The sequence below is a fragment of the Pseudoalteromonas sp. NSLLW218 genome (genome assembly GCF_015864775.1).
Taxonomy (GTDB): domain Bacteria; phylum Pseudomonadota; class Gammaproteobacteria; order Enterobacterales; family Alteromonadaceae; genus Pseudoalteromonas.
In genome coordinates this window covers 1-115,343 of sequence record NZ_JADYWO010000003.1, presented here as the reverse complement: position 1 = coordinate 115,343, position 115,343 = coordinate 1, and the positions used below count along the sequence as shown (strand labels likewise).

The window sequence follows — 115,343 nt, the reverse complement described above, 5'->3', positions numbered from 1 at the left end:
GGCTTTTTTAATGATTATGAGCAAGCTAGTAAATTAATCGATGAAAAGAAATACGATGAAGCTAAAAGCCTTATTGATGAACTAGAAAATGAACATACCAAAAATACGGTTGAAATTGTTTTACTTGCGTGGCTTAAAAGCCAGCACAGTTATTTTGTACAAGATTGGAAGAGCTTTGATCAGCATATCAACGAAGCGTTCTTATTTAGAGGTAACTTACCTGATCAAATTCAAAAACGTGTGATTAAAAATGCTTTACAGTGGTTTATATCAAAGCAAGATTATGTACGAGCCTATGATGCAATAGATGCACTAGGCAATATTGAATCTATAACTTTTACAGATCAAAATAAGGAACAGTTGTTAACCCAAGTGAACGATATTTATAAAAACTCGGGAGATATTGAACAACAATTTAGTTTAGCTTCAGAGCAAGCTGTAATGCCTATGATGTCGAAGTCTGAGGTTAAATTACAATCAGAATTACCACTGAGCAAAGTGCAACTTAGATGCGAAAACAAAGTCGTTGACTATGACACTAATACAATTGATAAAATTGTTATTTCGAAAAATGATTTACGTTGTGGATTATTAATAAAAAGCGCTCAAGCACAAACAATTACACTTAAGCAAAGCGGTGAAAGTTTTTTATAAAAATGTAACTCCCCACATATAAATTATGGGGAGTTATCGTATTAATAAGTATTGGCTATTCAAACAAAGCATTGAAATTTTGCTGCAATACTTATTAAAAAACTATCACTTAAACTTTTTTACATACCTAAGCGTTATAAAATTAATAATGGCAAGTAAAATGGCTATTTCGTAACGGCTATAGGCTACAGCTATACCAATTAAGCCCATATTCCAAATACTGGCTGCGGTTGCAGTGCCTGAGGTAGTACGGTTATTTTTTAAAATTGCGCCACCGCCAATAAAACCAATACCAGTAATTATACCTTGCAACATTTTTGATTGAGCTTCTGCACCATCTAAAACCGACATAGCAATGAGTGCATACCCGCATGATGCTACCGCAACAAGCGGAAAGGTTCTAAGCCCTGCGCCATCATGACTACGCTCTCTGTCGTAAGCCATGGGTAGTGCAAGTAGGTAAGCAATACCTAAATGTATTAAATTATCGATGATTTCATTCCACTGTAAATCAATTTCCATTATTGAGCCTGTGCTGGTTAATTTTGTTAATAATAAGCAAACAGCAAGCCATGGTATAAATGGTTAATAATCAATGGCTTATTTTTGACATCTGCATTTAATAAGAATTATTGAAGAAACTTTTACATGTTTTTATTACTATTTTACGCAATAGTTAATTTGATCTGAGTTTTAAAGCCTCGTATTCTTTTATCCAGACTAAAAGACACCTATGTGAATCTCTTGCCTTTAAATAAAACATTAAGCACACCCACTAAGCTTGAAAAAACAGCCTTACTATTTTGCGTTGGGTTATCTGTTATTGCTTTTTTATTTCCTGAATTACTCACAGAGCACTTACAACCCGCTATTAATAAAATTTTAGGTTATTTAGGGTCGCCATTTTTTATATTGGTAAACTTGTTACTTTTTTCTGTGATAGCTATTGCTATAAGCCCATTAGGGCAACGAAAAATAGGAGGAGCGCAAGCACTTGTTGAGTTTAGTACCTTTGGTTGGCTTTCTATGTTGTTTGCAGCAGGGATGGGCTCAGGACTTATATTTTGGGGAGTAGCAGAGCCTGCACTACACACGGTTAACTCGCCTTTAAAGCAAAGCTTGTATCCCAACCACCAAACAAGTGGTTTGGCGCTTACCTTAGTTAATTGGGGCGCGCATGCATGGGCGCTCTATGCAGTATTTGGCTTGTTATTAGGTGGGCTTACTCGTAATAGTGGTAAAGCGGGCGATATTAGTGCTCCTGTGATCAGTGCAACTAAAGGCGTTATTAATCGGGCTTGGCAGTTACAGCTGAGCTTTAGCATTAAATTAATTGCCATACTTGCAATATTTTTTGGTGTAGTGGGCACAATTGCTAATTCAACTTTATTACTGCGTAAAGGGCTTGAGCTTGAGCTAGGGGTTGAATCTGCTTTACTTTCGGGGTTTATTATTATTTTTTTAATTGCACTGCTTTATACCATTTCTGCAAAGTTGGGGCTTAAAAAAGGCATTCAAACTCTTAGTAAGTTTAATATGTTTTTAGCCTTTGCACTTATAGCATGGCTATTAATTTTTGTGCCTATACAGCCAATTATAGACATAGCGATAGGCGGAACATGGGATTACATTCAGCTTATAACCACAGGTACATGGCAGTTTGAAAGCGTACTTAATGACCCCGCATGGGCAACAGGTTGGACATACAATTACTATTTTTGGTGGTTAGCTTGGGGCCCGTTTGTTGGTGTGTTTTTGGCAAAAATTAGCCAAGGACGGCCGGTTTGGCAATATATTGTAGGTGTTGTATTTGTACCAACCTTTGTGACTATTATATGGTTTAGTGTGTTTTCGGGCTCTGCAATTTCCTGGGATCAAACGCACAATGCAGGCATTTTAGCGGCTATTAAAGCTGATTATACACAAGGGCTGTTTGTATTTTTCGAGCAATTAGGGTGGCAAGGCGGTCTATTAATTTGGTCAAGTTTATTACTTTTACTCATTTTTGTAGCCACATCAGCGGACTCTGCTGTTTTGGTAATTCGTGAATTAAGTGGTGCAAGTGAAGCTCAAACATGGAGTTTGTATGCTTGGTCGTTTGCACTAGGGTTATGCGCTTTTGTTTTGTTAGTACAAAACAATGAACCATTAAACAGAAGCGTTGCTATTATTGGCGCGCTTCCTTTTTTGATTATTTTTATTTTACAGCTGGTGGGTTTTACAAAAGAGTTTATAAATGAGTTCAGGTAATTATGCCTACATATTTTTACAGAGTTAAAATAAAAAGCGTATACAATTTAGGTAATATTTTGATTAGGATGAATGATGAGAACGTTTATTGTATTTTTGTCAGTTTTTTACCTTTGTGGCTGCACAGTTGCCGGCGCTATTATTGACGGCCAAGCACAATCTCAGGCGCGTAATGATAAAAATAGTATTAGCCCTGCGCAGTCAACACCTTATAAAAACCCACTAGAGCCAGTACCCTCAGATAAAAACGGATTTAACTTTACTGATATGGGATTAAAGATAGATTCGGCTCTTGTTAGCCTAGTAAAAGGGGAAAGCACTACAACGCAAGTATGTAGGCAGGTCACTAAAAGTCTAAAAGAGTGTGTAGAGGTAGAAAAGTCATCTCTACACACTACTGAGTCTAAGCAGTTAAAAACTGATGATGAAATAATAAGTGTTGGTCAATAAAGCTGCTTATAAAAAAGTAGCTATGATCGTAGCCGGCTTGCATTTCAAGTGTAAGCGGGTAGCCTTTTTTATCAGCAATAGCGACTAGGTTTTCTGGCTTAAGTTGCTCTTGTAAAAAGCCATCAGCATCACCCTGACTCACTAACATGGGTAAGTAATTAGCTTGCTCTGCGCTTTTCATTAACTCGCAGCTGTCATATTGTGACCAAAGCGCTTTATCATTTCCTAAATAACCAGTAAATGCTTTTACACCCCAAGGGCATTCAATCGGATTTACAATAGGGCTAAAAGCCGAGGCACTTACAAACGCAGTCGGGTTTTTAAGTGCAACCATTAATGCACCATGCCCGCCCATAGAGTGACCGCTAATTGCTTTTGTGCTTGTTACCGGAAAATGTTGTTCTATAAGTGCTGGTAACTCACTAACAATATAATCGTACATATTAAAATGGGTGTTGTAAGGAGCTTGCGTAGCATTTACGTAAAAGCCAGCACCTTGAGCAAAGTCGTAGCTGTCTTCGTTGGGTACGTTTTCGCCGCGCGGGCTAGTGTCAGGCGCTACAATAGCAATACCCAGCTCGGCAGCTTTTTTAAATGCGCCGGCTTTTTGCATAAAATTTTCGTCAGTACAAGTTAAACCTGATAGCCAATAAAGTACCGGTACTTTATTGGCTTCACTTGCGCCAGGGGGTAAAAACACGGCAAAGCGCATAGTACAATGTGTACTTTGCGAGCTGTGAGTATATTGTTTATGCCAACCGCCAGACACTTTTACACTTGAAATATTTTCTAACATACTTAATCCTTAAAAGCCGTAAACTTAAAAGTATTACGGCTTGTTAATAAGCTATTTTACGAATGTCGTTTATTAGTAATGAATGACTGTACGAATACTTTTACCTTCATGCATTAAATCAAACGCTTCATTAATATCTTCAAGGCCCATTGTATGGGTAATAAAGTCGTTAAGAGCAAATTCGCCAGCCATATAACGCTCTACTATTTCAGGTAGTTGTGAACGGCCCTTAACGCCACCAAATGCACTGCCACGCCATACACGCCCAGTTACCAGTTGAAACGGACGGGTTGATATTTCTTGGCCAGCACCGGCTACACCAATAATTACCGATTCGCCCCAACCTTTATGACAACACTCAAGCGCTGAGCGCATAACATCAACATTACCAATACATTCAAACGAGTAGTCAACGCCACCGTCAGTCATTTCAACAATAACTTCTTGAATTGGCTTGTCGAAATCTTTTGGATTAATTAAATCAGTTGCACCAAGTTTTGTTGCTAAATCGAATTTAGTGGTGTTTATATCAACACCAATAATACGACCCGCACCAGCCATTTTTGCGCCAATAATGGCTGATAAACCAATACCGCCTAAGCCGAATATAGCAACCGTATCACCAGGTTTTACGTTAGCTGTATTTGTTACTGCACCCATACCTGTTGTTACACCACAGCCTAGTAAGCAAATCTCTTCTAGTGATGCTTCTTTATTTACTTTAGCGAGTGAAATTTCTGGTAATACAGTGTACTCAGAGAACGTTGATGTACCCATGTAGTGATAAATTGGTTGGCCGTCTTTAAAAAAGCGTGTTGTGCCGTCTGGCATTAGGCCTTTACCTTGTGTTTCGCGCACTGCTGAACACAGGTTAGTTTTACCTGAAGTACACATTTTACATACGCCACATTCAGCAGTGTATAGAGGAATAACATGGTCCCCAACTTCAACACTGGTTACGCCTTCGCCAACGGCATAGACAACACCAGCGCCTTCATGGCCTAAAATAGCAGGAAATATGCCTTCAGGATCTTCACCCGATAATGTAAATGCATCGGTATGACATACACCAGTAGCGATAATTTTTACCATTACTTCGCCTTTTTTAGGCATCATTACATCAACTTCCTCAACACTAAGTGGTTGATTAGGACCCCAAGCAATGGCAGCTTTTGATTTAATAAATTCAGACATGTTTTTATTTCCTTTAACTGGCTATTAAAAAATAATTGTAGACCCAATTTGCTTGGGTGATGCGCGTATTGTATTTGTTTCTCAAACAATGATAATCTCTGATTTATTAAAACACTTTTACAGTATGGTAATAATGGCGCGTTGGGATGGGATAGATGAGTTTATAGCGGTAGGTGAAGAGGGCAGCTTTACCGCAGCTGCTAAAACGCTAGGGCTTTCGGTTGCGCATATTAGCCGCCATGTAACAGCGCTTGAGCAACGTTTAAATACTCAACTTTTAACCCGTACAACCCGTAAAGTCGTTTTGACCAAAGAGGGTGAAGCGTATTTACATCAAATAAAGCATTTACAATATGCTATGGATGAAGCAACGCAAGGTCTTGCCACGCACCAAACTACACCAAAGGGTAAAATTAAACTCACTGCTCCGGTTATGTACGGGGAAACGTTCATAATGCCTTTAGTGAATAACTTTATGTATGACCATCCTGAGGTAGAAGTGGTTGCCACATTAAGCAACGAGCAAGAAAATTTGCTAGAAGGCGGCTTTGATTTAGCAATAAGGTTAGGGCATCTAAAAGATTCAAGCTTAAAAGCACGCAGGTTAAGTGCAAGGCGTTTTATTATGTGCGCCGCGCCACAGTATTTAACGCGATTTGGTGAGCCACATACTTTAGGTGAATTAAATAATCATCAATGCTTGGTTGGCAATAGTCGTTATTGGCGCGTAAACGAAAACAATCGTGATAAACACATTAAAATTGCGGGCCGATTGCAGTGTAACAGCGGTTGGGCACTGGTAGATGGAGCAAAAAAAGGGTTGGGTATTGTACAGTTACCCGACTACTACATTGGCAACGAAATTTCCTCTGGAGAACTGGTCCCTATTCTAACGGCTTATCAACCACAGCAAGAGGGCGTATGGGGCGTGTATCCACCAAGGCAGTTTGTGGCCACTAATGTACGCGTTTTACTCGATTATTTAGTTAAAGGGCTTAAAAATTAACCGCGAATTAATGGTTAAGCATGTATTGCTGTAAATATAGCCAAGTATCAGATTTTTAAATTATTTCTTACATTTTACGCCATACCCAAAGGCACTTTTTTCGTGCTACTATTGCTCAATACTTTTACGATAAGTGTTAAAAATAATATGTTTCAACCGGTTAGCTTATTTATAGGGCTTAGATACAGTCGTTCCTCTAAGGGAAATGCGTTTATATCCTTTATATCGTTTTTTTCTATTGCCGGTATCGCTATTGGTTTAATGGCTTTATTTACGGTCAGCAGTGTAATGAATGGCTTTGAAAATAGCTTAAAAACGAACATGCTAGGGCTTATTCCTCACGTTGAAATAAAAGCGGAAGCACATACCGCTACACAAATGAATGACCTAAAAACCGATCTCGAACAATCTCCCTATGTTGACCATGTAAGCTTATATCGCCACGGCGAAGCTATTTTACAAACTAATAAAGATTTACACGGCGTGTTACTGCAAGGCCTTTACGACGATAACGGCTCTTTATATAAAATTACCGACAAAATAGTGCAAGGCGATTGGAAAACCGTACTTAACAAAAACTACAGTATTGCTATAAGCCGTTATTTGAGCCGTAAATTAGGCGTTAGCGTGGGTGATAAGCTGCGCGTTATTATGCCTAATGCTTCAACATATACACCACTTGGGCGAGTACCTAGCCAGCGTTTATTTAAAGTTGCCGCAATATACGAAACCGGCTCTGAAATCGATATGGCACTTGCGTTTACCAGTGGCGCTTCGCTGCAACGCGTGCTTAAGCTCGATAAAAACACCGCCCCTAATTTAAGTATCTCGTTGCATGAACCGTTCGTGCTAGATGAATTTATTGAAGCAAGCCAGCTTATCTTAAAAGATCATAATTATAGTGATTGGCGCAGTACTCAAGGGACTTTATTTGCAGCCGTTGCAATGGAAAAACGCATTATGTCGATGTTGCTTGCACTTATTGTATTGGTGGCTGTGTTTAATATTGTATCGGCTTTAACCATGATGGTGAGTGAAAAACAAGGCGAGGTAGCCATACTACAAACGTTAGGTTTAACACCTTCGCAAGTGCAAAAAGTGTTTATGGTGCAAGGCCTATATAACGGTGTAATAGGTACTGCAATAGGTGCGTTTTTAGGTGTTATATTTAGTTTGTATATAAATGAGTTACTTGCATTAGTGGGTTTAAACTTATTGGCGGGTATAGAGCTTCCGGTAAAATTTGATATTTTGAGTTTAGTAATAATAGCGTTTGCCAGTATTGCTATGAGCTTTTTAGCTACCTTATATCCTGCGCGTAAAGCCGCAAAAGTAAAACCAGCAGAGGTATTACGTTATGAATGATTTAGTTATTAGTTGTGAAAATTTAAGTAAGGTTTATCAAGACGGCAACAACCAAGTTGAAGTATTAAAAGGTGTTGATTTAGCACTTCAGCAGGGCGAAATGCTCGCGATTGTGGGTAGCTCTGGTTCTGGTAAAAGTACGCTTTTACACATACTTGGCACATTAGATACCGCAAGCTCAGGTAGCGCTAAAATCAAAAACCAAGAAGTTGCCAAGCTTTCGCGAACAGAGCAAGCCGCATTTAGAAACCAAAATTTAGGGTTTATCTATCAATTTCATCATTTATTAATGGAGTTTAGCGCGGTAGAAAACGTAGCTATGCCATTATTAATTAAAGGTTTAAGTGCAAAAGAGGCCAAAGTACAAGCGCTCGATATGCTCGAAAAAGTAGGCCTTGCACATCGCAGCTCGCATAAACCGTCTGCGCTTTCTGGTGGAGAGCGCCAACGCGTGGCTATTGCCCGTGCACTGGTTACAAAACCTGCGCTTGTGCTTGCTGATGAGCCAACCGGTAATTTAGATAAACAAAATGCGATTAAAATTTACGATTTAATTAACGAGCTAAACCAAAGTTTAAACACGAGTTTTGTAGTGGTTACACACGATTTAGAGCTTGCCGATAAGCTGGGTAAAATAGCGTATTTAGATGATGGAAAACTAGCTATTAAAGAGTCGCAGTATGTTGCTTAGTGCATTTTTAAGTAAACGCTTTAGAGCTTACTCAGGCCATAAAGACGAAAAAAACGGCTTTGTTAGTTTTATCGCTAAAGCATCGACTATTGGTATTTTATTAGGTGTCGCGGTTTTAATTGTGGCGCTGTCTGTAATTAATGGCTTTGAGCAGCAACTAGTACACCGCTTACTAAGTGTTGTACCGCAGGTTGAATATGTAGCACCAAGTAGACCCATCGCGAATTGGTCGCAAAAGGTTGAGGATTTACAAACACAACCGCATGTAACAGGGGCTGCGCCATTTATTGCTGTAAATGGGATGGCGCAATATAAAAGCCAGTTAAAAGCAGTTGAAATTCGTGGTGTAGAGCCATCGCTTGAGAGTAATGTATCGGCGGTAAACCAGTTTACCAGTGGTAAATTAGTGAGCCAGTTAGGCTTTGATGACGTTATCTTAGGCAAGCAAATAGTAAAACAGTTAGATGCCAAAGTAGGCGACAACATTACGTTACTTATTCCGCAAATTAGTCAAAAAGGTCAGTCGTTACTAGCGCCTAAACGCGTAACACTTAATCTTGCAGGTGTTATAGAAATGGGCGGGCCGATTGATAGTACCGCTGCGTTTATACATATTAACAAAGCGCAGCAAGCATTGGGTTACGACGAGACTCAAGTCACAGGGCTGCGATTAAGTGTTGATGATGTATTTTCAGCGCATCAAATAGCGTTAAAAGTGGGCCAAACTATTGACGACTATGTGTATATTTCTAGTTGGTTTAGAACGCAAGGCAGCCTGTATCAAGATATTCAAATGGTACGTACCATTGTTTATATTGTGGTGTTTTTAATTATTGCAGTAGCTAGTTTTAATATTGTGTCTTCCTTGGTGATGGAAGTGCGCGAAAAACAAGGCAATATTGCTATTTTAAAAACCATGGGCGCGAAAGACAGCACTATTTTAGCCACCTTTGTAATGCAGGGCTTAATGCAAGCATTTGTAGGCGTGGCACTAGGAACACTAATTGGTGTGGTATTAGCGCTTAATATAAGTGAGCTTTTTACGTGGATAAGCCAATTATTTGGAGCTAATCCACTTGAGGGTGTTTATTTTATAGAGTTTTTACCAAGTAAATTAGTACTTGAAGATATTGGTATTACAGTAATTGTTACGTTTGTGCTTGCGATACTTGCCACTATTTATCCTGCATGGCAAGCAACGCGCGTAGATCCTGCCAAGGTGCTAGGTAACTAGGTATATGAAGCTTAAATAAAAATTAATAGGGTGGTATTAGTAAACCTGTTAAACTAGGTGCTTATTTAAAATTAAGCAATAACTGCTTGGTTGCTATACCTCACTTTGGGATTTACTTTGACTAATAACGATATTTTACGCCGCATTCGCTACACTTTTAACTTAACTGATACTGCTATGGTCAATGTTTTTGCATCAGCAGAGCATACGGTCACTAAAGAGCAAGTAATTGCATGGTTAACTAAAGAAGGTGAAGAGGCTTTTACCCCAATAAGTGATACTGAGTTTGCTAGCTTTTTAAATGGGTTTATTAATACCCAACGTGGCAAACGCGAAGGTGAGCAGCCAGAGCCTGAGAAAAAGCTAAATAACAATATTATTTTTATGAAGCTACGTATTGCTTTAAACATGAAATCAGAAGATGTTATAGCAACACTTGCACTTGTTGATTTTGATTTAAGTAAACATGAGTTAAGCGCGTTTTCTCGAAAAGTAGATAACAAACATTACCGTGTTTGTAACGATCAAATATTACGCTTGTTTTTAACCGGCGTACAAAAGCAGCATCGTCCAGAAGAGTCTGTTGAGTAACTGGTTTTAGCTAATTAGCTTTTAGTTAATGGGTTTTTTGCGAGCGCAATGCAGTATAAAACCCATTAATTTTTATATTTTTAAACAAACCCACACCTAACTAATACTTCTAAAATTCCCTTTTGAAAACATTACAATTTAGCTTGTATGAATACTTACGTACAGCTGTGAATTTAAATTCATCTTTAATAAATAAAAATCAAGCTTCCAATCAAAAATAATTCAAGTGCTGCACGTTAAACATCTTAACTTTCCATGCTAAGGTAACAGTTAATTATATTAAATTAAGACCTTAAAGCATGAGTCATAAACTTGATCACGTTTACTTTAACATCTGATAAATACTTTTATTATTAACACGGAAGAATAATTATGAATTATATCCATAGCACAATTGCACAATTAAAAAATAGTAGTCCTGCCCAGTGTGAGTTTTATCAAGCTGTTGAAGAAGTACTTGAATCACTCGAACCGATCTTAGAAAACTCAGAAAAATACAAAAAAAATGCCATTATTCAACGCTTAGTAGAGCCCGAACGCCAAATTATGTTTAGAGTTCCTTGGGTTGATGACGAAGGCAATATTCAGGTAAATAAAGGCTACAGAATTGAGTTTAACTCTGCACTTGGCCCCTATAAAGGTGGCTTACGTTTTCACCCAAGTGTAAATGCCAGCATAATTAAATTTTTAGGGTTTGAGCAAATATTTAAAAATGCTTTAACAGGTTTACCAATCGGTGGTGGTAAAGGCGGGGCAAACTTTGATCCAAAAGGGCGCTCAGATGCTGAAATAATGCGTTTTTGCCAATCATTTATGAGCGAGCTCTATCGCCACATTGGCCCTACAACCGACGTACCCGCTGGAGACATTGGAGTAGGGGCGAGAGAAATAGGTTACTTGTTTGGTCAATATAAACGTTTAACTGGTCGCTATGAAGGCGTTTTAACAGGTAAAAGCTTATTGTGGGGTGGATCGCTTGTACGAAAAGAAGCTACGGGATACGGCGCTGTTTATTTTGCTGACTACATGCTGCAAGCACGCGGTGATAGCCTACAAGGTAAGCGCTGCTTAGTCTCGGGCGCAGGTAATGTTGCTATTTATGCTATGGAAAAACTTTATCAAATGGGTGCAACACCAGTAAGTTGCAGCGACTCTCGTGGCACTGTGTATCATGAGTCGGGTATAGATTTAAATCTTATTAAATGTTTGAAAGAGCAATCGCGTGATTGTTTGAGCGTATACAAACAAACTCATCCTGATGCTATTTATATTGCTGTAAATGACTACCCTAAAGATGGGCATGCTGTTTGGCGCTTTAATGCTGCCGCTGCATTTCCGTGCGCCACACAAAATGAATTAACACAGGCAGACGCTAACGCATTATTATCTGGCGGCTGTTTATTAGTAAGTGAAGGCGCAAACATGCCTTCAACTAAAGAGGCTATTAATAGCTTTATTGCTGCAAAAATTGCGTATGGGCCAGGTAAAGCCGCAAATGCTGGCGGCGTTGCAACAAGCCAATTAGAAATGGCACAAAATGCGAGTATGCAAAGTTGGACCTTTGAAGAGGTTGACGAGAAACTAAAGCAAATTATGAAAAATATATTTGTGACAGCCAACGATACCGCGATAGAGTTTGGTGAGCCAGGAAACCTTTTATTGGGTGCTAATATTGCAGGCTTTAGGCGCGTTGCCGATGCAATGATTGAGCAAGGCGTAGTATAAAAAATACGATTGAGTGCCAAATTTAGCCATAAATTTATACCTAATTGTGGCTAGATTTAGTTATAAACGTGATTAGTTAATTATAACTCTATAAAGCTGAGCTATAACAGCGTAGGATCAACTTACTTTCGAATGAAAAATAGGTTTGCACCTTAGTGCATTAACACAAAAATTTATGCAAACAACTGCAAAAGCATCACTTCCAAACGCCTTACTTATTTCTATTAGCACACCACAGTTTAAAGGAGACGAAGCTACAGAGTCGCTTGCAGAACTTGCGCGCTTGGTGACTACTTTAGGGTTTAAAGTAGTAGGTACTCAATCGCAAAAGCAAAGTTCTACCCAAAAGGTTAATGTACTTGGCTCAGGCAAACTAGCAGAAATAGCGCACCTTACCGGTAATAAAGGGTCTGCTGCAGATGAGCAAGAAGATGAAAATGTTCTTGATGACGATCCATTATCTGACATGCCGTCAGAAATCCCATCAGACGATTTAGATTTTGCGTGTGCCGATGTTGTAGTATTTGATTGCGATTTAACGCCTTCTCAGCTACGTAATGTTGAGAACCAGTTAGGTGTAGAAGTATTTGACCGCACAGGCATAATCATTGAAATATTTAGCCGCCATGCGCGAACTAAAACAGCAAAATTACAAGTTGAAATTGCTCGCCTTAATTATGTCGCGCCTCGTCTTCGTGAAACATCAACAGGTGATAAAGAACGCCAAATGGGTAAAGGGGCGGGTGAAACCACCCTTGAGCTAAATCGCCGTAAGGTGCGCGATCAATTAGCAGAATTAAAGCGTGAGCTTGTTAGTGTTCAAGATGTAATGATGGACAGACGTACGCAGCGCTCTGAGCTATTTTCAGTAGCTTTAATTGGTTATACCAATGCTGGTAAGTCATCAATGATGCGTGCAATTACAGGCAGTGATGTGGAAGGCGAAAACAAACTTTTTGCTACACTAGATACTACAGTTCGTGCGTTATATCCCATTACACAGCCTCGTATACTCGTATCTGATACAGTTGGTTTTATTAAAAAGTTACCACACGATTTGGTTGCTTCGTTTCACTCAACACTCGCTGAAGCACATGATGCGTCGCTACTTTTGTATGTGGTTGATGCATCAGACCCTTCTTTTCGTTCACAGCTTGAAGTAGTACATAAAGTACTGGCAGAAGTCGGTGTTGAAGGCAGTAAAAAATTATTAGTGCTGAATAAATCAGATCAATTAAGTACTGAGCAGCAGCAATCGCTAATGGATGAGTTTCCTGATGCAATGATGACCTCTACGCGCAACCCTGATGACATTAGTAAACTACATAAATATATTGTTGATATTGCTCAAGAAGACATGATTGAAGAAGAGGTTGTTATACCGTACACAGCCAAAGGTATCGTGGGCGAAATTCGATCGAGTATGAGTGTTGTTAAAGAAGAATATGAATACAGCCATATTAAATTAACAGTACGCTCAAGTGCGATTGATTTAGAGCGTTTAAAAAAGAGAATGTTGGATTTATAATAAATTCAAAACATAAAAAGCACAGCCAATCGGCTGTGCTTTTTAATAGTTGCTTGAGGTAGATTTATTATTCGCAATACAGGTTTTCCATAGAAGAGAAATTAAGAGAAAGCCTTATCGCTTAGCTCTTCTTGCATTTGCTCTCGCATTTTAAATTTTTGCAGTTTACCTGTTACTGTCATTGGGTAGTTTTCTACAAAACGGATATGTCGTGGCATTTTAAAGTAGGCTAGTTTGTCTTTCAAAAACTCACGAACTGCTTGCTCATCCAGCACCGCATCTTCTTTTGGTTGGATCCAAGCGCATACTTCCTCGCCATACTTTTCATCTGTTATACCAAATATGGCTGCATCTTGAATGCCCGGGTAAGTGTAAAGGACTTCTTCTATTTCGCGCGGGTAAATGTTTTCGCCGCCGCGAATAATCATATCCTTAATACGCCCGACTATAGTGACAAACCCTTCAGTATCCATAACACCTAAATCACCAGAGTGCAGCCAACCGCTGTCATCTATTGTGGCTTTTGTTTTAGATTCGTCATTCCAATAGCAGCGCATTATACCTGCACCTTTACTACACACTTCTCCAGGTTGACCAATTTTTTGAATGTTACCCAATTCGTCAATAATTTTAACCTCGGTATGCGCAAGCGCACGGCCAACAGTCGTTACTTGGCGCTCTATTGATGAATCTGTTTCGGTAATGTTGTTTATGGGGCTGCACTCAGTTTGCCCGTAGGCAATGAGCACTTGATGCATGTTCATTTGTGTTTGTACTTTTCGCATTACTTGCTCAGGGCACGTTGAACCGGCCATTACACCCGTGCGCAAAGTACTTAGGTCGTAATCGTTAAAGTTACTTAGTTCAAGCTCACTAATAAACATAGTGGGTACACCATGCAGCGCTGTACAGCCTTCTTGTTGCACTACATCAAGGGTTGTTTTTGCATCGAACGAATCACCTGGATAAATGGCTGCAGCACCTTTACTAACACATAATAAGCTACCTAGTACCATAGCAAAGCAATGATACAGCGGGATCGGAATGCATAATTTGTCATCGCTTGTGAAATGCATAGACTCAGCAACAAATAACGCATTATTTAAAATATTTTTATGCGTAAGCGTTGCGCCTTTTGGATTGCCTGTTGTACCCGATGTAAATTGGATATTGATATCTTGCTCTGCATTTAAGTTTGCACCAATCGCTTTTAATTCAAGCTCATGTGCCGATGTTGGCAAGTTAATAACATCATTAAACGCATGCATACCAGGAGATTCTTCATCACCGATACGAATTATATTTTTAAGAGTGGGCAGTGCTTTTAAATTAAGTTTGTTTTTATCGCAACTTGCAAGCTCTGGAGCCAAACTATTAAGCATTTCTAAATAATCACTGCCTTTGAAGTTTGATGCTGTGATTAAGGTTGAACATTCAACACTATTTAAGGCGTATTGTAATTCGTTAGGGCGATATGCAGGGTTAATACACACCATTATTGCGCCAATTTTAGCTGTTGCAAACTGGGTTAAGCACCATTCAATATTATTGGGAGACCAAATACCAACGCGCTCTCCTGGTTTCACGCCAAGTGCCAGCAACCCCATAGCAAGTTGATTAACTTCTTTTTGAAATTCCCTATACGTTAAGCGAATACCCTGATGATGAACTACAACAGCTAACGCCTCTGGGTTTTTGTCGACAATAAAGTCAAAGTACTCCCCGATAGTCGAATTTGTTAAAGGTGTACTTTGTATACCTTTAAAATAGCTTTGCGATAACGGTAAGTGATTTATTTGTTCTACTTCTTTTACCGAAATAGTGTGTGTGTGCATTGCTCTCTCCATGAAAATGTGTGTGAGTTATGTAAACTACAAAGTTAAAATAAACACATATTGTCGACAAAGAGAAGTGCAGTTAGACTAATGTATTATTAGATTAATAAAAGCTAATACTACTTTTTAGACACAAAAAAACGCGCCTTACAATGTAAGTACGCGTTTTTTAACGAGTAATGAGTTTACATTTCGTCGCTGCGGTATGTTTTTTTCATGATGTAAACGTAAGCATTTACAAAAGCATTTTCTTGGTACTTTTTAAGGCCTGTTTCTTCAAAATCAATAGGGATAGGATTACGCTTTACCTGTTCTTTAATTTCAGTTGTGGTAAACAAACGTACATCTAAATTGTCGATTAATTGAATCGCAGTTTCCATTTTGAATCCCTTCGCGCTGCCAGCAAATTTACCTTTAGGCTGACGCTCACGGATTGCAACAGAATCAATTTGGTAATCTTGCATTAGTTTTGCAAAATCGAATTGAAATTTACGCATTACTTCAGTGTCGTTACCGTTACCTAAGGTAAAGCGTGTTTGGCGCACATCGCGAATATCAAATACGTCATTATCTTTACTTAAAATACAAAGTAGTACATCACTACCGGTAATTTCTACACCACATGTTCTCATGTCTATTCTCTAAAATAACTTAATTACGCAGTATTATACGCAACGCACATTAAAATGCGAGTGTAGGTATAGTTGTAGGTGCGTAATTAGCGCGTTGATGCTTTTATATTTTAACTAAATGATTTTTTTTGCACTAAAAGCTGCATTTAGTGCTCAAAACGGGAGGATTTCACCCCTTTAAACTTGTAATTAAATGCACAGCACGCGACAATATATCCTTGTAGTTGAACAGACTCGTCATCTACATTAATTAGTCAATGCTTATTCGTAAAAGCGTTGTCGAGCCATTCTCATTTAATTTAATAAAAATACACGTGATACATTGTAGGTGTCACCACTGTAGTAAGGATTTATAATGCCAGTTATTACTCTTCCAGACGGAAGTCAACGTAGTTTTGAAAACCCTGTAAGTACGCTTGATGTTGCAAACGATATTGGTCCAGGTTTAGCTAAAGCGACCATTGCAGGTCGTGTTAATGGCGACCGTGTTGATGCATGTGATTTAATTAGTGAAGACTCTCGCCTTGAGATCATCACCGCAAAAGACGATGACGGCCTTGAAATCATTCGTCACTCTTGTGCTCACTTAATTGGTCATGCAGTTAAGCAACTTTTCCCAGACGCAAAAATGGCAATTGGTCCTACCATTGATAACGGTTTTTACTACGATATCGATATGGAACATTCATTATCACAAGATGATCTTGAAGCAATTGAAAAGCGTATGTTGCAACTTGCAAAAACAAACTACGACGTAGTGAAAAAAACAGTAAGCTGGCAAGAAGCACGCGATACATTTGAAGCGCGTGGCGAAACATACAAAATAGAAATTTTGGACGAAAACATCGCTAAAGATGACCGCCCAGGGTTATATCATCACGAAGAATATGTAGACATGTGTCGTGGACCTCACGTGCCTAACATGAAATTTTGCCAAAACTTCAAAATAATGAAAGTGGCGGGTGCATATTGGCGCGGTGATTCAGAAAACAAAATGCTACAACGCATTTACGGCACAGCGTGGGGCGATAAAAAGCAACTTAAAGCGTATTTAAAACGCCTTGAAGAAGCTGAAAAACGCGATCACCGTCGTATTGGTAAAGCGCTTGATTTATGGCACTGGCAAGAAGAAGCGCCAGGCATGGTATTTTGGCACAACGATGGTTGGAGCATTTACCGCGAGCTTGAAGAGTTTGTACGTGAAAAATTACGTGAATATGAGTACGAAGAAGTAAAAGGTCCAATGATGATGGACCGTTCACTTTGGGAAAAATCAGGTCACTGGGAAAAGTATTCAGAAGCAATGTTTACCACTGAGTCTGAAAAGCGTGAATACGCAATTAAACCAATGAACTGCCCAGGCCATGTGCAAATCTTTAACCAAGGTTTAAAATCGTACCGTGATTTACCACTTCGTATGGCTGAATTTGGTTGTTGTCATCGTAATGAACCATCAGGTGCACTACACGGTTTAATGCGTGTACGTGGCTTTACACAAGATGATGCTCACATTTTTTGTACTGAAGAGCAGATAATGGACGAAGTTTCAGCATGTATTAAGATGGTTTATGATACATATGAGACATTCGGATTTGAGAAGATTGTAGTTAAACTATCTACTCGCCCAGAACAACGCATTGGTGAAGACCATATGTGGGATAAAGCTGAGCTTGCATTAGCCGAAGCACTTAAGCTAAACGATATTGAATTTGATTATCTTCCGGGTGAAGGCGCGTTTTATGGCCCGAAGATTGAATTTACTTTATACGATTGTTTAGACAGAGCGTGGCAGTGTGGTACAGTGCAATTAGACTTTGCATTACCGGGTCGTTTAGGCGCTACTTATGTAGCAGAAAATAACGAACGTCGTACACCTGTAATGATACATCGTGCTATTTTAGGTTCTATCGAACGCTTTATTGGCATTTTAACTGAAGAGTACGCTGGTTTATTCCCAACGTGGCTTGCGCCAAAGCAAGTGGTAATTATGAATATTACCGATAAACAGGCTCCTTATGTTAAAGAAGTTGTACAAAAATTAAATAAACTTGGAATTAGAGCCGCTGCTGACTTGAGAAATGAGAAGATTGGCTTTAAAATCCGTGAGCATACACTGAAGCGTATTCCATACTTACTTGTTGTTGGCGATAAAGAAGTTGAACAACAAGAAGTAGCAGTGCGTACTCGCACAGGTGAAGACCTAGGCAAATTTAATGTTGATGATTTTGTAGCTAAAATTAGCGAAGAAATTAAAAATCGACAGTAAAAATCGAGCGTGTAAGGCATTAACAAACAGCCAATTACACGCTTATATTATTGATATTCTTGGAGGAACGTACTATTAGAGGCGGCAAGAAAGGGCAACAAACAGCTCAAAAAAATCGTATTAACGAAGAAATTACAGCGCAAGAAGTTCGTTTAATTGACATTGAAGGCGAACAAGCTGGAATTCAGTCATTACAAGACGCGCAAACTATGGCCGATGCAGCGGGTGTTGATCTTGTTGAGATCAGTCCAAACGCTGAGCCGCCTGTTTGTAGAATCATGGACTACGGTAAGTTCATCTTTGAAAAAAGCAAAGAACTAAAAGAGCAGAAAAAGAAGCAAAAGCAAATCCAGATTAAAGAAATCAAATTCCGTCCTGGTACGGATGAAGGTGACTATCAGGTTAAGCTTCGCAACTTACGTAAGTTCTTAGAAGCTGGCGATAAAGCTAAGATTACGATCCGCTTCCGTGGCCGTGAAATGGCTCACCAAGAAATTGGTATAGAATTATTAAACCGTATCAAAGCCGATTTAGAAGAACTTGCAGTAGTTGAGTCTTTCCCAAATCGTGTTGAAGGTCGCCAAATGGTTATGATGATGGCGCCTGTTGCTAAAAAATAATTTTTAAGCGATAATACGCACCGAAATTAGCTCAGGTCTGCAAGTAATATGCGAATATTCACCTGAGTTAACCGGTATTAAAGTAAGATTGCGGCATTTATGTTGGGTCTTCACCGGAACATGGCAGTAAGTTAGGCCTAAAAGTGGAGCTATAGAAATATATCTCACGCCTGCTTACTAATTTAAAAGCAATACAATTTGGAGTTATTGCAATGGCTTATAAGCTAAAAAGTCACAGTGGCGCTGCTAAGCGTTTCAAAAAGACTGCTTCTGGCGGTTTCAAGCGTAAACAAGCGCATCTTCGTCATATTCTGACTAAGAAAACTTCTAAGCGTAAGTTACACCTACGTCCTAAGATGATGGTTCATAAAAATGACCATGGTCTAGTTTCACGTATGTTACCGTTCGCTTAATAGGGGTTTTTAGAAATGGCAAGAGTTAAACGCGGCGTTGTCGCACGTGCACGTCACAAAAAAGTTTTAAAACAAGCAAAAGGTTACTACGGAGCACGTTCACGTGTTTACCGCGTAGCTTTCCAGGCTGTTACTAAAGCGGGTCAATACGCTTACCGTGACCGTCGTGCGAAGAAACGTACTTTCCGTCAATTATGGATTGCACGTATCAATGCTGCTTCACGTCAAAATGGTCTGTCTTACAGCCGTTTTATCAATGGTCTTAAAAAGACATCTGTAGAAATCGATCGTAAGATCCTTGCAGATATCGCTGTTTACGACCAAGTTGCATTCGCAGCGCTTGTAGAAAAAGCAAAAGAAGGCCTAGCCGCTTAAGCTTTTTTATATAAGTATTAAAAAGGAGCCTATGGCTCCTTTTTTTGTGCCTGTTATTTAGTAACATACATTTTTTTTGGAATTAAGTTTATAAATAGTCATGTACTGAACTGCCAAGGCGTGTTGAACCTTCGTGGTTGAATTTGAAGTAGTATGCTTGGCTTTTAAGCAAAGCAAATACCAAATATATGCTGCCCTTTGAGCTCGATCTTGGGACGGTTAACCCTTTGTTGCTCGGTTTTTACTTATGCTTAAATGGATGTAACCCAATAGAATAACGTAGGAGCAGTTATCGAGCCCACAGGTACAAACCTCGCACCGCGATTAAACCTCCCCTAGATTGAACGAATTTCAATCGACAAAGAACAACACGCCCTAGACTTAATAAGTTTATAAAGCCCCTAAATACAGCTGTAAATAGGGGATATGTAATTGGCTGCATTTTTTTGTTGAATCACCGCAGTTTCCTCATTATAAAAAAATTAGTTGATATAATTTAATTAATTGAGGCGTTTGTTAGAGAATTTTATGTTTGCAAGTTTACTAGTTTTATCTGCAAGTGTTGCGTATGACGCACACTTACCTCCATTAATTGAGTGGCAGGGGAAAAGCGTAGAGCTTTTACAAAAACAAGGGCCGTTAACTACTGATTTTGAGTTGTCAGCAGGTGAAGCGTCACCCGATTATGCAAATACAATGGCATTTGTAGATAGGTTAGTTGCTGCAAACCCTACTCAGTTTCAATCTCAAATCATCGGCTATAGTAATAGCAAACGTGCAATTAAAATGCTGATTGCCAGTGAGCAAGGCTTTTTTGAAGCAAGGCAAATGGCTAATAGCACTAAGCCAACTATTTTTATTCAGGCAGGAATACACTCTGGTGAAATAGACGGTAAAGATGCCATGTTTATGCTGCTTAGAGATATAGCAACAGGTAAGCGCCGTGACATTTTAAAAAAGGTAAACATATTATTTATTCCTATTTTAAATGTAGATGGACACGAACGTAGTAGTGCATTCAATCGCATCAATCAACGGGGCCCTGCAAAAATGGGCTTTAGAACAAATGCTAATAACCTTAATTTAAATCGTGATTTTACCAAATTAGATACCCCTGAAGTTAGAAGTGTTTTAAAGGTTATTAACGACTACAACCCAAATTTATATATTGATGTACACGTAACCGATGGCGCAGATTATCAATACGATGTGACTTATGGCTACAACCCGGTTTTTTCAAGCGAGTCGCCTGCGGTATCAGATGCACTAAACCAGTTTTTTAAACCTCTGATTGACGATACGCTCGCTAAGCAAGGGCACATGCCAGGGCCACTTATTTTTGTTATGGATAAGCGCGACTTTAAAAAAGGATTAGCGGGGTGGGTTGCTACACCGCGCTTTTCAAATGGTTGGGGGGATTTAAAGTCATTACCGACTATTTTAGTTGAAAATCATTCATTAAAACCTTACAAGCAACGTGTATTAGGAACTTACGTATTTTTAGATGGTGCTATTACTGCGCTATCAAAGCATAGTCATGAGTTAGCTAATGCAGTAAAAAAAGAGCAAGAATTTGTTCCTAAACAGTTAATAGTAAAGCGTGGCTATGCCAAGAATGCTGACACGATTGCGCAGTTTAAAGGTATTGAATATTCATCAAGCATGAGTGCACTCTCAGGCCAAAATGAAGTGAAGTATTTGGGTAAAGCACATACATATATCGACTTACCTATTTATTGGCAAAAAGATGTACAACATACAGTTGAAGTACCTAAAGCTTTTTTTATTCCGCCTGTATATCGCAATATTATTAAGAAACTAAAGTTACACGGTGTCTCTATTAATAAACTTGAAGGGGCAAACACACAGCCTTTAAAAGTAGCAAAGGTGGCAGACTACACGTTTGATAAAGCACCATTTGAAGGCCGTTTTAGAGTGTCAGCAAGTTTCGATTATGTCCCTGCTATAAATGTAGATTTAGATGGTTGGTATCAAGTCAATACTCAACAAAAAGCAGGTGAGCTTGCTGTGCATTTATTGCATCCTGAAGCACCCGATTCGTTTTTTGCATGGGGGGAATTTAATACTATTTTTCAGCGTACTGAGTATATGGAAAACTATGCACTAATTCCGTTTGCACGCCAAATGCTAAAAGACAATCCAAAGCTAGCGCTTAAGTTTGACGAAAAGCTTAAAGATAAATCGTTCGCAAGCGACGCTGATGCGAGATTAAACTGGTTATATGAGCAAAGTCCATTTTATGATCAAGCGTACTTAAAGTACCCAATATTGATGTCATTCGAAGAAGAAGTTGTTATCCCGGATCAAAAAAGTAAAGAAATCTAATATGCAAATTATAACCATACCCGTCACTGCATTTGCACAAAATAGTCGTATTATTTGGTGTAGTGAAACTAAACAAGCCGTAGTCATAGACCCAGGTGGTGACCCTGATAAAATAGTAGCAGCCCTTAATGAGCATAAACTAGAGTTAAGTGCTATTTGGTTAACGCACGGGCATTTAGACCATGTGGGTGGGGCTGATATTTTACGTAATCAATTTAACGTACAAATTATTGGCCCACAAAAAGATGAGTACTTCTGGTTTGAAAACTTACCTATGCAAGCACAAATGTTCGGGTTTAAACCCATTGAGCCTTTTTACCCTGATATTTGGCTAAACCATAACGACACCGTGAGCGTAGGTAAACTTAGCTTTTTAGTGAAGCATTGTCCGGGGCATACACCTGGTCATATTGTGTTTTATCAACAAGACTATGAATGCGTTATTGTAGGTGATGTTATTTTTAAAGGCTCAGTAGGGCGAACTGATTTCCCTAAGGGGAACAGCGAACAACTTATAGAGTCGATTAAGACGCATATTCTAACCTTACCTGATAATACTAAAATATTGTCAGGGCATGGGGGCGACACTACGGTTGGATTTGAAAAACAAACAAATCCTTTTGTGAGTGGTAAGTTTGGTTAAGTTACTTATTTTAAGTTTGGCAAACTGCATAAAAATTAAAAATAAGCAGACTGAGTTTTAAAATGGTTGTATAATTTAACCAGTTTATTTGATAAATAAGAAATAAAATGTCTCTAAATCACGTAGATCGCCAAATATTGGCACTTTTACAACAAGATGCTAGTTTATCAACCGCAGAAATTGCTGATAAAGTAGGCTTGTCTCAATCTCCATGCTGGCGTCGAATTGCCAAGCTAGAGCAAGATGGTTATATAAAAAGCAAAGTGGCTCTCTTAGATGAGAAAAAACTTGGCTTTGATATGCTTGTATATGCACATGTGCGTTTATCAAATCACGGTAAAAAGAACCTTGCTGAATTTGAAAAACTTATAATGAGTTATGATCAAGTAACAGAGTGTTACACCATGGCCGGAACAATGGACTTTATGCTACGCATAATTTCACAAGGTATAGAAGGTTATGAGCACTTTGTACGCGATAATTTACTAAGCTTGGAATACGTACAAGAAGTACATTCTAATGTAACAATGACATGTGTAAAACGTAGTACATCTCTTCCTTTATAAAAGCACTTCTTTAAAAGCTAAACCTCTTTTAGTTTAGCTTAACCACATAATGACAATTGTTAACTGAGCGCTAATTTGTTAGAATTTAGCGCTTTTTTTATACCCATAACACCATTTGAGGAACTCAATGTTTAACTTACTCAGTAGGGCGCCTAGCTCTGCTAAAAACGATATTCTATCTGGATTAACTGTGGCGCTTGCCCTAGTGCCAGAAGCTGTTGCGTTTGCCTTTGTTGCAAATGTAGAACCTTTAGTTGGTCTATATGCCGCGTTTATCGTTGGTTTAATTACGGCTATATTTGGTGGCCGCCCTGGTATGATTTCAGGTGCAACCGGTGCACTAGCTGTTGTTATGGTAAGTTTAGTGCTTGATCATGGAGTTGAGTATTTATTTGCGACCGTATTGCTCATGGGCATACTGCAGATACTCGCGGGTGTATTTAAACTCGGTAAGTTTATCCGCATGGTTCCTCATCCGGTAATGCTTGGTTTTGTAAACGGCTTAGCTATTGTTATATTTTTAGCCCAATTAGGACAATTTAAAGTGCCTGATGGTATGGGCGGACAAGAGTGGATGACGGGTAATCCGCTATACATTATGCTTGGTTTAGTGGCTTTAACTATGGCTATTATTCAGTTTTTACCAAAACTGACCACGGCTGTGCCCTCTACATTAGTCGCTATTATTACAGTCACCGCTTTAGTTATTGGTTTGGATTTAGAAGCGCATACTGTAGTTGATTTCTTAAAAGGAATGACAGGCGACGAAGCTGCAACAATTGCTGGCGGTTTACCTGAGTTTCATATTCCTATGGTACCGTTTACTTTCGAAACGCTACAAATTATTTTTCCTTATGCGCTTATTTTAGCGGCTATTGGTTTAATTGAATCTTTATTAACGCTTAGCTTAATTGACGAGATTACAGAAACCCGTGGTCATAGTAATAAAGAGTGTATAGGGCAAGGCGCTGCAAATATTACTTGTGGTATGTTTGGTGCAATGGGTGGTTGTGCAATGATAGGTCAATCAATGATCAACATTAACTCAGGTGGCCGTTCTCGCTTATCGGGTATTAGTGCCGCATTGATGTTGCTTGCATTCATCATATTCGCTTCAAGTTTAATTGAGATGATCCCACTAGCTGCACTTGTTGGTGTTATGTTTATGGTTGTACTAGGTACGTTTGAATGGGCTAGCTTTAAAATGATGAAGCGTGTGCCTCTATCAGATGCGTTCGTAATAGTACTTGTATCGGGTGTGACGGTTATTACCGATTTAGCTATTGCAGTATGTGTAGGTGTTATTGTATCTGCATTAGTATTTGCTTGGCAGCATGCTAAGCACATATACACAACTAACTATATAGATGAAGAAGGCGCTAAAGTATATGAGTTACATGGCCCACTTTTCTTTGGTTCAGTTAAAAACTTTGCAGAGTTATTTGATGTTAAAAATGACCCTAAAAATGTAATTGTTGAATTTAAGCATAGCCGCGTATCTGATCACAGTGCAATTGAAGCAATTGACACACTTGCTGATAAGTACACAAAAGCAGGTAAGCAACTTCACTTACGTCACTTAAGTAAAGACTGTACGCAGTTGCTGCATAAAGCACGCGATTTGGTTGAAGTGAATGTGATTGAAGATCCAACATACAAAGTAGCATCAGACAAACTAGCTTAATTTACACAAAGCTATTTATATTTAAAAAGCGAAAGGTGAATAACCTTTCGCTTTTTTAGTGTCTCTACTATTTGTTTGCGGTAAGACTCTTAAAAAGCAAGGTAGGCTGTAGTGCTATGCAAACTCATAAATCTATATAATAAGATTATCTAATTTTATGAAAATTAGCCCTACATAGGTAAAAATAATAATGAATAACAAGCGCCTATTCTATGGAATTAGTCTTTAACTATACGGAGTAAACATCTATTTTGAACTGGCAATCTTTAGTCGATAACAGACAACGTTTTTTTTGGCTTTTGCAAATTGCAGGCTGGATTGGTTATGCGTTAGTAAATTATATTGGCTCTAAAGTATTTGAAATGCGTGATATATACGTATTTGTTATTTTATTAAATGCTTACGCTGGTTGCTTAATGACAGTACCGCTTAGGTATATTTACCGTAAAATTTGGAATGCCTCGCCTTGGGTATTAATGATTGTAGTATTTGGTGCCTCTTATGTAACGGGTACTTTATGGGCTGTCGTTCAAAAGTTTAATTTGTGGGAAATATACCGCCATGGTTATAGACCAGAGGAGTGGTTTTATTACCTGCAGCAAGGTTTAGATTCTGTTTATATTATTTTATGTTGGAGTGGTCTGTACTTTGGCGTTAAATATTACCAACTATTACAAAGCGAGCGACAAAAAGCGCTCAAAGCCACAACTATGGCACACGAAGCGCAATTAAAAATGCTTAGGTATCAGCTCAATCCCCATTTTTTATTCAATACACTCAACGCTATTTCTACTTTAATTTTGGTTAAAGAAAACAAAGATGCTAACTTAATGGTAGCAAGGTTAAGTGACTTTTTACGTTATACATTAAATACCGATCCAATTAAAAAAGTACCACTAGAGCAAGAGCTACATGCGCTCATGCTTTATTTAGAAATAGAGCGTGTTCGTTTTGATGAGCGATTAAAGGTAAATGTAGATATAAGTGAGCAAGCTAAAGAGGCTTTAGTACCGAGCTTAATTTTGCAACCAATTATAGAGAACGCGATTAAATATGCGATTGCCCATCTAACAGAAGGTGGGGTAATTGATATAAAAGCACAAGTATTTGCGAATGAATTATTACTAGAAGTGGGCGACAATGGCCCAGGGACTGACATACTTGATGGTCAATTAGTTAACGCTCAAGGTGTAGGTGTCGCTAATACTAAAGATAGATTAAAAACGTTGTATGAAAATAATTATTCGTTTGTATTATCACATAATACGCCAAGTGGATTAAAAGTTAATCTGCGAGTACCTTTTGAGAAGGCTGTGAAAAATGACTAAAATAAAAACACTCATTGTTGATGATGAACCGTTAGCAAGAAAGGGTTTAGCGGTAAGGCTTGAAGAATACTCTGATATTGAAGTAATTAAATTGTGTAGTTCAGGCGCTGATGCAATTGAAATGTGCCAAAGTGAGAAAATCGACTTGGTTTTTTTAGATATTCAAATGCCAGGTATGAATGGTTTTGAGGTAGCAAGAGCGCTCAGCGAAAGTACAAAAGCACTACCTGCGATTGTGTTTGTAACTGCCTTTGATCAGTTTGCCGTAAAAGCGTTTGAAATTCATGCTCTCGATTACATTTTAAAACCCGTTGATGATAACAGACTAAAACAGGCGGTAGAAAAAGTGCATACCTACTTAAAAACGCAGCAAGACAACGCCCATAAGAAAAAACTAGCGAGTTTTGTAGCCGGTATTACTGGTAACAATTGCGAAGAAATACTTAAAAAATTAGCCACTGGCGACACGCTAACAGACAGGCGTTACCCAGAATCACTTGCAGTGAAAGAGCAGGGCGAAATTATTCGTGTACCAGTAGCGACTATCCAATGGGTTGATGCTGCGGGTGACTACATGTGTTTACACTGCGAAGACGGACAAACGCATATTTTACGCAAAACAATGAAAGAGCTAGAGCAAGAGCTAGACCCTCAGTTGTTTGTACGCGTACACCGAAGTGCAATAGTAAATACAAAGCAAATTAGTAAGTTGGTTACGCAGGTAAGTGGCGAGTATTTATTAGTACTTGAAAACGGACAAGAGCTAAAAGTAAGTCGTAGCTACCGTGATAAAGTAAAAGCAGCACTTGCAAGTTAAAACAAATGCTTTTATTACAGACACAAAAAATGCGAGCTAAGCTCGCATTTTTTATATTTGTAATTAATTATACCAATTGCGTTAAATAAGTAATCTATTATAGCGCTAAGTAAATAGCGCTATAATAAGGCGAAAATTATGACATATAGTTGTTCTATATGAATAATTTTCAACGCAGTGAGAGCGCTATTTAATGCGATAGAATAATCATGTTTTTAATAAGATTGGTATTATGCAACGGTTACAATTTTCATTGTGTTAGTTGCACCCACAGTTTCCATTGAGTCACCGTGAGTAATAATTACCGTATCGCCAGACTGTAAAGACCCTTGAGAAACTAAAGTATCAAGCGCGGCTTTTACCATACCGTCTTTTTCAGTTTTTGTAGAATCAAAAAATACTGGGTAAACACCACGATAAAGTGCTGTTTGACCTAATGTACTCGCATGACGTGAAAGCGAGTAGATTGGTAAGCCTGAGCTGATACGCGACATTAATTTAGCCGTACTACCAGATTCAGTAAGTGTGATAATTGCTTTAACAGAATCTAAGTGATTAGCTGCATACATAGCAGAAAGCGCAATTGATTCAGCATTGTTAGAAAAGCGACTATCTAAACGGTGCTTAGAAACGTGCGTTTCTTTTTGAGATTCAGCACCTAAACAAACACGTGCCATAGTTGCAACTGTTTCTTCAGGATAATCACCGGCAGCTGTTTCAGCTGAAAGCATAACTGCATCTGTTCCATCAAGAACAGCATTTGCAACATCCATTACTTCTGCACGTGTAGGCATAGGGTTATCGATCATCGATTCCATCATTTGCGTTGCTGTTACTACAGTACGGTTTAATGAACGAGCACGACGAATAATTAGTTTTTGTTTGCCCATAAGAGCAGCATCACCAATTTCAACACCTAAATCACCACGAGCAACCATTACAGCGTCAGACGCCAAAATGATGTCATCAACAGCTTCTTGCGTTTCAACGGCTTCAGCACGTTCAATTTTAGCAAGTAACTGTGCTTTTGAACCAGCAGCTTCAGCAAGCGAGCGCACGTAGCGCATATCGTCGCCACTACGTGGGAATGATACGGCAATGTAATCTACGTCAATTTCAGCGGCAGTTATTAAATCTTCTTTGTCTTTTTCAGTAAATGCTGGAGCAGTTAAGCCACCACCTAAACGGTTAATACCTTTATTGTTAGATAAAACACCGCCAACAGTGACTGTACAATGCACTAAATGCCCAGCTACTTCATCAACACTTAATTGAATAAGGCCGTCATTTAGAAGTAGTAAATCGTTAGGGCTTACATCGTTAGGTAATTCTTTATAATCAATACCTACAGAGTTTATGTCGCCTTCGCCTTTGTCCATTTTTGCATCAAGGGTAAATTTTGCACCCACAGCAAGCGTTACTTTACCTTCTTTAAAAGTAGAAACGCGGATTTTAGGGCCTTGAAGGTCAGCAAGGATAGCAATATGCTTGCCTAATCTTTTTGCAATATCGCGTACAGCTTGTGCACGGTCTTTATGATCTTGGGCAACACCATGTGAGAAGTTTAAACGTACTACATTAGCCCCAGCGATAATAATTTTTTCTAAGTTGTTATCTCTATCGGTAGCAGGTCCAAGGGTAGCGACTATTTTCGTGCGTCTTAGCATCAATTTCTCCTGTTTGCTTGGTGAAAGCATGTTGACGTTATTTTGTTGACTTAAAATATCTATATTAGAATAAAATATTTTAGTTATGTGCAAACTTCAAAGGTTTGCCACTATTTTATACAAAACTATTGTGTCATCATTATGACACCGGTGTCAGAATGCGTCAATGATCTTAATTTCAATTAGCTTTGCTTTTAGTCACCCCGAGACCATTGATGTTTGATATAATTACGTAGCTTATTTATCTGTAATAAAAAAGCATGTTGTATTAGCTCATGATTAGTATTTTATGACTGTATGAGTATAATGCACGCGGTATTATTTAATTTATACACTGAATTTTCTAACCAAATAGTTGTTACCGAGGAGGACACTAGATGCAAGTTGCATTAGTAGGGTTAGGCGTTATGGGAAAAAATCTTGCCCTAAACTTGATTGAAAAAGGGATAACGCTAGTCGCTTATGACAAAAACCCACATGCGGGTGAAGAGTTACTAAGTTGTGCTAAATCTCAAGGCATGGCTGATAGGCTTCACATCGTCTCTGATTTAAGAGACATGGTAAGGCGTTTAGAAGCACCTCGTTCTATTTTATTACTTGTTCCTGCGGGTGAGTTAGTTGATACAGTTTGTAATGAACTTGTAGAGGCCGGCGTTAACTGTGACGATATGATAGTCGATTGCGGTAATAGTAATTATAAAGACGGTATAACGCGTAAACTTAAATACCAAAATAAATTTGAATTTGCCACTATGGGAATTTCTGGCGGTGCAGAAGGCGCTCGCCATGGTCCTGCAATGATGGCAAGTGGTTCTGAAGGTGGTTGGGAACGTATTGAGCCATGGTTTGAAAAAGTTGCTGCTAGCTATAATGGCGACTCGTGTTTTGCACGTGTTGGTCAATCAGCAAGTGGTCATTTTGTAAAAATGGTTCATAACGGTATTGAATACGCACTTATGCAACTTATTGCAGAAGTGTACCAATTACTTCGTTTAGGTACTAATCGTTCTCCAAAAGAAGTGGCTGAGATATTTAATGACTGGTCAGAAGGTCAATTAAATAGCTACTTACTGTCTATTTCTAGCCACATATTGTCACTTGAAAATCATAATAATGTACCGCTTGCGGACTTAATTGATAATAAAGTTGGCGCTAAAGGTACTGGTCTTTGGACAGCGCAAAATGCACTAGAACTTGGTATTGCTGTGCCTTCACTTGTTGCTGCTGTACAAGCTCGTCATTTAACTAATGCATGTAATACAACGGCTGCACAAGAGATGACGTACGCATCTAAATCAACTAACAATGTTGAAATTGATTTAGAAGAACTAAAAGAAGCGTTCTTACTTGCAAGCTTACTAGCGTATCGCCAAGGTTTAGCATTAATTAAAGGTGCATCACGTACTCATCAGTGGAAAGTTGATTTATCTAAAACGCTTCAAACATGGCGCGCGGGTTGTATTATTCGTGCTGACTACCTCGATAGCGTTGCACAAGGTGTTGAATTTATTGATACCCTTGAGAAAGAGTCTAACTCTTTGCGTAAAATTACCGGTCAAGCAATAATGACTGGTTTAGCATTCCCTGTATTGGGAGCTACACAAACGTATTTAGCAACATTAACTACACCGAGTAATGGGCATTTAGTTCAAGCCCAGCGTGATTACTTTGGTGAGCACGGCGTTAAAACCCATAGCGGTGAAACATGCCATTTAACTGACCTAGTGGATATAGACGCTAAAGTTAGATAATAAACAGTTGTTTAAAACGATAAAGGCACGCTATTTAGCGTGCCTTTTGTATTTTAGTCCTGCGAAATTTAACGGCTTAATTCACCGCGTAAATTGTCTTGCATTAAATGACGAATAGTTTCGACCTCTAATTTTTGGCTAAATAAATAATGTAATTTAGTTAAGCATGCTTCAAGGGTCATATCGTATCCACTAATAACACCAATATTTAACAGTGCATTACCCGTTGCATAGCCGCCCATATTTACATGGCCTTTTAAGCACTGCGTTAAATTAATAATAACGACGCCACGTTTACTTGCTTCTTCAAGTATTGATAAAAAGTTAGGATCTTGCGGTGCATTACCTACACCAAAACTAAGTAACACCAAGGCTTTAATATTGCCATTGACTAAGCTTTTAACCACTTCTTGACTAATACCAGGGTATAAATAAAGCACCCCAATGGCTTGAGGTGTGATGGGGGTAACTTGAAGCTCATTTTCCACATAAGGACTAAGTTGCCCTTTAATCAATTGAATATTAATACCCGATAACGCTAAAGGATCAAGATTAGGGGAGGCAAATGCATTAAAACCATCAGCATGGGCTTTAGTTGCTCTGTTACCCCTAAACAGTTGGTTATTAAAAAATAGACTTACTTCAGCAATAGGGTAGTTGGCTGCTAAATACATGGCATTGAGTAAGTTGACTTGCCCGTCAGATCGCAATTGAGAAAGTGGTATTTGTGAGCCAGTTACAATCACAGGTTTAGTTAAATTTTCAAACATAAACGATAGCGCTGAGGCTGTATATGCCATGGTATCGGTGCCATGAAGCACAACAAAACCATCATAATCTTGGTATTTGTTTTTAATGTCATCAGCAATAAGTTGCCAATGCTCAGGAGACATATCTGAAGAATCTATAAGCGGGCAATATTCGTGAATATCAAATAAAGGCATTTCATCACGGTTAAATTCTGCGTTATTAACCACTGTTTCTGTTAAAAAACCTTCAGCCGGTATATAGCCTCGGCTCGATTTTTTCATCCCTATAGTACCGCCAGTATAAGCGATATAAATGCGTTTACGTTTCATAAAAAAAGCCCAGTAAAAAAACTGGGCTTAGTATAACGTTAAGTAACTTTAAATACAGCTGATTAGATAAAGCTATGCACTTTTATTGTGCAACGTTACACACTAAACAGCGTGCATATACACCTTGTGGATCGTTGTAATCTTTAAGGTTTTCTACTTCAGTACTTAATTGGTTTATAACGCTTTGCAAGTTAGCTTGCGTTGCCAGCACTGATGTTTTTTGTGTTTGTAAACCAAGCATAGATTTAATAGACGCGTTACCAAAAATGTCTTGAATCATTTTTTCTTGCGGGCTTAAATCTTGTTTAATGGTTTTAACTTCATAATGATTAAGTTTAGCAAGTGCAGCAGCTGCTTTTATAGCATCTTGTTTATCACCAAGTTTGTCTACTAAACCTAGTTCAAGTGCTTGAGATGCAATCCATACGCGGCCTTGGGCAATTTTATCAACTTGCTCAGGCGTCATATTACGGGCATCAGCGACAACATTTAAAAAGCGACCGTATGCTTCTTCAACACTCATTTGAATTACTTCACCCATTTTTTCGTTAAGAGGTCGGGTGATTGAAAAGCCAGCCATTTCGGTTGTTGCAACACCATCTGAATAAACACCAATCTTAGATAAAGTTTTTTCAAATGTCATAAACGTACCAAATACACCAATTGAGCCTGTAATTGTACTTGGTGCTGCCCAAATTTCGTTAGCAGCAGAGGCAATCCAATAACCACCAGATGCAGCTACAGAACTCATTGAAGCAATAACAGGCTTACCAGCAGCTTTAAGCGCTAATACTTCTGCACGAATAACTTCAGAGGCAAACATACTACCGCCACCTGAATCTATGCGTAGTACAACCGCTTTAACTTTGTCATCTAGGCGTGCTTTACGAAGTAGAGCTGCTGTAGAGTCGCCACCAATTTCGCCCGCTTTACGCTCGCCATCAACAATCGTACCTTTAGCAATAACAACGGCGACTTTTTCGGTAATAGGGTTATCAAATTCAATAGGTGGTTTAACCAAGCTTAAGTATTCACGAAATGAAACTTGCTTAAATGTTTTGCCATCTTCTTGCGCGCCTACTAAGTCTATTAACTGTTGGCGAACTTGTTGATTTGTTTTTAAAGAATCAACCCACTGGTGGTCAAGTGCATATTTACCTGCATCGCCATCAGCAGCTTTCATTTTTGCAAGATATACGTCCATTGTCTCGTCAAAATTTGACTCATCAAATGGGCGAACCGCAGCAACATCTTGTTTGTATTCGCTCCAAAGAGCACCTAACCAAACACGGTTAGCTTCCTTGGCTGCTTCAGACATGTCGTTACGAATGAAAGGTTCTACTGCTGACTTAAAGGTACCAACACGGAAAATATGCTGCGTTACTTCAAGCTTTTCAAGTGCATCTTTAAAGTAAAGCGGATACATGCCGTAACCTTCAATACCTACGCTACCGTATGGGTGCATAGCTATTTCATCAGCATGTGATGCAATATAGTATTGTGCTTGGGTATAGTAATAACCCGATGCAATCACTTTTTTGCCAGCTTGTTTAAATGCATCGATAGCATTGGTAATTTGCTTAAGTTTGTTTAAATGCGCTTTAGGCATTTCTTGTAAATCAAGCAGCATCACCGTAATGCGATCGTCTTTAGTCGCTTCGTTTATTACTTCAACAATATCGTCGAGTAATATTTCGCTTGGCGCTTCAGAACCAGAAGTTGCATCACTAATTGCAGCTTCGACCGGATCTATGTATGTTTTTTCTTCAACAATAGGGCCATTTAGGTTAAGCCTAAGAACAGAGCCATTTTCAACTATTATTTTATCGTCGTCACTTGAGAGTGACACTAAGAAAACAATTACCAGTAATAAAAACAGAATGTTGAGTATTAAACGACGAGAAAAGTTAATTCCAGTCCAAATACCTTTAAATACCTTTGCTATCAAAATAGCTCCTTAATTTGGTACAGTTAATACATTAGTTCCATCTTAGCCTAGAATAAAAATAAATTTAACTGCTAAATCGTAACGAAGTGTTTATGAGGTGCTATTAATACATGTTTTTATGGCTTTTTTTAATTAAATGAAGGCACATATTGCTTATTACTTGCCATTAAAGCAGAATTAGCTAATGTATACAGGTTAGACCAGTTAACGGGGCACAGGATGTTAGAACAACAATTACAATTAAAACACACACAATTACGTAACCGCTTAGTGATGGGCTCAATGCATACAGGCCTTGAAGAGGGCTGGCATAACCGCAAACGCTTACGTGCATTTTATGAAGCACGTGCAAAAGGCGGCACTGCAATGTTAATTACGGGCGGATACAGCCCTAATTTACGTGGCAAATTAACACCTATTTCATCTTCATTTAATAGCTATTACGATGTATTCAAACATCGCGCTTACACAGATGCTGTGCATAAACATGGCGGAAAAATTTGTTTGCAATTATTACACGCTGGACGTTATGCGTACCATCCATTCAATCAAGCACCAAGTGCAATAAAAGCACCGATTAATCCTTATAAACCTAAAGCGATGTCGCTTGGCTCGATTAAAAAAACGATTAAAGACTTTGCGCATTCTGCCTATATGGCTGAAAAAGCCGGCTACGATGGCGTTGAAGTTATGGGTTCTGAAGGGTATTTGATTAATGAGTTTATGGCGCCGCACACCAATAAACGTGAAGATGAATTTGGTGGCAGCCTAGAAAATAGAATGCGACTTGCGCTTGAAATAGTGAAAGCTGTAAGAGCAAAAGTATCTGAACAATTCTTAATTATTTTTAGATTGTCGGTCATTGATTTAATTCCAAACGGCTCAACGCCAGAGGAAGTTGTCATTCAAGCTTCCGAGCTTGAAAAAGCGGGCGTTGATATTTTTAACACAGGCATTGGTTGGCACGAAGCGCGTGTACCGACTATTGCGAGTATGGTACCTCCGGGTGCATTTAAAGAAGCATCAAAACGCTTAAAAGACGTGGTGAGCGTGCCAGTTATTGCTGTTAACCGAATTAATACTCCAAAAATTGCTAACGATATTTTAAATGCAGGCGAAGCCGATTTAATTTCGATGGCAAGGCCGCTACTTGCCGATCCAGAGTTTTTTAATAAATATGCGAATAATCAATCCAAGCAAATTAATATTTGTATAGGGTGTAACCAAGGTTGTCTAGATCACGTATTTAAAAATAAACGTGCAACGTGTTTAGTTAATCCACAAGCTGCATTTGAGCTAGATTATCCGTTAGAACAAGCAACCAGAGCTAAAAATGTATTAGTAGTCGGTGCAGGCCCTGCTGGTTTATCGGCAAGTTGTTACTTGGCACAAAAAGGGCATAACGTCACGCTAATTGACCAAAAATCGCAAATGGGTGGCCAATTTAATTTAGCTATGCAAATACCGGGTAAAGAAGACTTTAACCATACACTTACTTACTTTACTAATGAACTCGAACGATTAAAAGTAACTGTAGAGCTTGGCAAAGCTTACGACGATTCAATGCTTAAAAACTATGACGATATTGTATTTGCAACTGGCGTTCGCCCACGTGAAGCATCAATTAAATGTAGTGATAACAAGCGTGTGTTTGCTTATGACGAAGTTATACGCGGCGAAGTAGAGCTTGGTAAATCAATTGCCATTTTAGGTGCCGGTGGTATAGGTTTTGATATGGTTGCGTTTTTAAGCGAGCACAAATCGCAAACTATTAGCGAGTTTAAAACGCAATGGGGTATTGAGTGTGAAGCCCAACCACATAAAGACGAACGCCAATTGTATATGTTAAAACGCAGTGCGGGTCGTTTTGGTAGCGAGCTTGGTAAAACAACGGGTTGGATACATCGCCAAGTTGCTAAGCAGCATGGCGTGAAGCAAATTGCTGATTGCCAATACCAAAGCTTTGATAAAAGCGGACTTACTATTAATGTTGCTGGTGAAACTCAAGTACTGCCAGTAGACACGGTTATTGCCTGTATTGGTCAGGTTTCTAATAACGAAGTGCTAGAAAATTACGCAGATAACGCAAAGGTACATGTTATAGGCGGCGCTAAACTAGCTGCTGCTATTGATGCCAAACGCGCTATTTTTGAAGCACTTCAGGTAGCTAGAAGTATTTAAGCTTTGTAAACAAGTTGAAATAGTTTATTAATTCGTGCGGTCTTTGCTGTTTATAGTCTATAACTTAATAAACATTGAACACACAGGATACGCATGAATAAACTAACCAGCCTTTACGATGCAATATTGAGTAAATTATCATTTTTAGATGGTTTACCTGCATTGCTATTTCGCTTAATTTTAGCCCCGGTTATGATCATTGCAGGTTATAACAAACTTGCTATAAGCGGTGAAGCAGAAGGTTTTTTCGATAACTTTTTAGCATCTCCAGATGTAGTTCAATGGTTTGGTAATAATGAATGGGGTTTAGGATTACCGTTTCCAGACTTACTAGCCTTTTTAGCGGGTTGGAGTGAGTTTTTAGGGGGTTGGTTTTTATTACTTGGCCTTTTAACTCGTTTGGTCAGTATTCCGCTCATGTTCACAATGGTCGTTGCTGCAACATCAGTGCATTGGCATAATGGTTGGTTTGCAATTGCGCCAACTAATCCAGAAACAAGCGCTGCACAAGTACTCAATTGGTTATCAATTCCGGGCGCTAAAGAAAGCCTCGAAAACTCATTAGAAGTACAAGAGCGAATAGAAAAAATTCGTGGCTTAGTTGAAGAACACGGTTTTCCTGATTATCTCTACGAAAAAGGCAAACCCTCTATTTTAAATAATGGTATAGAATTTTCGGCAATATACTTTGCAATGCTCCTTAGCTTATTTTTTATGGGAGGAGGGCGCTTTGTTAGTATTGATTACTGGTTAAAGCGAAATATTTTAAATCAATAGCGCTAAACCTATTAAAAAAAGGCCGCATAAACCCATTTTGTGCGGCTGTTTTACGTTTTAGACTCCCAGTATTTATTTATTAAGGTTTTAAATGTTACTCTAGCGTTTTGAATTTTGAGGAATCGTTATGAACGCTATCGAGCTTTTACTTACCCGCCAATCAGACTCTAAACTAACAGAGCCGGGTCCTACGCCTGAGCAGCTCGACATAATTAAGCAAGCAGCATTACGTGTTCCTGATCATGGTTGTATTGCGCCTTGGCAGTTTATTGTTGCTCAAGGTGATGCACGCGATAAACTAGGTGAAATTTACCATCAAAGTGCGGTAGCAGAGCAACAGGCAGAAAAAGTAATTAATCGTGCTAAAGAGCTTCCCCTTCGTGCGCCTATGATTGTAATAGCAATTGCTAGATATCAAGAACACCCAAAAGTTCCTCGAATAGAACAAGTACAAAGCGCAGGGTGCAGCGTACTTGCGATGCAACAAGCTGCATTCGCTCAAGGATTAGGTGGTGTTTGGCGTACAGGCTACTTTGCACAAAGTGCAGCAGTTAAAAAAGCGCTTAACTTACATGAGCAAGATGAAATAGTAGGGTATTTATATATAGGTACACCAGAAGTCGATTGTAAAAAGTCGCCTCGCCATAAGCCAGAACACTATTTTAGTAATTTGTGAAATAGTATGAACTTTGCGCAATTTACATAGTCATAATTCATTAAGGTTACAAAGAGTATTATTCAAAAGTTAATGGCTTGGCTGTAAGAAGCGCTTGGAAGCACTAAATTTACTAAATCTTCTTCAGTTTGTTTTTTAATCGGTTGTTTTTTGATACATTATGGAAAGTCTTAATAAAAATAACGATAAAGAAGACGAAAACTATGGGAAATTTATTTTTACGTGAAAAAGAGAATTGGCTAGCATGGTCAATTTGGGGAATCATTGGTGCTTTTGTAACACTGTATGTTGCAATGAGCACAAACGCATCACATTTCATAGCCGGTTCAGCAATGGGTATGCTTATGTTGTTAACATGGTGGATGCACCAGTCCAAACGTTTCGACTTCGGGCGTGCATTTAAAGTATGCTGCTACGTTTTATCGCTTAGTGTGCTACCTGCTTTTATGTTTGTTGTAGTACCAAGTGATGATTTAAATCGATTTGATTTAATTTTTCAAGGCGTTACCTTTACTGCACTGAGTATATTGGCTTGTTTAATTTGTTCTTGGATTGCTCGCAGACCAAAACAATATTATTAATGCGTTTCATTTTAGTCCATTAACTAGACTTTCATTAAAGTGAATAGCTTAATAAAATAACAAAGTGGATGTATTTCATCCAATAAATTAATATTTTATATTAATTTATATTTAGCTCTTTACAAGTTACGTATTTAGCCATATTATTCGCGCCGTGCGGAGAGATGGCAGAGTGGTCGAATGCACCGGTCTTGAAAACCGGCATGGGTTTATAGCCCATCTAGGGTTCAAATCCCTATCTCTCCACCATTATTTAAAAAAAACCGCCTTATGGGCGGTTTTTTGCTTTGTGGAGTTTAGTAAGTGACAAAAGCAACAAACCTTTCAACCTCGCAGCAATTAATAAAGCATGTTTTATTATGGACTGTGTTTGGTTACTGCTATCAAAGTGCCATTACTTTATTAGTCAAAATGGCGAGTGACGCACAGCCAGAAAATTCTCTTATTACCGCTTTAGTTTATTGTGTGGGCTTTAATATTTTAGCTGCTCATCTAATTACCAAATACGACAAACATTGGCCGGTAATCGGTTCTATTTTTATTGGTTGTGTAGGACTCCTTGGCGTACCTTATTTACTGTTTGGTGAGTCAGCATTGCTAGCAATTCCTTTACTTGCTGGAATTTTATTCAGTTTACCGCTTTGTAGCTACATTGTTGGCCTAATTAAGGTGAAACTCAGCAAAAACTAGCCCCAAACACGGTTTATTTTGTGATAGCATATATGCGTCTTTTAACTAACAAAACGTGAAAAACACATTATGTCAGATAATTTTACTACAGATGCTGAAAAAGCAAGTTACGGTATTGGCTTACAAATGGGTGAGCAACTTAAGTCTAATCCTTTTGAAGGCTTAAACCTAAATTCAGTATTTGAAGGCATGAAAGATGCGTACGCTGGTAGCGCTTTTCAAGTTGAGATCCCTGAGATCCAAGCTGCATTCGAAAAAATTAACGAAGAGATTCAAGCTCGTCGTGAAGAAGAGTCAAAAGTACTTTCTGCGGAAGGTATTGCATTCTTAGAAGAAAACGCAAAACGTCCTGAAATCACAGTAACTGAGTCTGGTCTTCAATATGAAGTATTAGCAACTGGCGAAGGCGAAAAGCCAACAGCTGAGTCTACAGTACGTGTTGATTACCACGGTACACTAGTAAACGGTACTGTTTTTGATAGCTCATACGAGCGCGGTCAACCTGCTGAATTTCCAGTTGGTGGCGTGATCAAAGGTTGGACTGAAGCATTACAAATGATGCCTGTAGGTACTAAATGGCGTATCTACGTTCCTCATGAGCTAGCTTATGGTGAACGTGGCGCAGGTGCTGCAATCGCACCTTTCTCAACGCTTGTATTTGATGTTGAGTTACACGAAATCCTTTCTTAATTTAAATATTAATTAAGAATTTAAAAAGCCGTGTTCAATTTGAACGCGGCTTTTTTGTGTCTGTAATTTAAGAACTTTATGTATGCTAAAAATAAAAAACCGCATTAATAAAATGCGGTTTTTAAATATATAAAGTAAAGAGGTATTTGTTAGCTATTAAAAATAACCGCGGATACCAAAGCGAAAGTTTCTGCCAGGTAACGGTGCTTTATCTTTAATAAATGAGCTATGTACAAAACCTAACTCGTCGGTAATGTTATCTACATTTATATAAAGTTGTGCATCTACCGCACCTAAATCAAGTTGGTAATTAGCTTGTGCGTCAAATAACGTATAACCATCGGTTTGTGTTTCAAACGCAGTTACATCGTTTTGATCAAAGTAATGAGTACCTGTAAGCGTTAGTTGTAAATCACCTAAATCATATTGCAGCTCCGAGCCTAATTTATTGGCTGGAATACGCGGTAGGTTACCTTCATCATCTTTAAGTTTTGCACGAGTTGAGTCACCAAATACTTTAACCATAGCGCTTGATGTAATTTGATAGTGAGCATCAAATTCAATACCATATAGCTCTGCATCTTTGCTGGTAAACTGATAAACCGCAACGGCATCATCATGTGCACCAATAGCCGATTCTAAACCATCTTCTTCATCGTAAACTAAACCTGTATTTTCTTGGAAGTAGAAGTTTTTAATATCGTTATAGAAAAAGTTAACTGTGTAACCAAAATCACCGCTAAAACGTCTAAAGCTTAAATCTAAGTTAGTTGAAGTTTCTTGCTTAATATTTTCAGGCTCAAAATGCGCTTCATTACCTTCAATGTTGTAACCAAGGCCAAGCTCATACGTACCTGTTGCAATGTGTAAACCATTTGACAAAAGCTCTGCAGAAAGTGGAGCTCGCTCTGAATGAGAAATACTTGTCGCAATACTATGGCCCGGTTTGTACTGCCATATTGCGCCCGCTGATACACTTAAATTAGTAAAGCTTTTACTGTAACCAAGTGTTTCTTCGTCGTGTTCTTCTTCAGCTTCGTCATCGTCGTGATCATGACCATGCTCAACTTCCGAAATTTGGCTTTCTATTTTGTAATCTTCGATACGCGCGCCAAGTTCAACGGTTACATCACCAAATTCACGTTCTTCTAATAAATAAAGTGCATTAGTTGTCGTTACACTTGCTGGTGTAAATGCTTCTTCACCAATTGCATCGTAATCAGAGTCGCTGTAGTGATAGCCAACCATGCCATGCCAATCAGCAAATTTATGTTCTACATTTAAGCGTGCTTCAGTGGTTTTATTGGTAAAAGTTGTACCAATAGCACCGTCTTCAATTTCGCTATGCGAGTAATCGGTATAGCCAACACGTAGGTTAATGGTTTCAATCCAATTGTTATGCAGTGCATAGCTTATTAAACCCTGCCAACGGTCTTGCTCTAAATGTGCATAAACGGCTTCTTCAGCCTCTTCATCTTCATGCTCTTCGTGTTCTTCTTCAGTTTCGCCTTCGTGATCATGTTCGTGGTGATGTTCATGTCCCGGAATCCCGTAATCGGTATCAATGCTACCGTAAGAAAAACCTACCGTTAGGTGCTCTCCAACATAGCTAGTACCAAAGTTAAGCGTTTCGCTATCAATAAAGGTGTTCTCTACTGAATCTTCTTTTTCGACATCGCCATCATCATCGGTGATAGTAAAGTTTGGTGTTTGGTAATCATCGCCGCTGCGTTTTGTACCATCAAAATGAAAGTTAAAACCCTCATTACCGGTTTCAAGTTTTGCAGCAACTGTATTTGCGTTAGATACAGTATCGTGGCTGTATTCAGCTGCACCTGTAAGCTCGTCGATATTGCTAGTAGGAATACGGTTATCAACCACGTTTACAACGCCACCAATTGCACCAGAGCCATAAAGTAGGGTGCTTGGACCGCGTAAGACTTCAATTTGTTCTGCCGCTAGGCTGTCGCTTGATGTCGCGTGGTCTGGACCAATACGCGATGCATCGCTGGCATCTAATCCATTTTGTGTGATTTTAACGCGAGGGCCATCTAAACCGCGAATAATCGGGCTTGATGATACTGGGCCAAAGTAACTTGCATTTACGCCGGGTAAACCTTTAAGAGTTTCGCCAAGTGTTGGTTTAGATTTATTTCTTAATTCATCACCTGAGAGCACGCTTACTGGCGATATCATTTCTAAGCTGTTTTTATGAAGTGCAGAGGCATAAACAACCACTGTTTCAACCGATGTTGGTTTAAGTGACACAGACAGATTGTTTGAAGATTCGGTAACAGCAATACGAGAGTCTATGTAGTTGTCTTTACTAATATGTAATTGGCTGTTTGCATCGATTTCGATAGCAAACTCGCCTAAATCATTACTTTTTACGCTTTGGTTTTTGCCATGAACATGGATAGAGGCATTTTTAATTGGTTGATTTTTATCATCCATTACTTTACCAGTAACAGTTGCAGCCAAAGCTGATTGAGAACATAAAACAGAAAAAATAGCAGAGGAGATTAATGTTAACTTTGTCATGGATATATCGGTTCGTGGTTATTATGTTGTGATATAATATAACACCGCAAAATTAACGAATCAACAATGTTATAGTATAACTTTGTATTTTGCGATGAATAATCTAAAAATGACGATTAAGCCAATACTATAGAAATTCAAATAATAGGTTTGTGAATAGAAAACTTATCCATATGGCCGAATAACTCATAGCGCTAGCTGGTAAATCTATGTATTTAATAGCGGCTATCTATCATTATTGCATCTAGTTTATGCTGCGCTCTTGTCTGGTTTGTTATATCTACAGATTCAATCATTTCGCATTCATCGCGGATCATCTCCGAAATAAGGCTAGGGTAGTGGCGGCAGTCTTCTGGGCGGTCGAGGTAGATGCTGCAGGTATACATGTTTTTAGCGAGAGGATCTTTTTTGGGCGCAATTTCTAAAAATGGGCACACTTGAAGTCTTAAGCCTGTTTTTGGGTCAAACCAAATTTCGTAGTTTTTAACGTATTCATAAATTTCGGGGTTAAAAAGCTCCCATAAATCTATTTCTTCTTTCGTTGCGCTTAAATCGCCGCCGCCATATTTAATACAGCATTTACCACACTGGTTGCATTCTTTCATAATTGGCTAATTTAGTTGGCTGTTAACGAATTTAAGTTAGTTATTAGTGTAGCACCAAATTTATTATTAACGCTCTACTGAATTTACCTATCCTTTAATTTTTGGGTGTTTAAACAATAGTTAGATACAATAACTTGTTAAAACCTCTTGTTACATTTTATATAGTACAGGCTTTATTTAATGGTTTACTCTAATGGTAGCGAAAAATGTTACAAACCCCGCTTGAGCAATTGTGTGATTGTTAAATGTTGCTGAGCGCAGATACCTAAGCAGGGCGTTATTATGAAAGAGGCTGTTACTAAGTTAAAAACAGAATTTAATGCAAAGTTATTGTATTGGAACAATCTTAAAAGTAGCAAAGCTAAAGCGGTAATCATCCTATTATTTACAGTTGTCATTGCACTCAAAGTGTTTACGACCATCTTTACGTTGGATTGGGTTGCAAGTTTATTCAGTGTGTAAGTTTACCAAGTGTAATTGCGATAAAGTTTAACTACGGTGTGTTTAACGCCTACGCGATGTTCATTATTAATGTATTATTACGCTATACACCAAATTAAATAAATCAGTTGTTAAAATACATTTTATAATGACTGTAATGATACATTTTAGCTAAATTGAGTGAATAAATAAGTTTAGCTGCATTAAAGGATAACCAGTGATGATGAACACAAAAGTATATAAAGCGGTACACGACCTTGCAGAAGATTTAATGGCGGCGGCTAATAAAAATAACCGTGAAAAGTTTGAATCGTTATTTGCAGAGTTAAAAGCTATTTGTATTGAAAACGAAAATACCTCAAAAGATCATCCTGTACAATGGGAAACCTTAGCTGATTTTACCGAAGAGTTAGAAGAGGCAATCACGACTTACGAAAAAGCATTAGAAAAGTCGATTGCGATTAATAACAAAGATCACATGTCGTCGGTTTCTTTTTCAATGGCCACATTACAACTTGAGCTTGGCCAAAAAGATGAAGCCATTAAAAACCTTCAAAATGCTAAAGTCAGCGCCAATAAAATTGAAGACAAAGAGCTTAAAGCTGAAATACACGACCTACTAGAGTCGCTTATTGAAGAAGAAGGTTAAATACATAAAAGCATAACTTATCCATATTAAATGTGATTTTTGTGGATTTAGCTTGAGCTTAATAAAGCGCTGATGGTTTATACCCTCAGCGCTTTTTTATGTTCGCTATAAATACTAAACCAAAAGAAAAGGCTTACTATTTAGCTAGCTTATTCATAAAATCGACAATGTACTTTGCAATCTCTACTGGTTTTTCTTCAACACTAAAGTGCCCTGAATCGAGTAAATGCAGTTCAGCGTTCGGTACATCTTTTAAGTATGCTTTAGCGCCTGCGGCTATAAACGCAGGGTCGTTTTTACCCCATACAATTAACGTTGGTGGTTGGTACTTGCGTAAATAAGCTTGCCACTTTGGATAGTCGAGAAGGTTGTTGTAGTAATCTTGTAGTAGCTGTACTTGAATTACTCTATCAGATTTGGTTTGTAAAAAGTGAAGATCGTGCGTCCAGCTATCTGGGCTCATCACTTCTGGGTTACTTTGTACGTCTCGTAAATACTGCTTATTAATAATGGCTTGTTCAGACGTGAACGAATAAATTTTATCACTCTGCGCTTTTGATTTATCCTCATTCGCGGCTTTAAAAAATGCTTGCCTCGGTAGGGTTAGCCCATCTAAATACGCATTACCATTTTGTACAATAAGTGCATCAAGTTTATTAGGGTTATTTAACAACATTCTAAAGCCCACAGGAGCTCCAAAGTCTTGTATATATAGGCTGTATCTCTTTACTTTAAGCGTTGTTAGTAACCCTTCAACGTATTGAGCTAGTAATTCAAACGTATATTTTTGAGTTTCTGGGTTTGGGCGTTCGCTGTATCCTGAACCTAAATAATCGGGTGCAATTACATGATAACGACCTGATAAAAGCGGGATCAATTCTCGGTAGCTGTGTGAAGACGACGGATAGCCATGTAAAAGCACAATGGTTTGCTTATGTTGCATGCCAGCTTCTCGGTAAAATATTTTTTTACCGTTTACATTTGCATATTTGTAGGTGGTTTTTGAAGGCCATACAGCATCAGCGGCGTACACTTTAGCGGTAAGTGTAGATATTGAAACTAATAAAAACACAATAAATGAGACGATGTGAGCAGGTTTTACTTTAAGATTTTTTTGTATATCTGTGGGCATAAGTAAACTCGTTATTTTTGGCAATGACGCTTTATTAATTTACCAGACCCGTTATTTACACAATTGCATTCAGTTAATAATTACAAGTTACTACTAATAAGGACACAGTAACAATACCTGTGTTTTTAAAGCACATTACCAAATATATAGTTGATTAGAGGGTAAGTGGTTTTTTAGCAGCTTTTTGTACTTTAAAAAGAGATTCGTTAATTTACTTTTGTTATAATTGAGTTGTTGGCTTACAACATTTATACAATGTTAAGTGAGTATTTTGGAGGAAGGACGTGCTCGAACAAATAGAACAATGGATTGATGCAACAAATATTAAATATAAAACCCAAAGAATTAGCTGTGAGAAATTTGCCAGTGAGTTTGCAGGGTTTTATCCTGTCGAATTTTTAAAAAATGCCTTTTACGTTATTGTCGATGAAATACCCAAACCTAACTTTCCTTTTTTGCGTGAAATGGGATTAGACGATTTTATTGACATGGATGCCGCAGGTACTACATACAAAAACACTTATTACATGCTTCCTTACGTAGCTGATAATTTAGCTGTGCATTTTCATGAACTTGTTCACGTAGCCCAATGGAGTGAACTTGGCGCCGAGGCTTTTATGTTGCGTTACATAACCGAAATTCAGCAGGTTGGTTATGATGCTGCGCCACTTGAAGTCATGGCGTATGGTCTTGATAAGCACTTTACAAATAATGGCAAGAAAATAAACGTGCCTGAACACGTGGTTCAAGCGTTGTAGTTAATTAACATTTTCAAAGGATTGCATATGACACGCTTTACTGTTTTTTTACTGAGCTTACTTAGTGTAAATGCCTATGCGGCATCGTTTGATGACGATATTGTGGCTGCGTTACTTGAAAGAACAACACATAACGTTACCTATGATGGGTCTTATCGCTCTATTACTTATCCGGGTGGCGATGTGCCCGCTAATGTAGGGGTGTGTACCGATGTAGTTATTCGATCATATCGACTTTTAGGTATTGATTTGCAAAAGCTTGTGCATGAGGACATGTTAAAAAGCTTTGAGCTATATCCCTCTAAGCGTATTTGGGGTTTAACCAAACCGGATAAAAATATAGACCACCGCCGTGTGCCAAACTTACAGGCTTACTTTAAAAATCATGGCCAAGTGCTCGCTAAATCAAGTAACGTGAACGACTATAAAACGGGTGACATTGTAACGTGGATGCTGCCAGGTAATGTGCCGCACATTGGTATGGTTGTGAATGAGTTAGCAAAAGACACAGGGAATCCATTAATCGTTCATAATATTGGTCGAGGACCTGAAAAAAGCGACATGCTTTTCGATTTTAAAATTACGGGGCATTACCGTTTCGTCCCACAAGAATATAAATAACCAGATTATAAGTATGAGTTCTCTCATTTATTGATATTGCAGTATAAATAAAAAGGATTTTGAACGTGAATACAAAAACCGATTCAAAAGAGGCTAACCCAAAAGAGGTTAATCTTAAACAAAGTAAACTCGCTCCCAAAATAGCTAGTTTATTTATGAGTATTGCTTTTTCAGCCATAGGAACGGGTTTGTTTAGTTTGGTTGCAAGCTTACTTGGCAACGTGAATGTAACCGAAAAAACAGTTGGCAGTGTGTGGGTTTTACTGACCACATTTTTTGTTATTTTAAATGTATTTGGTGTCATTATTTGGCATAAACCGAAATGGTTAATTACTGCTATAAATAATGTGCTTAGGTTTGCTAAAGAGCGCAAAACAGCATTTTTTAGCGCCGTGCTAATGTTGATATTAATTATAGCAGGCTATTGTTTTTTTCTTTCCTTACCACAGCCAATTAGTTACAAAGCAACTCACTCTACACCTGCTGTTACCACTTTATCTGATGTTTTAAACCCTGAACCGCTTTATATTGATTTTACTCCCGTTTTAGATGATGTAGAAAACACGGATGCAGTGTCTTACTCTGTGGCCAAGCTTGCGCTTGTTGGCAAAGTGATTCCCACAGGTATAAAAGTCACGCCTGAGCTAATTGGACAGTGGTCTTGGAATAGTGAAAGCCAGCTTAAATTTATCCCAAAACAAGATTGGTCAGCAGGGCAAGAATATAAGGTACGTTTTGATTCATCTATTTTTAAAAGTGATATACATCTAAGCGATAATGAGCATGTATTTAAAACTCCCGATTTTGAACTAACGCTTAGCTCACTCGCTTTTTATCAAGATCCTAACGTTAAAAAAAGTCACAAGGTGATTGCAACATTAAAAGCGACTCACCCAACAGATATAAGCACCATAAAAAATAATTTAAAGCTGACTCAATCGCTTGAGCAAGATGGCAAAAACGAACTAGCACAATACAAATTTGATGTTACTTACGACAAGCATCAACGAGAGATTTACATTACTTCAGAGCAAATACGTATTCAAGATACCGAAAGCTATCTGTATTTTGTTCTTAATAGCGGTGTAAAGCCGGTTATGGGTCCTTCTCAAACAACAGTAGAGATTAAAGACGCCGTGTTGATCCCAAGTGTAAATAGCTTTTTTAGAGTAAATACTGCCAATGTGTTGATGGTAAAAAATACGCAAGGGGAGCCCGAACAAACACTTGTTTTAGACTTCACAGATGATATTTCATCGCAAGATGTGGTTAGTAAAACAGTTGCTTACGTATTACCGACTAAAGATTCAAAAGGTAATTATAAGTACTTCGGTAGTCCACGAGAGGTTACTGATGCAGTGCTTAAGCAATCTCAAAAAGTTAAGTTAAATGCGATTCCTACCGCGCAAGATACCGCTAAGTTACACAGTTTTACGTTTGACGCCCCTCAAAACCAGCAAGTTTATATCGCGATTGATAAGGGATTGAAGTCGACGGGTGAGTTTAGGATGGTGAATAAATACGACACTATTTTAGATACGCCGGCTTATCCGACACAAGTAAATATTATGTCTAAAGGGTCTATATTATCAAAAAATGGCGATCATAAATTGTCATTTTTGACCCGCGGTGTAAACGCACTTCAAGTTAAAGTAGGTAGGGTAGAAGCCAATCAAATTAACCACCTTATAAGTCAAACCAGTGGTGATATTTCTAATCCAGAATTTAATAATTATTACTTTACAGAAGAAAACATAAGTTCAATTTTTACCAGACAAGTTAATTTAAAATCGGAGCACCCTAAAAAAGCGGTCTATTCATCTATTGATTTGAGTAGTAAGTATAATGAGTCAGTTGGTTTAGGCTTATTTTTTATAAATGCTCAAGCGTTAAATACAGAAGATAATTACGTATATGGACCCCAAGAAAAACGACTTATCCTTATTACTGATTTAGGTATTTTGGTAAAAAATAATGCAGATGGATCTCGCGATATATTTGTCCAATCTATTGAAACAGGAAAACCGGTAGCAAAAGCGAAGGTGTCGTTATTGGGTAAAAACGGATTAGTTATTTTAAATGCTAAAACAGATTCTGACGGGCACGCATTTTTCGACAACACAACGTGGTTTACTGATGATCAAACTCCCGTTGCTTTTGTAGTCGAAACTAAAAGTGACATGTCTTTTATTCCTTATAATCGCTATGCTCGAATGGTTAACTACTCTCGGTTTGATACCGGCGGTGTAAGTTCTGGGCTCAGTGGTAGTAATAAAATAGATGCGTTTGTTTTTTCTGACCGTGGAATTTATCGACCAGGCGATAGTGTTAAACTTGCCACGATTGTGAAGCAACAAAACTTTGCAAAACTGGGCGATATACCGCTTGAACTTATAATTACCGATCCTAAAGGGACAACTGTTTATAATAAACGAGTGAGCTTAGATAAGTATGGATTGCTTGATTTTGACTTTAAAACACAAAATAGCGCCAATACCGGAACGTATTATGTATCGGTTCAACTTATTAAAAATAATAATAGCCGCGACCAATTAGGCAGTACTCAGTTTAAAGTTGAAGAGTTTGTACCCGATAGATTGAAAATTAGTAGTCAATTTTCTCAATCATCTGCAAAGGGGTGGGTAAACAGCTCAAAATTTAAAGCATTGGTGAGCCTTCAAAACTTATTTGGTACACCTGCTCAAAATAGACGTGTTACTGCTGATTTACATTTATCTCCAGCTGGTTTTTACTTTAATGAATACAAAGATTATGTGTTTTCTGATCCCCACAGTGAAGGAAAAAATATTAGACACAGTTATGAATCATTAACCGAAACCAAAACTGATGAACAAGGCAAGGCAGAATTTGATATTGACTTAACTCGCTATGAGGCAGGTACTTATCAGTTAAATTTTGCAGTACAAGGGTATGAAGAAGGCGGTGGTAAAAGTGTTCGTGCAAGCAGCTCGGTGCTTGTTTCACCCGTTGAGCAGTTAGTTGGTTATAAAGCCGATGGCGATTTAAGCTACATATCAAAAGAGTCAAAACGTGTTGTAAAATTTATTAATATTAATTCAGAAACTGAGCAAGTAGCTCGTGATGATTTATCGCTAAATTTAATAGAACAACAATATGTATCTACGTTGGTGCAACAAAATAACGGCACTTATAAGTACCAATCGGTTAGAAAAAACAAACAGGTATCAAGCAATCCGTTTTACATTAAACAAGATGGCGCAAACTACGAATTACCCACTGCTGAACCAGGTGATTACTTAATAGAACTCGTTGATGGCAAAGGGAATACCGTTAGTAGGGTATCATTTACGATAACCGGCACGGGTAACTTAGCGGGTAAGCTTGAAAAGAATGCTGAACTGCAAGTTCAATTAAATAAACCGGATTACAAACCGGGCGAAACAATTGAAATAAGTATTGTAGCGCCTTATGTTGGCTCGGGTTTAATTACAATTGAAACTAATAAAGTACACGCTTTTAAATGGTTTGAGAGTAAAACAACAAGTAGCATACAAACCATAACGTTACCTCAAGGGATAGAAGGCAATGCGTATGTTAATGTTTCATTTGTTCGAAGCCTTGAATCGAAAGAAATATTTACAAGCCCATTAAGCTACGCAGTTAAACCATTTGCGATTGATCGTAGTAAACGCGCAATAGATTTTGACGTAAACATACCTGATAAAGTAAAACCAGGTGACGATTTAGTCATTTCATATAGTGCCAAATCACCTTCACGTGTTCTGTTATTTGCTGTAGATGAAGGTATTTTACAAGTGGCGAATTATCGGACGCCAAAGCCGTTAAATCACTTCTTACAAAAACGTGCTTTAGAAGTCAGTACCATGCAAATTGTTGATCTTATTTTACCTGAATTTAAACTAGTGCAAGAGCTTGCAGCTGCGGGTGGTGGTTATGCAGAATCAATGGCAATGAACCGCAAGAGCAAGCAACTTAACCCGTTTTCTCGTAAGGTACAAAAACCAGTCGCATTTTGGTCTGGTATTTTATCGGCTGATGCTAAAACGAAAAAACATACGTTTACTATCCCAGATACTTTTGCAGGTCAGGTACGTGTAATTGCTATTGCCGTAAATGACGAGGGTGTTGGTGTTAAAGAAAGTACAACACTTGTGAAAGGGCCCTTTGTATTAACTCCTAATGTATTAACGACAGCAGCACCAGGCGATGAGTTTAATATTGTACTTGGTATTGCTAATGGCGTTGAGGATTCAGGTAAACAACTGCCAATTACGGTAGAAGCGCTTACTTCAAGCAACATTGAAATAATAAGCGATAAAAAATTAACGCTAAATATTGATGAAAAATCAGAAGACACATTAACGTTTAGAGTGAAAGTGCTTGATAAGCTTGGCGCTGCATCAATTACATTTACTGCGTTATCGGGTGACAATGTTAGCCAACGCACGGCAACGTTAAGTGTGCGCCCTGCGGTTGCATTTGTTAGTAGCTTTGAAAGTGGCTTTAGTGAATCAGGTAAAAAAGAAATAGTGGTTTCGAGACAGCTATATCCTAACTTATCACAAAATAATATTACCGCTTCACAAAGCCCGTTAGCGCTTGTTGATGGTCTTATTAGTTATTTAGATAACTTTCCTCATATGTGTACCGAGCAAGTAGTGAGTAGTGTGTTTCCGGTGCTGAGTTATTTAGAACACCCAAGTTATATGGGCAATGTATCTTATAAACATGAGCGTATAAACAACTTAATAGATACCCTTCGTCAACGTCAGTTACCTGATGGCAGATTTATGTTATGGCCGGGTAATTCTAGTGCATCTATTTATTCTTCTCTTTATGTTATGCATTTTTTATTAGATGCAAAAGAAGCGGGCGTAGCAATACCTTATGATATGTGGAACAGTGGTTTTGAAGGTGTGCGCAGTATAGCGAGCCGATCTTTAGAGACGAATGACAGAAACCGCGCTTATGCTATTTATTTGCTAACACGACAAGGTGAGGTAACAACTAATTACTTATCTGATTTAGAAAAAAGTGTAAATGCGAGTAATAGCAAAGTATGGCAACAAGATATAACGTCCGCGTTTATGGGCGCAACTTATCAGCTATTACGTGCAAGCGATAAAGCGCAAGCACTGATCAATAGCTATAAAATTGGGCAAGATACCCAGCACGATAATTGGGGCGCTTACGACTCACGTTTAGCTCACGACGGACAGTATATTTATTTGTTATCAAAACATTTTCCTGCTCGCTTAAAGCAGTTAACTAAAGATGATTTGTTTAATGTCGTTGACCCTATTTTTAAAGGAGACTACAACACGTTGTCGTCTGCTTGGTCTGTACTTGCTATGACGGCATACTCAAAAGTTGCGTTATCACAAGCCCAGCCTGAAGATGTAAAAATAATGGCAACAACGACAATGGCAGAAAAAGAGGCATTAGACATAACCTATACACCTTATCCTAAAGCCTCGTTTTTAAATGACGTTAAAACGCTTGATGTATTAGCGCCACCTCGCTCATTTTACATGATGAGCCAAGCTGGTTTTGATACAAACGTGCCACAAAAGTCATTAAGTAATGGTTTAGAAGTTGTCAGAGAATACCAAGACGATAAAGGTAATGTGATAACCACCGCTGTTCAAGGTCAAGAACTAAACGTTGTATTACGAGTGCGTAGTACAACGGGTAAAAATATTTCGGATGTTGCTGTTATTGATTTACTACCTGGTGGGTTTGAAGTACTCAGAGACAGCGTTCGCAATAGTTATAATCGCTGGACCTCTGATTATAAAGATATACGAGAGGATCGCGTTATATTGTATGGCAGCTTTGGCGATAGCATGACTGAGCTTACTTACAAGATTAAGGCTACTACATCTGGCAGCTTTGTAGTGCCATCGGCTTATGCTGAATCTATGTATGATTTAAGTATTAAAGCGCACTCAAAATCGGGTCGTTTTGATGTTACCGCCGCTAAATAAAAAGTTTAGTTTTATAATGAAAACGGCTTTTTTTACAACAGCACTGCTTGCAGTGCTGTTGTATTTGTTTACTCCAAAGCCTGATATTACCCAGCCCAATGCTTACTCAACGGCTTTTTACGATAGCAGTGATAAATTACTTCGTTTAAATTTAGCCGCAGACGATAGATATAGATTATGGACGCCAATAGATAAAATCCCTTTGAGCGTTCAACAAGCTACTTTATTGTATGAAGACCAAGACTTTTATGAGCATATTGGTATCGATTTTATTGCTTTAATAAATGCGTTTTATACTAGCTATATTAAAAGAAGTCACCGAGTCGGTGCGTCAACAATAACAATGCAAGTAGCCCGGTTGCACTTTGGGATGAACACGCATGTTATTTTTGGAAAAGTAGAACAAATACTTCGAGCGTTACAAATTGAGAGACACTACAGTAAAAACCAAATACTCGAGGCGTATTTTAACTTAGCGCCTTATGGATCAAATATTGAAGGTGTTGGTGCAGCCAGTTTAATTTATTTTAAGAAACCAGCTATTGATCTTAATTTACCTGAGTCATTATTACTTAGCTTAATCCCGCAAAACCCAACCAAACGAAATCCCATTAAAAAATCGGCTAAACTGGTATTGCTAGAAACAAGAAAAAAACTGTTTACTCGTTGGCTTGAAACCCACCCAGACGATAAACATTGGCTAGCAGCTATGCAATTACCGATAAAGGTATATGCCTCTTCAGACTTGCCTTTTGAAGCTCCACATTTTATTGACAATTTACAAAGCGAGTACCCGCACCTAAAGCCTGGAGAATATAAAACGTCGATAGGCCTTAATTTACAAAACTTACTTCAGCGCCATGCAAGAAATTACATTAATCGCAGGCATAGAGACGGGCTCAGTAATACGTCTGCTATTTTACTAAATTATAAAACTATGGAAGTAGTTGCTGAATTAGGCTCTGTGGATTTTTTTAATAATGACATTAGCGGTCAAGTAAATGGTGTAAGAGCTAAACGTTCACCAGGTTCAACCCTTAAACCATTTATTTATGCGCTTGCTATAGACGAAGGGTTAATTCATCCATTAACGCTTGTAAAAGATGCCCCCAAACGCTTTGGAGGATATACACCAGAGAATTACGATCAGCAGTTTTTAGGGCCTATATCGGCTACTGAATCGCTAGTGCTGAGCCGTAATGTGCCTGCTGTTAATTTGATGTATCGCTTACAAAAAGTTGGGCTATACGATTTACTCGTTGCAGCCGATGTTAAAAAGCTTCAGCCCAAAGAGTTTTATGGTTTAGCGCTTGCGCTGGGCGGCAGTGAAGTAACGATGCTAGAGCTCGTTAAGTTATACGCTATGTTAGCTAATTTAGGGGTGTATAAGGATGAAGTTATATTAAAAAAAGACGCCACTGTTATTAACCAAAACAACCCAAATAATCAAAACAATCATATCAAGCAACTCATCAGCCCAGAGGCAGCCTACCTGACTTTACAAATGCTAAGTAAAAATAGTGCAGTTGATGAAATTTCATTTCAAAAAGAAAGAAGACAATCATATCCTGTATATTGGAAAACAGGTACTTCATTTGCTTTTCGCGATGCATGGTCAGTAGGTATTGTTGGTCCGTATGTTTTAGCTACATGGGTCGGTAATTTCTCAGGAGAAGGGCACCCATCTTTTATTGGGCGACAAGCAGCCGCGCCTTTATTTTTTGAAATAATACGTTCATTAGATAGTTACGGCTTAATCAAAGGCAATATAAAACCAGGTGGTTTAAATATTACAGAAGTAGATATTTGTTCAACAACAGGTGATTTACCTGATGTGCATTGCCCTAAAACAGAAAAAGGGCTTTTTATTCCAGGTAAGTCGCCAATTAAAGTGTCCGATGTACATCGTGAAATTTATATTGATAAAGTATCGGGATTACGTGCTTGTCAGTATGTTGAATCTACAACTACAAAGGCAGTTTATGAATTTTGGCCATCTGACTTAGTCAGATTATTTAAACAAGCAGGCATTGTTAAACGCCAGCCTCCACCTTATTTAGATTCATGCTTAATTAATGACACGAGTACACGAGGCTCAGCACCGAGTATTACATCCCCGAGTAATTTAATTAGCTACACGATAAGAGCCAGTAAATTGAAGCAAGAAGGCCTGCCTTTTAGCGCAATCACAGATACAGACTCACGTATTTTATATTGGTTTGTAGATAACAGCTTTGTTGGTAAAGTAGAGCGAGATACGCCTTTTTTCTGGCACCCGCAAGTAGGCGAATTTGACGTAAGAGTGGTTGATAATTTAGGGCGTAGCGCATCAGTTTCAATGCGTGTAAAGCTCGTTCAGTGATACGTAAATAAGCTAAAGAGCTAGTTATCGGGTATTAAACAATTAGATTGGCGTTTATAAACTGTATTTAGCGTTTAGACTACTTTAAATTAATACTTACATTGCCATTGGGTTTACAGCAGCACAGGAGTATTTCGCCTTCGCGCACAAACGCAAGTGGCTCTTCGTTATATTCAACACTACCTGACACTAACGTTGCTCTACAGGCGCCGCAGTAACCTTCGCGGCATTGGAATGCAACGTCTATTTTCATGGATTCTAAGCAGTGTAAAAGAGAAGGGCAGCCAGCGGTAAACTCTATACACTGGCTGTTTTCTGCAAGTGTTACACTTGCAGTAGACTTATCACTCATTATAAATCAAAATCACCAAATTCTGATGCATCAACTTGCGAGTCTATTTGACCAACAAGGTATGAGCTTATTTCTGCTTCTTGTGGTGCTACTTGCACGTTATCAGACACTAGCCATGAGTTGATCCATGGGATAGGGTTACTGTTATTTTCAAACTGTGCAGGCAAGCCAATCGCAGTCATACGTGCATTGGTAATGTATTCAACGTACTGACATAAAATATGCTTATTTAAGCCAATCATTGAACCATCTTTAAATAAGTATTCGGCCCACTCTTTTTCTTGCTCCGCTGCGTCAACAAACATTTTAATAGCTTCATCGCGGCACTGGGCAGCAACAATCGCCATTTCTGGGTCGTCTTTACCGTCTTGCATAATGTTTAAAATATGCTGAGTACCCGAAAGGTGAAGTGCTTCATCACGTGCAATTAGCTTGATGATTTTAGCGTTACCTTCCATTAGCTCGCGCTCAGCAAACGCAAACGAACATGCAAAGCTTACGTAAAAGCGAATCGCTTCAAGAATATTTACCGACATCATAGCTAGGTATAGTTTCTTTTTAAGCTCAAACAAATTCACGATAACAGTTTTACCATTAATCTCGTGCTTGCCTTCACCGTATAAATTGTAAAGCGAAACAGAGTTAATTAAGTCATCGTAATATTTAGTTACGGCATCAGCACGTTCGCTAATTTTATCGTTGCTAACAATGTCATCAAAAATAAGTTCAGGGGCTTGTGTTACGTTACGGATAATATGCGTGTATGAGCGGCTGTGAATTGTTTCACTGAACGCCCACGTTTCTATCCATGTTTCAAGCTCTGGTAGTGATACAATTGGAAGTAGAGCCACGTTTGGCGAACGACCTTGTACACTATCAAGTAGTGTTTGGTATTTTAAGTTGCTTAAAAATATATGCTTTTCGTGATCTGGTAATGCTTGAAAGTCTAAACGGTCTTTACTTACATCTACTTCCTCAGGACGCCAAAAGAAAGACAGTTGCTTTTCAATTAACTTTTCAAAAATTGGGTATTTTTGTTGGTCGTAACGAGATACGTTTACAGTTTGGCCAAAAAACATTGGCTCTTGCATTTGATTATTATGGTTTCGGCTAAAAGTAGTATAAGACATGTTTATCACTCAAAAAACTATCAGAAAAAGCGGGCTAAATGCCCGCTTAAAATAAAAATCAGCAGTTATATTTTACACGCGCCGCCTTCACAATCATCATCTTCCACTTCTGGAGTATCTTCTTGTGAATCTGAGGCGCCATCGCGAGTATTGTGGTAATACAAGGTTTTAACACCTAGTTTGTACGCGCTTAATAAGTCTTTTAATAAGACTTGCATAGGTACTTTACCGCCTTCGAACTTGTTTGGATCATAATTTGTATTTGCAGAAATTGTTTGGTCAACAAATTTTTGCATTATACCAACAAGCTGCAAGTAACCATCGTTTGATGGAATGTCCCATAGTAACTCGTACTGATCTTTTAAACGCTCATACTCAGGAACAACTTGTTTTAAAATACCGTCTTTACTTGCTTTAACGCTAATATGTCCACGTGGTGGCTCAATACCGTTAGTTGCATTAGAGATTTGCGACGATGTTTCTGATGGCATTAATGCACTTAGTGTTGAGTTACGCATACCGTGCTCTTTAATATTTGCACGTAGTGTATCCCAGTCAAGATGAAGTGGCTCATCACAAATTTTATCTAAATCACGTTTGTACGTATCTGTTGGCATAATGCCTTGAGAGTACGTTGTTTCGTTAAACTTAGGACATGCGCCACGCTCTTTAGCAAGCTCGTTTGATGCCTTCATTAAGTAATATTGAATAGCTTCAAAGGTTTTATGTGTTAATGCATTTGCGCTACCATCTGAATAACGCTTACCGTTTTTAGCTAGGTAGTAAGCGTAGTTAATCACGCCTATTCCTAGTGTACGACGACCCATAGTTGCATTTTTAGCCGCCGGTACAGGGTAGTCTTGGAAATCAAGTAAGTTATCAAGTGCGCGTACTGCAAGTTCAGCTAGCTCTTCAAGCTCATCAAGTGACTCTATTGCACCTAAGTTAAACGCAGAAAGTGTACAAAGGGCAATTTCGCCTTCTTCGTCATTTACGTTGTTAAGTGGCTTAGTTGGCAATGCAATTTCTAAACATAAGTTAGATTGGCGAATTGGCGCAACTTTAGAAATGAATGGGCTGTGTGTATTACAGTGATCAACATTTTGTAAATAAATACGACCTGTACTTGCACGTTCTTGCGCAAACATAGAGAAAAGCTCAATGGCTTTAATACGTTTTTTACGAATAGACTCGTCTTGTTCGTATTTTACGTAAAGTGCGTCAAACTCAGCTTGGTCTTCAAAAAATGCATCGTAAAGGCCAGGCACATCTGATGGGCTAAATAATGTAATGTAGTCATCTTTAATTAAACGAGAGTACATTAGTTTATTAAACTGTACGCCGTAATCAAGGTGACGAACGCGGTTGTCGTCTACACCACGGTTATTTTTAAGTACAAGTAGGTTCTCTACTTCTAGATGCCAAAGCGGGTAGAACAAAGTTGCAGCGCCGCCGCGTACACCACCTTGCGAACAACTTTTAACGGCTGTTTGAAAGTGCTTATAAAAAGGAATACAACCTGTGTGGTACGCTTCGCCGTTACGAATATGGCTACCTAAAGCACGAATTCGACCAGCGTTAATACCAATACCTGCGCGTTGTGATACGTATTTAACGATTGCAGACGATGTAGCGTTAATTGAATCAAGGCTGTCGCCACATTCAATTAATACACACGAGCTAAACTGGCGAGTAGGCGTACGTACACCTGACATAATTGGCGTTGGTAGAGATATTTTAAATAATGATACCGCGTCGTAAAAACGTTTGATGTAATCAGTACGTGTTTCACGTGGGTAGTCTGAAAATAAGCTTGCTGCTACTAAAATATATAAAAACTGTGCACTTTCGTATATTTCACCCGATACACGGTTTTGAACGAGGTACTTGCCTTCAAGCTGTTTTACAGCTGCGTAGCTAAAGTTAAGATCGCGAGAATGATCAAGGTATGCATCAAGCTCGTCTAATTCTTGCTCTGTGTAATCTACTAATAAGTGAGCATCGTAGCGTTTATCGCCAACCATTTTTGTTACGTGGTCAAATAAACGTGGTGGTTCAAATTGACCATACGCTTTTTTACGTAAATGGAATACAGCTAAACGTGCAGCTAAGTATTGATAATCAGGCGATTCTTTTGAAATCTGATCCGCTGCTGCTTTAATGATGGTTTCGTGGATGTCTTTGGTACGAATACCGTCGTAAAACTGAATGTGCGATTTTAATTCAACTTGCGAAACCGAAACGTTGTTTAAACCTTCGGCGGCCCATTCAATAACGCGATGGATCTTATCCAGATCAAGTGGCTCTTTGCGCCCGTCACGTTTGCTTACAGATAACTGTTGGTTCATTTGCCTGTATTCCTTGGGAATTATGTATTTTGACCAATGCTTTATACCTCGCCGAAGCAAGGTACATACTCATTTATTATAGGTTTCACCGTATTGGCGAATTTAATTGAATAACATTTGGCCACAATATCTGGTGTTGTTCAATTTAGAGATCACAAGATAGTGTGGTCTGAGTTGTTTTGCAAGGGACATAATTGCCCCTATTTGTGGATAACTTTGGGATAACGCATTTGTGTTAGTAGACACTCACCTTCGAACAATCATTTAAGTTGAAATATGCAAAAATCAACTAATGATCTGCTAAATTTACGCATTTTAAAAATAAATTTTGACTGCTTTTTTTATCAGCAAGCTTTGTGTGAAAACTAACACAATCACAATATATAGTGTTTAATAATTAACATGACACTATATATGGTTAAAACCATCAATTGGACTTAGCCAGTTAAAATTGGCTTTCCAAGCTATCGCTTCATCTTTACTTGGGATGTAACCCCAAAGTGCCGTTGCGGTATGCATACCTGCCGCTTTGCCTGCTTGTATGTCGCGCTGTGCATCACCAATGTATAGACAACGGTCTGGTTTTACTTGCATGAGCTTTGCACAATGTAGTAATGGTAAAGGTGATGGCTTAGCTTCAGCTAATGTGTCGCCACTTATTACTACACTGGCATTTTTTAATGCGGGAATAGCTGCCACTAAAGGATCGGTTAAAAAGCCAGGCTTGTTAGTCATGATCCCCCATTTGATCTTTTTCTGATCAAGGCCGATAAGTAACGATTCAACTCCGCTGAAGCAATGCGTGTGTTTTGCTATGTTTGCAGCGTACTCGTTAACTAATTGCTTTATAAGCTCGCTTTGGTGTTGTTTGTCCCATAATTCTTTAAAACCAGCCTCTAATAATGCGCCTGCGCCGTTAGATGCCGCAGGACGGTATATATCACTACTAACAGGTTCTATTTTATTATTAATAAGGACTGCGTTTAAAGCGGCACCTAAATCATCAGCGGTGTCGAGTAGGGTGCCGTCTAAATCAAATAAAAATGCATCGTACTCTATAAGGGGGTGGGGGGCTTGAGAGTTAGCCATTAAGCTAACTTCTCAAAATAAAGTATGTAATTTACGCTAACGTCACTATTAAGCGTATATTGCTTTGATAGTGGGTTATAAGAAAGCCCTGTACTTGCACGAACTTTTAAACCGGCTTGCTCTGCCCATGCAATAAGCTGTGCAGGTTTTATAAACTTTTTATGGTCGTGTGTACCTTCAGGTACCATTTTTAAAAGCTTTTCAGCGCCAACAATCGCGTATAAATATGCTTTAGGTGTTTTGTTAAGGGTTGAAAAAAACACATCCGCGCCTGGTTTGGCAAGTGCGGCTACAGCATGAATAATAGAAGCTGGGTCGGGTACGTGCTCAAGCATTTCCATACAGGTTATTACATCAAAGCGCTCTGGGTTTTGCGAAGCAAACTCTTCTGCAGGTATTTTTATATAATCTACATTTACGCCTGTCTCTAAACTATGCAATTTAGCAACAGTTAAAGGCTCTTGACCCATGTCGATACCGGTTACTTTTGCGCCCATGCGTGCCATGCTTTGGCTTAAAATACCGCCACCACAGCCAACGTCGAGTGTTTCTTTATCGAATAAGCCTTGCGTTTTGTTTGCTATAAAGTCTAGTCGTAACGGGTTAATTTCGTGAAGAGGTTTGAATTCTCCGTCTAGGTCCCACCAACGCTCAGCGATGGCTTCAAATTTTGCTATTTCTGCGTGATCTACATTTTGATGTTCGGTCATAAAATACTTCCTCGTCAATCTGAGGCCATTATATAGGGCTAAATTGATAAATCGCAAAGTTTTGCGCCTGTAAATTAAAATTAATTGTGATAGCATGGCTGTTAGAAATAATAACAATACTCTTAATACCCAATACCGGGTTGTTGAGAGCTGATACTGAAGGAATGTGATATCAAATGACTGATCTCGCCAATGAAATTCTGCCAGTCAATATTGAAGACGAGTTAAAAAACTCCTACTTAGATTACGCAATGAGCGTAATCGTAGGACGTGCATTACCAGACGTACGTGACGGCTTAAAACCTGTTCATCGCCGCGTTTTGTTTGCAATGAACGAGCTTAGTAATGACTGGAACAAGCCTTACAAAAAATCGGCCCGTGTGGTCGGTGACGTAATCGGTAAATACCACCCACACGGCGACAGTGCAGTTTATGACACGATAGTTCGTATGGCTCAGCCATTCTCACTGCGTTATATGCTTGTAGATGGCCAAGGTAACTTCGGTTCGGTTGATGGTGATTCAGCAGCGGCAATGCGTTATACAGAAGTACGTATGGCAAAAATGTCGCATGAGTTATTAGCCGATCTTGAAAAAGAAACGGTTGATTTCGTTCCTAACTACGATGGCACAGAGTTCATCCCTGATGTTTTACCTACGAAAGTTCCTAATTTATTAGTGAATGGTTCGTCGGGTATTGCGGTAGGTATGGCTACAAATATACCACCACATAACTTAACTGAAGTTGTAAATGGGTGTTTGGCACTTATTCAAAATCCTGATTTAACTATTTTAGAGTTAATGGATTATATCCCTGGTCCTGATTTCCCAACGGCTGCAATTATCAACGGTAAGAAGGGCATTGAACAAGCCTACTTAACTGGCCGTGGTAAAGTGTACATGCGTGCACGCGCCGACATCGAAACCGATGAAAAAACAGGTCGTGAAACAATTATCGTTCACGAAATTCCTTATCAAGTTAACAAAGCTCGCTTAATTGAAAAAATTGCTGAGCTAGTTAAAGATAAGAAAATTGAAGGTATTAGCGCGCTACGAGATGAATCTGATAAAGACGGTATGCGTATCGTTATTGAGATTAAACGTGGTGACGTAGGCGAAGTTATTTTAAATAACTTGTATTCACAAACTCAGTTACAAACTGTGTTTGGTATGAATATGGTTGCTTTAATTAATAACCAACCTAAGTGTTTTAATTTAAAAGAAATGCTTGAAGAGTTTATTATTCACCGCCGTGAAGTAGTAACTCGTCGTACCGTGTTTGATTTACGCAAAGCGCGTGACCGTGCTCACACGCTTGAAGGTTTAGCGATTGCGCTTGCAAACATTGACCCAATTATCGAACTTATTCGTAAATCCCCTACACCAGCTGAAGCTAAAATTGCCTTAACAGCACGTCCGTGGGAATTAGGTCATGTACAAGGTATGCTTGAGAAAGCAGGCGAAGATAATGTAGCTCGTCCAGATTGGCTTGCTGCTGATTTAGGTATTCGCGACGGTCAATACTATATTTCTGAGCAACAAGCTCAAGCAATTCTAGATTTGCGTTTACACAAGCTTACTGGTCTTGAACACGAAAAAATCTTAACTGAATATCAATCGTTATTAGAGCTAATTGCTGAACTACTTTATATTTTGGCGACTCCTGAGCGTTTAATGGAAGTTATTCGTGATGAGTTAGTGGAAATTAAAGCGCAGTATGGCGATGAACGTCGTACTGAGATTAATGCAGCGGCTCACGATATCAGCCTTGAAGACTTAATTACTGAAGAAAACGTTGTAGTAACGCTTTCTCACGAAGGGTATGTGAAGTATCAGGCATTGTCTGATTACGAAGCACAGCGTCGTGGTGGTAAAGGTAAGTCAGCAACGAAGATGAAAGATGAAGATTTCATCGAACGTCTTTTAGTTGCAAATACACACGATACGATTTTATGTTTCTCTACAGCGGGTCGTTTATATTGGCTTAAAGTGTATCAGTTACCACTAGCAAGTCGTGCAGCGCGCGGTAAGCCAATTGTTAACTTGTTACCACTTGAAGCAGATGAACGTATTACTGCTATATTGCCAGTACGCGAGTACGCTGAAGATAAATACATCTTTATGGCAACTGCATTCGGTACAGTTAAGAAAACACCATTAACGGCTTACAGTCGTCAACGAGCTAGCGGTATCATTGCTGTTAACTTAAATGATGGCGATAGCTTAATTGGTGTTGATATTACCGATGGTAGCAACGAGATTATGTTGTTCACTGATGCTGGTAAAGTAGTACGCTTTAAAGAAGCTGAAGAAACAACCGTTGTTGATGAAAACGGTAACCCAGTACTTGATGAAGAAGGCAACCCTGAGATTCGTTTCAAAGGTGTTCGCCCAATGGGTCGTACGGCTACAGGTGTTCGTGGTATTAAAATGCCAGACGAGCAACGCGTAGTATCGTTAATTGTACCAAAAACTGACGGTGCTATTTTAACGGTAACTGAAAATGGTTACGGTAAGCGTACACAACTTGAAGATTACCCATCTAAGAGCCGTGCAACACAAGGTGTTGTATCTATCAAGGTGAGTGAACGTAACGGTGCTGTTGTTGGTGCTGTTCAAGTTGACGACAACGACGAAATAATGATTATTTCGAATCGTGGTACCTTAGTACGAACTCGCGTTAATGAAGTTTCTACGGTTGGACGTAACACGCAAGGTGTTATTTTGATCAGAACTATTGACGAAGAGCAAGTAGTTGGTTTACAACGTATAGAAGAGATTGAAGTTACAGAAAGTGACTTAATTGATATTGAAGACGTTGAAACAGTAGATACGGTTATTGATGAAGTAGCGGATGATAATCCTCCTTCAGAATAATTGATATTGAAAAAGCGGCCTTGGCCGCTTTTTTTAATGTTGTTGAAAAAAATTAATAGAGTGTGAAATTATATTCATTCATTAAATTTTAAAGGTTTAGTGGATTGGTATTAAATGTTCATACTTAGTAGTTAAATTACTGGAATGAGGCAAAGGTAATGAGTAAATATAATTTTTGTGCGGGGCCAGCTATGCTTCCGCAAGCGGTTATGAAAAAAGCGCAAAAAGAGTTTCTAGATTGGCAAGACCTAGGTGTGTCTGTGATGGAAATTAGCCATCGTAGTAAAGAGTTTTTAGCGCTTACAGCTAAATGTGAAGCCAGCCTTCGCCGTCTAATGAACATTAGTGATGAATTTGAAGTGCTGTTTATGCATGGTGGTGGTCGTGGTCAGTTTAGTGCAGTGCCATTAAATTTACACCAAGAAGGCAAAATAGCGTTTTATTGCGAGAATGGCGTATGGTCGAAAAGCGCCAGAGATGAAGCGAATAAGTTCACTCAAACGTCTTTTACGGATGTCCGTAATGATGCAGATGGTGAGTTTTCAATTAAAGCCGTTGCTGACTGGGAATTACCAGAAGATGCTGCGTACATCCACTATTGCCCTAATGAGACTGTCGATGGCTTAGAGATTTTTGATGTACCTAGCCACCCAACAGCTCCGATTATTGCTGATATGTCTTCAACTATATTATCGCGTGAGATAGACGTTAATAAATTTGATTTAATTTACGCTGGTGCGCAAAAAAATATCGGTCCATCGGGTATTTCAATTGTTATTGTTCGTAAAACATTACTTGAGCGCGAAGGTTTGCCAAAGCCTGGTATTTTAGATTACGCACTTGAAGCAAAGCAGGGCAGTATGTTTAATACCCCACCTACCTTTGCTTGGTATTTAGCGGCTGAAGTATTTGAATGGCTTGAAAGCAATGGTGGGGTAAAAGCCATGGAAGCACAAAATATTGCTAAAGCAGATTTACTGTATGATTTTATTGATAACTCTGACTTTTATTCAAATATTGTTGCTAAGCATTGTCGTTCACGCATGAATGTCCCATTTTGGTTAAATGATGAAAGCTTAAATAGCAAATTTGTTGCTCAATCAAGCGAGGCCGGTTTACTTGCACTTGAAGGGCACCGAATTGTGGGAGGCATGCGCGCAAGTATCTATAACGCAATGCCACTTGAAGGTGTTCAAGCACTTGTAGACTTTATGGCTGCATTTGCAAAGGAGCACAGCTAATGGAGCAGCTTCGTTTAGAGCCCATTTCACGTGTAAATGGGACTGTTACTCTGCCTGGCTCAAAAAGCTTATCGAACAGAATTTTATTATTAGCAGCACTTGCAAGCGGTACCACCGTTGTAGAGAACTTACTTGATAGTGATGATATTCGTCATATGTTGGGTGCTCTGAAGCTTTTAGGTGTAAATGTAACACTTAATGAAGAACGCACTGTAGCTACTGTAGAGGGTGTTGGTGGTGTGTTTAAAACACCAAGTGAACCATTATTTTTAGGTAATGCAGGTACTGCTTATCGACCTTTAACAGCAGTGCTTGCGGCTGTAAGTGGCGAATATGAGTTAATAGGCGAGCCACGCATGGAAGAGCGTCCAATAGGGCACTTAGTTGATGCTCTACAAACACTTGGTGGCGATGTTACCTATACAAAACATAAAGATTATCCACCACTCAAAATCGTAGGCGGCCAAATCAATGGCGGTGAAGTTGAAATTGATGGCAGTATTTCAAGTCAGTTTTTAACTGCCTTGTTAATGGCAGCACCTTTATTTAACGGCGATACAAATATAACTATTAAGGGTACTTTAGTATCTAAGCCTTATATTGATATTACGTTAGGTGTTATGGCGCGCTTTGGTATTGATGTTGAGCACAGTGACTATGTAACTTTTAACGTTAAAGGTGGTCAACAGTATCAATCAGTCGAGCGAATTATGGTTGAAGGTGATGCTTCATCGGCTTCTTATTTCGTTGCAGCCGCAGCGATTGCCGGTGGCGAGATAGAAATTAAAGGTGTTGGCGCTAAATCGGTTCAAGGAGATATAGGCTTTGCTAAAGTAATGGAGCAGGTTGGCGCTAAAATTGATTGGTATGATGAGCGCTTAGTTGTTCGCAAAGGCGAGCTTAATGGCGTAGATATAGATGCGAATGCAATTCCTGATGCTGCTATGACCCTTGCAACAGTTGCTTTATTTGCTAAAGGTAAAACTGCTATTCGTAATATTTATAACTGGCGCGTTAAAGAAACAGACCGTTTGTACGCAATGGCAACTGAGCTTAGAAAAGTAGGCGCTGAAGTTGTAGAGGGTGAGGATTTTATAGAAATTACTCCACCTGAACATTTTAATGATGTTGCTATAGATACTTACGACGATCACCGTATAGCTATGTGTTTTGCTATGGTTGCCGTAGGCGGAAAGCCAATAACGATTAATGATCCAAAGTGTACTTATAAAACATTCCCTACATTTTTCAATGTTTTAGCATCAGTCAGTGAATAAGCTATTTAGAAGTAATTACAAAAGTTACACACTAATAGCAGATATATTTTAATAACTGACGTATAATGTCGCGGTTTATTTAGGTGTGCATTGCAGGAGGTTTTAAATGCAGGCGTTATTAATGCCCGTGATCACCGTTGATGGCCCAAGTGGTTCAGGTAAAGGAACTGTTTGTCGCTTGTTAGCCGACAAGTTAGGGTGGGATGTATTAGATAGCGGTGCGATTTATCGCGTTTTATCTTTAGCTGCACTTCATCACCAAATTGCATTAGACAATGAAGAAGGGCTTGTCCCTCTTGCTGCAAATTTAGATGTGCAGTTTTTGGTAGATAGCCAGACTAATGCAGGAAAAGTTATTTTAGAAGGCGAAGATGTAACCACTACTATTCGTAACGAAGAAGTAGGCGCTGCAGCGTCAAAGGTTGCAGCATTACCTCGCGTTCGTGAAGCATTATTACGTCGCCAGCGTGCATTTCGTACTGAAAATGGCTTAATCGCCGATGGTCGTGATATGGGCACTGTCGTTTTTCAAGATGCTCCGTTAAAAATATATTTAACAGCAAGTGCAGAAGAGCGTGCTCGTAGACGCTTTGTTGAGTTGAATACGCGCGGTCTTGATGTTACACTAAGTGGTCTATTACAGGACATTCAAGCTCGTGATGAGCGCGATATGAATCGTGCCGTTGCTCCGCTTGTACCTGCAGAAGATGCTATTGAGATCGATACTAGCGAACTTAATGCACAGCAAGTGTTTGATAAGGTAATAACTTTATTAGATATTGCAATCTCTGAAGGTAAGCTTCCTAAACGAAGCTAAAACACATTTTATGCGCCAGCAGGATGCCAGTGCTATTTTAACAACCCCATGCAGCATGGTTGCTTATTGGTATAATATATAGAGACGTATATTCGTATGTCAGAAAATTTTGCGCAGTTATTTGAAGAAAGCTTAAAGGGTTTTGAAGCAGAGCAAGGCTCTATCGTTAAAGGTACAGTAATCTCAATCGAGAACAACATTGTACTTGTAGATGCTGGTCTTAAATCAGAAAGTGCTATCCCTGCTGAGCAGTTCAAAAATGCTGCTGGTGAACTTGAAGTTGCTGTTGGCGACGAAGTAGATGTTGCACTAGATGCAATTGAAGACGGTTTCGGTGAAACTATTCTTTCTCGTGAGAAAGCTAAGCGTCACGAAGCATGGATCCGTCTTGAGAAAGCATGTGAAGAGCAAGAGACTGTTACTGGTGTTATCAACGGTAAAGTTAAAGGCGGTTTCACAGTTGAAGTTGATTCAATCCGTGCTTTCCTACCTGGTTCACTTGTTGATGTTCGTCCAGTACGTGACACAACTCACCTTGAAGGCAAAGAGCTTGAATTTAAAGTAATCAAGCTTGACCAAAAACGTAACAACGTTGTTGTTTCACGTCGTGCAGTTATCGAATCTGAAAACTCACAAGAACGTGAAGAGCTTCTTGCTAACCTTGTTGAAGGCCAAGAAGTTAAAGGTATCGTTAAGAACCTTACTGACTACGGTGCATTCGTTGACCTTGGTGGTGTTGATGGTCTACTACACATTACTGATATGGCTTGGAAGCGTGTTAAGCACCCTTCAGAAATCGTTAATGTTGGCGACGAAATCGCAGTTAAAGTTCTAAAATTCGACAAAGATAAAACTCGTGTATCTCTAGGCCTTAAACAGCTTGGTGAAGATCCATGGGCAGCTATCGCTGGTCGTTACCCAGAAGGTTCTAAACTTTCTGGTCGTGTTACTAACCTTACAGATTACGGCTGTTTCGTGGAAATCGAAGAAGGCGTTGAAGGTTTAGTACACGTTTCTGAAATGGATTGGACTAACAAAAACATCCATCCTTCAAAAGTTGTTAGCTTAGGCGACACTGTTGAAGTTATGGTTTTAGAAATTGACGAAGAACGTCGTCGTATTTCTCTTGGTCTTAAGCAATGTATTGCTAATCCTTGGCAGGAATTTGCTCGTCTACAAAACAAAGGCGATCAAGTTACTGGTAAGATCAAATCAATCACTGACTTCGGTATCTTTATCGGTCTTGACGGTGGTATTGACGGTCTTGTACACCTTTCAGACATTTCTTGGAATACACCTGGCGAAGAAGCTGTACGTGAATTCAAGAAAGGCGACGAAATCACTGCTATCGTATTGCAAGTTGACCCAGAGCGTGAACGTATCTCTCTAGGTGTTAAGCAAATCGAAGCTGACCCATTCAATAACTACCTTGATGCAAACAAAAAAGGTGCTATTGTTAAAGGTAAAGTGACTGAAGTTGATGCGAAAGGCGCAACTGTTGAACTTATCGAAGGCGTTGAAGGTTACATCCGTGTAGCTGATATCGCTCAAGAACGCGTTGAAGATGCAACTACTGTTGTTTCTGTAGGCGACGAGATTGAAGTTAAATACGTTGGTGTTGATCGTAAGAACCGCACTTTAAGCTTATCTGTAAAAGCTCTTTTCGAAGCAGAAGAGAAAGAAGTACTAGAGAAGCTTAAGAAAGAAGAGCCAGTGTTTGAAAACGCAATGGCAGCTGCTTTCGCAAATGCACAAAAAGACTAATATATAATTAGTTTTTAGTTGGAAGGGCATTTTTTGCCCTTCCTATATCTCTTTTTAAGGAAACGCTATGACTAAGTCAGAACTGATAGAAACACTTGCGGAACAACACGCACACGTTCCAGTGAAAGATGTTGAGAATGCTGTAAAAGAAATTCTTGAACAAATGGCCGGCTCATTATCTACTTCAGATCGTATTGAGATCAGAGGTTTTGGTAGTTTCTCTTTGCATTTCCGCGCTCCTCGCACAGGTCGTAATCCTAAGACTGGCGATACAGTTGAGCTTGAAGGAAAGCATGTACCTCATTTTAAACCAGGCAAAGAATTACGCGACCGCGTAAATGAAAGCATTGCCTAGTTAACTTAGTGGAGTAGTTACTTGTTCAAGGTATTAAAAATTATTCTGGTTGCGCTATGCCTCATCAGTGCATTTGTATTAGGGTCACAAAACCCACAGTTAGTACAAATAAATTATATTATAGCCAGTAATACACTACCTTTAGCTGTAATAATAAGTATCTGCTTTTTATTAGGTGTTTTAGTGGGTTGTTTTATTAGCTTTAAATTGTTTTCACAATTAAAGTGGCAAAACTACCGCTTAAAAAAACAATTAGCGCCTGAAAAAGATAAAAAAAAGCTTGCCGCGAATAAAGACACCTAACTATGATTGAGCTTTTGTTTTTACTATTACCTGTTGCCGCCGGTTACGGCTGGATTATGGGTAAAAACAGTGCTAAAAACCAAGCTCATCAACTAAATCGTCAGATCACTTCTGAATACAGCAAAGGCTTAAAGTTTCTACTCGACAGAGAAGAAGACCAAGGCTTAGAGCACTTAATTAATTTGCTTGAAGTTTCAGCTGACTCTGTTGAACACTATTCTACACTTGCTACTATGTTTCGCCGTAGAGGTGAACTAGACCGCGCAATAAAAATCCATGAACTTCTTTTAAAACACCCAAGCTTAAATGAACAACAAGCTGCAACTAGCCGTTTAGAACTTGCCGAAGATTACATAATGGCTGGTCTACTAGATAGTGCAGAAGAGCACTTAGTTTGGTTAGTTAAAGCAGGGCATGTAGAAGCGCTAGATCCTATTATTACTTTATATTCGCAAACCCGTGAATGGGAAAAAGGCATCAACATGTTTGAAGCCCACAGCGAACTATTTTCAAAAGAACAACAATTTAAAGCGATTGCTAATTTTTATTGTGAATCAGCTTTAAGTGACAATACACCCCAACTAATGAGAAAAGCGATTAGCTTAAATTATAAAGCCGTACGTCCGCTTTACGAGTTAGGATTAGTTGCTTACGCGAAAGAAGATTACGTTAAAGCTATTTATTACTGGCGTGAGCTTGTATCACAATTCACTTTGTTTGCGCCGTTGTTTATTGATGAGCTAGCTCACAGCTATAAACAATTAAATTTAACGCATCAATTTCATGAATTAGTCAGTGACTTGTTAGAAAAGGGCGGTGTATTAATTAAAATAAAACATTGCCAAGCATTGCTTGAGCAAGGACACACTAAACAAGCCTTTGAATTTCTAACTGATAGCTTAAAACGTCAACCTACTATTCGTGGTTTCAGTTTTTTACTGCAATTAATGGGTGACCAAAATAAAAATACTAAAGAAGTACTTAATGAAATTGATAAGCTTGTAACCTCTTATATTGCTACAAAACCTGATTTCCAATGTCAGCATTGCGGTTTTACAAGCTACACCATATATTGGAATTGCCCTTCTTGTAAGCATTGGGAAACCATTGTTCCAAGTCGAGGCTTAGACGGATTTTAATAACCCCTTAAATAATATCGGATTTAACTATGATAGTTTTAGCAAATTAAACTGAGAGTTTACTGGGTTGGAATTTTTTGATGTTGTGTCTATATAAATTTCTTTACACCTTCTCTCAAATTACCAGCTAGCACTATTGCATTAAATCTATTTAAACAATTATTTTATATCAATTCGCTTAATTAAGTGGTCTGTTTTGAGGTAAGAAAATTGTGTCGATAACAAGGCAAGAATTTCGTTATTGTATTGTTGTATATCAGAAATTTTTAAGCAGTTAGCGTCAAATTTAGTCCTTCAAATTGATTAAGTATTATTGCGGATTGGTATTATAGCCATACATTAGGATAGTCATGTCTTTCGAACACTCAAAAAAAATTCTTATAGCATTAGATTACGATGACCAAGAGGTTGCTTTAAATTTTGTTAAACAACTTTCTCCTGATACATGTCGTCTTAAAGTAGGCAAAGAGATGTTTACTTATTTTGGACCTACATTCGTTAAAGAGTTAATTGATTTAGGTTTTGATGTTTTTCTAGATTTAAAGTTTCATGACATCCCTAATACAGTAGCTAAAGCTGTTACTGCTGCGGCTAAAATGGGTGTATGGATGGTAAATGTTCATGCTTCTGGTGGTTTTGAAATGATGAGCAAAGCTAAATCGGCTCTAGAACAGTTTGGCGATAAAGCGCCATTACTTATCGCTGTTACTGTATTAACAAGCATGGATGAAACAGAATTAAAGCGCTTAGGCGTTGATAAATCAGCTCAAGAGCAAGTTATATATTTAGCTAAGCTTGCAAAGGAAGCTGGGCTTGATGGCGTTGTGTGTTCTGCACAAGAAGCAAAAGCCTTAAAAACAGAGTTAGGTGAGAGTTTTAAGCTTGTTACGCCAGGTATACGTCCTGAAGGGAGTGATGCGGGTGATCAAAAGCGTATCATGACTCCTAAGCAAGCAATTGATGCAGGAAGTGATTATTTAGTTATAGGTCGACCTATTACTCAGGCGGATAATCCCGTAAAAGTGCTTAGTGATGTTAATAAATCCATAGCGTAATTTAACAAAAAGCAGCAATATAGTGCTAAAACCCCTTACTGCATGTGTATTTTATGTTACATTATTAGTATTAATGATGTAGTAGGGGGTTTGCTTTGAAGTTATTATTAGGTTTCATAATTATTATTGTTGCGGGTTTTTCGGTAAATAAGTACGTCTTTTCTAATAAAGCATATGATGATGTTACATCAGTAACAGATATAATTTCGAACTATCCTATTAATATGTTCGATTTTAAACAAACAATGCGAGATTATGCACACCACCTGTGTTACAAAAATGAGGATACACTGATATCTCAGCATATAACGGTAACTGATTGCATATCTAAGCTTGATGATAAAAAAACAGAATGCGAAAAGAAGGTTTTTCGTTTGGCACCGCTTAACCTAGAGTCAAAGGGTGAAGTGCTTGATTATTCAAGGCAATATACGCAATGTACATTGCCTTATAAGTACATTCTAGGTTAATTACAAACAGATAATATTAGTAATTAAAGCCTATTATTTATGATTAAGATCTTAAGCGAATGGATTTCGCTTCAATATCTATTAACTCTTGTTTGAATAATCCACCAATTGCTTTTTTATAGTTAGCTTTACTAGTAGAAAACATCTTTTTAATCGCTTCAGGTTCGGACTTATCGCCTAATGGAATAACTCCACCTTCGTTTTTAAGTTTTTGCATAATAGTTTCACCAAGGTCACTTACTTTACCCATCCCCGGCTTTTCTAGTACAACATCAATTTTTCCGTCTTCACGTACTTTTTGAATGAACCCTTTAAGCTTTTGACCCACAAATAAGCTTTTAAATACCATATTGTAGAAAACAACACCAAAGTGCGATTCTTCAATTAATACCTTGTAGCCAATATCTGTTTTGCCAGCAACAATTAAATCCACTTCTTGTAAGTGCGTATACTGCGGCTCATCTTTAGATAGAAAGCGATTAAAGTTGTTTGATGCACAAATACGTTGGCTTGCATTATCAAGGTACAAACGAACTAAATATGAGTGACCTTCTTGCATACGTGGTTTTTGTTCGTTAAATGGGGTTAGTACATCTTTTTCAAGACCCCAATCTAAAAACGCACCAATACTATTAATTTCTTTAACGCGAAGCAGGGCATATTCACCTACTTGTGCGTGTGGCTTTTTAGTTGTGGCAGTTGCTAAGTTAGCGTTATCTAAGAAGATAAATACACTAATGCTATCGCCCGCTTCAAGCTCATGTTTAATTTCTTGTTTTGGTAAAAACACTTCACCTAAATCATGACCGTCTAAGTAAGCACCTTCGTTACTCACTTCTTTTACAAATAATGTTTGTGTGGTTCCTAGGTAACTCATAATTATTCCTGCTCAGTCTTTTTTTTACGGCGCATTGGTGTGTCGCCATCAATGTTCATTGGTGCCTTAATAGGTGCTGTTGGCTTTTTAGGTTTGGCTTTGCGTTTAAATACAGGTTTTTTAACAGCGGCGGATTTTTCTTTAGATTTATCCCACGTTGCTTCAGGCTTTTTCTCTTTAATACCTTTAAACTTGGCTTTTAAACCTTCGACACTTGCAAATACAAGCTCATCGTTCAAAAACGATTTAATAGCTAAATAGCTTGCCCAGTCTTTAGGTCCAACAAGCGATAAAGCATTACCTTTAAAACCAGCACGGCCTGTACGGCCAATGCGGTGTACATATTCTTCAGCGTGTTTTGGCAAATCAAAGTTAATAACATGCGTTACACTTAGTAAATCTAAACCACGAGATGCAACATCGGTTGTGATTAATATTTTAAAGTTTTCGCGACTAAATGAATCCATTATATCTAAGCGTTTATTTTGCGTTAAGTCACCTGCAAGCGCTACAGACTTAAAGCCTTTAGCATTTAGCGCCTCACTCAAGCGACTCGTGTCAGAACGCGTTGCCGTGAAAATAATGCACTGCCCAACATCACCTTGATTCAAAAAGTGCTCTAATAGCGCTTCTTTATGATCAAGATGATCGGCAAGGTATAACGTTTGTTTAATATCGCTATGTTGCTCGTTCGCTGCACTTAGCGTAATTTGCTTTGGCTTTTTTAATAGATTACGTGATAGAGCGTCTACTTGCGCATGGTCAAGTGTTGCAGAAAACAATAACGTTTGGCGTAAACGGTGATTAGCTTGCTCGTTAATCATTTTCAACTGCTCAGTAAAGCCTAAATCTAATATACGATCGGCTTCATCAAAAATAAGCAGTTCTAGCCCACTCAATTGTAAAGATCGTTTTGTAATGTGATCGGCTAAACGCCCAGGTGTAGCAACTACAAATTGTGGATCATTTCTAAGTGCTTTTATTTGGTCATTAAAGTTCTCGCCGCCAAGTATTTTTACGGCCTTAATGGCTGTGCCTGCAATTAATAAACGCAGCTGAGTAAATACTTGCGTAGCAAGCTCACGCGTAGGAGCAACAATAAGTACACGAGGATCGCGTTTACTGAGTGCTTTTTGTTTCATAACCCTTTGTACAGCAGGTAATAAAAACGCCAAGGTTTTGCCCGACCCTGTTTTCGACTGAGCGAAAATGTCATGCCCTGCAAGTGCGGTAGGCACTGCATGCGCTTGAATATCGGTGGGCTGGGTGATCCCTTGATGTGCTAACTGTGTTTCAAGGCGTGTATCAATCCCAAGATCAGTAAACTGCAATGTGTGTTTCTCCAAAATAAGCAAATTAAGTCTATAAATTTATCAGCGCATTATAGCTTACACAGATAGGTCGCTAACAGTAAAAACCAATCTATAGCGCTATTTTTTGCAATTAAACTAAAAAAGCGTAAAATACGCGCCCCATATGCGCCGGATTTACGATTCGGTAAATGCCAATTGTGGCAACTAAAAGCAAAATAGGAAATAAGATGACGGCAGTTCATAAAAATGATGTGACAAAGGACCACTTTGTAGTGTGTGCAATGTATAAGTTTGTGGCTTTACCTGAGTATGAAGCCCTTAGAAAGCCATTACTTGAGGTAATGGAAGCAAACGAGGTTCGTGGTACTTTACTTATTGCAGCTGAAGGTATTAACGGTACGGTTTCTGCAAAACGTGAAGGCATAGATAATCTATTAGCCTGGCTTGATGAGCAACCTAATTTAAAAAATATCGTAACAAAAGAATCTTACGATGATGAATGCCCGTTTTACCGTACTAAAGTAAAATTAAAAAAAGAAATTGTAACTATGGGGGTTGAAGGTGTAGACCCTCTAAAAGTTGTAGGTAGTTATGTTAAGCCTAATGAATGGAATGCGTTAATATCAGATCCTGACGTTATACTTATTGATACTCGTAATGATTACGAAATAGAAATTGGTACTTTTCAAAACGCAGTCGATCCAAACACTAAAACATTTCGTGAGTTTCCTCAGTGGGCAAAAGAAAACTTAGACCCTGAAAAACATAAAAAAGTGGCTATGTTTTGTACTGGCGGTATTCGCTGTGAAAAATCAACTGCGTATATGAAAGAGCAAGGCTTTGATGAGGTATATCATCTTGAAGGTGGTATTTTAAAATACCTAGAAGAAGTGCCAAAAGAAGAAACAATGTGGGAAGGCGAGTGTTTTGTATTTGATAATCGTGTAGCGGTTGATCACGACTTACAAAAAGGTTCTTATGATCAATGTCACGCCTGTCGTATGCCAATTACAGAAGAAGAAAAATTAAAGCCTGAATACATGGAAGGTGTATCTTGCCATCATTGTATTGAAGAAGTAACGGATGAACAGCGGACACGCTTTGCTGAACGCCAAAAACAGATTGAGCTCGCGCAAGCGCGTGGTGAAGGCCACATTGGTAGCGAAGCACAGGCAGTTTTACAGCAACGTAAAGAGGCTAAAAAAGCGCAAAAGGATGCTCAGCGCGGTAAATAACATTTATTAATGAATACTTTTATTAGCCCAGCTTATGCTGGGCTTTTTAGTTTTAACTGTCACTTGTATTTTTTGTTAGTTTTACCTAAATTGGTATCACCTACGTAAACTCATCCTATTGTTTTGCTAATTTATCGTTCTAACCTATTTATTGATCAAACAGCTGTTAGACTTCGTACGGTAATGAAAATAATAATTAGTTAGGGTGTAACTTTGAAATCTCGAATTTTATTAATCAGTACATTAAGTGCTTTACTATTTGTAACTTTACCAGCATTAAGCGCTAATGTTGTGGTACAAAAAATAACATTAGAGCGTGCTAAGCAACAAGTACAAGCAGTTGGTAATACAGAGGCAATTCATTCAGTTATGTTATACCCAGCTGTGGGTGATAAGGTGACCGCTGTATACTTTAAACCTGGCGATAAAGTAAAAAAAGGCGATATGTTACTAGAGCTCGACTCTCGCAGGCAAAAAGCCGCGCTTGATGAGGCTAAAATTAAACTTGCCGATACGCAAAGAATATTAGAGCGATTACAGCAAAGCCAGGCTAAAGGAGCTGTGCCTAAAAGTGACGTAGACGACGCTAAAACAGTTGTTGAACTTGCAAAAGTTACTTTAACTCAAGCACAAACAGAGCTTGAAGATAGAAAAGTTATTGCACCTTTAAATGGTATTATGGGGCTAACAGATGTTGAGGTTGGCGATAGAATTTCTGAGCTTACTGAAATAGCGAGTATTGATGACACGAGTGACTTGTATATAAATTTTAATGCGCCAGAATCAGCCATATTTATGCTACGCAATAAAAGTAATATAACAGTATTTCCTTGGCAGTCAGAAAGCCCAATTAACGCCCAAATTGCTTATTTAGATTCTCGAATAAATCCTCAAACTCGTACTCTTCGTGTTAAAGCAAAACTTAACAATGCGAATGAGCAGTTTTTGCCGGGTATGAGCTTTAGAGTTCATATTGAAGTATTAGGTGATAATTACGCTGCAATACCAGAAGCTGCGTTACTGTGGGGAGCAACGGGTCCTTACGTATGGACAAGTGTTGATAATAAAGCCACACGCGTTGATGTAAAAATAGAGCAACGCCTTGCAGGTCGATTATTAGTATCGGGCCCATTAAAAGAGGGTGATATTTTAGTTATTGAGGGCGTCCAACGCCTACGAGCTAAGCAAGAACTAAGCTTTAACGCAATTGATTCAGATTCGCAGGAGTAGGTATGAAACAACAACCTATGATGCAAGATTTACCATCAATGGCTATTCGTCGCCCTGTGCTTATAGTTGTACTCAACTTACTAATTATTATTGCCGGGATTGCAGCTATTGCAGGGATTGAGGTCAGGGAACTCCCCGATGTAGATAGGCCGCGTATTACTGTTTCTGCACCATTTCCGGGTGGCTCACCAGAAACTGTAGACACTGAAGTAACCAGTAAACTAGAAGGCGCAGTAGCACGCGTAAGCGGTGTTAAATCAATACGAGCGCAAAGTGAAGAAGGAAATTCACGAATTGTCGTAGAGTTTAGGCCCGGAATTAATTTAGACGATGCAGCAAACGAAACGCGCGAATCGGTGGCACGTGTTCAACGAGATCTCCCCGAAGAAGTCGAGCGAGTATCCATTATTAAAGCCGATAACGATGCAGAAGCCGTTGTATCGTTAACCGTCTCTAGTGATAGTCTATCGCTTGAAGCACTTACTGAACGTGTTGATGTTGATTTAGCCCCGCAGTTTTTAACCATTCCAGGTGTTGCGGATGTACGCTTAAATGGTGATAGGGAACGAGTATTAAGAGTACGAATTGATCCTCTTAAACTAAGCAGCTTCAATTTAACGATTCCAGATGTTGCACAAGTACTTAGCCAAGCTCCGTTTGACGTGCCAGCAGGAAGTTTAAAATCAAACGATCAACAAATTATCGTACGGGCTGATGCTACATCAATAACACCAGAGCAAGTGGGCGACATCATAATTCAAGGTGATACCCGCATTAGCGATATTGCAGCTGTTTACTTTGGTCCCGCTGATCCACGTTCTATGGTAAGACTCAACGGTAAACCTGTTATAGGCATGGAGATAATTCGTCAAGCCCAATCAAATACGATAGAAATATCTGATGAAGTGTTAAAGCTCATCAACAGCATGCAAACGCGTTTTCCTGAAATGGAATTTACCCTTACGTCTGATGATGCACAGTTTATTAGAAGCTCAGTTGATGAAGTTATTTACTCTTTATTACTTACCGTGTTGTTAGTAGTTGTAACGCTTTGGGTTTTTATCGGCTCTTGGCGTGCCACACTTGTACCTGCTTTTGCAATCCCCGTAGCGTTAATTGGCTCATTAGCACTGATTTGGGCACTTGGTTTTTCAATTAACATTTTAACTTTACTAGCCCTTGTACTTGCCACCGGTTTAATTGTAGATGATGCCATTGTAGTTAGTGAAAATATTCAGCGACAACGAGGATTAGGTTTAGGCAGACGTGCAGCTGCGGTAATAGGAACACGAGAAGTGTTTTTTGCGGTAATAGCAACAACTGCAGTACTTGCAGCTGTATTTATACCTATTGCATTTTTACCTTCAACCGCTGGGCGGCTGTTTAGAGAGTTTGGAGGTGTACTTGCAGGCGCCGTTATTATTTCAAGCTTTGTAGCTTTATCATTAGTACCAGCGCTAACTTCAAAGCTAAAACTAAAACAGGGTGGCTTCCATCCATTTGCTAAAGTAGGTCATTGGCTTGGTGGTATTTATACAAAATCAATTCACAAAGTGCTAGACCATGCGTGGGTTACATTTATAGCCTGTGTATTGGTAGCGGCTGGCTCAGGCGCTTTATATACAAGTTTAGATAGCGAATTACTACCAACAGAAGATCGTGGAAAAATACGTATATTTGCACGAGGTCCTGACGGTGTAGGGTTAAACTTTATGGATAGACAAGCCATAAAAATGGAAGATATTTTATTACCTTTTATTGATAGCGGCGAAATAGAATCAATTTATACGGTAGTTGGCCAATGGGATCCAAATATAGTATTTATCACTGTGCCATTAAAGCATTGGGATGAAAGAAATTTTACTCAACAAGAAATAATCAATAAAATTCGTCAGCCCTTGGGTGATATTCCCGGTGCACCAGCATTTCCAGGCGGTGCAAATAGTTTAAATTTACGTGGTCAAGGTGGCGGTGTTGAAATAGCCTTACTAGGTCAAGATTACCTACAAATATTTAAAGCTGCGCAGCAGTTTTCAGCGGCACTTGAAAAAGCAGTACCTGAAGTTGCCCCTGTTCGTATTTCCTATCAGCCATCGCAACCACAGCTTAGAGTTAATATAGACAGACGGCGTGCGCAAGAACTGGGTGTAGCGCTGAGCGACATAGCAATTACACTGAGAGCGGCTATTAACGGAGATGATGTTGAAGATTTAAACATAGGCGATCAATCCGTTCCTATAATGTTGCAAGCTCAAAATCAAACCATAAACGATCCGAGCGATTTAGCTAATTTATATATTAGAGCTGGCAATAACAGCTTAGTGCCATTAAGTAGTGTTGCTTATATCTCTGAAGAAGGTGTAGCAGCTGAACTTGAGCGACATGCACAGCGCCGCTCTATTGAGCTCAGTATGGAATTGCCCGAAGGATTAACTATCGCCTCTTTAGTAGATCAAATTAAGCAGGTGTCTGAGCAATCATTAGCGCCTGGTATTGCACTTGCGTTTAAAGGTGAAGCACTGACCTATGAGGAAACATCTAACGAAGTGCTTGTAACCTACGTATTGGCTTTTTTAATTGTATTTTTAGTTCTTGCTGCCCAGTTCGAAAATGTAAATAGTGCTGTCGTGGTTATGATAACCGTACCATTTGGTATTACATCTGCAATTTTAGCGCTTTATTTAACGGGGACATCGTTAAATATATACTCTCAAATCGGCTTAGTTATGCTGATTGGCTTAATCGCTAAAAACGCTATATTACTGGTTGAATTTGCCGACCAATTACGCGACCAAGGTTTATCTGTTAGAAAAGCTGTTGAGCAAGCTGCACTAGTACGTTTAAGACCCATTACAATGACTCTTATATCGACCTTGTTAGGTGCGTTACCATTAATTATGTCTACCGGTGCGGGCGCTGAAGCACGAAATGCAATTGGTTGGGTGGTGTTTGGTGGCCTAGCGCTCGCCGTATTATTTACCCTTTACCTTACACCTGTTATTTACTTAGGTTTAGCTCGCTTTACGACCCCTCGAGGCGATGAATCTAAAGAGCTCGAACAAGAGCTAGAAAAGCTAAATTAAAGTGTAATTAAAGCTAGACTCACTACTCTTTTAGCTTAAAACAGTAGTGGGTCTTAGTTATATCTTGATTGGCTATATTTGTTTGTTAAGATAGCCACCTAAGCATATACATGCCTTACTGTGTGGTCACAAGGAATCCCCTATGCAAGCCGAACAAGTTGAAATCGCACAATTTTTAGCACAACATCCTCCTTTTGATGACTTACCTCAAAAAGCGCTTAATGAGCTAGCTCAACAAGTTGAAGTTGCTTACTTTAGAGCAAAAACAGATATTTTGAGTTTTGGACAAGATATATCTGATTTGTATGTAATTAGAAGTGGTTCTGTAGAAATGTATCGCCGTAATGGCGAGCTTTATAACCGTTTGGCTACCGCAGGTATATTTGGTCAAATGGGTTTATTGATGAACCGTAAGGTACGTTTTCCTGCAACAGCTCTTGAAGATACATTAGTATACTGCATAAATGTTGAGCTATTTAATCGTTACTGTGATGAGTTTGATGCGTTTGCTGATTACTTTGAAACAGATGGTAACGTGCGTTTACATCAAGCTATTGTTGAACAAGCTGATGGCAATGACCTTACAACTGCGAAAGTGAAATCATTAATCCACCGAGATGTAGTAACCGTAGATGCAACCTCTACAATACAAGATATCGCTAAATTAATGACCGAAGAGGCGGTTTCGTCAGTTTTGGTAACAGACGTAAATAAGCCTATAAACGATGATCCTGAGGAAGATGATGGACAAGTCGTTGGCATAATAACCGATAGGGATTTACGCTCAAAAGTAGTGGCTAAAGGCCTTGCCTTTAACACACAAGCAAAAGATATTATGTCGACTAACTTAGTGCTCTTAGACGCTAATGACTATATTTTTGAAGCAGTACTTGCCATGCTTAGAGATAATTTACATCACTTGCCTGTAGTACAAAAAAAGCGCCCTATAGGGGTTATCTCTCTCTCTGACATTTTACGTTATGAATCGCAAAGTAGCTTATTGCTTGTGCGCGGTATACTTGCTCAACAAACAATTGAGGATTTGGCACATTATGCGCGCCAGTTGCCCAACGTATTTGTTCGTATGGTCAACGAAGATGCAAACTCTCACATGGTTGGCACCGCCATGGCCGTTATCGGTCGTACATTTAAACAAAGATTGCTTGTATTAGCTGAAGAAAAGTTTGGTCCACCTCCCGTTCCTTATTGTTTTATTGCCTTGGGCTCAATGGCTCGAGATGAGCAACTTATTGTAACGGATCAAGATAACGCGCTAATTTTAGATGACAGTTATGACGACGAAAAACATAACGAATATTTTCAAAATATCTCAGACTTTGTTTGTGATGGCTTAGCACAATGTGGCTATACGTATTGTGATGGAGAAATAATGGCGTCGTTCAAAAAGTGGCGTAAAACCCGCTCACAGTGGTTTGATCAATTTGCAGATTGGATAGCTCAGCCAAAACCACAAGCTTTACTTAATAGCTCTATATTTTTTGATTTAGACGGAGTATGGGGTAAAACCAAGTGGGCTAATGAACTTAAAATATTTATAGCAAAACAAAGTAAAGTAAATCGTGTATTTTTGGCTAACATGGCAGCAAATGCCAGAAATAGAACACCACCGCTTGGCTTTTTCAAAGGCTTTGTTATGGAACATAATGGCCAACATAAGCGCTCAATGAACTTAAAACGACGAGGTACTGCACCACTTTCGGATGTTATTCGCGTGCACGCACTAGCTATTGGTTCGCGTAAACAAAACTCGTTTGAGCGTTTAGAAGATATTATTGAAGCAAAACTTTTACCGCAGGGTAAAGCGCAAGATTTACGTGATGCACTAGAGTATATAGCCATGATGCGAATTCGCCATCAAGCGTGGCAAATAGAGAAGGGCGAAGAGCCAGATAATAACTTAGATCCACATTTACTGTCTCCCTTTGAACAGCGAAACTTAAAAGAAGCATTTGCTATTTTAGAAAAAGCACAAAGCTATTTAAAGTTTAGCTACACAGCAAACTCTGGTGTGAAGTAGCCTATGAATCCGCGTAATTATAAAGCAGTTGATTGGCAAGCTAGATATAACGAGCTTGCCAACAGCACCGAAAATAAACTCTTAAAACATTTTTATGCTGGTGCTTATAATCAAGACAAAGCCGCAGTAAAAGATGTGCCCTTTGTAGCAATGGACTTTGAAACCACTGGTTTAAATAGCCAAAACGACGATATAGTGAGTGTCGGATTAGTGCCGTTTAGTTTAAAGCGTATCTATTGTAAACACAGCAGGCATTGGGTTGTACAACCTAGACGTAACCTGCATGAAGAGTCTATTTTAATCCATGGGATAACCCATTCTGAGGTAGATGACGCCCCTGACTTTAATCAAATCATTGAACCTTTACTTGAAGCGCTAAGTGGTAAAGTTGTCGTGGTGCATTACGCTGCTATAGAACGCCATTTTTTAAATAATGCGTTACTACTACGGCTTAAAGAAGGTATTGAGTTTGCACTTGTTGATACAATGGAAATAGAAAAAAGAGCACTAAAAGCAAGGCAAGGTTTATTAGGTCGAGTATTTAATACAAAACTTGGCTCGCTCAGATTAACAGATTGTCGTGCGCGTTATTCTCTACCTGCGTATCAAAACCATAATGCGTTAACAGATGCACTTGCTACAGCTGAGCTTTTACAAGCGCAACTGAGTCATCATTACCGTGTAGATACTCCAATCTCAGAATTATGGGGGTAATACTAATACGTAATAATGCTTTAATCATATTGAAGGTTAAACCTGACGTTAGCTACGTTAAAATTTATCATTTAGAGCAACTAAATAACGAATTTTTGCCTTACTATTGAGACGTTTTTTCTGCCACAAAACAGATCATTTTATTTAGCGAATTGATATAACCTTAAATAGTTAAACAAAAAAGCGCCGCAATTATTGCGGCGCTTTCGTTACTAATTAAAGTATTGCTACTTAAGGTATTACTTAACTGGGCGAGGCTCAGTTCGTAAACCTAAAACTAAGCTTAAACACATAAACAATAATACAATAGTGAATGGCAAGCCTGTAGAAACGGCACCTGCCTGTAGTGCTTCAATTGCTTGTGTCCCACCAATCCAAAGTAGAGCTGCTGCAATAGCGCCTTCTACCGATGCCCAAAATATACGTTGTGGAACTGGTGCATCAATTTTACCGCCAGCAGTAATTGAATCAATTACTAGTGAACCAGAGTCAGATGATGTAATAAAAAACACGAGCACTAATACAATCGCAATAAACGATAAAATATTAGATAAAGGTAATTCATCAAGCATCTGGAACATAGCTAAAGGAACTTCAGTTAAACCATTAGTACCTAGTGCGCCAACACCGTTAACTACTTGATCAATCGCAATACCGCCGTAAATCGACATCCATAAAACAGTAACTAGCGTAGGGATAAGTAACACCGCAATTAAGAATTCACGAATTGTGCGACCACGTGATACACGCGCGATAAACATACCTACAAACGGTGACCAGGAAATCCACCAAGCCCAGTAAAACACAGTCCAACCATGCATCCATGTTTCATCTTCGCGGCCATGTGGGTTACTCAATGGAATTATATTTTCAACGTAACCCATAATAGTTGTTGGTACGTTACCCATTGCTACAGCAAAGCCAACTAGGCAAACAAACAATAGCAATGAGAAAGCAATTAGCATGTTTACATTACTGAGTAATTTTACACCACCGTCAATACCACGAACTACAGAAACAATCGCTAAAAGTGTTACACCCACAATAACCAAAATTTGAGAGCCAATTCCACCCTCAAGACCAAATACATGGTTAATACCTGCAGAAGCTTGCTGCGCACCTAAACCTAAAGACGTTGCAAGGCCAAATAATGTAGCAAGTACAGCTAAGATATCAATGATATGACCAGGCCAACCCCACGCTTTGTCGCCTAATATAGGATAAAAAATAGAACGAATTGAAAGAGGTAAACCTTTGTTGTACGTAAAAAATGCAAGAGATAAACCAACAACAGCGTAAATAGCCCAAGGATGAAGACCCCAATGGAACATAGTCGCGCCCATTGCTAATTTTGCAGCCTCTGGTGTATTAGCGGCTACGTTAAGTGGTGTTTCGTACCAACCAGTAAAGTAAGCAACCGGTTCAGCAACGCCCCAAAACATAAGGCCGATACCCATACCTGCAGCAAATAACATAGCAAGCCATGAAATTCGAGAGTGAGAAGGTTTAGCATCATCACCACCAAGGCGAATATTCCCGTAAGGAGAAACAATAAGTGCTAAACAAAAGAGTACAAAGAAGTTGGCAGCCCACATAAATAGGGCATCAAAATTATTAATAATATCGGTCTTGATACTATCAAGCGCTGTTTTTGCAGTTTGTGGGTCGGTAACAAGTATGGCGATTAAAAAGATGACAATCAGGCCCGCACTAGTTCCAAAAACAGGGTTGTGTATATCAAACCCCCACTTTTGTACGTTGTCCTGACCTACGGTGTAGTCCGTATTGTCAATACTATATTTGTCATGATTTTCCTTCATGCAATACCTCTTTAGTTGTCCTAACAAGCCAAAATAAATTCGGCGTCATATCGAATTACATTAGCCTTTAAATATTAAGTAAAAAGTAATACCGTAATTATTTGAAGACTAACTAATTTGAAGAGTGATCATACAGCTAGTAGTGTATGAGTTAAATATTAAATGTAAATGAATTTGTATTTAAAACGCTGTTTATATAGCCAAATTAATGATTCTTCTATTTAAGAGCTAAAAAATTCTAAATTCAGTGAACGTTAAAAATTAGTTTGCTATTAAAAGTATTAATTTACTTAGTTAAGTAAAAAAAGATCACTTTTAAGTAACTTATTTAATGCTTAAATACTAGGGATTATTGACCTTTTAGGATTGAAATTCGTTCAATTTGGGAACGATTTAATCGCTTTTAGGTTTCTAACCTAGTGGGTTCGGTAACTGCTTATGCGTTATTGTGCATGCTTAGATGCACCTAAGAAAAAATTAAAATACAAGCAGCAAAGAGCAAATTCCCCTTTAGGGTTATTATAAATTTATAAGCCGATAAGCATCTTTAATCAAGTTGTAATATGAATATGATTTAACACAACACTAGGCTATATTTTATAAATAGATAGGCAAAGGATTAATACTATTATGCGTGAATGCGTTACAAACAATACCAATCAAAACGAACTTGTTAAACGCTTTTGCAGCGTTAGAGGCGAAAGCCTAGCTATTATAGAACCTCTCACTGTAGAGGATTGCCAATTACAAGCTATGGCAGATGCCAGTCCAAGCAAATGGCATTTAGCACACACAACATGGTTTTTTGAAACGTTTTTACTTAGTGTTTATTGTAAGCAGTACATTGTGTTTAACTCTCACTATAGAATGCTTTTTAATTCCTACTACAATGGGATTGGAGAGCAATTTAAACGAGCCAACCGAGGTAGTTTATCCAGACCTAGTTTAGATGAAGTTCTAGCTTACAGAAAGCATGTTGATAGCTGTGTAATTGAATTGCTTAATACTGAAGTTAACCCACAAATTAAAGATATTATTGATCTTGGTTTAAACCACGAGCAACAGCACCAAGAGCTAATGCTTATGGACATCAAATATAACTTTTCAGTAAACCCATTATTTCCACAATATCAAACATCATTTTTAAATAGCCAAAACAAATCAGCAGATATTAAGCCCCTTAACTTTATCAATTTTGAACAAGCCATTATTAATATTGGCACAAATGCCGACGATGAATTTGCATATGATAACGAGTGTCCCAAACACCAAGTATTAATTCATCCATTCAGCTTTGCTAGCAGGTTGGTCACTAATGGTGAATATTTAGACTTTATAAATGCCGGTGGGTATAGCAATCCACAGTACTGGTTAAGCGACGGCTGGGCAAATATACAAAATAATAGTTTAACGCAACCTTTGTATTGGCATTGCATAAATAACGAGTGGTTTGAGTTTACACACTATGGATTGCAGCCTCTTAATTTAAGTGCACCAATCTGCCATGTTAGTTATTTTGAGGCCAGCGCCTATGCTAATTTTGTAAAGGCTCGCTTGCCTACAGAGTTTGAGTGGGAATATGCAGCTAAAAATACAGCTTCAACAGAGATTAATAATAACGACCTAACACCTCAGCAAGCAAAGACTGATACTGAAATAAACCAGTTAACTGATGCGTGTTGGCAATGGACGAACAGTGCATATTTACCATACCCTGGTTTTAAGCCTATTGATGGAGTAGCAGGGGAGTACAATGGTAAGTTTATGAATAACCAAATGGTGCTACGTGGCGGGTGTGTGTTTACCCCTCAAAACCATTTACGACAAACATATCGTAATTTTTATTACCCGCATCAAGCGTGGATGTGCAGCGGGATAAGACTAGCTAAGGATATAGTATGAGCCAAGTAACAGCGATTAAGCAAAGTAACATAACCGACACTGAATTTCTAAACGACGTGATAAGCGGATTAACTCAACAACAAAAAACGCTTCCGTGTAAATATTTTTATGATGATAAAGGTGCTGCATTATTTGAGCAAATAACAACATTACAAGAGTATTACGTAACACGAACTGAGCTTTCTATATTAGAGCAACATTCGCAGTCGATTGCTCAAATGCTACCTGAAAACCTCTCTATTATAGAGCCTGGCTGTGGCTCGGGTAAAAAGGTTGCCTATTTATTAGCGCATATGGCAAACGTAAAAACCTTTGTACCGTTTGAAATCTCTGAAGAGATGCTCAGTTATTCACTTGCTCATTTGTCACCGTTATTTCCAGATTTGGCAATTTCGCCATTATTAGGAGACTTTACACATAGTCAAATGGTTAAACAGCTAACCAAAGATACAGCTTTAGATAGTCAAACAAATCTGGTGTACTTTCCGGGGTCTACTCTTGGTAATTTTGCACCTGTAAAAGCAATTGAAATTATGAATAATTTCCATCGCTTATGTGGTGTAAATGGCTATGTGCTAATTGGCATTGATTTAGTAAAAGAGCGCCAAGTGTTACTTGATGCATATAACGATAAATTAGGTATAACCGCCGCGTTTAATAAAAACTTACTACAACGTATTAATAACGAGTTAAATGGCACATTTAACTTAGACAATTTTAGCCACGAGTCACGCTTTAACGAGCAACATAGCCGTATCGAAATGCATTTAGTAAGTAATTGCACTCAAAGCGTGATTATAAATGATCAGCAAATAGACTTTATAGCAGGTGAAAGCATTCATACGGAAAACTCTCACAAGTACACGCTTGAGTCGTTTAAGCAGCTTGCAGCGCAGGCTAATTTAAAGTTAGAGCAAACATGGCAAGACGATAGTAACTATTTTGCCTTGTGCTTATTAAGACCGCTTTAAACGTTACTTAAGTTTAGGGCGTGTTGATCTTTGATAGTTGAATTTGCAGCAATATGTTTGGTTTTTAGGCAAGGCAGAGCCTATGAAGTGTGGTTATTCCACATAAATAGGCAATAACGCAGCATAAATGCCAAACATGTGCTGCCCTTCGGGTTCTGCCTAGGGGCGATAAACTCTTTGTTGCTCGATTTTTACTTAGCCCACTAGGTTACAAACCTCACGCCGCGATTTAATCGCCCCTAGATTGAACAAATTTCAATTCGCAAAGATCAACACGCCCTAGTAAATGACAACTTGGGCATTGTTAAACTCATAGTTTAGCAATGCACCATTATTTGATTGTTGTATAAGCGCAGCTTTATTTAAACCATGCAGTCTAAATAGCAGAGGGGCAATAACAGATACCGCAGAGCCCGTTGCTCTGTCCTCATTTACGCCAAACTGGGGTGCAAAATATCTAAAACGCGCTATGGCATTTTTCTTGTCTTTATTTTTTATACTAAGGGTAATTACTGCATTTTTGTGGAGTTTACTCAAAGCTTTAAAATCAACGTGTAAGTTTTTTAAATCGTCTTTTTCAACTTCTTCATTAAATAGCACGACGGTATAACCGTTTTTATCACCGGTACTGTAGGCTGTTTTTATTGCTGAGGAAAACACACTTTTTAACTCACCCGCAGCTAATTCGCTTTTTTTAGGCTCTATACTTTTTAGTAACAACTGGGCGCGTTGTTTTTTTACTCTTATAGCAAAACGCTCATTACTCATTGAAGTAAATACTTTAGGGCAATAACCTAAATAACCTATTAAAAAATTAGCGGCCGCTAAAGTGCCATGTCCGCAGCGTTTAATTTCACTTGTTTGGTTAAACCAGCGAATATTGCAATGGCGTTTAGTTATCTCATTTTGATTTAAAAATACGGTCGCAGGGTGAATTGATTGTGATGCAATATATTGCATTGTTTTTGTTGTTAACCCATTTTTATAAATAACAATTAAAGCGCTCGAGCCTTTTAAGTTATTTGCAGGGCTATAAAAAACAGATTCGGTGGAAGTGAATTCTATAAAGCGAAGCGCAAGCCATTTAGGCTTACGCTTCGCTAAACAAAGAGTATTAACCTTTGCTTGCATATGCGTCGTTATGAACGCCCGCAGCACGACCTGATGGATCGGCATTGTTTTGAAACGATGCGTCCCATGCCAGTGCTTCAGGAGTCGAACACGCTACCGACTTACCATGTGGTACACATTTAGCGGATGCATCACCAGGGAAATGTTCTTCAAAAATTGCACGATAGTAATATGCTTCTTTTGAGTCTGGTGTATTAATAGGGTATTTAAATTTCGCATTTGCAAGCTCTTGATCGCTTACTTGCTCATTTACAAACTCTTTTAACGTATCAATCCAGCTGTAGCCTACACCGTCTGAAAACTGCTCTTTTTGACGCCATAAAACTTCATCAGGTAAGTAACCTTCAAAGCCTTCACGTAAAATATGTTTTTCAATTTTTCCATCTTTACACATTTTAGCTTCAGGGTTGATACGCATAGCTACATCAACAAATTCTTTATCAAGGAACGGTACACGTGCTTCTACGCCCCATGCCGCCATTGATTTATTAGCACGTAAGCAGTCAAACATATGCAGTTTTGATACTTTACGGTTTAGCTCTTCATGAAACTCTTGTGCGTTAGGGGCTTTATGGAAGTATAAGTAGCCACCAAATAGCTCATCAGCACCTTCGCCAGATAACACCATTTTAATGCCCATCGCTTTAATTTGGCGAGCCATTAAGTACATAGGTGTAGAGGCACGAATCGTTGTTACATCGTACGTTTCAATGTGGTAAATCACTTCACGCAGTGCATCAATACCTTCTTGAATGGTAAAAATAATAGGGTGGTGAATAGTCCCAATCATGTCAGCTACTTTTTGTGCAGCCGCTAAATCAGGTGAGCCTTCAAGGCCAACTGAAAAAGAATGAAGTTTAGGCCACCATGCATCGCTTTCGTCGTTATCTTCAATACGTTTGGCAGCAAAGCGCTGGGTAATAGCAGAGATAACGGATGAGTCTAAACCACCAGAAAGTAATACGCCGTAAGGCACGTCACACATTAGCTGGCGTTTAACGGCCGCTTCTAATGCATCTTTAACGTCTTGGGCTTCTGCGCTATTATCTTTAACTGCATCAAATGTTTCCCAATCACGTTTGTAATAAGGCGTCATTTTACCATCTTTGCTGTACAGGTAATGCCCTGGAGGAAATTCTTCAATGTGCTTACAAATTGGAGAAAGTGCTTTTAGCTCAGAAGCAACGTAAAAGTTACCGTGCTCGTCGTGACCAGTGTAAAGCGGGATAATACCAATATGATCACGGCCAATTAAGTAAGCGTCATTTTCTTCGTCGTATAAACAAAATGCAAAAATGCCATTTAGGTCATCTAAAAAGTCAGGCCCTTTTTGTTTATAAAGCGCTAAAATAACTTCACAGTCTGATTGAGTTTGAAAAGTAAAATCAACGTCTAGCTCTGCTGCAAGTTCTTTATGATTATAAATCTCGCCATTAACCGCTAAAATATTTGTTTTTTCAGGATTGTATAAAGGCTGTGCACCGCTTGATACACCAACAATAGCTAAACGCTCATGCACTAAAATAGCTTTCTCAGATGCATATACACCAGACCAATCTGGGCCACGGTGTCTAAGCAGTTTTGACATTTCAATTGCTTGGGTACGCAATTGAGTGGGATCAGATTTAATATCTAATACCCCAAAAATTGAACACATAGTAACTCCTCATTCCTATTATGTGTGCAGCAAAGCCAATTTGCTGTGCTGCGAAACCTTGTTTTATCAGAAAAAATTACTCAAGTCACATAGCTTTTACAATTAATTAAGAATAATTTATGCACCAAGTTATATGTAACCGCACCAAATTGGTTAATGAGTGGTACCTGCTGCCATTTTTACGTCGCTATTATTGTTCAAAGCTTGCGCAACCATAACTTTTAGCGCGTTAATAACAGTGTTTTCACTCATGCTTGGTGCGCCATTGTGGTGCACAGCTTGGCTTGGTAAATAAGGAATATGCACAAAGCCACCTTTCATTACAGCGCAGTGATCATTTATGTAATGCATAAGGCCATACATAACGTGATTACACACATACGTACCTGCCGTATTCGAAATGGCAGCAGGTATATTGCTGTTGTGCAATGCTTGTAACATGCGCTTTATTGGTAAGTTTGTGAAATAGGCATCAGGGCCATTTTTTTCTATTGGTGTATCGATAGGCTGCTTGCCTGCATTGTCTTTAATGCGTGCATCGTCAACGTTTATTGCAATACGCTCAATTGAAATTTCACTGCGTCCACCGGCTTGACCTATACACAAAACAACCGCTGGATTGTGCGACTCAATGGCGTTTATAAGCTGACTGATAGACGTATTAAATTCACAGGCAAGTTCTAGTGTGCATATTTTGTGTTTCATGATGATAGTTTCATCAAGTTTTTGCACTGCTTGCCAAGAAGGATTGATAGTTTCGCTACCAAAAGGAGCAAAACCGGTTATTAATACACACGGCATAGTAGAAGTTGATTTAGTCATTAAACACCAAGCTATACATTAAAATAATAATAACGGCGAGTAAGTTAGCTGCCGTCGGAATTTGAACCTTTATTACATGGTACCTATTTTTTAAATCTAGGGCGTGTTGATTCTAGAATGTTTTTATAGGTTATTTTTAAGTGCAAGGCTCAATTGATGTAGATGCCCGTCAAGTTTCTGCTTCGCTTTTGCTGCTTCTTCAAACGTTACATATTTAAACTCAATATTATCTAAAGGTCTAAATTGCGCAAATTGATGTAAGTCGGCTTCAATAACAGTCCCTAAAAGCGGATAGCCCCCTGTGGTTTGGCCATCATTAAGTAGCACAATAGGCTCACCATTTGGTGGTAGTTGAATACTCCCAGGACTCACCCCTAGTGATGGCAAAGAGTGCGAATGCACCAAGCTATTCTTAGTATGCTCAAGCCTAACGCCCATTCGGTTGCTGTTACTACTAATTTTAAATGCGGTAGATACAAAGTTGCTTAGTAAAGGCTCGCCTAATAAATTAGCATGGGGGCTTGGGTGTAATCGTATAAGTTTACGCTTAGGAGGTGCAATTGCACCTACTTTTATAAACTTTCCATAATAAGGAGTAATAGGTATTTCATCACCAGTGGCGAGAGCTCTACCTTGAATACCACCAAAACACGCATTTAAATCTGTAGATTTAGAGCCCATAATTTCAGTACTTCGTATACCGTGTTTCACCGCCAAATAAGCTCTCAAGCCTGCTCTACCAGTAGCAAAGCTCAGTACTTGTTTGTTTTTTACTGCGTATGTCCAACCAGGGTGAATTGCTTGTCCGTCAAGGGTTGCTTGCAAATCGGCACCATGAAGCGCAATTACTGTGTCGCACCTAAATTCCAGCTCGCACAAACCAACGGTTATTTCTAAAACAGCATCATTGTCGTTATTGTTAAGTAATCTGTTAGCAATTATTTGCGCATACGGGTCTAAGCTGCCCGCTTTGCTTACACCCAAATGGCGGTAGCCTTCACGGCCAAAATCTTGAATTGTAAGTAATACACCACTTTTAAGTACTTTAATCATGAGTTGCTCCTTTATTAACTAGTGGAACAAATTCAAGCGTATCACCTGGTTGAATTAAGCAAGGTTGTTCAGAGGTCGAATCAAACAAAGCTGTATCTGTATGGCCTATTATGTGCCAACCACCTGGGGTATCAGCGGGGTAAATTCCGGTTTGAGAAGCACCTATCGCAACAGAACCTTTAGGGACCCTAGTACGTGGTTCATCACGCCTTGGTGTATGTAATTGCTCATCTAAGCCGTGTAGGTAAGCAAAACCGGGCTGAAAGCCTAAAAATAAAACGTGGTATTTGGTTTTACTATGAATATTAATAACCTCATCAGCGCTTAAATTATGATAATTAGCCACGTAATTAATATCCTCACCCTTGTAGGTGGTTTCGATTAAGTGATGCAGCCCTTTAAAAGTACTACTTTTAATATCACTCCAAAGTGTAGGTAGCACTTGTAACCATTTATTTAAGTGTTTATCTGATTTTAAATAAAGAGTGAGCGAGTTCATGGCCGGCACCAAATCGGTAAATTCATTAGTGCTTTTACAGTGGCTGGTTAAAGCCCAAATTTTCTTTTGAATAGAGAGTCTATCTGTAGCGTCTAAATGCGATGCATCAAGCAGTAAACTACTGTTTGTTAATGCATAAATATGGGGAGCTGGCTTCATTAAATAAACCTATTTGTACAACATAATTTAAACGTAACACAGTTTTATTAATTTATTTACACCATTGCGACTAAGTAGTTATGTTTAGTGTTTATTTTCCCAGCTTACTTTAAGAGTATTTTTATATTCAATTAATTGTATTTAACTTATTGAGGACCAAAACTTATTACACTTCGTACTAAATAAGTAATTAGGTTGAAATGAAAATTAAGATAAGGAGGTCTTAATTAGCACGCACTTGTTTAAGAGGTACTTTATGAAACACCAGCATTTATTATATTTATCTGGCGCTGCTATTATATTTAGCGCAGGCAGCTTTGCTTTATCTATGGAAAAGGTAGAACATAGCAATGTAGAAGCCACCATGCATGTAGAAACCATCGTACTTGGTTCTGGTTGTTTTTGGGGAGCCGAAAAACGCTACGAAGCACTTAATGGCGTTATTGATGCTGAGTCGGGTTATGCAGACGGCCATGGGTTTAAAGCAACGTACAGAAATATCACCGATCAGTCTCGTCGTTTTGACGAGAATAATTATGCTGAGGTTGTACAGGTTATGTATAACAGCAATATAATTTCAGCAGAAGATCTCTTAAAAAACTATTTTGAAAGTCACGATCCAACTCAAAAAGATCGCCAAGGCAACGACATAGGTACGCAATATCGTTCAATTGTATTAACGACTTCTGATGCACAAGCTAAAGTAGCTGAGCAAGTTAAATCGCAATATCAGCAGCTTTTAACTGATGCAAGCTACGGAAAAATCGAAACGGTTATTAAACCGCTTGAAGGTTTTGTATCGGCAGAAGAATATCATCAAAATTATCTAGAAAAGAACCCTAATGGCTATTGCCCCGATCACTCTACAGGCGTAGTTTTTAATAAAACACCCGTAGAAAAAGCTGACAACAGTGATCTACTCGCAGGTAAGCAAATAGTAGTCTTAGATTCACGAGAATACTGTCCGTACTGTGAAAAATTTAAAAAAGCAGTCGCAAATGATTATAAAGGCACCATACCTATGACATTTCGACATGCTGACCAACTTGATGATTTAACCATTAAGTCAGCCACATGGGCAACGCCGACTATTTTGTTCTTAGAAAACGGAGTAGAGGTATATGGCCGTCAAGGGTACGCAACGCCTGAAGAGTTTTATAAAGCATTAGGTGCATTCAAATTAGGTAACAGTGATGCTTATAAAGTTGCATTCGATGCACGAACAGATAGGCCCTATTGCAAAGAATACAAAGAGTTTAAAAATACACCCGATGGCACATTTGTTGATAAATTAAGTGGAGAGCCTCTATTTGATACAAGCGATAGGTTTAACTCAGGTACTGGTTGGTTGTCATTTACTCATCCAGTAAAAAACAACGTAACACAGCATGACGATAGCAGCTGGGGCATGACACGTATTGAGCTTCGCTCTAAAAGTACAGGTATACACTTAGGGCATTTATTTCCAGGTGAAGGCCCAAGAGGGCGTGATCGCTACTGTATTAATGCAACCGTTCTTGATTTTGTACCAAGAGATAAAAGCTAAATAGCTAAATAAAAAGCCTGGCTTAAAGCCAGGCTTTTTGCATAAAACAAAATAGTTTTATCATAATCCCCGTAAATTTGTTAAAGTTTGATTGGCTTAAATCGGGCAGCAATATATTCTTTAGGTTATTAATGAATCTATTATCAAAAATAGCTAAGCAGTCAATTTATCTACCTTTTATTTTTCTGTTCTTAATGACCAACGCTAAATCAGCCACTCATTATGTAGTGGGTGTTGAAAATATAGAATACCTTCCGTACTTTGACGGTAGTGGGACTGATAACAGTGACTATTATGGCTTTAGTCAAAAATTACTTACCTTGTTTGCTCAACAGCACGATTTCAAATTTGAGTTCTACACATTACCAATTAATCGCCTCTATAAAGAATTTATTGACCACCATCATGTTGATTTTAAATACCCAGATAATCCTCAATGGAAACCAAGTTATAAAGCTTCCTTTGGTGATTTAAATGAAATTATTTATTCGCAGCCAATCGTTGTGACTAAAACGGGTATTGCGAGTTTAAATAAAAATATCACTATTGATGAATGCGTTAGTTTTGCAACGGTGAGAGGGTTTACGCCTCAAAGCTTTAAACCATTAATGAACAACGAAAACGTTGAGTTAATTGAAACCGCTAATGTAAGGGAATTGATAGAGATGCTTTTAAAAGAGCGAGTAGAGTGCATTTACATATCTAACGATGTATTAAATTATAATATCGTTAAATACTTTAAATTAACCCGACCCGTTTATTTTCAAAACGAACTACCGGTAGATTTACAAGCCTTTTTATTATCGTCGATTGACTACCCTGACGTGATTAAGAAATTTGATACATTCTTGCTTTCACATAAAGTGCAAATACAGGAACTGAAAAAAGAATATCAAATAAAAAATTAACTAAAAAAGCCCCGTAAGTTATAACTTACGGGGCTTTTTAAAGGTTATCAACCTGTATATAACATATATTATGTATGTGCTTAACAATAAAAACAGTTCAAGCTAAGTCACCACCTAACTTGAACCATTTTTCACACTGACAACATCTTCACACACAATATAAAGATTCTGTTTGCTACGCTTAAGTAGCTTTGTTTTACATATCATGTGGTTTGAGCCAAGAATAAAAACAGTTCAAGCTAAGTCACCACCTAACTTGAACCATTTTTCACACTGACAACATCTTCACACACAATATAAAGATTCTGTTTGCTACACTTAAGTAGCTTTGTATTACATATCGTGTGGTTTGAGCCAAGAATAAAAACAGTTCAAGCTAAGTCACCACCTAACTTGAACTGCCTTTCACACTGACAACATCTTCACACATAATATAAAGATTCTGTTTGCTACGCTTAAGTAGCTTTGTTTTACATATCATGTGGTTTGAGCCAAGAATAAAAACAGTTCAAGCTAAGTCACCACCTAACTTGAACCGCTTTTCACACTGACAACATCTTCACACACAATATAAAGATTTTTTACTGCTACTTATGAGTTACTAAAACTCAAAAGGTTGCATTTGTTACTCTTAAAAACAATTTAATGTAAGTTATTTTGAGTTGATGGAGTAACTTTAATATTTAACTTTATTTTCGACAAACGATAAAAACGAAACCAATGAGTGAAAAAAATTAAACTATAGACTTTAGTCTAATGCGTGGTGTTAAGTTTATGTATTTAAATAAAAATATTATTCAAAAATTTAAATTAGATTTAAGCGAACCATTAATACAACCCGTAATTAGGTGTATTAATAAACCCGCCTAACAAAGGGTTATTCTTGGATTTTTCTAAATGTGCTTACAACCCACTTTGCAAATAAATCAAGCGGGTGATTAGGGGTACTTGATTCGTGCTGCACTAAATAGTATTTATCTTTAGTTGTTAAAGGCTGTTCAAATAATTTATAAAGCCATTGCTCATCTAACCAACTTTGGCTAATTGGCAGTGGAATAAGTGCAATCCCCATACCTTGCTGCGCTGCACGGGCTACACCAAACATGCTATCTATTTGAATAATCTGCGAGGGAGAAAAGTCATCAATACCCGCTTTTTCAGCCCATTGGTGCCATGCCCAAGGACGAGCTTTGTGGAGGATCAGCGGAACTTGGTTAAGCGCTTGACGATGATCGTCCCTCCATTGATCAAGTAATTTCTTATTACATGCAGGAATATATTCAAGGTTAAACAACTCTGTCGCTAATCCTTCAGTAGGTTTACCAGAGGACAATACAATAGATAAATCGCTATGACGCGTTAACTCTTTGCGTGTTTTAAGCGTGTCCATTTGCAGGTTTATATTAGGGTGCTCTGACGTCCACTCACTTAATTTAGGCATGAGTAGTTCGCTGGCAAAAAATTCAGGTAGCGTAATCGTCAAATTTGTATTTTGCTGCATCTGACTAAACTCATTAATAGTGCTCTCTAACATTGTGATGATAGGAGACACCGCATCAAAAAAGTTTTTACCCGCTGTGGTTAAGCTAATTGAACGCGTTTTACGTTGAAAAAGCTCAATACCAAGTTGTTCTTCAAGTTGTTTTATTTGATGGCTTACCGCAGAAGGCGTTAAGTACAGCTCATTAGCTGCATGCTTAAAACTTAGGCTTCTTGCGGCAAAGCAAAAAGAGCGAAGGCCACGAATAGGAGTTTGCATGTTTTCCAGAATTATTTAATTTATTGAGACGCCTTACTTAGGCAAAATTTGAACCAACTATTTAATGTATAAATATCAGTAGGTTAAAAATAAATTCAACGCTAGTTCACAAAAAAGGTGCAGACTATCCACAAAATAGTGCAAAGAATCTAAGCGCTTACATTTAATTTATATTTGTATTATAGATAAAATTTACTACAGATGTATGAATGACGGTAAAAATAATGGCAAAAGATAAAAAAAATCCCTCGTGAGAGGGATTTTGGGTAACTCAGCGCCATTGGCACTGGGAATGAGGTCGGTACAGGGTAAAGCGTTATTTTAAGTTAACTTATTAAAAGTTACTAAAAAACCATTTCTGGTACTTCACCGTCAACAAGTAATTTACCTGCTGTTTTACTAATGATTTCATCAACAGATACGCCCGGAGCGCGTTCTAATAGATGAAATGCGCCGTCTTTAACTTCTAATACGGCTAAATCTGTTACTATTTTTTTAACGCAATTAACGCCAGTAAGCGGTAAAGAGCAGGCCTCTAATAGTTTAGAGTCACCATGCTTACTTGCATGGGTCATAGTAACAATAATATTTTTCGCGCCAGCGACTAAATCCATCGCGCCACCCATGCCTTTAATCAGCTTTTTAGGGATCATCCACGATGCGATGTTGCCGTTCTGGTCAACTTCAAATGCACCCAGAACGGTTAAGTCTACATGACCACCCCGTATCATGGCAAAACTATCTGCACTATTAAATATGGCTGCACCTTTAGCTGCTGTCACGGTTTCTTTACCCGCGTTAATCATATCTGCATCTAGCTCTGCTTTAGTAGGGTACGGGCCCATGCCTAAAAGGCCATTTTCGGACTGTAACATAACTTCAATATCATCCGGTACATAGTTTGCGACGAGTGTCGGAATTCCTATGCCCAAATTTACGTAGTAACCGTCTTGTAGTTCTTGTGCAACGCGCATTGCAACTTGTTCACGTGATAATGCCATAATTATGCTCCTGCTTAATCTCGTGTTGTTACACGTTCAATGCGTTTTTCAAAGCTGCCTTTAATAACGCGATTTACAAAAATACCTGGGGTATGAATTTGGCTTGGTTCAAGCTCACCCGGCTCTACAATTTCTTCTACTTCGGCAACGGTAATTTTGCCAGCTGTTGCAGCCATTGGATTAAAGTTCATGGCGGTATGTCTAAACACTAAATTACCAAAGCGATCGGCTTTCCATGCTTTTACTATGGCAAATTCACCTGTTATAGACTCTTCTAAAATGTACGGGCGACCATTAAATTCTTTTACGTCTTTGCCTTCAGCAACTGGAGTGCCGTAACCGGTGGCGGTGTAAAACGCAGGTATACCCGCGCCACCAGCACGCATTTTTTCAGCAAGTGTACCTTGTGGTGTAAGCTCTACATCAATTTCGCCACTTAATAACTGCTGCTCGAATAGGGCGTTTTCACCAACGTACGAGGCAACTACTTTTTTGATTTGTTTGTCTTGTAATAAAATACCTAAACCAAAGTCATCAACACCACAGTTATTAGATACCACGGTTAAGTCTTTTGTTTGCATGTGCTTAATTTGTTTAATTAAGCCCTCAGGAATACCACATAAACCAAAACCACCGGCAATAATGGTATCGCCATCTTTTAATCCTTCCATTGCAGCTTCGTAGCTATAAACTACCTTATCAAAACCGGCCATGAGTCTCTCCTCAATGTGTGCTATTTGTTGTTAACTATCCTGAATCATCATTTTATAAGATAGCTATTTAGTGTGCAGTGCCACAGATACTTTACTCACAGGTTGCTTACCAAGTGCTTTGGTGATCTCCCAACCAGCGTCACTCAACCTTTGTAAATCAATTCCGTGTTCAATGCCAAGCCCTTGCAGTAAGTAAACTACATCTTCGGTGGCAACATTTCCTGACGCCCCCTTAGCATAAGGACAGCCACCAAGGCCTGCAACTGCCGCGTCAACCGTTGCTATACCTAGGCTTAAAGCTGCGTAAATATTTGTGAGCGCTTGGCCGTAAGTATCATGAAAATGCACAGCCAACTTAGTTTTGTCAATGTGCGTTAAAAGTAACTCTATTAATTGCGTTACTTTTTTAGCGGTGCCAATACCTATGGTATCGCCAAGGCTTACTTCGTAACACCCTAAATCTAATAGCTTTTGCGATACACTTAATACTGCCTGTGGGTTGATCTCACCCTCATAGGGGCAACCTAGCACACAGCTTACATAACCACGTACGCGGATGTTATTAGCTTTAGCAAACGCCATTACCTCGCTAAAGCGTTCAATACTTTGCTCTATTGAGCAGTTTATGTTTTTTTGACAAAACGACTCACTTGCAGCGGTAAATATAGCAAATTCTTTAATGCCGACAACGTGCGCTGCTTGTGCACCTTTTAAGTTAGGTGTAAGAGCGCTTAAATTTACATCGGGCAAATTAAGGGCTGATATTACATCCGCTGAGTCTGCCATTTGCGGCACCCATTTAGGAGAAACAAACGCGCCAGCTTCAATATCTTTTAATCCTGCAGCACTTAGGGCGTTAATAAGCGCTACTTTATCAGCTGTGCTTACTGTTTTTTCGTTTTGTAGACCGTCTCGCGCACCAACTTCAACAATACGTACTTTACTTGGAAAGGCATTCATTATGCACCTTCCTCAGTCATATCTTCTACTATCGCAAGCAGGGCACCATGGGTTACTAATTCGCCTTCACCAAAACAATAACTTTTTAAAATGCCGTCATGCGGTGCGTTAAGCGTGTATTCCATTTTCATGGCTTCAATAATAACAACCGCATCGCCTTTGGAAATTGTGCTACCAATGTCGATAAGATGTTTTACTACTGTGCCATTGAGCGGGGCGGCAAGTGGCAGAGCTTCGCTTTCGTGCGAACTAATATAATGTTTATCAACTAGTTCAAGCTTAGTTTGCAGTGCTTTATTCATCACCGTTACACTATTACCTACCGTATTATTATCTACCGTAGTTACGTGTGAGCTGTGTTTTTCGCCATTAATAAATACACTGCAAAGATTGTTATTTAATGTGCCTTGTAGGTTAAATACGTGCTCGTTATGCGTAATACTATAACCCGCTTTCGTTTTTATAGCGCTTAGCTGTAAATCGGCAAAAGGGACTTTAATTGCTTGCGGAGCATTGAGTGTAAAACCGCTTAGTTGTTGCCAAGGGCTAGCACTGTTTTGCGCATTTTGGGTGCTAGTTAACGATTCTAAATAGGCAAAAGCACCAATAAGCTGACTTGCTTGCAATAACGATTCATCAACCGCAACTAACGAATCACCTTGCTCTGCAATAAAGTGTGTACTTGGCGCACCTTTTTTAAACGCAGGGTGGCTTGCTAAGTTATGTAAAAAGCCAATGTTAGTGCTAAAACCCGCTAAATGAAATTGTTCAAGGGCGTGTTGTAAGCGGCTCAATGCTTGTTCGCGATTATCATCGTGCACAATAAGTTTTGCAATCATCGGGTCGTAAAACGGACTGATTTCGTCGCCTTGAGCAATGCCTGTATCAATGCGCACAAATTCGCTGTCAAGCGGTGTGTGTAACGCTTCAATAGTGCCCGAACATGGTATAAAGTCGTTAGCTGGATCTTCTGCGTATATACGCGCTTCAAAGCTATGACCCTGCAATTGAATATCACTTTGTTCCAGCAGTAGTGTTTGCCCGCCTGCAATATTAATTTGCCAATTGACTAAATCTACACCGGTTACCATTTCGGTTACAGGGTGTTCTACTTGAAGGCGCGTGTTCATTTCCATAAAGAAAAATTCATCGCCACACAGTAAAAACTCAACAGTACCTGCACCACGGTAATTTATAGCCAAAGCACAACGTACAGCCGCTTCGCCCATTTCTTTGCGTAGCTCGTCAGATAAACCCGGAGCAGGGGCCTCTTCAATTACTTTTTGATGACGACGTTGCAAAGAACAATCACGATCGCCTAAATAAACACAGTTACCGTAATTGTCTGCAAAGACTTGCACTTCAACATGGCGAGGCTGGTTTACATAGCGCTCAAGCAATACTAAATCGTTACCAAAACCGGCAATCGCTTCACGTTGTGCGCCCTCAAGTGCACTCATAAATTGTTTGGCGTTTTGTACAACGCGCATACCTTTACCACCGCCACCAAAGGCGGCTTTAATTAGTACAGGGTAGCCAATTTTTTCAGCTTCACTTTGTAAAAAGGCAGGATCTTGTTTTTCACCGTAATAACCAGGCACTAGCGGCACGTTAGCAGCTGCCATTATTTCTTTAGCGCGGGTTTTAGACCCCATAGCTTCAATGCTACTTGCTGATGGTCCTACAAAAGCAATGTTATTAGCTTCGCAGGCTTTAGCAAATTCGCTGTTTTCAGATAAAAAACCATACCCTGGATGAATACAATCAGCGCCGCAGTCTTTGGCAACTTGCAAAATTTTGTCTGCTACCAAATACGAATCTTTACTTGGCGCGGCACCTATATGGTAAGCCTCGTCAGCCATTTTTACGTGCTGGGCATGTTTGTCTGCATCAGAATAAACCGCGACCGTGGTTAAGCCCATTTGTTTTGCGCTGCGCATTACTCGGCACGCAATTTCTCCGCGATTGGCAATCAGTATTTTTTGTAATCGTTGTGTGTTCATAATCAATCCTACAGTTGCCAAGCGGGTGGGCGTTTATCAAAAAAAGCAGTTAGCCCTTCTTGACCTTCTTCAGATACGCGAATTTTTGCAATACGCTCTGCGGTAAGCTCAATGAGTTCATCGGTTATTGGTTTATTTGCTACATCGTTAATTAATGCTTTTGCGGCTTTTACTGCTACAGGTCCGTTATCAATTAGTGTTTGCAGCATATTATCGACCGCACAGTCTAAATTACCGGTTACTTGATGAATTAAACCAAGTTGTTTAGCAGTATGGGCATCAAACACTTCAGCCGTTAAAAAGTACCTACGAGCAGCACGTTCACCAATCGCTTTAATGACATATGGGCTAATAACCGCAGGAATAAGGCCCAACTTTACTTCACTTAAACAAAATTGCGCATCGTCTTTACTAAGGGCTATGTCGCAACAGGCAATTAAGCCCAGTGCACCACCAAAAGCAGCACCTTGCACAGCGCAAATTGTTGGATGCGGCGAGCTTGCCAATACCTGCATTAATTTAGCTAATTGCATTGAATCAGCTAGGTTATCGGCGTAGTTGTTATCCGCCATCGATTTCATCCAGGCTAAATCGGCACCGGCTGAAAAATGCTTGCCCTCAGTTTTTAAAACTAAAGCACGAATATCAAGCGTATTTGCATGTTCGATACACTGAATCAGCTCGTGTATTACTTCGCTATTAAATGCGTTTCTTTTTTCTGGGCGGCTTAACACAAGTACAGCCACATTAGATTTTGTTATTTGTAGTGTTACTGACATTTTGCGCTCCGTTTACATCCTAAATACGCCAAATTTCGAATCACGTTTTGGTGCGTTGTTTGCAGCCGTTAACGCGAGCCCTAATACATTACGCGTGTCGGCAGGATCTATAATGCCGTCATCCCACAAGCGTGCGCTGGCGTAATACGGATGACCTTGTTCTTCGTACTGATCAATAATTGGCTTTTTAAAGTCACTTATTTCTTGCTCGCTCATGCTTTGACCTTTGCGTGCTAAACCATCTTGTTTAACTTGTGCCATTACACCCGCTGCTTGCTCGCCGCCCATAACCGAAATACGGGCATTAGGCCACATCCACATCATGGTTGGTTCAAATGCACGGCCACACATTCCGTAGTTACCTGCGCCGTAAGAGCCGCCAATAAGTACTGTAAATTTAGGCACATCAGCACACGAAACAGCCATCACCATTTTAGCACCGTGCTTTGCAATGCCTTCGGCTTCATATTTTTTACCCACCATAAAGCCGGTAATATTTTGTAAAAACACTAAAGGAATATTGCGCTGAGCACACAGCTGAATAAAGTGCGCGCCTTTTTGCGCCGACTCACTAAATAAAATACCGTTATTAGCCACTATGCCAACCGGATTGCCATAAATGCTGGCAAAACCGGTAACTAACGTTTCACCAAAATAGCGTTTAAATTCATCAAATGATGAGTCATCTACAGTGCGCGCTATTACTTCTCGTACATCAAATGGCTTTTTAAGGTCGGTACCTACAATGCCGTAAAGTTCGTTAATATCGTAACGCGGTGGTTTTACATCTTCTAGCTCTTGTTTAAGTAATGGCGCATTAGGGCGTGTGTAGTTAATGCGCTCAATACATTGGCGCGCAATAGACAGGGCATGAGCATCGTTTTCAGCGTAGTGATCGGCAACACCCGACACTTTACAGTGCACATCGGCGCCGCCTAGTTCTTCGGCTGTTACTTCCTCGCCGGTGGCTGCCTTTACAAGCGGCGGACCTGCTAAAAATATAGTGCCTTGATCTTTTACAATAATGCTTTCATCGGCCATTGCAGGTACGTACGCACCACCTGCGGTACACAGCCCCATTACCACGGCAATTTGTGAAATACCTTTACCCGACATACGGGCTTGATTGTAAAAAATACGACCAAAATGCAGCTTATCCGGAAATACATCATCTTGCTCTGGCAGGTTTGCACCGCCCGAATCCACAAGATAAATACACGGTAAGTGGCAGCGCTCTGCGATGTCTTGTGCACGTAAATGCTTTTTAACAGTAAGCGGAAAATACGTACCGCCTTTAACCGTGGCATCGTTTGCAATAATCATACATTCAATGCCTTTTACACGGCCAATACCAGCTACAACACCGGCGCACGGTATTGCTTGCTCGTAAACACCAAAGGCAGCAAATTGTGAAATTTCTAAAAACGGTGAGCCTTCGTCAATTAACGTACTTATACGATCGCGTACAAATAATTTACCACGGCCTTCGTGGCGCTCCTTTAATGCAGCGCCTCCGCCTTGGCTAATTGTTGCTACCTTACTGCGTAAATCGTCCACCAGCGCCGACATGTTTTTATGGTTTTGTACAAACGTTGGGTCGTGGGGGTTTACGCTCGATTTTAAAATCGTCATGGTTTAATCCTTAACGGCTTTCAGTGAAAAGTTCGCGACCAATAAGCATGCGGCGTATTTCAGATGTACCTGCACCAATTTCGTATAATTTAGCGTCACGCAGCAAGCGGCCTGTGGCGTATTCATTTATGTAGCCATTGCCACCTAAAATTTGAATCGCATCAAGCGCCATTTTAGTTGCAAGCTCTGCGGCGTATAAAATAGCACCGGCTGCATCTTTACGGGTGGTTTCGCCACGGTCACAAGAACGAGCTACCGTGTATACGTATGAGCGCGCAGCATTCATTTGTGTATACATGTCGGCTACTTTGCCTTGAATTAACTGAAATTGACCAATAGGGGTGTCAAACTGTTTACGCTCATGAATGTACGGAACTACTATGTCCATACACGCTTGCATTATGCCAAGCGGGCCTGCTGCAAGTACTACGCGTTCGTAATCAAGGCCACTCATAAGTACTTTAACGCCTTCGTTTAAGTTACCTAAAATGTTTTCCTCTGGCACTTCACAGTTTTCAAATACAAGTTCACAGGTGTTTGAGCCACGCATGCCCAGTTTGTCGAGCTTTTGCGCCGTTGAAAAACCAGGGAAGTTGCTCTCAACAATAAACGCGGTAATGCCTTTAGCGCCGGCATCTAAATCTGTTTTAGCATAAATAACGAGTGTGTGTGCGTCAGGGCCATTGGTGATCCACATTTTATTGCCGTTTAAAATGTACTTATCGCCTTTTTTTTCGGCTTTGAGTTTCATCGATACAACGTCAGAGCCCGCATTAGGCTCGCTCATTGCTAGGGCGCCAATATGTTCACCACTAATAAGCTTTGGTAAGTATTTTTCTTTTTGAGCTTGTGTGCCGTTACGGTTGATTTGATTAACACACAGGTTTGAATGCGCGCCATAGCTTAGGCCAATAGAGGCACTTGCACGGCTAATTTCTTCCATGGCAATAACATGTTCTAAGTAACCTAACCCTGCGCCGCCTAGCTCTTCAGATACGGTCATACCCAGTACGCCCATTTCGCCCATTTGTGTCCAAAGTTGATTTGGAAAAGCGTTATCTAAATCAGTTTTTTCAGCAAGCGGGGCAATTTCCTGACTCGCAAAACTGTTTACATGGTCGCGGATCATATCGGCGGTTTCGCCTAGGCCAAAGTTCATTTCTTTATATAGTGAAATAGTGCTCATGATTCATTCCTGTGTGGGGATGTGTGTTGTCAGTGTCTTGTTATTTTTAAAATAAACTTACTCGTCTATTTTGTTTAGCGTGTCTCTGCAGCGGCGCTCGGCTGTCACCAACTCCATAAGAACAACTTTAATGTCGTCCATTTGTTGAGATAGGTCGGATTTTTTTTCTGAAATAAGGTCAAGCATCGTAACCAGCTGCTTTGCGCTTGATTTATCTGCGTCGTACAGTTCAAACAAACGACCCGTTTCGGCCAATGTAAAGCCCAATCGTTTACCACGTAATATTAGTTTTAAACGCACTTTGTCGCGTTTTGAATAAATACGGGTTTGACCATTACGTTCTGGAGTTATTAGTCCTTGGTCTTCGTAAAAACGAATAGAGCGGGTAGTAATGTCAAACTCTTTAGCGAGTTCGCTAATGCTAAATGTTTGTTCATTACTGGCCGGTATATTGGCTGAGCTTGCAAAGTTTGTTTGATTATCTGGTTTCATAGTTGTATTTACCTCATTCGAATAACTCCAATATAAGTGAAGTTTACGTAAAGGTAAAGCTTGGTGTGATTTGAAACTATTTACAAAGGAGTGTTGGTGTGAAATTTTAATTTATACTACTAATATTCAATGACTTAACTTTGCTTTCTCAGTGTTGACCTACTACTGGAAAATAAAGCTTACACTTTTAAAACTAAAAATTAAGCTGTTTTTAGTTGACGTTGGCGTAAACGTTAGTATTGTGTATGAGTATTAAATAATAAATGAATACTAAATTAATAGAGCAAATATACTAACAACTATTTGCATTAAATTACAACGGAGTTAGTCATGACTTTAGAATCAGTGGTAATTGTAGCAGCAAAACGTACCCCAATGGGTGGTTTTATGGGAGCGTTAAGTGATGCGCAGTCTACCGAGCTTGGCGCAACCGCCATTGCCAGCGCACTTGCACAAACTGGTTTAGCTAATAACGCAATAGACGAAGTAATTATGGGCTGTGTATTACCAGCAGGCCTTGGACAAGCGCCTGCTCGCCAAGCAATGTTAAAAGCAGGCCTTGCACTTAGTACGGGTGCTACAACAATTAACAAAGTATGTGGCTCTGGTTTAAAAGCAGCCATGCTTGCAAATGATTTAATTAAAGCGGGCTCTATTCAATCTGCTATTGCCGGTGGCATGGAAAGCATGACAAACGCACCATACTTTATTCCAAAAGCACGTGGTGGAATGCGAATGGGTCATGGCGAAATAAAAGATCACATGATGAGCGACGGCCTTGAAGACGCCTACGATAACAAAGCAATGGGCTGTTTTGCACAAGACACCGCCGACGAGTACGGCATTGGCCGCGAGCAAATGGATGCGTTTGCACTGGGCTCATTAAGTAAAGCAAAAGCCGCTATAAAAAACGGTAGCTTCGATAACGAAGTTGCACCCCATACTATGCAAACACGTAAAGGTGACGTAACAGTATCGATTGATGAGCAACCAGGTAACGCCCGTCCAGAAAAAATCCCAAGCTTACGTGCAGCCTTTAAAAAAGATGGAACCATTACAGCGGCTAATTCATCGTCAATTTCAGACGGTGGCGCGGCGCTTATATTAATGAGCGAATCAAAAGCAAAAGAGCAGGGCTTAACACCGCTTTGTAAAATTGTAGCGCACAGTACACATTCTCAAAAACCAAGTGAATTTACAGTTGCGCCAGTAGGAGCTATGAACAGCGTGCTTGAAAAAGCAGGTTGGTCTGTAAACGATGTTGACCTTTGGGAAATTAACGAAGCATTTGCCATGGTAACCATGCTGGCTATTAACGAGTTAAAACTTGATGAAAGCAAAGTAAACGTTAATGGCGGTGCATGTGCACTTGGCCACCCAATTGGTGCAAGTGGCGCGCGTATTTTAGTAACGCTTATTCATGCTCTTAAAAACCGAGGCCTTAAAAAAGGCATTGCGTCTTTATGTATTGGTGGTGGTGAAGCGGTTGCTATGGCTGTAGAAGCTTACTAAATAGGTATTTAACAGCAACATGAAGAGTTAAACGAATACCTAAATTAATAACTATAAAAGCGCTGCACTAATAATACTAATAAAGCGGCGCTACCAATTTCAAAAGAGAACACACAACTCACACACTAGGATTTAATCATGCACCAAGTTCCACTACTTATTAATGGCAAATTTATTCAATCAGCGTCAAAAGAGCTTATCGATGTTATAAACCCAGCAACTCAAGAAGTACTTGCACAAGTGCCATGTACCACAGAGTCAGAAATGGACGCGGCAATTGCCTCAGCCTCAGAGACGTTTAAAACATGGAAAGACGTACCCATTACTGAACGTGCTCGCATTATGATGAAGTACGCTGCGCTATTAAAAGAACACCATGATGAGCTTGCTACCATTATTTGCCATGAATTGGGTAAAACATTTGAAGATGCAAAAGGCGATGTTTGGCGTGGTATTGAAGTAGTAGAACAAGCCGCTAACGCACCATCATTAATGATGGGTGAAACAATGGAAAACGTAGCGCGCAAAATCGATACGTATTCTTACATGCAGCCACTTGGCGTGTGTGCAGGTGTTACCCCGTTTAACTTCCCTGCAATGATCCCACTTTGGATGTTCCCGCTGGCTATTGTGTGTGGTAACACCTTTATTTTAAAACCGTCTGAACAAGATCCACTTACACCAATGCGTTTAGCAGAGCTATTTATTGAAGCCGGCGCACCAAAAGGCGTATTACAAGTTGTACACGGTACAAAACCACAAGTAGATCGCTTACTAGAAGACAAAGCAGTACGCGCTATTTCGTTTGTTGGCTCATGTGGCGTAGGTGCTTATATTTATTCTAAAGGCACACAAAATCTTAAACGTGTGCAAGCGTGTGTTGGTGCTAAAAACCACATGGTTATTATGCCTGATGCAAGTAAATCGCACGTTGTAAACAACCTAGTAGGCGCATCAGTCGGTGCTGCTGGCCAGCGTTGTATGGGTATTTCGGTTGCTGTATTTGTCGGTCAGGCAAGTGAATGGGTAGACGAAATTAAAGCAGGCTTTGAAAATGTACGCCCAGGCGTGTGGGATGATGCAAATGCTGCATACGGACCGCAAACATCAAAAGCAGCAAAAGCACGTATTTTATCACTTATTGCCGGTGGTAAAGAGCAAGGTGCTACTTGTCTAATTGATGGTTCTGACTTTACGGTTGAAGGCTTTGAGCAAGGTAACTGGGTTGGTCCAACGTTATTTACTGATGTTACAAAAGAGATGGATTTATACAAAGAAGAAATATTTGGCCCAGTACTGGCGTGTATGTTTGTAGACACGCTTGATGAAGCAATCGCACTTATTAACGACAGCCCTTACGGTAATGGCACCTCATTATTTACGTCAAGCGGCGCAGTGGCTCGTAAATTCCAACACGAAATTGAAGTAGGCCAAGTAGGTATTAATGTGCCAATTCCGGTGCCACTTCCGTTCTTTTCGTTCACTGGATGGAAAGGCTCGTTTTACGGCGATACACACACGTACGGTAAACAAGGTATTCGTTTTTACACAGAAACTAAAACGATTACCTCACGTTGGTTTGAAGACGACATTGCGTCGGGTCCAAACATGAGTATTAACTTAAAGTAATCATGATTAAAACGAATAACTAATAATAAAAAAGATGGGCGCGAAGGCTACTTCACACACAACACACACATAAGTCTTCGCTGCTCGTCACTAACTATCCCCTTAATGGGAAAGCGACACGCAACAAACACACAACAACAAACACACAACTAAAGAGGTCTCTACCATGGACTTTAACTTATCAGAAGATCAACAAGCCTTTGCGCAAACTGCAAGACAATTTGCCGAGTCGGAACTTACACCCTATGCGGCAAAATGGGATCGCGAACATATTTTTCCTAAAGACACGATTAAAGCAGCAGGCGAGCTTGGTTTTTGTGGTTTATACACGCCAGAGGAAGCTGGCGGCCTTGGCTTATCACGTTTAGATTCGAGCATTATTTTTGAACAGCTTGCTATGGGCTGTACCGCAACAACGGCCATGTTAACCATTCATAATATGGCCACGTGGATGGTAGCAAGTTTTGGTACCGATGCCGTTAAAGACAAATACGTAGAGCAATTAGTAATGGGCGAGCTACTTGCCTCTTACTGTTTAACAGAGCCAGGCTCTGGCTCAGACGCCGCATCACTTAAAACAAAAGCCGTGCTTGAGGGTGATGAGTACGTTATTAACGGCTCAAAAATGTTTATATCGGGCGCTGGCGAAACCGAAGTATTAGTTGTAATGGCACGTACAGGCGGCGAAGGTGCTGCTGGTATTTCGGCATTTGTAGTCCCGGCCGACGCAAAAGGTGTTGAATACGGCAAAGCAGAAGAAAAAATGGGTTGGAACGCACAACCTACACGCCTAATTAGCTTTGAAGATGTGCGCATTCCTGCGCATAACTTATTAGGGGCAGAGGGCGAAGGCTTTAAATTTGCGATGCAAGGCCTTGATGGCGGTCGAATTAACATTGCCACATGTTCAATTGGTACAGCGCAAGCAGCGCTTAATACCGCCCGCGAATACTTAAAAGAGCGCACTCAATTTGGTAAACCATTGGCTGCGTTTCAAGCACTGCAATTTAAAATTGCCGATATGAACACCGAACTGGTAGCCGCGCGCCAAATGGTTAGGCTTGCTGCGTTTAAACTTGATAATAACGATGTTGAAAAAACAACTTACTGCGCCATGGCTAAACGCTTTGCTACTGATGTTGGCTTTACCGTGTGTAACGACGCACTGCAAATTCATGGCGGTTACGGTTACATAAAAGAATACCCGCTTGAACGTCATGTACGTGACGTACGAGTTCATCAAATTTTAGAAGGCACTAACGAAATCATGCGTGTAATTATTGCGCGCCGTATTTTAGCGCAGTCAGCAAGCGACGTTTTATAAGGAGCAATTTATGTCAGAATCTAATCCGAGTATTGAACTAACAACCGAAGGTCATGTTGCAATTTTAACTATGTCTAATCCGCCAGCAAACACGTGGACAAAAGACACCTTAGTTGATTTAAAAAATACCGTTAACGCGCTTAATAACAATAAAAATATTTATGCATTAGTACTAACTGGCGAAGGCGAGAAGTTTTTTAGCGCGGGTGCCGACCTAAACGTATTTGCATGTGGCGATAAAGGCGTAGCTGCTGATATGTCGCGTGTATTTGGTGAAGCATTTGAAGCGCTTACTAATTTTAGAGGCGTGTCGGTTGCTGCCATTAACGGTTACGCAATGGGCGGCGGGCTAGAGGTGGCGCTTGGGTGCGATATACGTATTGCGGAAGAGCAAGCACAAATGGCATTGCCTGAAGCTAAAGTAGGGTTATTACCCTGTGCGGGTGGTACACAAAATTTAGCATGGCTTGTAGGCGAAGGCTGGGCAAAACGCATGATTTTATGCGGCGAGCGCTTGAAAGCCGATAAAGCCCTACAAATTGGCTTAGTAGAAGAAGTAGTACCACACGGTGAAAGCTTTGCAGCGGCATTAAAGCTTGCCAACCAAGTGGCCGATCAAAGCCCCACCTCAGTTGCAGCATGTAAAACATTGATTCAAAAAGGGCGTCATCAACCGATGGCAAGTGTATTGCCTCTTGAGCGTGAATTGTTTGTTGGATTGTTTGATACACAAGATCAACAAGAAGGCGTAAATGCCTTTTTAGAAAAACGCCGCGCTAACTGGGTAAACGGCTAATGAGTGCTTTAACAGTATTAAATAACGCCGATGAGCCCGTAGTATTTGAAACCGCAACCGCAGAAAATGGCAGTTTAATTGGGCTTATTACACTCAACGCGCCAAAAGCCTTAAATGCACTTAATTTTGAGATGATCAAGTTACTTGAACCGCAGCTGCGAGCTTGGCAAGACGATGATGCTATTGCAATGGTGTTGTTAAAAGGCGCAGGCGATAAAGCATTTTGTGCTGGTGGCGATGTTGTCAGCCTTCATCATGCGATGGAGCAAGGTAAACCAACAAGCCTAGTTGAAGAGTTTTTTACACTAGAGTACAAACTTGATTACCTTATTCATACCTTTGATAAACCAATCCTTGTTTGGGGTAACGGCATAGTAATGGGCGGCGGTTTAGGGTTAATGGCCGGTGCTAGCCACCGCGTTGTAACCGAAACATCACGCATTGCCATGCCAGAGCAAACCATAGGTTTATACCCTGATGTAGGCGGCAGTTACTTTTTACATAAAATGCCACAAAGTGTGGGGCTATTTTTAGGGCTAACGTCGGCATCAATTAACTGCGACGACGCGCGTTTTGTATCGCTTGCAGATCACTTTATCGATAGTAATAAATATGATGCCATGCTTGCGCAAATTTTAACTGCAAAGTGGGGCAAAACTGCGAGCTTAAATCATGATCGATTAACCGATTTGCTCACCGATTTAGACAACCAGTCGGCGCGTATGCCTAAAGGCAATATAAAAGCTAACCTAAAAACGATTCAAAAACTGGGTGAGTTTAAAACCTTGCAAGAGCAGGTTAATTATATTTTAGGGCTAACCACTGATGACAAGTGGTTACAACGCGCTCAAAAATCACTTAAACACGGATGCCCATTAAGTTGTGCACTCGTTAGTGAGCAATTAAAAACCAGCAAAGGCAAAAGCTTATTAGCGTGTTTTAAAATGGAGCTAGGTATGTCGGTTCGTGCTGGCGAAGTAGGTGAGTTTCAAGAAGGTGTAAGGGCGTTATTAATAGATAAAGACGGCGCGCCTAATTGGCAGTACAAAACACTAAGTGATGTACCACAAACAATAATCGACAGTTTTTTTGCTAACCGCTTTGGCGAAAAACACCCTCTCAATGGCTTAGACACGCCAATACACAAATAAAGGAAAGACGATGACTAAACTAAATATTGGTTTTATCGGCTTAGGTAATATGGGCGGCCCAATGGCGGCTAACTTAATTAAAGCTGGGCATACTGTTAGTGTGTTCGATTTAAACCAGTCGGTCGTAAATAAGCTTGCAAGTAAAGGCGCAAAAGCAGCAGTTGATGCAAAGCAGTGCGCAACTAATGCTGACGTACTTATTAGTATGTTACCTGCGGGCAAACATGTTAAATCGCTTTATTTAGGTAATAACGACGACAGCGGTTTAATTAACGTGCTGAGCAAAAATACATTAGTAATTGATTGCTCAACAATAGATGCAGAATCAGCACGTATTGTAGGCAGTACACTTGGCGAGCAGGGCATTAGCTTTGTAGATGCACCGGTATCGGGTGGCGTTGCAGGCGCAACTGCTGGCACTCTTACCTTTATTGTAGGTGGCGAAAAAGCAGCGTTCGATAAAGCAAATACAGTGCTTAGTGATATGGGTAAAAACATATTTCATGCAGGCGATATTGGCGCAGGGCAAGTAGCAAAAATATGTAATAACATGCTACTCAGTATTTTAATGGCAGGCACCAGCGAAGCACTGCAAATGGGTATAAATAACGGCCTCGATCCTAAAGTACTTAGCGACATAATGACCGCAAGTTCGGGCCGTAACTGGACGCTTGAACTTTACAACCCTTGCCCAGGTGTAATGGATACCGCACCGGCTAGTAACGATTACAAACCAGGCTTTATGGTTGATTTAATGGCTAAAGACCTAGGCCTTGCCATGGAAGCCGCGCAGCAAAGTAATTCATCAACCCCAATGGGTTCAATGGCTAAAAATTTATACACTATGCTACAGCACCAAGGTGCGGGTAGTGATGACTTTAGTGCCATTTTTAAACTGTTTTCTAAGTAGGAGCAACGCGTGGAAATTAAAAGTAACACGGTAGTAATAACCGGTGGCGCACAAGGTTTAGGCTTTGCAATGGCGCAAAAGTTTGCACTTATGGGCGCTAACATTGCTTTAATAGATATGGCACAAGACTTATTAAACACCGCATGCGAGCAACTCATGCAATTAACACAGCTTGAAGGTGTATCTGGCACTATTAAAGGTTATGCCGCAAACGTAACAAATGAGAGCGAAGTAGAAAACGTATTTAATACCATTAACAGCAATTTTGGCCACATTGGTGTGCTTATAAACAACGCCGGTATTTTACGCGACGGCATGTTTATAAAAGCTAAAGACGGTAAAGTCGTAAAAAAAATGTCTCTTGAGCAATTTCAATCAGTGATTGATGTAAACCTGACCGGTGTGTTTTTAGCTGGGCGGGAAGCCGCAAGCCACATGATTGAATCAGGTAAAGGCGGCGTTATAGTTAATATGTCGAGCGTAGCGCGCGCAGGTAACATAGGCCAAACAAATTACGCGGCATCAAAAGCAGGCGTAGTGGCACTTACCACCACATGGGCTAAAGAACTTGGTCGATTTGGTATACGCGTAGGCGCTATTGCACCAGGTGTTATAAGCACCGCCATGACCGACGCCATGAAGCCCGAAGCCAAACAACGTATGCTTGCAGTAACGCCAGTAGGGCGCTTAGGCGAAAGCGACGAAATTGCCCATACTGCACAATACATAATCGAAAACGACTTTTTTACCGGTCGCGTGGTGGAAATAGACGGCGGAATTCGTTTGTAAAACAAGCGGGATTAAGATTGATTTAAAAAGCATGGCGCTTGTGGGCTGTGCTTTTTTATTTTAAATCGGGGAGATTTATAAACTTGAAAAAGGGCTGATAACACCATTGGCACCTTGCTGCAATGCATGAGTATAAATTTGTGTGGTTTTAACATCAGAATGGCCAAGCTGAGCTTGAACAGTTCTTATATCGGCGCCATTTTGCAGTAGATGAGTAGCAAAAGAGTGCCTTAATGTATGAGGTGTTATTATTTTTGTTAACCCTGATTTTTGGACGGCTTTTTTAACCTCTTTTCTAATACAAGAGTGATGAAAATGATGTCGCCTTATTTCACCACTTTAAGGATCTGAACTTAACATATGAGAAGGAAATAAATACTGCCATGCTAGTGTTTTTGCGGCTGAAGGATATTTTTTTGTTAAGGCATATGGCATCCACGCGCCGGCATATTTAGTGTTATTTAAATCAAGCTTTAGGTAGTCATCAACGTTTAAAATTTGAGTTCTCAGCATAGGGACCAGCTCTGTAGCGAGCGTTACAATACGATGTTTATTTCCTTTGCCATTCCATACTTGAATACATTTATAATCAAAATCAATATCTTTCACCCTTAATTGCACCGCTTCCATTACTCTTAAACCACTTCCATACATAAGTGCTGCAATTAAATAATAGCGCTTATTTAAATGAGCCATCAACATTTTAACTTCCTCTGGGGTCATCACGACAGGGAGCTTTGCTTGTTTTTTACTACGGGCAAAATTTAAATTTAATGAAAGTTCGTTTTTTATTATATGTTTGTATAAAAATGACAATGAATTGAGTGCAGTGGCTTGCGTACGTGGTGCAACGTTTTGCTTTAACACTAAATGTTCTAAGTAGCACTCGACTTCATTGTCTCCCATTGAGGCGGGATGGCGTTTATTATGAAAATGGATATAAGATGCAATCCATCTTAGGTAGGTATCTACGGTGCGTAATGAATACTGACGTACCAACATATAATCGGCTATATAATTTAAAAATGGGGAACGTGTTTTCATACTATTACCAATAATGGCGCTGTTTTTATATACAGTATAGTTGTGATGCACACATATTCAAGGAAATGAGCGGCGAGCGCATTTTGTCTTTTATTGAGAGTTTGAATGCTAATAAAAATTATATATAGCAATGTGTTAAGTTATTTGGTAAAAATGATTTATAAAATACATGAGCGTATCGTTGGCAGATATATGCGCGATGAGCGCACTATAAAATTGTTATACAACTCTAAGGATATGTGTTTATGTCAACTGAATATGATGGAAAAAGAATTTATAAGTACATGAGTGCAAGCCAAGCTATTTATGAAATTCGTGGTGATAAAATTCATGAATATATGAGAGCGTCACAACCTGTATATCAAATCAAAGGTAATCGTATTCATAAGTATATGAGTGCGTCTCAAGCTGAGTTTGAGATTAAAGGTAATAAAATTCATAAGTTCATGAGTGCATCTCAAGCAATTTACGAAATTAAATAAGTTGTATAACAAGTTGCTCAAACGGAAAAATAACAGTTGGCCATCGCTTCGCGATTATAGCCAACCATTATTTACCGCTTAGCAAAGCGTTAGCGGTATAAGTATGGAGCCTAAACTCATTTGGTTTTTTCTATTTGCGTTCTCAATCATAGGTATGATTTTTGCCACAAATAGAGCAAGCAAAAACGTGGTAGATGATTTCGAGATAGTAATTAAAACCATTCCATGGTGGCAGAGATTAATTTATGGTTTGCTTGATGTTTATCCTTTTCATTTGCTAAATCCAAGAGGTAAAAAGTGGCAAACGATAGTCTTTTTTCTACTTATACCTGCTTTCATAGGCGGGTATCATTTAGGTCAAATGGTCGTAAAATAGTATGTTACTTAGAAAAACCACTAACAAGCAAAGTCAGAAACGGACGCGCTAACGCGCGCCGCTGCTTTGGGCGTTAGGCTTTTTTCATACTTTGGAGATAATAAAGTGTCTGGAAATGTAGTTGACCACAAAGAATTACCTGAAAATTTTCCTACACACTCCCATGATGGAGAATTTTGGGAAAAATTAGGTAGAACGATTGCTACTTTCGGTTTCTTGGAAGATACCCTAGCTAAAGCTATATTTGCGTTTACCGCCACAACCGAGTACAAAACAGAAGATATCGATAAAGTATTCTCAGAATGGATTCCTAAGTTAGAGCGTTCCCTATCAGATCCTCTTGGAGGTTTAATTGATACTTATGGTAAAGCTGTTCGTTCTCATTCTAACGGTACAATTGATAACTTTGATTTACTAATCGAGGATATTAAAAAAGCTTCAAAACTACGTAACGTTTTATGCCATGGGTCGTGGGGAAGCCCTGACTCAAACGGAGCTTCAATACCTTTCTTTATTAATAAACAAAAAGAAAAATTTGAAACTCCAATAAATATCAATTTTTTAATTCAGGTACAAAAACACACCTGTGACCTTATTTGTTCTGTTATCAATACAGTAACTCACATGGGATGGCAATTTCCTGGTTCAAATGGTCCAGGGAAAGTGATTTTAAAATAGGCTAGTGTAATCAAAGCCTAACAAGTGACTATGGTGTCAATTCCTAATTTCAAACCATTTTAGGATCCCACATGACACCATCCCTCACCATAGAA

94 protein-coding genes, 1 tRNA gene and 2 pseudogenes (1 of these 97 running past the window's edge) are annotated in these 115,343 nt (G+C 39.2%); 62 read left to right on the top strand and 35 right to left on the bottom strand.

Translation table 11 applies throughout. The features are described from left to right. Nucleotides 1–654: the 3' portion of an energy transducer TonB gene (locus I6E80_RS05340; RefSeq protein WP_076923950.1), read on the top strand. 372 nt of this gene lie to the left of the window's left edge; only the last 654 of its 1,026 coding nucleotides appear in the window; its start codon lies beyond the left edge, outside the window; it ends in the stop codon at nucleotides 652–654. A 105-nt stretch (nucleotides 655–759) separates the two neighbouring features. Here I6E80_RS05340 and I6E80_RS05335 read toward each other — a convergent pair whose 3' ends face one another. Further along, nucleotides 760–1,176: an MgtC/SapB family protein gene (locus I6E80_RS05335; protein WP_024600286.1), complete on the bottom strand. Its 417-nt coding sequence runs from the start codon at nucleotides 1,174–1,176 to the stop codon at nucleotides 760–762. 213 nt (nucleotides 1,177–1,389) lie between these two features. Between I6E80_RS05335 and I6E80_RS05330 the strand changes: the two genes are divergently transcribed. Then, nucleotides 1,390–2,904 carry a BCCT family transporter gene (locus tag I6E80_RS05330; protein ID WP_331459325.1) on the top strand — a complete coding sequence of 505 codons (1,515 nt, stop codon included), beginning with the start codon at nucleotides 1,390–1,392 and terminating at the stop codon, nucleotides 2,902–2,904. A gap of 75 nt (nucleotides 2,905–2,979) precedes the next feature. Beyond that, nucleotides 2,980–3,354, top strand: coding sequence for a hypothetical protein (locus I6E80_RS05325; protein WP_024600284.1), 375 nt, complete (start codon nucleotides 2,980–2,982; stop codon nucleotides 3,352–3,354). Here I6E80_RS05325 and fghA read toward each other — a convergent pair. Together fghA and I6E80_RS05315 are read right to left on the bottom strand one after the other, a co-directional pair. Further along, nucleotides 3,308–4,150, bottom strand: coding sequence for an S-formylglutathione hydrolase (fghA, locus tag I6E80_RS05320; protein WP_076923951.1), 843 nt, complete (start codon nucleotides 4,148–4,150; stop codon nucleotides 3,308–3,310). The two genes, I6E80_RS05325 and fghA, sit on opposite strands and share 47 nt — an antisense overlap. Before the next feature lie 72 nt (nucleotides 4,151–4,222). Continuing rightward, nucleotides 4,223–5,344: an S-(hydroxymethyl)glutathione dehydrogenase/class III alcohol dehydrogenase gene (locus tag I6E80_RS05315; RefSeq protein ID WP_197185001.1), complete on the bottom strand. Its 1,122-nt coding sequence runs from the start codon at nucleotides 5,342–5,344 to the stop codon at nucleotides 4,223–4,225. A gap of 133 nt (nucleotides 5,345–5,477) precedes the next feature. Here I6E80_RS05315 and I6E80_RS05310 point away from each other — a divergent pair, with 133 nt between their 5' ends. From I6E80_RS05310 to hflX, 7 genes are all read left to right on the top strand, one after another. Then, entirely contained in the window at nucleotides 5,478–6,350 is an 873-nt protein-coding gene (locus I6E80_RS05310) for a LysR family transcriptional regulator (RefSeq protein WP_197185000.1), read from the top strand. Nucleotides 6,351–6,497: 147 nt separating this feature from the next. Continuing rightward, on the top strand, nucleotides 6,498–7,715 hold the full coding sequence (locus I6E80_RS05305) for a lipoprotein-releasing ABC transporter permease subunit (protein WP_197184999.1): 1,218 nt from the start codon (nucleotides 6,498–6,500) through the stop codon (nucleotides 7,713–7,715). Beyond that, complete coding sequence (lolD, locus tag I6E80_RS05300) at nucleotides 7,708–8,406, top strand: lipoprotein-releasing ABC transporter ATP-binding protein LolD (RefSeq protein WP_197184998.1); 699 nt, start codon at nucleotides 7,708–7,710, stop codon at nucleotides 8,404–8,406. The genes I6E80_RS05305 and lolD overlap by 8 nt, the downstream gene beginning before the upstream one ends. Beyond that, nucleotides 8,396–9,640 carry a lipoprotein-releasing ABC transporter permease subunit gene (locus tag I6E80_RS05295; RefSeq protein WP_182769663.1) on the top strand — a complete coding sequence of 415 codons (1,245 nt, stop codon included), beginning with the start codon at nucleotides 8,396–8,398 and terminating at the stop codon, nucleotides 9,638–9,640. Before lolD ends, I6E80_RS05295 begins: the two co-directional genes overlap by 11 nt. 117 nt (nucleotides 9,641–9,757) lie before the next feature. Further along, nucleotides 9,758–10,231, top strand: coding sequence for a DUF1456 family protein (locus I6E80_RS05290; protein WP_170070987.1), 474 nt, complete (start codon nucleotides 9,758–9,760; stop codon nucleotides 10,229–10,231). 372 nt (nucleotides 10,232–10,603) lie between these two features. Further along, nucleotides 10,604–11,956, top strand: coding sequence for an NADP-specific glutamate dehydrogenase (gene gdhA / locus I6E80_RS05285; RefSeq protein ID WP_197184997.1), 1,353 nt, complete (start codon nucleotides 10,604–10,606; stop codon nucleotides 11,954–11,956). Nucleotides 11,957–12,131: 175 nt separating this feature from the next. Then, nucleotides 12,132–13,484, top strand: a complete 1,353-nt coding sequence (gene hflX, locus I6E80_RS05280; RefSeq protein WP_170070985.1) for a GTPase HflX — start codon at nucleotides 12,132–12,134, stop codon at nucleotides 13,482–13,484. Between the two features lie 101 nt (nucleotides 13,485–13,585). On the opposite strand, the gene I6E80_RS05275 is transcribed toward hflX, so the two are convergent. Then, nucleotides 13,586–15,319 carry an AMP-binding protein gene (locus I6E80_RS05275; protein WP_197184996.1) on the bottom strand — a complete coding sequence of 578 codons (1,734 nt, stop codon included), beginning with the start codon at nucleotides 15,317–15,319 and terminating at the stop codon, nucleotides 13,586–13,588. Between the two features lie 185 nt (nucleotides 15,320–15,504). Beyond that, nucleotides 15,505–15,951 carry a DUF3010 family protein gene (locus I6E80_RS05270; protein WP_007582681.1) on the bottom strand — a complete coding sequence of 149 codons (447 nt, stop codon included), beginning with the start codon at nucleotides 15,949–15,951 and terminating at the stop codon, nucleotides 15,505–15,507. Between the two features lie 355 nt (nucleotides 15,952–16,306). On the opposite strand from I6E80_RS05270, the gene thrS reads away from it, so the two are divergent. The 10 genes from thrS to I6E80_RS05220 all read left to right on the top strand — a co-directional run bounded on the left by thrS (nucleotide 16,307) and on the right by I6E80_RS05220 (nucleotide 27,009). Next, nucleotides 16,307–18,217 (top strand): threonine--tRNA ligase, encoded by a 1,911-nt coding sequence (thrS, locus tag I6E80_RS05265; RefSeq protein WP_007582683.1) that lies wholly within the window; start codon nucleotides 16,307–16,309, stop codon nucleotides 18,215–18,217. A gap of 59 nt (nucleotides 18,218–18,276) precedes the next feature. After that, nucleotides 18,277–18,837 (top strand): translation initiation factor IF-3, encoded by a 561-nt coding sequence (infC, locus tag I6E80_RS05260; RefSeq protein ID WP_002960714.1) that lies wholly within the window; start codon nucleotides 18,277–18,279, stop codon nucleotides 18,835–18,837. 212 nt (nucleotides 18,838–19,049) lie between these two features. Beyond that, nucleotides 19,050–19,250, top strand: coding sequence for a 50S ribosomal protein L35 (gene rpmI, locus I6E80_RS05255; RefSeq protein ID WP_002960713.1), 201 nt, complete (start codon nucleotides 19,050–19,052; stop codon nucleotides 19,248–19,250). Between the two features lie 15 nt (nucleotides 19,251–19,265). Further along, complete coding sequence (gene rplT / locus I6E80_RS05250; RefSeq protein WP_002960711.1) at nucleotides 19,266–19,625, top strand: 50S ribosomal protein L20; 360 nt, start codon at nucleotides 19,266–19,268, stop codon at nucleotides 19,623–19,625. 528 nt (nucleotides 19,626–20,153) lie between these two features. Then, the gene (locus tag I6E80_RS05245; protein ID WP_197184995.1) at nucleotides 20,154–21,971 is read left to right on the top strand and encodes a M14 family metallopeptidase; all 1,818 of its coding nucleotides are present in this window, start codon (nucleotides 20,154–20,156) and stop codon (nucleotides 21,969–21,971) included. 1 nt (nucleotide 21,972) lies between these two features. Then, complete coding sequence (locus tag I6E80_RS05240; protein WP_197184994.1) at nucleotides 21,973–22,614, top strand: MBL fold metallo-hydrolase; 642 nt, start codon at nucleotides 21,973–21,975, stop codon at nucleotides 22,612–22,614. A gap of 107 nt (nucleotides 22,615–22,721) precedes the next feature. Next, the gene (locus I6E80_RS05235) at nucleotides 22,722–23,180 is read left to right on the top strand and encodes an Lrp/AsnC family transcriptional regulator (RefSeq protein ID WP_007375323.1); all 459 of its coding nucleotides are present in this window, start codon (nucleotides 22,722–22,724) and stop codon (nucleotides 23,178–23,180) included. A 127-nt stretch (nucleotides 23,181–23,307) separates the two neighbouring features. Beyond that, nucleotides 23,308–24,864 carry a SulP family inorganic anion transporter gene (locus I6E80_RS05230; RefSeq protein WP_008169027.1) on the top strand — a complete coding sequence of 519 codons (1,557 nt, stop codon included), beginning with the start codon at nucleotides 23,308–23,310 and terminating at the stop codon, nucleotides 24,862–24,864. A 251-nt stretch (nucleotides 24,865–25,115) separates the two neighbouring features. Beyond that, entirely contained in the window at nucleotides 25,116–26,192 is a 1,077-nt protein-coding gene (locus I6E80_RS05225) for a sensor histidine kinase (protein WP_007582687.1), read from the top strand. Beyond that, nucleotides 26,185–27,009 (top strand): LytTR family DNA-binding domain-containing protein, encoded by an 825-nt coding sequence (locus I6E80_RS05220; RefSeq protein ID WP_024600272.1) that lies wholly within the window; start codon nucleotides 26,185–26,187, stop codon nucleotides 27,007–27,009. Before I6E80_RS05225 ends, I6E80_RS05220 begins: the two co-directional genes overlap by 8 nt. A 230-nt stretch (nucleotides 27,010–27,239) precedes the next feature. Here the strand turns inward: I6E80_RS05220 and pyk are convergent, their stop codons facing one another. Continuing rightward, nucleotides 27,240–28,676: a pyruvate kinase gene (gene pyk / locus I6E80_RS05215; RefSeq protein WP_197184993.1), complete on the bottom strand. Its 1,437-nt coding sequence runs from the start codon at nucleotides 28,674–28,676 to the stop codon at nucleotides 27,240–27,242. 377 nt (nucleotides 28,677–29,053) lie between these two features. Here pyk and gndA point away from each other — a divergent pair, with 377 nt between their 5' ends. Continuing rightward, on the top strand, nucleotides 29,054–30,427 hold the full coding sequence (gndA, locus tag I6E80_RS05210; RefSeq protein ID WP_010554474.1) for an NADP-dependent phosphogluconate dehydrogenase: 1,374 nt from the start codon (nucleotides 29,054–29,056) through the stop codon (nucleotides 30,425–30,427). Nucleotides 30,428–30,495: 68 nt separating this feature from the next. Here gndA and ansA read toward each other — a convergent pair whose 3' ends face one another. Next, nucleotides 30,496–31,506 (bottom strand): asparaginase, encoded by a 1,011-nt coding sequence (gene ansA / locus I6E80_RS05205; RefSeq protein ID WP_024600271.1) that lies wholly within the window; start codon nucleotides 31,504–31,506, stop codon nucleotides 30,496–30,498. Nucleotides 31,507–31,588: 82 nt separating this feature from the next. Further along, the gene (gene sppA, locus I6E80_RS05200) at nucleotides 31,589–33,454 is read right to left on the bottom strand and encodes a signal peptide peptidase SppA (RefSeq protein WP_197184992.1); all 1,866 of its coding nucleotides are present in this window, start codon (nucleotides 33,452–33,454) and stop codon (nucleotides 31,589–31,591) included. A gap of 219 nt (nucleotides 33,455–33,673) precedes the next feature. Between sppA and I6E80_RS05195 the strand changes: the two genes are divergently transcribed. The 7 genes from I6E80_RS05195 to I6E80_RS05165 all read left to right on the top strand — a co-directional run bounded on the left by I6E80_RS05195 (nucleotide 33,674) and on the right by I6E80_RS05165 (nucleotide 39,049). Continuing rightward, nucleotides 33,674–35,635, top strand: coding sequence for an FAD-dependent oxidoreductase (locus tag I6E80_RS05195; protein WP_197184991.1), 1,962 nt, complete (start codon nucleotides 33,674–33,676; stop codon nucleotides 35,633–35,635). Between the two features lie 93 nt (nucleotides 35,636–35,728). Further along, the gene (locus I6E80_RS05190) at nucleotides 35,729–36,412 is read left to right on the top strand and encodes a DoxX family protein (protein WP_076923967.1); all 684 of its coding nucleotides are present in this window, start codon (nucleotides 35,729–35,731) and stop codon (nucleotides 36,410–36,412) included. Nucleotides 36,413–36,539: 127 nt separating this feature from the next. Next, nucleotides 36,540–37,088 (top strand): NAD(P)H nitroreductase, encoded by a 549-nt coding sequence (locus tag I6E80_RS05185; protein WP_197184990.1) that lies wholly within the window; start codon nucleotides 36,540–36,542, stop codon nucleotides 37,086–37,088. Between the two features lie 203 nt (nucleotides 37,089–37,291). After that, complete coding sequence (locus I6E80_RS05180) at nucleotides 37,292–37,669, top strand: hypothetical protein (protein ID WP_197184989.1); 378 nt, start codon at nucleotides 37,292–37,294, stop codon at nucleotides 37,667–37,669. A gap of 158 nt (nucleotides 37,670–37,827) precedes the next feature. Next, nucleotides 37,828–37,918 (top strand) — tRNA-Ser (locus tag I6E80_RS05175). 54 nt (nucleotides 37,919–37,972) lie between these two features. Beyond that, nucleotides 37,973–38,359: a hypothetical protein gene (locus tag I6E80_RS05170; RefSeq protein WP_083707547.1), complete on the top strand. Its 387-nt coding sequence runs from the start codon at nucleotides 37,973–37,975 to the stop codon at nucleotides 38,357–38,359. Nucleotides 38,360–38,428: 69 nt separating this feature from the next. Next, nucleotides 38,429–39,049 (top strand): FKBP-type peptidyl-prolyl cis-trans isomerase, encoded by a 621-nt coding sequence (locus I6E80_RS05165; protein ID WP_024600265.1) that lies wholly within the window; start codon nucleotides 38,429–38,431, stop codon nucleotides 39,047–39,049. Between the two features lie 156 nt (nucleotides 39,050–39,205). Here the strand turns inward: I6E80_RS05165 and I6E80_RS05160 are convergent, their stop codons facing one another. Together I6E80_RS05160 and I6E80_RS05155 are read right to left on the bottom strand one after the other, a co-directional pair. Then, complete coding sequence (locus tag I6E80_RS05160; protein ID WP_197184988.1) at nucleotides 39,206–41,590, bottom strand: TonB-dependent receptor; 2,385 nt, start codon at nucleotides 41,588–41,590, stop codon at nucleotides 39,206–39,208. A 215-nt stretch (nucleotides 41,591–41,805) separates the two neighbouring features. Then, nucleotides 41,806–42,195, bottom strand: a complete 390-nt coding sequence (locus I6E80_RS05155) for a YkgJ family cysteine cluster protein (RefSeq protein WP_182736467.1) — start codon at nucleotides 42,193–42,195, stop codon at nucleotides 41,806–41,808. Nucleotides 42,196–42,477: 282 nt separating this feature from the next. Between I6E80_RS05155 and I6E80_RS05150 the strand changes: the two genes are divergently transcribed. Further along, nucleotides 42,478–42,657 (top strand): hypothetical protein, encoded by a 180-nt coding sequence (locus I6E80_RS05150; RefSeq protein WP_197184987.1) that lies wholly within the window; start codon nucleotides 42,478–42,480, stop codon nucleotides 42,655–42,657. A gap of 199 nt (nucleotides 42,658–42,856) precedes the next feature. Then, nucleotides 42,857–43,285 (top strand): hypothetical protein, encoded by a 429-nt coding sequence (locus I6E80_RS05145; RefSeq protein ID WP_024600261.1) that lies wholly within the window; start codon nucleotides 42,857–42,859, stop codon nucleotides 43,283–43,285. Nucleotides 43,286–43,421: 136 nt separating this feature from the next. On the opposite strand, the gene I6E80_RS05140 is transcribed toward I6E80_RS05145, so the two are convergent. Next, entirely contained in the window at nucleotides 43,422–44,417 is a 996-nt protein-coding gene (locus I6E80_RS05140) for an alpha/beta fold hydrolase (protein ID WP_197184986.1), read from the bottom strand. Nucleotides 44,418–44,701: 284 nt separating this feature from the next. Here I6E80_RS05140 and I6E80_RS05135 point away from each other — a divergent pair, with 284 nt between their 5' ends. The 4 genes from I6E80_RS05135 to pbpC all read left to right on the top strand — a co-directional run bounded on the left by I6E80_RS05135 (nucleotide 44,702) and on the right by pbpC (nucleotide 54,148). Next, a complete protein-coding gene (locus I6E80_RS05135; RefSeq protein WP_024592381.1) occupies nucleotides 44,702–45,175 on the top strand; it encodes a hypothetical protein in 474 nt (157 codons plus the stop codon). A 27-nt stretch (nucleotides 45,176–45,202) separates the two neighbouring features. Then, nucleotides 45,203–45,796: a DUF1287 domain-containing protein gene (locus tag I6E80_RS05130; protein WP_024600259.1), complete on the top strand. Its 594-nt coding sequence runs from the start codon at nucleotides 45,203–45,205 to the stop codon at nucleotides 45,794–45,796. A gap of 65 nt (nucleotides 45,797–45,861) precedes the next feature. Continuing rightward, nucleotides 45,862–51,786, top strand: a complete 5,925-nt coding sequence (locus I6E80_RS05125) for an alpha-2-macroglobulin (RefSeq protein WP_170070971.1) — start codon at nucleotides 45,862–45,864, stop codon at nucleotides 51,784–51,786. A 16-nt stretch (nucleotides 51,787–51,802) separates the two neighbouring features. Further along, nucleotides 51,803–54,148, top strand: coding sequence for a penicillin-binding protein 1C (gene pbpC, locus I6E80_RS05120; protein ID WP_231616734.1), 2,346 nt, complete (start codon nucleotides 51,803–51,805; stop codon nucleotides 54,146–54,148). Nucleotides 54,149–54,227: 79 nt separating this feature from the next. Here pbpC and yfaE read toward each other — a convergent pair whose 3' ends face one another. The 5 genes from yfaE to ubiG form a co-directional block, all read right to left on the bottom strand. Then, nucleotides 54,228–54,500 (bottom strand): class I ribonucleotide reductase maintenance protein YfaE, encoded by a 273-nt coding sequence (yfaE, locus tag I6E80_RS05115; protein ID WP_165721553.1) that lies wholly within the window; start codon nucleotides 54,498–54,500, stop codon nucleotides 54,228–54,230. Further along, complete coding sequence (gene nrdB, locus I6E80_RS05110) at nucleotides 54,500–55,630, bottom strand: class Ia ribonucleoside-diphosphate reductase subunit beta (RefSeq protein ID WP_007583038.1); 1,131 nt, start codon at nucleotides 55,628–55,630, stop codon at nucleotides 54,500–54,502. The genes yfaE and nrdB overlap by 1 nt, the downstream gene beginning before the upstream one ends. A 65-nt stretch (nucleotides 55,631–55,695) precedes the next feature. After that, nucleotides 55,696–57,978, bottom strand: a complete 2,283-nt coding sequence (nrdA, locus tag I6E80_RS05105; RefSeq protein WP_182733173.1) for a class 1a ribonucleoside-diphosphate reductase subunit alpha — start codon at nucleotides 57,976–57,978, stop codon at nucleotides 55,696–55,698. Nucleotides 57,979–58,386: 408 nt separating this feature from the next. Further along, nucleotides 58,387–59,067, bottom strand: coding sequence for an HAD-IA family hydrolase (locus I6E80_RS05100; protein WP_197184985.1), 681 nt, complete (start codon nucleotides 59,065–59,067; stop codon nucleotides 58,387–58,389). Beyond that, on the bottom strand, nucleotides 59,067–59,777 hold the full coding sequence (ubiG, locus tag I6E80_RS05095; RefSeq protein WP_024600254.1) for a bifunctional 2-polyprenyl-6-hydroxyphenol methylase/3-demethylubiquinol 3-O-methyltransferase UbiG: 711 nt from the start codon (nucleotides 59,775–59,777) through the stop codon (nucleotides 59,067–59,069). Before ubiG ends, I6E80_RS05100 begins: the two co-directional genes overlap by 1 nt. Before the next feature lie 176 nt (nucleotides 59,778–59,953). Between ubiG and gyrA the strand changes: the two genes are divergently transcribed. The 10 genes from gyrA to I6E80_RS05045 all read left to right on the top strand — a co-directional run bounded on the left by gyrA (nucleotide 59,954) and on the right by I6E80_RS05045 (nucleotide 71,074). Then, nucleotides 59,954–62,653: a DNA topoisomerase (ATP-hydrolyzing) subunit A gene (gene gyrA / locus I6E80_RS05090; protein ID WP_024600253.1), complete on the top strand. Its 2,700-nt coding sequence runs from the start codon at nucleotides 59,954–59,956 to the stop codon at nucleotides 62,651–62,653. Between the two features lie 158 nt (nucleotides 62,654–62,811). Beyond that, entirely contained in the window at nucleotides 62,812–63,894 is a 1,083-nt protein-coding gene (gene serC / locus I6E80_RS05085) for a 3-phosphoserine/phosphohydroxythreonine transaminase (RefSeq protein WP_197184984.1), read from the top strand. Continuing rightward, the gene (aroA, locus tag I6E80_RS05080; RefSeq protein WP_024600251.1) at nucleotides 63,894–65,171 is read left to right on the top strand and encodes a 3-phosphoshikimate 1-carboxyvinyltransferase; all 1,278 of its coding nucleotides are present in this window, start codon (nucleotides 63,894–63,896) and stop codon (nucleotides 65,169–65,171) included. The genes serC and aroA overlap by 1 nt, the downstream gene beginning before the upstream one ends. Before the next feature lie 106 nt (nucleotides 65,172–65,277). Further along, nucleotides 65,278–65,988 (top strand): (d)CMP kinase, encoded by a 711-nt coding sequence (gene cmk, locus I6E80_RS05075; RefSeq protein WP_076923977.1) that lies wholly within the window; start codon nucleotides 65,278–65,280, stop codon nucleotides 65,986–65,988. 96 nt (nucleotides 65,989–66,084) lie between these two features. Then, nucleotides 66,085–67,752: a 30S ribosomal protein S1 gene (gene rpsA, locus I6E80_RS05070; RefSeq protein WP_002961176.1), complete on the top strand. Its 1,668-nt coding sequence runs from the start codon at nucleotides 66,085–66,087 to the stop codon at nucleotides 67,750–67,752. 67 nt (nucleotides 67,753–67,819) lie between these two features. Continuing rightward, a complete protein-coding gene (ihfB, locus tag I6E80_RS05065; RefSeq protein WP_007583054.1) occupies nucleotides 67,820–68,107 on the top strand; it encodes an integration host factor subunit beta in 288 nt (95 codons plus the stop codon). A 21-nt stretch (nucleotides 68,108–68,128) separates the two neighbouring features. Then, nucleotides 68,129–68,410 carry a lipopolysaccharide assembly protein LapA domain-containing protein gene (locus I6E80_RS05060; protein WP_007583056.1) on the top strand — a complete coding sequence of 94 codons (282 nt, stop codon included), beginning with the start codon at nucleotides 68,129–68,131 and terminating at the stop codon, nucleotides 68,408–68,410. Between the two features lie 2 nt (nucleotides 68,411–68,412). Next, on the top strand, nucleotides 68,413–69,549 hold the full coding sequence (gene lapB / locus I6E80_RS05055) for a lipopolysaccharide assembly protein LapB (RefSeq protein WP_002961182.1): 1,137 nt from the start codon (nucleotides 68,413–68,415) through the stop codon (nucleotides 69,547–69,549). Nucleotides 69,550–69,899: 350 nt separating this feature from the next. Continuing rightward, nucleotides 69,900–70,604: an orotidine-5'-phosphate decarboxylase gene (pyrF, locus tag I6E80_RS05050; protein ID WP_076923978.1), complete on the top strand. Its 705-nt coding sequence runs from the start codon at nucleotides 69,900–69,902 to the stop codon at nucleotides 70,602–70,604. A gap of 95 nt (nucleotides 70,605–70,699) precedes the next feature. Further along, complete coding sequence (locus I6E80_RS05045) at nucleotides 70,700–71,074, top strand: hypothetical protein (RefSeq protein WP_024600246.1); 375 nt, start codon at nucleotides 70,700–70,702, stop codon at nucleotides 71,072–71,074. Nucleotides 71,075–71,117: 43 nt separating this feature from the next. Here I6E80_RS05045 and I6E80_RS05040 read toward each other — a convergent pair whose 3' ends face one another. Then, the gene (locus I6E80_RS05040) at nucleotides 71,118–71,951 is read right to left on the bottom strand and encodes a S1 RNA-binding domain-containing protein (RefSeq protein ID WP_024590152.1); all 834 of its coding nucleotides are present in this window, start codon (nucleotides 71,949–71,951) and stop codon (nucleotides 71,118–71,120) included. A gap of 2 nt (nucleotides 71,952–71,953) precedes the next feature. Next, a complete protein-coding gene (locus I6E80_RS05035) occupies nucleotides 71,954–73,282 on the bottom strand; it encodes a DEAD/DEAH box helicase (protein ID WP_197184983.1) in 1,329 nt (442 codons plus the stop codon). A 209-nt stretch (nucleotides 73,283–73,491) separates the two neighbouring features. Here I6E80_RS05035 and I6E80_RS05030 point away from each other — a divergent pair, with 209 nt between their 5' ends. The 5 genes from I6E80_RS05030 (at nucleotide 73,492) to I6E80_RS05010 (ending at nucleotide 81,564) form a co-directional block, all read left to right on the top strand. Then, nucleotides 73,492–74,499, top strand: a complete 1,008-nt coding sequence (locus I6E80_RS05030) for a rhodanese-related sulfurtransferase (protein WP_024600244.1) — start codon at nucleotides 73,492–73,494, stop codon at nucleotides 74,497–74,499. 213 nt (nucleotides 74,500–74,712) lie between these two features. After that, on the top strand, nucleotides 74,713–75,729 hold the full coding sequence (locus tag I6E80_RS05025; protein ID WP_076923980.1) for an efflux RND transporter periplasmic adaptor subunit: 1,017 nt from the start codon (nucleotides 74,713–74,715) through the stop codon (nucleotides 75,727–75,729). A 2-nt stretch (nucleotides 75,730–75,731) separates the two neighbouring features. Then, nucleotides 75,732–78,812, top strand: coding sequence for an efflux RND transporter permease subunit (locus I6E80_RS05020; protein ID WP_076923981.1), 3,081 nt, complete (start codon nucleotides 75,732–75,734; stop codon nucleotides 78,810–78,812). Nucleotides 78,813–78,954: 142 nt separating this feature from the next. Next, the gene (locus tag I6E80_RS05015; protein ID WP_024600241.1) at nucleotides 78,955–80,850 is read left to right on the top strand and encodes a DUF294 nucleotidyltransferase-like domain-containing protein; all 1,896 of its coding nucleotides are present in this window, start codon (nucleotides 78,955–78,957) and stop codon (nucleotides 80,848–80,850) included. A gap of 3 nt (nucleotides 80,851–80,853) precedes the next feature. Continuing rightward, entirely contained in the window at nucleotides 80,854–81,564 is a 711-nt protein-coding gene (locus I6E80_RS05010; RefSeq protein WP_076923983.1) for a 3'-5' exonuclease, read from the top strand. Between the two features lie 239 nt (nucleotides 81,565–81,803). Here I6E80_RS05010 and I6E80_RS05005 read toward each other — a convergent pair whose 3' ends face one another. Beyond that, nucleotides 81,804–83,384: a BCCT family transporter gene (locus I6E80_RS05005; protein ID WP_076923984.1), complete on the bottom strand. Its 1,581-nt coding sequence runs from the start codon at nucleotides 83,382–83,384 to the stop codon at nucleotides 81,804–81,806. 630 nt (nucleotides 83,385–84,014) lie between these two features. On the opposite strand from I6E80_RS05005, the gene egtB reads away from it, so the two are divergent. Continuing rightward, on the top strand, nucleotides 84,015–85,286 hold the full coding sequence (egtB, locus tag I6E80_RS05000) for an ergothioneine biosynthesis protein EgtB (protein ID WP_197184982.1): 1,272 nt from the start codon (nucleotides 84,015–84,017) through the stop codon (nucleotides 85,284–85,286). Beyond that, on the top strand, nucleotides 85,283–86,257 hold the full coding sequence (gene egtD / locus I6E80_RS04995) for an L-histidine N(alpha)-methyltransferase (protein WP_182724318.1): 975 nt from the start codon (nucleotides 85,283–85,285) through the stop codon (nucleotides 86,255–86,257). Before egtB ends, egtD begins: the two co-directional genes overlap by 4 nt. 279 nt (nucleotides 86,258–86,536) lie before the next feature. Here egtD and I6E80_RS04990 read toward each other — a convergent pair whose 3' ends face one another. From I6E80_RS04990 to pxpB, 6 genes and pseudogenes are all read right to left on the bottom strand, one after another. Further along, a complete protein-coding gene (locus tag I6E80_RS04990; RefSeq protein WP_197184981.1) occupies nucleotides 86,537–87,388 on the bottom strand; it encodes a PhzF family phenazine biosynthesis protein in 852 nt (283 codons plus the stop codon). Further along, complete coding sequence (asnB, locus tag I6E80_RS04985) at nucleotides 87,372–89,045, bottom strand: asparagine synthase B (RefSeq protein ID WP_024598933.1); 1,674 nt, start codon at nucleotides 89,043–89,045, stop codon at nucleotides 87,372–87,374. Before asnB ends, I6E80_RS04990 begins: the two co-directional genes overlap by 17 nt. A 153-nt stretch (nucleotides 89,046–89,198) precedes the next feature. Beyond that, nucleotides 89,199–89,867 carry a pyroglutamyl-peptidase I gene (gene pcp / locus I6E80_RS04980; protein WP_197184980.1) on the bottom strand — a complete coding sequence of 223 codons (669 nt, stop codon included), beginning with the start codon at nucleotides 89,865–89,867 and terminating at the stop codon, nucleotides 89,199–89,201. After that, nucleotides 89,860–89,967, bottom strand: a pseudogene (locus I6E80_RS20545) (5-oxoproline transporter, DUF979 family subunit); the annotation flags it as partial. The pseudogene I6E80_RS20545 and the gene pcp, both read right to left, overlap by 8 nt. 23 nt (nucleotides 89,968–89,990) lie before the next feature. Further along, on the bottom strand, nucleotides 89,991–90,920 hold the full coding sequence (locus tag I6E80_RS04970; RefSeq protein ID WP_197184979.1) for a biotin-dependent carboxyltransferase family protein: 930 nt from the start codon (nucleotides 90,918–90,920) through the stop codon (nucleotides 89,991–89,993). Next, nucleotides 90,913–91,578, bottom strand: coding sequence for a 5-oxoprolinase subunit PxpB (gene pxpB, locus I6E80_RS04965; protein ID WP_197184978.1), 666 nt, complete (start codon nucleotides 91,576–91,578; stop codon nucleotides 90,913–90,915). The genes I6E80_RS04970 and pxpB overlap by 8 nt, the downstream gene beginning before the upstream one ends. Nucleotides 91,579–91,834: 256 nt before the next feature. Between pxpB and msrA the strand changes: the two genes are divergently transcribed. Both msrA and I6E80_RS04955 read left to right on the top strand, forming a co-directional pair. Continuing rightward, a complete protein-coding gene (gene msrA, locus I6E80_RS04960; RefSeq protein WP_197184977.1) occupies nucleotides 91,835–93,124 on the top strand; it encodes a peptide-methionine (S)-S-oxide reductase MsrA in 1,290 nt (429 codons plus the stop codon). A 131-nt stretch (nucleotides 93,125–93,255) separates the two neighbouring features. Continuing rightward, nucleotides 93,256–94,032, top strand: a complete 777-nt coding sequence (locus tag I6E80_RS04955; RefSeq protein WP_231616733.1) for an amino acid ABC transporter substrate-binding protein — start codon at nucleotides 93,256–93,258, stop codon at nucleotides 94,030–94,032. A gap of 877 nt (nucleotides 94,033–94,909) precedes the next feature. On the opposite strand, the gene I6E80_RS04950 is transcribed toward I6E80_RS04955, so the two are convergent. From I6E80_RS04950 to I6E80_RS04910, 9 genes are all read right to left on the bottom strand, one after another. Next, nucleotides 94,910–95,791 (bottom strand): LysR family transcriptional regulator, encoded by an 882-nt coding sequence (locus I6E80_RS04950; RefSeq protein WP_076923991.1) that lies wholly within the window; start codon nucleotides 95,789–95,791, stop codon nucleotides 94,910–94,912. Between the two features lie 344 nt (nucleotides 95,792–96,135). Then, nucleotides 96,136–96,792 carry a CoA transferase subunit B gene (locus tag I6E80_RS04945; protein ID WP_007376577.1) on the bottom strand — a complete coding sequence of 219 codons (657 nt, stop codon included), beginning with the start codon at nucleotides 96,790–96,792 and terminating at the stop codon, nucleotides 96,136–96,138. A 14-nt stretch (nucleotides 96,793–96,806) separates the two neighbouring features. Beyond that, nucleotides 96,807–97,505: a CoA transferase subunit A gene (locus I6E80_RS04940; RefSeq protein WP_076926118.1), complete on the bottom strand. Its 699-nt coding sequence runs from the start codon at nucleotides 97,503–97,505 to the stop codon at nucleotides 96,807–96,809. Nucleotides 97,506–97,568: 63 nt separating this feature from the next. Beyond that, complete coding sequence (locus tag I6E80_RS04935) at nucleotides 97,569–98,465, bottom strand: hydroxymethylglutaryl-CoA lyase (protein WP_197184976.1); 897 nt, start codon at nucleotides 98,463–98,465, stop codon at nucleotides 97,569–97,571. Further along, the gene (locus I6E80_RS04930) at nucleotides 98,465–100,468 is read right to left on the bottom strand and encodes an acetyl/propionyl/methylcrotonyl-CoA carboxylase subunit alpha (RefSeq protein ID WP_197184975.1); all 2,004 of its coding nucleotides are present in this window, start codon (nucleotides 100,466–100,468) and stop codon (nucleotides 98,465–98,467) included. Before I6E80_RS04930 ends, I6E80_RS04935 begins: the two co-directional genes overlap by 1 nt. 8 nt (nucleotides 100,469–100,476) lie before the next feature. After that, nucleotides 100,477–101,247 carry an enoyl-CoA hydratase/isomerase family protein gene (locus I6E80_RS04925; protein WP_166110955.1) on the bottom strand — a complete coding sequence of 257 codons (771 nt, stop codon included), beginning with the start codon at nucleotides 101,245–101,247 and terminating at the stop codon, nucleotides 100,477–100,479. A 12-nt stretch (nucleotides 101,248–101,259) separates the two neighbouring features. Continuing rightward, a complete protein-coding gene (locus I6E80_RS04920) occupies nucleotides 101,260–102,879 on the bottom strand; it encodes a carboxyl transferase domain-containing protein (protein ID WP_197184974.1) in 1,620 nt (539 codons plus the stop codon). A gap of 10 nt (nucleotides 102,880–102,889) precedes the next feature. Further along, the gene (locus I6E80_RS04915; protein WP_170070948.1) at nucleotides 102,890–104,065 is read right to left on the bottom strand and encodes an isovaleryl-CoA dehydrogenase; all 1,176 of its coding nucleotides are present in this window, start codon (nucleotides 104,063–104,065) and stop codon (nucleotides 102,890–102,892) included. A gap of 57 nt (nucleotides 104,066–104,122) precedes the next feature. After that, complete coding sequence (locus tag I6E80_RS04910) at nucleotides 104,123–104,557, bottom strand: MerR family DNA-binding transcriptional regulator (RefSeq protein WP_024597970.1); 435 nt, start codon at nucleotides 104,555–104,557, stop codon at nucleotides 104,123–104,125. Nucleotides 104,558–104,887: 330 nt separating this feature from the next. Here I6E80_RS04910 and I6E80_RS04905 point away from each other — a divergent pair, with 330 nt between their 5' ends. The 7 genes from I6E80_RS04905 (at nucleotide 104,888) to I6E80_RS04875 (ending at nucleotide 112,668) form a co-directional block, all read left to right on the top strand. After that, complete coding sequence (locus I6E80_RS04905) at nucleotides 104,888–106,069, top strand: acetyl-CoA C-acyltransferase (RefSeq protein ID WP_197184973.1); 1,182 nt, start codon at nucleotides 104,888–104,890, stop codon at nucleotides 106,067–106,069. 138 nt (nucleotides 106,070–106,207) lie between these two features. Then, a complete protein-coding gene (locus I6E80_RS04900) occupies nucleotides 106,208–107,698 on the top strand; it encodes a CoA-acylating methylmalonate-semialdehyde dehydrogenase (RefSeq protein WP_197184972.1) in 1,491 nt (496 codons plus the stop codon). Between the two features lie 166 nt (nucleotides 107,699–107,864). Beyond that, nucleotides 107,865–109,022 carry an acyl-CoA dehydrogenase family protein gene (locus I6E80_RS04895; protein WP_197184971.1) on the top strand — a complete coding sequence of 386 codons (1,158 nt, stop codon included), beginning with the start codon at nucleotides 107,865–107,867 and terminating at the stop codon, nucleotides 109,020–109,022. Between the two features lie 10 nt (nucleotides 109,023–109,032). Beyond that, nucleotides 109,033–109,818: an enoyl-CoA hydratase gene (locus I6E80_RS04890; RefSeq protein WP_197184970.1), complete on the top strand. Its 786-nt coding sequence runs from the start codon at nucleotides 109,033–109,035 to the stop codon at nucleotides 109,816–109,818. Continuing rightward, nucleotides 109,818–110,969, top strand: coding sequence for an enoyl-CoA hydratase/isomerase family protein (locus I6E80_RS04885; RefSeq protein WP_197184969.1), 1,152 nt, complete (start codon nucleotides 109,818–109,820; stop codon nucleotides 110,967–110,969). The genes I6E80_RS04890 and I6E80_RS04885 overlap by 1 nt, the downstream gene beginning before the upstream one ends. A 10-nt stretch (nucleotides 110,970–110,979) precedes the next feature. Next, nucleotides 110,980–111,879, top strand: coding sequence for a 3-hydroxyisobutyrate dehydrogenase (gene mmsB, locus I6E80_RS04880; RefSeq protein ID WP_197184968.1), 900 nt, complete (start codon nucleotides 110,980–110,982; stop codon nucleotides 111,877–111,879). A gap of 9 nt (nucleotides 111,880–111,888) precedes the next feature. Beyond that, the gene (locus tag I6E80_RS04875; protein ID WP_197184967.1) at nucleotides 111,889–112,668 is read left to right on the top strand and encodes an SDR family oxidoreductase; all 780 of its coding nucleotides are present in this window, start codon (nucleotides 111,889–111,891) and stop codon (nucleotides 112,666–112,668) included. A gap of 75 nt (nucleotides 112,669–112,743) precedes the next feature. On the opposite strand, the pseudogene I6E80_RS04870 reads toward I6E80_RS04875, so the two are convergent. Next, a pseudogene (locus I6E80_RS04870) lies at nucleotides 112,744–113,712 on the bottom strand (integron integrase). Nucleotides 113,713–113,957: 245 nt separating this feature from the next. Here I6E80_RS04870 and I6E80_RS04865 point away from each other — a divergent pair. Next, a complete protein-coding gene (locus I6E80_RS04865) occupies nucleotides 113,958–114,194 on the top strand; it encodes a hypothetical protein (protein ID WP_013796800.1) in 237 nt (78 codons plus the stop codon). A gap of 481 nt (nucleotides 114,195–114,675) precedes the next feature. Further along, on the top strand, nucleotides 114,676–115,248 hold the full coding sequence (locus I6E80_RS04860; RefSeq protein WP_197184966.1) for a hypothetical protein: 573 nt from the start codon (nucleotides 114,676–114,678) through the stop codon (nucleotides 115,246–115,248). Nucleotides 115,249–115,343: the final 95 nt, after the last annotated feature.

Bases quoted from the DNA above. Each gene is read 5' to 3' on its own strand.
- ihfB (WP_007583054.1), top strand. From the start codon at position 67,820: ATGACTAAGTCAGAACTGATAGAAACACTTGCGGAACAACACGCACAC.
- I6E80_RS05220 (WP_024600272.1), top strand. From the start codon at position 26,185: ATGACTAAAATAAAAACACTCATTGTTGATGATGAACCGTTAGCAAGA.
- I6E80_RS05335 (WP_024600286.1), bottom strand. From the start codon at position 1,176: ATGGAAATTGATTTACAGTGGAATGAAATCATCGATAATTTAATACAT.
- I6E80_RS05010 (WP_076923983.1), top strand. From the start codon at position 80,854: ATGAATCCGCGTAATTATAAAGCAGTTGATTGGCAAGCTAGATATAAC.
- I6E80_RS05270 (WP_007582681.1), bottom strand. From the start codon at position 15,951: ATGAGAACATGTGGTGTAGAAATTACCGGTAGTGATGTACTACTTTGT.
- serC (WP_197184984.1), top strand. From the start codon at position 62,812: ATGAGTAAATATAATTTTTGTGCGGGGCCAGCTATGCTTCCGCAAGCG.
- lapB (WP_002961182.1), top strand. From the start codon at position 68,413: ATGATTGAGCTTTTGTTTTTACTATTACCTGTTGCCGCCGGTTACGGC.
- I6E80_RS05150 (WP_197184987.1), top strand. From the start codon at position 42,478: ATGAAAGAGGCTGTTACTAAGTTAAAAACAGAATTTAATGCAAAGTTA.
- mmsB (WP_197184968.1), top strand. From the start codon at position 110,980: ATGACTAAACTAAATATTGGTTTTATCGGCTTAGGTAATATGGGCGGC.
- I6E80_RS05145 (WP_024600261.1), top strand. From the start codon at position 42,857: ATGATGAACACAAAAGTATATAAAGCGGTACACGACCTTGCAGAAGAT.
- lolD (WP_197184998.1), top strand. From the start codon at position 7,708: ATGAATGATTTAGTTATTAGTTGTGAAAATTTAAGTAAGGTTTATCAA.
- I6E80_RS04905 (WP_197184973.1), top strand. From the start codon at position 104,888: ATGACTTTAGAATCAGTGGTAATTGTAGCAGCAAAACGTACCCCAATG.
- I6E80_RS05230 (WP_008169027.1), top strand. From the start codon at position 23,308: ATGTTTAACTTACTCAGTAGGGCGCCTAGCTCTGCTAAAAACGATATT.
- I6E80_RS05240 (WP_197184994.1), top strand. From the start codon at position 21,973: ATGCAAATTATAACCATACCCGTCACTGCATTTGCACAAAATAGTCGT.
- I6E80_RS05245 (WP_197184995.1), top strand. From the start codon at position 20,154: ATGTTTGCAAGTTTACTAGTTTTATCTGCAAGTGTTGCGTATGACGCA.
- egtD (WP_182724318.1), top strand. From the start codon at position 85,283: ATGAGCCAAGTAACAGCGATTAAGCAAAGTAACATAACCGACACTGAA.
- I6E80_RS05185 (WP_197184990.1), top strand. From the start codon at position 36,540: ATGAACGCTATCGAGCTTTTACTTACCCGCCAATCAGACTCTAAACTA.
- I6E80_RS05235 (WP_007375323.1), top strand. From the start codon at position 22,722: ATGTCTCTAAATCACGTAGATCGCCAAATATTGGCACTTTTACAACAA.
- I6E80_RS04935 (WP_197184976.1), bottom strand. From the start codon at position 98,465: ATGAATGCCTTTCCAAGTAAAGTACGTATTGTTGAAGTTGGTGCGCGA.
- rplT (WP_002960711.1), top strand. From the start codon at position 19,266: ATGGCAAGAGTTAAACGCGGCGTTGTCGCACGTGCACGTCACAAAAAA.
- I6E80_RS05130 (WP_024600259.1), top strand. From the start codon at position 45,203: ATGACACGCTTTACTGTTTTTTTACTGAGCTTACTTAGTGTAAATGCC.
- I6E80_RS04915 (WP_170070948.1), bottom strand. From the start codon at position 104,065: ATGAGCACTATTTCACTATATAAAGAAATGAACTTTGGCCTAGGCGAA.
- I6E80_RS05140 (WP_197184986.1), bottom strand. From the start codon at position 44,417: ATGCCCACAGATATACAAAAAAATCTTAAAGTAAAACCTGCTCACATC.
- cmk (WP_076923977.1), top strand. From the start codon at position 65,278: ATGCAGGCGTTATTAATGCCCGTGATCACCGTTGATGGCCCAAGTGGT.
- I6E80_RS05160 (WP_197184988.1), bottom strand. From the start codon at position 41,590: ATGACAAAGTTAACATTAATCTCCTCTGCTATTTTTTCTGTTTTATGT.
- I6E80_RS05180 (WP_197184989.1), top strand. From the start codon at position 37,292: ATGGGAAATTTATTTTTACGTGAAAAAGAGAATTGGCTAGCATGGTCA.
- I6E80_RS05315 (WP_197185001.1), bottom strand. From the start codon at position 5,344: ATGTCTGAATTTATTAAATCAAAAGCTGCCATTGCTTGGGGTCCTAAT.
- I6E80_RS05195 (WP_197184991.1), top strand. From the start codon at position 33,674: ATGTTAGAACAACAATTACAATTAAAACACACACAATTACGTAACCGC.
- pyk (WP_197184993.1), bottom strand. From the start codon at position 28,676: ATGCTAAGACGCACGAAAATAGTCGCTACCCTTGGACCTGCTACCGAT.
- pcp (WP_197184980.1), bottom strand. From the start codon at position 89,867: ATGACTAAATCAACTTCTACTATGCCGTGTGTATTAATAACCGGTTTT.
- nrdA (WP_182733173.1), bottom strand. From the start codon at position 57,978: ATGAACCAACAGTTATCTGTAAGCAAACGTGACGGGCGCAAAGAGCCA.
- I6E80_RS04895 (WP_197184971.1), top strand. From the start codon at position 107,865: ATGGACTTTAACTTATCAGAAGATCAACAAGCCTTTGCGCAAACTGCA.
- I6E80_RS05325 (WP_024600284.1), top strand. From the start codon at position 2,980: ATGAGAACGTTTATTGTATTTTTGTCAGTTTTTTACCTTTGTGGCTGC.
- I6E80_RS05155 (WP_182736467.1), bottom strand. From the start codon at position 42,195: ATGAAAGAATGCAACCAGTGTGGTAAATGCTGTATTAAATATGGCGGC.
- gdhA (WP_197184997.1), top strand. From the start codon at position 10,604: ATGAATTATATCCATAGCACAATTGCACAATTAAAAAATAGTAGTCCT.
- I6E80_RS04945 (WP_007376577.1), bottom strand. From the start codon at position 96,792: ATGGCATTATCACGTGAACAAGTTGCAATGCGCGTTGCACAAGAACTA.
- aroA (WP_024600251.1), top strand. From the start codon at position 63,894: ATGGAGCAGCTTCGTTTAGAGCCCATTTCACGTGTAAATGGGACTGTT.
- msrA (WP_197184977.1), top strand. From the start codon at position 91,835: ATGAAACACCAGCATTTATTATATTTATCTGGCGCTGCTATTATATTT.
- I6E80_RS05015 (WP_024600241.1), top strand. From the start codon at position 78,955: ATGCAAGCCGAACAAGTTGAAATCGCACAATTTTTAGCACAACATCCT.
- I6E80_RS04950 (WP_076923991.1), bottom strand. From the start codon at position 95,791: ATGCAAACTCCTATTCGTGGCCTTCGCTCTTTTTGCTTTGCCGCAAGA.
- pyrF (WP_076923978.1), top strand. From the start codon at position 69,900: ATGTCTTTCGAACACTCAAAAAAAATTCTTATAGCATTAGATTACGAT.
- ubiG (WP_024600254.1), bottom strand. From the start codon at position 59,777: ATGACCGAACATCAAAATGTAGATCACGCAGAAATAGCAAAATTTGAA.
- nrdB (WP_007583038.1), bottom strand. From the start codon at position 55,630: ATGTCTTATACTACTTTTAGCCGAAACCATAATAATCAAATGCAAGAG.
- I6E80_RS05030 (WP_024600244.1), top strand. From the start codon at position 73,492: ATGACGGCAGTTCATAAAAATGATGTGACAAAGGACCACTTTGTAGTG.
- I6E80_RS05020 (WP_076923981.1), top strand. From the start codon at position 75,732: ATGAAACAACAACCTATGATGCAAGATTTACCATCAATGGCTATTCGT.
- rpmI (WP_002960713.1), top strand. From the start codon at position 19,050: ATGGCTTATAAGCTAAAAAGTCACAGTGGCGCTGCTAAGCGTTTCAAA.
- I6E80_RS04940 (WP_076926118.1), bottom strand. From the start codon at position 97,505: ATGGCCGGTTTTGATAAGGTAGTTTATAGCTACGAAGCTGCAATGGAA.
- I6E80_RS05310 (WP_197185000.1), top strand. From the start codon at position 5,478: ATGGCGCGTTGGGATGGGATAGATGAGTTTATAGCGGTAGGTGAAGAG.
- yfaE (WP_165721553.1), bottom strand. From the start codon at position 54,500: ATGAGTGATAAGTCTACTGCAAGTGTAACACTTGCAGAAAACAGCCAG.
- egtB (WP_197184982.1), top strand. From the start codon at position 84,015: ATGCGTGAATGCGTTACAAACAATACCAATCAAAACGAACTTGTTAAA.
- I6E80_RS04970 (WP_197184979.1), bottom strand. From the start codon at position 90,920: ATGATTAAAGTACTTAAAAGTGGTGTATTACTTACAATTCAAGATTTT.
- rpsA (WP_002961176.1), top strand. From the start codon at position 66,085: ATGTCAGAAAATTTTGCGCAGTTATTTGAAGAAAGCTTAAAGGGTTTT.
- ansA (WP_024600271.1), bottom strand. From the start codon at position 31,506: ATGAAACGTAAACGCATTTATATCGCTTATACTGGCGGTACTATAGGG.
- gndA (WP_010554474.1), top strand. From the start codon at position 29,054: ATGCAAGTTGCATTAGTAGGGTTAGGCGTTATGGGAAAAAATCTTGCC.
- I6E80_RS05295 (WP_182769663.1), top strand. From the start codon at position 8,396: ATGTTGCTTAGTGCATTTTTAAGTAAACGCTTTAGAGCTTACTCAGGC.
- I6E80_RS05005 (WP_076923984.1), bottom strand. From the start codon at position 83,384: ATGAAGGAAAATCATGACAAATATAGTATTGACAATACGGACTACACC.
- I6E80_RS04865 (WP_013796800.1), top strand. From the start codon at position 113,958: ATGTCAACTGAATATGATGGAAAAAGAATTTATAAGTACATGAGTGCA.
- I6E80_RS05305 (WP_197184999.1), top strand. From the start codon at position 6,498: ATGTTTCAACCGGTTAGCTTATTTATAGGGCTTAGATACAGTCGTTCC.
- I6E80_RS04900 (WP_197184972.1), top strand. From the start codon at position 106,208: ATGCACCAAGTTCCACTACTTATTAATGGCAAATTTATTCAATCAGCG.
- I6E80_RS04990 (WP_197184981.1), bottom strand. From the start codon at position 87,388: ATGCAAGCAAAGGTTAATACTCTTTGTTTAGCGAAGCGTAAGCCTAAA.
- I6E80_RS05100 (WP_197184985.1), bottom strand. From the start codon at position 59,067: ATGGCTAACTCTCAAGCCCCCCACCCCCTTATAGAGTACGATGCATTT.
- I6E80_RS04920 (WP_197184974.1), bottom strand. From the start codon at position 102,879: ATGACGATTTTAAAATCGAGCGTAAACCCCCACGACCCAACGTTTGTA.
- I6E80_RS04930 (WP_197184975.1), bottom strand. From the start codon at position 100,468: ATGAACACACAACGATTACAAAAAATACTGATTGCCAATCGCGGAGAA.
- I6E80_RS04910 (WP_024597970.1), bottom strand. From the start codon at position 104,557: ATGAAACCAGATAATCAAACAAACTTTGCAAGCTCAGCCAATATACCG.
- I6E80_RS04955 (WP_231616733.1), top strand. From the start codon at position 93,256: ATGAATCTATTATCAAAAATAGCTAAGCAGTCAATTTATCTACCTTTT.
- pxpB (WP_197184978.1), bottom strand. From the start codon at position 91,578: ATGAAGCCAGCTCCCCATATTTATGCATTAACAAACAGTAGTTTACTG.
- thrS (WP_007582683.1), top strand. From the start codon at position 16,307: ATGCCAGTTATTACTCTTCCAGACGGAAGTCAACGTAGTTTTGAAAAC.
- hflX (WP_170070985.1), top strand. From the start codon at position 12,132: ATGCAAACAACTGCAAAAGCATCACTTCCAAACGCCTTACTTATTTCT.
- I6E80_RS04885 (WP_197184969.1), top strand. From the start codon at position 109,818: ATGAGTGCTTTAACAGTATTAAATAACGCCGATGAGCCCGTAGTATTT.
- asnB (WP_024598933.1), bottom strand. From the start codon at position 89,045: ATGTGTTCAATTTTTGGGGTATTAGATATTAAATCTGATCCCACTCAA.
- I6E80_RS04890 (WP_197184970.1), top strand. From the start codon at position 109,033: ATGTCAGAATCTAATCCGAGTATTGAACTAACAACCGAAGGTCATGTT.
- pbpC (WP_231616734.1), top strand. From the start codon at position 51,803: ATGAAAACGGCTTTTTTTACAACAGCACTGCTTGCAGTGCTGTTGTAT.
- I6E80_RS05190 (WP_076923967.1), top strand. From the start codon at position 35,729: ATGAATAAACTAACCAGCCTTTACGATGCAATATTGAGTAAATTATCA.
- I6E80_RS05275 (WP_197184996.1), bottom strand. From the start codon at position 15,319: ATGCACACACACACTATTTCGGTAAAAGAAGTAGAACAAATAAATCAC.
- fghA (WP_076923951.1), bottom strand. From the start codon at position 4,150: ATGTTAGAAAATATTTCAAGTGTAAAAGTGTCTGGCGGTTGGCATAAA.
- I6E80_RS05040 (WP_024590152.1), bottom strand. From the start codon at position 71,951: ATGAGTTACCTAGGAACCACACAAACATTATTTGTAAAAGAAGTGAGT.
- I6E80_RS04925 (WP_166110955.1), bottom strand. From the start codon at position 101,247: ATGTCAGTAACACTACAAATAACAAAATCTAATGTGGCTGTACTTGTG.
- I6E80_RS05165 (WP_024600265.1), top strand. From the start codon at position 38,429: ATGTCAGATAATTTTACTACAGATGCTGAAAAAGCAAGTTACGGTATT.
- gyrA (WP_024600253.1), top strand. From the start codon at position 59,954: ATGACTGATCTCGCCAATGAAATTCTGCCAGTCAATATTGAAGACGAG.